Origin of the sequence: Pseudomonas putida S13.1.2, assembly GCF_000498395.2 — a bacterium.
GTDB lineage: Bacteria > Pseudomonadota > Gammaproteobacteria > Pseudomonadales > Pseudomonadaceae > Aquipseudomonas > Aquipseudomonas putida_Q.
Genome location: NZ_CP010979.1, coordinates 2,447,690 through 2,563,032 on the forward strand (window position 1 = coordinate 2,447,690; position 115,343 = coordinate 2,563,032).

Annotated in this window: 93 protein-coding genes and 2 pseudogenes (2 of these 95 running past the window's edge); 63 read left to right on the top strand and 32 right to left on the bottom strand. The window is 62.7% G+C overall.

What is annotated here, in order from left to right; all coding sequences use genetic code 11:
* The 11 genes from N805_RS30505 to N805_RS11140 form a co-directional block, all read right to left on the bottom strand.
* Positions 1 to 285, bottom strand: the 5' portion of a protein-coding gene (locus N805_RS30505) for a hypothetical protein (RefSeq protein ID WP_155412687.1). It extends 216 nt beyond the left edge of the window; the window shows 285 of its 501 coding nt (coding positions 1-285); its start codon is at positions 283 to 285; its stop codon lies off the left edge, out of view.
* A 245-nt stretch (positions 286 to 530) separates the two neighbouring features.
* Positions 531 to 1,400, bottom strand: coding sequence for a 4-hydroxy-tetrahydrodipicolinate synthase (gene dapA, locus N805_RS11095; RefSeq protein WP_019472196.1), 870 nt, complete (start codon positions 1,398 to 1,400; stop codon positions 531 to 533).
* A gap of 332 nt (positions 1,401 to 1,732) precedes the next feature.
* A complete protein-coding gene (gene bcsC / locus N805_RS11100; RefSeq protein WP_019472198.1) occupies positions 1,733 to 5,251 on the bottom strand; it encodes a cellulose synthase complex outer membrane protein BcsC in 3,519 nt (1,172 codons plus the stop codon).
* Complete coding sequence (bcsZ, locus tag N805_RS11105) at positions 5,239 to 6,354, bottom strand: cellulose synthase complex periplasmic endoglucanase BcsZ (RefSeq protein WP_026034547.1); 1,116 nt, start codon at positions 6,352 to 6,354, stop codon at positions 5,239 to 5,241. The genes bcsC and bcsZ overlap by 13 nt, the downstream gene beginning before the upstream one ends.
* Entirely contained in the window at positions 6,354 to 8,633 is a 2,280-nt protein-coding gene (gene bcsB, locus N805_RS11110; RefSeq protein ID WP_419198330.1) for a cellulose biosynthesis cyclic di-GMP-binding regulatory protein BcsB, read from the bottom strand. Before bcsB ends, bcsZ begins: the two co-directional genes overlap by 1 nt.
* Complete coding sequence (gene bcsA / locus N805_RS11115; protein WP_028613623.1) at positions 8,633 to 11,242, bottom strand: UDP-forming cellulose synthase catalytic subunit; 2,610 nt, start codon at positions 11,240 to 11,242, stop codon at positions 8,633 to 8,635. Before bcsA ends, bcsB begins: the two co-directional genes overlap by 1 nt.
* Entirely contained in the window at positions 11,239 to 11,946 is a 708-nt protein-coding gene (bcsQ, locus tag N805_RS11120; RefSeq protein WP_028613622.1) for a cellulose biosynthesis protein BcsQ, read from the bottom strand. Before bcsQ ends, bcsA begins: the two co-directional genes overlap by 4 nt.
* Complete coding sequence (gene bcsR, locus N805_RS11125; protein ID WP_028613621.1) at positions 11,943 to 12,161, bottom strand: cellulose biosynthesis protein BcsR; 219 nt, start codon at positions 12,159 to 12,161, stop codon at positions 11,943 to 11,945. The genes bcsQ and bcsR overlap by 4 nt, the downstream gene beginning before the upstream one ends.
* Positions 12,158 to 13,777: a cellulose biosynthesis protein BcsG gene (gene bcsG / locus N805_RS11130; RefSeq protein ID WP_028613620.1), complete on the bottom strand. Its 1,620-nt coding sequence runs from the start codon at positions 13,775 to 13,777 to the stop codon at positions 12,158 to 12,160. The genes bcsR and bcsG overlap by 4 nt, the downstream gene beginning before the upstream one ends.
* Entirely contained in the window at positions 13,770 to 13,955 is a 186-nt protein-coding gene (gene bcsF, locus N805_RS11135; RefSeq protein ID WP_028613619.1) for a cellulose biosynthesis protein BcsF, read from the bottom strand. Before bcsF ends, bcsG begins: the two co-directional genes overlap by 8 nt.
* Complete coding sequence (locus tag N805_RS11140; protein ID WP_028613618.1) at positions 13,952 to 15,442, bottom strand: BcsE family c-di-GMP-binding protein; 1,491 nt, start codon at positions 15,440 to 15,442, stop codon at positions 13,952 to 13,954. Before N805_RS11140 ends, bcsF begins: the two co-directional genes overlap by 4 nt.
* A gap of 289 nt (positions 15,443 to 15,731) precedes the next feature.
* Between N805_RS11140 and N805_RS11145 the strand changes: the two genes are divergently transcribed.
* Positions 15,732 to 17,585, top strand: coding sequence for an ABC transporter ATP-binding protein (locus tag N805_RS11145; RefSeq protein WP_028613617.1), 1,854 nt, complete (start codon positions 15,732 to 15,734; stop codon positions 17,583 to 17,585).
* 185 nt (positions 17,586 to 17,770) lie between these two features.
* On the opposite strand, the gene N805_RS11150 is transcribed toward N805_RS11145, so the two are convergent.
* Positions 17,771 to 18,598, bottom strand: coding sequence for an IclR family transcriptional regulator (locus N805_RS11150; protein WP_019471215.1), 828 nt, complete (start codon positions 18,596 to 18,598; stop codon positions 17,771 to 17,773).
* Positions 18,599 to 18,847: 249 nt separating this feature from the next.
* On the opposite strand from N805_RS11150, the gene N805_RS11155 reads away from it, so the two are divergent.
* From N805_RS11155 to N805_RS11185, 7 genes are read left to right on the top strand one after another with little or no spacing between them, the layout of a single operon-like run.
* On the top strand, positions 18,848 to 19,867 hold the full coding sequence (locus N805_RS11155; RefSeq protein ID WP_019471214.1) for an ABC transporter ATP-binding protein: 1,020 nt from the start codon (positions 18,848 to 18,850) through the stop codon (positions 19,865 to 19,867).
* A complete protein-coding gene (locus N805_RS11160) occupies positions 19,864 to 20,733 on the top strand; it encodes an ABC transporter permease (RefSeq protein ID WP_019471213.1) in 870 nt (289 codons plus the stop codon). The genes N805_RS11155 and N805_RS11160 overlap by 4 nt, the downstream gene beginning before the upstream one ends.
* 4 nt (positions 20,734 to 20,737) lie before the next feature.
* Positions 20,738 to 21,532, top strand: a complete 795-nt coding sequence (locus N805_RS11165; RefSeq protein ID WP_019471212.1) for an ABC transporter permease — start codon at positions 20,738 to 20,740, stop codon at positions 21,530 to 21,532.
* A 14-nt stretch (positions 21,533 to 21,546) separates the two neighbouring features.
* Entirely contained in the window at positions 21,547 to 21,837 is a 291-nt protein-coding gene (locus tag N805_RS11170; RefSeq protein ID WP_019471211.1) for a (2Fe-2S)-binding protein, read from the top strand.
* Positions 21,834 to 23,192 (top strand): NAD(P)/FAD-dependent oxidoreductase, encoded by a 1,359-nt coding sequence (locus N805_RS11175; RefSeq protein WP_019471210.1) that lies wholly within the window; start codon positions 21,834 to 21,836, stop codon positions 23,190 to 23,192. The genes N805_RS11170 and N805_RS11175 overlap by 4 nt, the downstream gene beginning before the upstream one ends.
* Positions 23,189 to 24,325 (top strand): NAD(P)/FAD-dependent oxidoreductase, encoded by a 1,137-nt coding sequence (locus N805_RS11180; protein WP_019471209.1) that lies wholly within the window; start codon positions 23,189 to 23,191, stop codon positions 24,323 to 24,325. The genes N805_RS11175 and N805_RS11180 overlap by 4 nt, the downstream gene beginning before the upstream one ends.
* Positions 24,322 to 25,365, top strand: coding sequence for a polyamine ABC transporter substrate-binding protein (locus N805_RS11185; RefSeq protein ID WP_019471208.1), 1,044 nt, complete (start codon positions 24,322 to 24,324; stop codon positions 25,363 to 25,365). The genes N805_RS11180 and N805_RS11185 overlap by 4 nt, the downstream gene beginning before the upstream one ends.
* Before the next feature lie 73 nt (positions 25,366 to 25,438).
* On the opposite strand, the gene N805_RS11190 is transcribed toward N805_RS11185, so the two are convergent.
* Positions 25,439 to 26,209: an IclR family transcriptional regulator gene (locus N805_RS11190; RefSeq protein ID WP_019471207.1), complete on the bottom strand. Its 771-nt coding sequence runs from the start codon at positions 26,207 to 26,209 to the stop codon at positions 25,439 to 25,441.
* Between the two features lie 152 nt (positions 26,210 to 26,361).
* Between N805_RS11190 and N805_RS11195 the strand changes: the two genes are divergently transcribed.
* From N805_RS11195 to N805_RS11210, 4 genes are read left to right on the top strand one after another with little or no spacing between them, the layout of a single operon-like run.
* Complete coding sequence (locus tag N805_RS11195) at positions 26,362 to 27,171, top strand: shikimate dehydrogenase family protein (protein WP_019471206.1); 810 nt, start codon at positions 26,362 to 26,364, stop codon at positions 27,169 to 27,171.
* Positions 27,172 to 27,175: 4 nt separating this feature from the next.
* The gene (locus N805_RS11200) at positions 27,176 to 28,909 is read left to right on the top strand and encodes an FAD-dependent oxidoreductase (RefSeq protein WP_019471205.1); all 1,734 of its coding nucleotides are present in this window, start codon (positions 27,176 to 27,178) and stop codon (positions 28,907 to 28,909) included.
* Positions 28,894 to 29,214 carry an NIPSNAP family protein gene (locus tag N805_RS11205; RefSeq protein WP_019471204.1) on the top strand — a complete coding sequence of 107 codons (321 nt, stop codon included), beginning with the start codon at positions 28,894 to 28,896 and terminating at the stop codon, positions 29,212 to 29,214. The genes N805_RS11200 and N805_RS11205 overlap by 16 nt, the downstream gene beginning before the upstream one ends.
* Before the next feature lie 42 nt (positions 29,215 to 29,256).
* Positions 29,257 to 30,939, top strand: coding sequence for an FAD-dependent oxidoreductase (locus N805_RS11210; protein WP_019471203.1), 1,683 nt, complete (start codon positions 29,257 to 29,259; stop codon positions 30,937 to 30,939).
* Positions 30,940 to 30,958: 19 nt separating this feature from the next.
* Here N805_RS11210 and tssM read toward each other — a convergent pair whose 3' ends face one another.
* From tssM to vasI, 3 genes and pseudogenes are all read right to left on the bottom strand, one after another.
* Positions 30,959 to 34,585 (bottom strand): type VI secretion system membrane subunit TssM, encoded by a 3,627-nt coding sequence (tssM, locus tag N805_RS11215; protein ID WP_019471202.1) that lies wholly within the window; start codon positions 34,583 to 34,585, stop codon positions 30,959 to 30,961.
* Positions 34,582 to 36,044: pseudogene (gene tssA, locus N805_RS11220) on the bottom strand (type VI secretion system protein TssA). The gene tssM and the pseudogene tssA overlap by 4 nt, the downstream one beginning before the upstream one ends.
* A complete protein-coding gene (gene vasI / locus N805_RS11225) occupies positions 36,032 to 36,682 on the bottom strand; it encodes a type VI secretion system-associated protein VasI (protein WP_177313749.1) in 651 nt (216 codons plus the stop codon). Before vasI ends, tssA begins: the two are co-directional and overlap by 13 nt.
* Before the next feature lie 327 nt (positions 36,683 to 37,009).
* Between vasI and tssB the strand changes: the two genes are divergently transcribed.
* The 24 genes and pseudogenes from tssB to N805_RS11345 all read left to right on the top strand — a co-directional run bounded on the left by tssB (position 37,010) and on the right by N805_RS11345 (position 64,255).
* Entirely contained in the window at positions 37,010 to 37,513 is a 504-nt protein-coding gene (gene tssB / locus N805_RS11230; RefSeq protein ID WP_026034429.1) for a type VI secretion system contractile sheath small subunit, read from the top strand.
* Positions 37,514 to 37,529: 16 nt separating this feature from the next.
* Positions 37,530 to 39,020: pseudogene (gene tssC / locus N805_RS11235) on the top strand (type VI secretion system contractile sheath large subunit).
* Positions 39,017 to 39,427, top strand: coding sequence for a type VI secretion system baseplate subunit TssE (tssE, locus tag N805_RS11240; protein ID WP_026034428.1), 411 nt, complete (start codon positions 39,017 to 39,019; stop codon positions 39,425 to 39,427). Before tssC ends, tssE begins: the two are co-directional and overlap by 4 nt.
* A gap of 3 nt (positions 39,428 to 39,430) precedes the next feature.
* Positions 39,431 to 41,197, top strand: a complete 1,767-nt coding sequence (gene tssF / locus N805_RS11245; RefSeq protein WP_019471195.1) for a type VI secretion system baseplate subunit TssF — start codon at positions 39,431 to 39,433, stop codon at positions 41,195 to 41,197.
* Positions 41,161 to 42,177 (top strand): type VI secretion system baseplate subunit TssG, encoded by a 1,017-nt coding sequence (tssG, locus tag N805_RS11250; RefSeq protein WP_019471194.1) that lies wholly within the window; start codon positions 41,161 to 41,163, stop codon positions 42,175 to 42,177. Before tssF ends, tssG begins: the two co-directional genes overlap by 37 nt.
* Positions 42,174 to 42,743 carry an FHA domain-containing protein gene (locus N805_RS11255; RefSeq protein WP_019471193.1) on the top strand — a complete coding sequence of 190 codons (570 nt, stop codon included), beginning with the start codon at positions 42,174 to 42,176 and terminating at the stop codon, positions 42,741 to 42,743. The genes tssG and N805_RS11255 overlap by 4 nt, the downstream gene beginning before the upstream one ends.
* Positions 42,740 to 43,537 (top strand): type VI secretion system lipoprotein TssJ, encoded by a 798-nt coding sequence (gene tssJ, locus N805_RS11260; protein ID WP_019471192.1) that lies wholly within the window; start codon positions 42,740 to 42,742, stop codon positions 43,535 to 43,537. The genes N805_RS11255 and tssJ overlap by 4 nt, the downstream gene beginning before the upstream one ends.
* Before the next feature lie 55 nt (positions 43,538 to 43,592).
* Positions 43,593 to 44,930, top strand: a complete 1,338-nt coding sequence (tssK, locus tag N805_RS11265) for a type VI secretion system baseplate subunit TssK (RefSeq protein WP_019471191.1) — start codon at positions 43,593 to 43,595, stop codon at positions 44,928 to 44,930.
* Between the two features lies 1 nt (position 44,931).
* Positions 44,932 to 45,801 (top strand): type IVB secretion system protein IcmH/DotU, encoded by an 870-nt coding sequence (icmH, locus tag N805_RS11270; RefSeq protein WP_019471190.1) that lies wholly within the window; start codon positions 44,932 to 44,934, stop codon positions 45,799 to 45,801.
* A 133-nt stretch (positions 45,802 to 45,934) separates the two neighbouring features.
* On the top strand, positions 45,935 to 46,450 hold the full coding sequence (locus N805_RS11275) for an Hcp family type VI secretion system effector (RefSeq protein WP_019471189.1): 516 nt from the start codon (positions 45,935 to 45,937) through the stop codon (positions 46,448 to 46,450).
* Positions 46,451 to 46,524: 74 nt separating this feature from the next.
* Entirely contained in the window at positions 46,525 to 48,693 is a 2,169-nt protein-coding gene (locus N805_RS11280) for a type VI secretion system Vgr family protein (RefSeq protein ID WP_019471188.1), read from the top strand.
* A complete protein-coding gene (locus N805_RS11285; RefSeq protein ID WP_019471187.1) occupies positions 48,690 to 49,613 on the top strand; it encodes a DUF4123 domain-containing protein in 924 nt (307 codons plus the stop codon). Before N805_RS11280 ends, N805_RS11285 begins: the two co-directional genes overlap by 4 nt.
* Entirely contained in the window at positions 49,606 to 52,596 is a 2,991-nt protein-coding gene (locus N805_RS11290; protein WP_028613616.1) for a T6SS effector BTH_I2691 family protein, read from the top strand. Before N805_RS11285 ends, N805_RS11290 begins: the two co-directional genes overlap by 8 nt.
* A gap of 2 nt (positions 52,597 to 52,598) precedes the next feature.
* Positions 52,599 to 53,489: a DUF6708 domain-containing protein gene (locus N805_RS11295; protein WP_028613615.1), complete on the top strand. Its 891-nt coding sequence runs from the start codon at positions 52,599 to 52,601 to the stop codon at positions 53,487 to 53,489.
* Positions 53,486 to 53,683 (top strand): hypothetical protein, encoded by a 198-nt coding sequence (locus tag N805_RS11300; RefSeq protein ID WP_028613614.1) that lies wholly within the window; start codon positions 53,486 to 53,488, stop codon positions 53,681 to 53,683. Before N805_RS11295 ends, N805_RS11300 begins: the two co-directional genes overlap by 4 nt.
* Before the next feature lie 2 nt (positions 53,684 to 53,685).
* Entirely contained in the window at positions 53,686 to 54,576 is an 891-nt protein-coding gene (locus N805_RS11305) for a DUF6708 domain-containing protein (protein ID WP_033742398.1), read from the top strand.
* Positions 54,573 to 57,563 (top strand): T6SS effector BTH_I2691 family protein, encoded by a 2,991-nt coding sequence (locus N805_RS11310; RefSeq protein ID WP_028613612.1) that lies wholly within the window; start codon positions 54,573 to 54,575, stop codon positions 57,561 to 57,563. Before N805_RS11305 ends, N805_RS11310 begins: the two co-directional genes overlap by 4 nt.
* 2 nt (positions 57,564 to 57,565) lie before the next feature.
* Positions 57,566 to 58,459, top strand: coding sequence for a DUF6708 domain-containing protein (locus tag N805_RS29800; protein WP_080956795.1), 894 nt, complete (start codon positions 57,566 to 57,568; stop codon positions 58,457 to 58,459).
* Positions 58,456 to 58,653 carry a hypothetical protein gene (locus N805_RS11320; RefSeq protein WP_028613610.1) on the top strand — a complete coding sequence of 66 codons (198 nt, stop codon included), beginning with the start codon at positions 58,456 to 58,458 and terminating at the stop codon, positions 58,651 to 58,653. The genes N805_RS29800 and N805_RS11320 overlap by 4 nt, the downstream gene beginning before the upstream one ends.
* A gap of 2 nt (positions 58,654 to 58,655) precedes the next feature.
* Positions 58,656 to 59,549 (top strand): hypothetical protein, encoded by an 894-nt coding sequence (locus N805_RS11325; RefSeq protein WP_028613609.1) that lies wholly within the window; start codon positions 58,656 to 58,658, stop codon positions 59,547 to 59,549.
* A complete protein-coding gene (locus N805_RS11330; protein WP_016486118.1) occupies positions 59,546 to 59,803 on the top strand; it encodes a PAAR domain-containing protein in 258 nt (85 codons plus the stop codon). Before N805_RS11325 ends, N805_RS11330 begins: the two co-directional genes overlap by 4 nt.
* Before the next feature lie 331 nt (positions 59,804 to 60,134).
* Positions 60,135 to 60,545, top strand: a complete 411-nt coding sequence (locus N805_RS11335) for a histone-like nucleoid-structuring protein, MvaT/MvaU family (RefSeq protein WP_019473237.1) — start codon at positions 60,135 to 60,137, stop codon at positions 60,543 to 60,545.
* Between the two features lie 323 nt (positions 60,546 to 60,868).
* Positions 60,869 to 62,158: an MFS transporter gene (locus tag N805_RS11340; RefSeq protein ID WP_371113241.1), complete on the top strand. Its 1,290-nt coding sequence runs from the start codon at positions 60,869 to 60,871 to the stop codon at positions 62,156 to 62,158.
* 1,143 nt (positions 62,159 to 63,301) lie between these two features.
* Positions 63,302 to 64,255, top strand: a complete 954-nt coding sequence (locus tag N805_RS11345; protein ID WP_028613551.1) for an IS110 family transposase — start codon at positions 63,302 to 63,304, stop codon at positions 64,253 to 64,255.
* Positions 64,256 to 64,509: 254 nt separating this feature from the next.
* Here the strand turns inward: N805_RS11345 and N805_RS11350 are convergent, their stop codons facing one another.
* The 3 genes from N805_RS11350 to N805_RS11360 form a co-directional block, all read right to left on the bottom strand.
* A complete protein-coding gene (locus tag N805_RS11350; RefSeq protein ID WP_016486115.1) occupies positions 64,510 to 65,325 on the bottom strand; it encodes a sugar phosphate isomerase/epimerase family protein in 816 nt (271 codons plus the stop codon).
* Positions 65,326 to 65,356: 31 nt separating this feature from the next.
* Positions 65,357 to 66,409, bottom strand: a complete 1,053-nt coding sequence (locus N805_RS11355) for a Gfo/Idh/MocA family protein (RefSeq protein ID WP_028613608.1) — start codon at positions 66,407 to 66,409, stop codon at positions 65,357 to 65,359.
* A 140-nt stretch (positions 66,410 to 66,549) separates the two neighbouring features.
* Positions 66,550 to 67,326: an IclR family transcriptional regulator gene (locus N805_RS11360; RefSeq protein WP_028613607.1), complete on the bottom strand. Its 777-nt coding sequence runs from the start codon at positions 67,324 to 67,326 to the stop codon at positions 66,550 to 66,552.
* A 194-nt stretch (positions 67,327 to 67,520) separates the two neighbouring features.
* Between N805_RS11360 and N805_RS11365 the strand changes: the two genes are divergently transcribed.
* Positions 67,521 to 69,233, top strand: a complete 1,713-nt coding sequence (locus N805_RS11365) for an FAD-dependent oxidoreductase (protein ID WP_028613606.1) — start codon at positions 67,521 to 67,523, stop codon at positions 69,231 to 69,233.
* Positions 69,234 to 69,448: 215 nt separating this feature from the next.
* Here N805_RS11365 and N805_RS11370 read toward each other — a convergent pair whose 3' ends face one another.
* A complete protein-coding gene (locus N805_RS11370; protein ID WP_028613605.1) occupies positions 69,449 to 70,060 on the bottom strand; it encodes a TetR/AcrR family transcriptional regulator in 612 nt (203 codons plus the stop codon).
* Positions 70,061 to 70,169: 109 nt separating this feature from the next.
* On the opposite strand from N805_RS11370, the gene N805_RS11375 reads away from it, so the two are divergent.
* From N805_RS11375 to N805_RS11405, 7 genes are all read left to right on the top strand, one after another.
* Positions 70,170 to 71,963 carry an ABC transporter ATP-binding protein gene (locus N805_RS11375; RefSeq protein ID WP_028613604.1) on the top strand — a complete coding sequence of 598 codons (1,794 nt, stop codon included), beginning with the start codon at positions 70,170 to 70,172 and terminating at the stop codon, positions 71,961 to 71,963.
* Positions 71,957 to 73,714 carry an ABC transporter ATP-binding protein gene (locus N805_RS11380; protein ID WP_028613603.1) on the top strand — a complete coding sequence of 586 codons (1,758 nt, stop codon included), beginning with the start codon at positions 71,957 to 71,959 and terminating at the stop codon, positions 73,712 to 73,714. The genes N805_RS11375 and N805_RS11380 overlap by 7 nt, the downstream gene beginning before the upstream one ends.
* Entirely contained in the window at positions 73,714 to 74,655 is a 942-nt protein-coding gene (locus N805_RS11385) for an ABC transporter permease (protein WP_028613602.1), read from the top strand. Before N805_RS11380 ends, N805_RS11385 begins: the two co-directional genes overlap by 1 nt.
* Positions 74,652 to 75,593, top strand: coding sequence for an iron chelate uptake ABC transporter family permease subunit (locus N805_RS11390; RefSeq protein WP_028613601.1), 942 nt, complete (start codon positions 74,652 to 74,654; stop codon positions 75,591 to 75,593). The genes N805_RS11385 and N805_RS11390 overlap by 4 nt, the downstream gene beginning before the upstream one ends.
* Positions 75,590 to 76,366 carry an ABC transporter ATP-binding protein gene (locus N805_RS11395; protein WP_028613600.1) on the top strand — a complete coding sequence of 259 codons (777 nt, stop codon included), beginning with the start codon at positions 75,590 to 75,592 and terminating at the stop codon, positions 76,364 to 76,366. Before N805_RS11390 ends, N805_RS11395 begins: the two co-directional genes overlap by 4 nt.
* Positions 76,363 to 77,352 (top strand): siderophore ABC transporter substrate-binding protein, encoded by a 990-nt coding sequence (locus N805_RS11400; protein WP_028613599.1) that lies wholly within the window; start codon positions 76,363 to 76,365, stop codon positions 77,350 to 77,352. Before N805_RS11395 ends, N805_RS11400 begins: the two co-directional genes overlap by 4 nt.
* 118 nt (positions 77,353 to 77,470) lie before the next feature.
* Complete coding sequence (locus tag N805_RS11405; RefSeq protein ID WP_028613598.1) at positions 77,471 to 79,714, top strand: TonB-dependent receptor; 2,244 nt, start codon at positions 77,471 to 77,473, stop codon at positions 79,712 to 79,714.
* A gap of 123 nt (positions 79,715 to 79,837) precedes the next feature.
* On the opposite strand, the gene N805_RS11410 is transcribed toward N805_RS11405, so the two are convergent.
* The 3 genes from N805_RS11410 to N805_RS11420 all read right to left on the bottom strand — a co-directional run bounded on the left by N805_RS11410 (position 79,838) and on the right by N805_RS11420 (position 83,795).
* The gene (locus N805_RS11410; RefSeq protein ID WP_028613597.1) at positions 79,838 to 81,331 is read right to left on the bottom strand and encodes an aldehyde dehydrogenase; all 1,494 of its coding nucleotides are present in this window, start codon (positions 81,329 to 81,331) and stop codon (positions 79,838 to 79,840) included.
* A gap of 196 nt (positions 81,332 to 81,527) precedes the next feature.
* On the bottom strand, positions 81,528 to 82,910 hold the full coding sequence (locus tag N805_RS11415) for an aspartate aminotransferase family protein (protein WP_028613596.1): 1,383 nt from the start codon (positions 82,908 to 82,910) through the stop codon (positions 81,528 to 81,530).
* Positions 82,911 to 82,952: 42 nt separating this feature from the next.
* Positions 82,953 to 83,795: a helix-turn-helix domain-containing protein gene (locus tag N805_RS11420; protein ID WP_028613595.1), complete on the bottom strand. Its 843-nt coding sequence runs from the start codon at positions 83,793 to 83,795 to the stop codon at positions 82,953 to 82,955.
* A 281-nt stretch (positions 83,796 to 84,076) separates the two neighbouring features.
* On the opposite strand from N805_RS11420, the gene N805_RS11425 reads away from it, so the two are divergent.
* Positions 84,077 to 85,459, top strand: a complete 1,383-nt coding sequence (locus N805_RS11425) for an APC family permease (RefSeq protein ID WP_028613594.1) — start codon at positions 84,077 to 84,079, stop codon at positions 85,457 to 85,459.
* A 265-nt stretch (positions 85,460 to 85,724) separates the two neighbouring features.
* Positions 85,725 to 87,305, top strand: coding sequence for an aldehyde dehydrogenase (NADP(+)) (locus N805_RS11430; protein ID WP_028613593.1), 1,581 nt, complete (start codon positions 85,725 to 85,727; stop codon positions 87,303 to 87,305).
* 31 nt (positions 87,306 to 87,336) lie between these two features.
* Here N805_RS11430 and N805_RS11435 read toward each other — a convergent pair whose 3' ends face one another.
* A complete protein-coding gene (locus N805_RS11435; protein ID WP_028613592.1) occupies positions 87,337 to 88,203 on the bottom strand; it encodes a LysR substrate-binding domain-containing protein in 867 nt (288 codons plus the stop codon).
* 112 nt (positions 88,204 to 88,315) lie between these two features.
* Here N805_RS11435 and phnD point away from each other — a divergent pair, with 112 nt between their 5' ends.
* From phnD to N805_RS11475, 8 genes are all read left to right on the top strand, one after another.
* Positions 88,316 to 89,185: a phosphonate ABC transporter substrate-binding protein gene (gene phnD / locus N805_RS11440; RefSeq protein WP_028613591.1), complete on the top strand. Its 870-nt coding sequence runs from the start codon at positions 88,316 to 88,318 to the stop codon at positions 89,183 to 89,185.
* A complete protein-coding gene (gene phnC, locus N805_RS11445) occupies positions 89,182 to 89,982 on the top strand; it encodes a phosphonate ABC transporter ATP-binding protein (protein ID WP_028613590.1) in 801 nt (266 codons plus the stop codon). The genes phnD and phnC overlap by 4 nt, the downstream gene beginning before the upstream one ends.
* Positions 89,979 to 90,797: a phosphonate ABC transporter, permease protein PhnE gene (phnE, locus tag N805_RS11450; RefSeq protein WP_028613589.1), complete on the top strand. Its 819-nt coding sequence runs from the start codon at positions 89,979 to 89,981 to the stop codon at positions 90,795 to 90,797. Before phnC ends, phnE begins: the two co-directional genes overlap by 4 nt.
* A 193-nt stretch (positions 90,798 to 90,990) precedes the next feature.
* Positions 90,991 to 92,079: an iron-containing alcohol dehydrogenase PsrA gene (psrA, locus tag N805_RS11455; RefSeq protein ID WP_028613588.1), complete on the top strand. Its 1,089-nt coding sequence runs from the start codon at positions 90,991 to 90,993 to the stop codon at positions 92,077 to 92,079.
* 87 nt (positions 92,080 to 92,166) lie between these two features.
* Positions 92,167 to 93,462, top strand: coding sequence for an MFS transporter (locus N805_RS11460; protein ID WP_016500320.1), 1,296 nt, complete (start codon positions 92,167 to 92,169; stop codon positions 93,460 to 93,462).
* A 42-nt stretch (positions 93,463 to 93,504) separates the two neighbouring features.
* Positions 93,505 to 94,371 carry a LysR substrate-binding domain-containing protein gene (locus N805_RS11465; protein WP_028613587.1) on the top strand — a complete coding sequence of 289 codons (867 nt, stop codon included), beginning with the start codon at positions 93,505 to 93,507 and terminating at the stop codon, positions 94,369 to 94,371.
* A gap of 81 nt (positions 94,372 to 94,452) precedes the next feature.
* On the top strand, positions 94,453 to 95,280 hold the full coding sequence (gene phnX, locus N805_RS11470; protein WP_028613586.1) for a phosphonoacetaldehyde hydrolase: 828 nt from the start codon (positions 94,453 to 94,455) through the stop codon (positions 95,278 to 95,280).
* A gap of 169 nt (positions 95,281 to 95,449) precedes the next feature.
* The gene (locus N805_RS11475; protein WP_028613585.1) at positions 95,450 to 96,385 is read left to right on the top strand and encodes a LysR family transcriptional regulator; all 936 of its coding nucleotides are present in this window, start codon (positions 95,450 to 95,452) and stop codon (positions 96,383 to 96,385) included.
* Here the strand turns inward: N805_RS11475 and N805_RS11480 are convergent.
* Positions 96,355 to 97,566 carry an MFS transporter gene (locus N805_RS11480; RefSeq protein ID WP_028613584.1) on the bottom strand — a complete coding sequence of 404 codons (1,212 nt, stop codon included), beginning with the start codon at positions 97,564 to 97,566 and terminating at the stop codon, positions 96,355 to 96,357. The two genes, N805_RS11475 and N805_RS11480, sit on opposite strands and share 31 nt — an antisense overlap.
* Positions 97,567 to 97,760: 194 nt before the next feature.
* Between N805_RS11480 and N805_RS11485 the strand changes: the two genes are divergently transcribed.
* Both N805_RS11485 and N805_RS11490 read left to right on the top strand, forming a co-directional pair.
* Entirely contained in the window at positions 97,761 to 99,134 is a 1,374-nt protein-coding gene (locus tag N805_RS11485) for an 8-oxoguanine deaminase (protein ID WP_028613583.1), read from the top strand.
* 122 nt (positions 99,135 to 99,256) lie between these two features.
* Entirely contained in the window at positions 99,257 to 100,756 is a 1,500-nt protein-coding gene (locus tag N805_RS11490) for a nucleobase:cation symporter-2 family protein (RefSeq protein ID WP_028613582.1), read from the top strand.
* 174 nt (positions 100,757 to 100,930) lie between these two features.
* Here the strand turns inward: N805_RS11490 and N805_RS11495 are convergent, their stop codons facing one another.
* Positions 100,931 to 101,662: an SDR family oxidoreductase gene (locus N805_RS11495; RefSeq protein ID WP_028613581.1), complete on the bottom strand. Its 732-nt coding sequence runs from the start codon at positions 101,660 to 101,662 to the stop codon at positions 100,931 to 100,933.
* 122 nt (positions 101,663 to 101,784) lie between these two features.
* Here N805_RS11495 and N805_RS11500 point away from each other — a divergent pair, with 122 nt between their 5' ends.
* The gene (locus tag N805_RS11500) at positions 101,785 to 102,558 is read left to right on the top strand and encodes a LysR family transcriptional regulator (RefSeq protein WP_028613580.1); all 774 of its coding nucleotides are present in this window, start codon (positions 101,785 to 101,787) and stop codon (positions 102,556 to 102,558) included.
* A 92-nt stretch (positions 102,559 to 102,650) separates the two neighbouring features.
* Here N805_RS11500 and N805_RS11505 read toward each other — a convergent pair whose 3' ends face one another.
* Positions 102,651 to 104,063: an MFS transporter gene (locus N805_RS11505; protein WP_080956797.1), complete on the bottom strand. Its 1,413-nt coding sequence runs from the start codon at positions 104,061 to 104,063 to the stop codon at positions 102,651 to 102,653.
* 49 nt (positions 104,064 to 104,112) lie between these two features.
* Positions 104,113 to 104,604 carry a GNAT family N-acetyltransferase gene (locus N805_RS11510; protein ID WP_028613578.1) on the bottom strand — a complete coding sequence of 164 codons (492 nt, stop codon included), beginning with the start codon at positions 104,602 to 104,604 and terminating at the stop codon, positions 104,113 to 104,115.
* 119 nt (positions 104,605 to 104,723) lie between these two features.
* On the opposite strand from N805_RS11510, the gene N805_RS11515 reads away from it, so the two are divergent.
* Positions 104,724 to 105,314, top strand: a complete 591-nt coding sequence (locus tag N805_RS11515) for a biliverdin-producing heme oxygenase (protein ID WP_028613577.1) — start codon at positions 104,724 to 104,726, stop codon at positions 105,312 to 105,314.
* A gap of 47 nt (positions 105,315 to 105,361) precedes the next feature.
* On the opposite strand, the gene N805_RS11520 is transcribed toward N805_RS11515, so the two are convergent.
* From N805_RS11520 to N805_RS11535, 4 genes are all read right to left on the bottom strand, one after another.
* On the bottom strand, positions 105,362 to 106,957 hold the full coding sequence (locus tag N805_RS11520; RefSeq protein ID WP_028613576.1) for a GMC family oxidoreductase: 1,596 nt from the start codon (positions 106,955 to 106,957) through the stop codon (positions 105,362 to 105,364).
* Positions 106,944 to 107,789 (bottom strand): shikimate dehydrogenase family protein, encoded by an 846-nt coding sequence (locus N805_RS11525; RefSeq protein ID WP_033742382.1) that lies wholly within the window; start codon positions 107,787 to 107,789, stop codon positions 106,944 to 106,946. Before N805_RS11525 ends, N805_RS11520 begins: the two co-directional genes overlap by 14 nt.
* Positions 107,790 to 107,945: 156 nt before the next feature.
* Positions 107,946 to 108,830, bottom strand: a complete 885-nt coding sequence (locus N805_RS11530) for a LysR family transcriptional regulator (RefSeq protein WP_028613575.1) — start codon at positions 108,828 to 108,830, stop codon at positions 107,946 to 107,948.
* 20 nt (positions 108,831 to 108,850) lie between these two features.
* Positions 108,851 to 109,894 carry a substrate-binding domain-containing protein gene (locus N805_RS11535; RefSeq protein ID WP_028613574.1) on the bottom strand — a complete coding sequence of 348 codons (1,044 nt, stop codon included), beginning with the start codon at positions 109,892 to 109,894 and terminating at the stop codon, positions 108,851 to 108,853.
* A 200-nt stretch (positions 109,895 to 110,094) separates the two neighbouring features.
* Between N805_RS11535 and N805_RS11540 the strand changes: the two genes are divergently transcribed.
* The 5 genes from N805_RS11540 to N805_RS11560 all read left to right on the top strand — a co-directional run.
* Positions 110,095 to 111,306, top strand: a complete 1,212-nt coding sequence (locus N805_RS11540; RefSeq protein WP_028613573.1) for an ABC transporter substrate-binding protein — start codon at positions 110,095 to 110,097, stop codon at positions 111,304 to 111,306.
* 66 nt (positions 111,307 to 111,372) lie between these two features.
* Entirely contained in the window at positions 111,373 to 112,251 is an 879-nt protein-coding gene (locus tag N805_RS11545; RefSeq protein WP_028613572.1) for a branched-chain amino acid ABC transporter permease, read from the top strand.
* A gap of 10 nt (positions 112,252 to 112,261) precedes the next feature.
* Positions 112,262 to 114,055, top strand: a complete 1,794-nt coding sequence (locus N805_RS11550; RefSeq protein WP_028613571.1) for an ABC transporter permease subunit — start codon at positions 112,262 to 112,264, stop codon at positions 114,053 to 114,055.
* Complete coding sequence (locus tag N805_RS11555; RefSeq protein ID WP_028613570.1) at positions 114,042 to 114,746, top strand: ABC transporter ATP-binding protein; 705 nt, start codon at positions 114,042 to 114,044, stop codon at positions 114,744 to 114,746. Before N805_RS11550 ends, N805_RS11555 begins: the two co-directional genes overlap by 14 nt.
* A 15-nt stretch (positions 114,747 to 114,761) precedes the next feature.
* A protein-coding gene (locus tag N805_RS11560; RefSeq protein ID WP_028613569.1) for an NAD(P)H-quinone oxidoreductase crosses the window boundary here: on the top strand, positions 114,762 to 115,343 show its 5' portion. The gene runs 414 nt beyond the window's last position; 582 of the gene's 996 nt are visible here — the first part of the coding sequence; the start codon lies at positions 114,762 to 114,764; the stop codon falls past the right edge of the window.

A 115,343-nucleotide genomic window follows, 5' to 3' on the forward strand; every position in this document is an offset into this window, starting at 1 on the left:
GAAGTCCATGCGCGAAAGCGCCTGCCCATGGCGGATGTAGTGGTAATAATCCCAATAGCCAAACCCGGCCCATACGGCAATGGCAACAAACATGAACAAGCGCCGCCTGCCAAGGTTTTCTGCAGCCTGAGCATCGAGAAAACCGCCGTGCATGCTGAAGACGGATCCCAACGGGCTGAACAGTTCAAGCAGAACTTCCTGGCAGAGCAAGCTCGCCTGTGGGGCAATGACGCGGCCGAGCAGAAACAGCAGATCGCCCAGGTACAGGCCAAACAACAGCAGCAACAAGCCCACCCACAAACGGCAGTAAGCAAAGACTTCTGATAGTAAAAACTGCCCAGCATTATTGGGGCTGCTTTGCAGCCCCTCGCGGGCTTGCCCGCTCCCACCGAGCGTAATTGCGCACCGAGCGCACAACCTGTGGGAGCGGGCGAGCCCGCGAAGGGCCGCAACGCGGCCCCAATTGCTTAACTGACGGGTATCAGGCTGATGCCTGGCTTTTTCGTGGGAGCCAAAGGCTGGGCCATCGCCTACAGGGCATCGGGTAGCGCCAGCACAGCCAGCAGTTTGTCTCTGGTCGTTTGAGAGCAAGGCTGCATCGGCTCGCGCAGCTCGTCGGTCATCAAGCCCTGGAACTGCAATGCCGCCTTGACCACGGCCGGGTTGGGCTCGGCAAAGGCCATCCTGATCCAGGGCAGCAACTGGTAGAACGTGCCACGCGCAGCCGCCCAGTCGCCGCTATCCACCTGCCGTAGCATCCGCACGTAAAGGTGCGTATGCACATGGGCCGAAGCCGAAATGGCCCCTGCACCGCCCAGGCACAGGTTGTTGAATATCTGCAGGTCTTCACCGGCCAGCACTTGGGCATGACCGTCCTGGATCAAGGCCATGGTGGTTTCGCTGTCGCCGCTGCAGTCCTTGACTGCCGCGATACGGGGGTGGCGCACGATCCGGCGCAAGGTTTCGCGCTCGATGCGCACGCCGGTGCGGTAAGGGATGTCGTATACGATCAACGGCACGCTGGCGGCATCCGCTACGGTGTTGAAGAAGGCCTCTATGCCGGCCTGCGAAGGGCGGATGTAGCAAGGTGCCGGTACCAGAAGCCCCGCAATGTCACGCCGCTGGATTTCGGCCTGGAAGGCCAGCAACTCACGCAGGTTGTAACCCGACAGGCCCATCACCACCTGGCCTGGCGCCGCCCAGGCCAGCACGGCATCCAGCACAGCCAGTTGCTCGGCCTTGGACAGTGCTGCCGCTTCGCCCGTGGTACCGCACACCACAAAACCGGCTACGCCGTCTTCGAGCAGCTTCTTCACCAGCTTTTCCAGTGCGGCGAAGTCCACTTCATTGGCGCGCATGGGTGTGACGAGGGCGATCCAGATACCACGGAAATTCGACATGCAAAAACTCCTGATGTTGACCGAAAGTCAGCGTCAGCGGGTGAGGAGTCGAAGTGGTCTGGCAGGGATACCTGGCGCCTTCTGTCTCGTCAGCCCACCTGACGAGACAGCGCGCCTCGGTCAGATGAGCGGCTGTTTCTTGGATTTCTTGGCAACGGCAACGCACGCCTCTGCCTGGGCAATGAAGCCCGAAGCGGAAATGGCGTGGTTGGACATGGACATGCTGGTAAACCCGTTGCGTAGGTATGGCTGGATAATGGTGGGGCGGCGTGGCCGGTGTCAACCCTTGGTCTGCATCGGCCCGTGTAGCAGCGTGCAAGCAGGTATTGCCGTCAACGCCACTCGCTGTAAGGCTCCAGCGGCGTTACCGGCAAGGCCAGGTTGCCCCGCCACGGCTCGAACAGGTAGCGCAGGTAGAGCATGGCATGGCTAGGCGCGTAGTCATCGCTGTGCTGCCAGTCGAAGCCGCCGCCCAGTACCCACCGATCACTCAGGCGCCGTTCGAACAGGCCGCGCAGGCGGTAGCCCAGCCCGCTGCTGTCGCTGGCTTCGCTCATGGCATCAATGTTGGAGTCAACGCCATATTGCGCCAGCACCCTGCGATTGACGTGGGCGTCCGGGTACAACCGGCTGCTGCCACTGTGGGCCTGGGACCAACTGACCGAACCCTCCAGCAACAGCGACCAGTCGTAGTTGCGCCAGGCGTAACTGACCGGCACGCCTACCGACGTGTAACGCTGTGGGCTGTAGTAGCCGCCCTGCCCCAGGCTGTAGCCGCCCAGGTCCTTGTCATGGCGCCAGTGCATCAGCGTCAGGCCAACACGCACACGCTCGTCGGCCCTTTCCACCACTCGGTGGTAATAGCCGGCCATGGCCCGAGTGCGCTGGTTGTCGGCAACGTTTTCGCCATACAACCAGTGATGCCCCAGGCTGGCCCAGACACCGTTGTCGCCCCCTTGGTCCCAGCTCAGGCCAAGCGTGCCGCCATTGGCTGTGACACCGCCCCAACGCACGCCTGTCGGGCGGTCGCGTGCGCCGGCAAACGACAACAGCGAGTTGCTCATGGGCCGCCGCGATGCAGTCAGCGACCAGCCAACTTGGCCGAGGTCTCCGCTGAGCGTTGCGCCACCTAGCCAGTTATTGACCGCATAGCCCTGGGTGGTGCCCAGGTCGACCGCCCAACGGCCGCCCTGCCAACCCAGTGCCAGTACACTGCCGTCAGCGGTCTGCGAGCCCCCCGTGCACGCGGGCAGCGATTTTCCGTCAGCGGTCTGGCCGACAAATTGGCAGCTACCGAAATCGGGGGTGTAGCGCCCCTGGTCGTTCTGCTCGAACGACCCTGCATCCATGCCAATGCGCTCCACGCGGGCAAAGGCAGTGCCGTCCTGCCAAGGGGTATCGACATGCAACAGGGTCGACTGGGTGCTGAGCTCGGAGGTGCCTGGCGTCCCGTCGTCCTGGCGCCAACCGTAGTCGTGCATCAGCGTCACATGGGTATTGCGCTGGCGATACAGTGCATCGACGTCGCTGCGCAGGCTGCGTGCCAGCCAGTCGTCAGCCTCTTGCTCGCGGCTGGCCAGCGTCAGGGCACGGTCATCCCGCGGCGAGGCGGCAGCACGGTCCAGCAACTGCGCATCGGCCATCGCTGCGGCGTAGAGGTCCAGCGCCCGTTGCGGGTCGTCCTTCGCCACCAGGCGGGCGGCGTCACGGCGCAACAACGGATCAGGCCGGGGCTGCTGCGATGCAATCCGGTCGAGCAGCCTGGCCGCCTGGTCGTGTTCGCCCAAGGCAGCCCAGACAGCCGCCAGGCGCCGCTGGGCATTGCTGTCATCGTCGGCCAACTGTGGCACTTGCACAGTCAACATGTGCCGAGCCTTTGCCAGGTTGCCTTCTGCCAGCGCGCTTTCGATCACGCCAAGGCGCGCTTCCGGTCGCCCTGGCTGTACGGCCAGCACACGCTGGTAATAACCACGCGCCTTGTCAGGCTCACCGCGCGCTGCCGCCCAGTCGGCCAACAGCATCAAGTCGTCGGGGCCGCCTTCGCCACGTGCCAGGCCGGCTTCAAGCAAGGCTGTCGCCTCGGTAACGCGGCCTTGCGCCTGGAGCTGCTGCGCCGAGGCCAGGGTCACGCGGCGCTGAATGCGCTGCTGCAGGGCACGCATGTCAGCGCTCCAGGTTGCCTGCGGCACTGCGCCCAGGCTGTCCAGGGCCAAGGCATCACGGTCGCTGGACTCAAGAAACAGGCCGTGGGCATAGCGGGTTGCCGGGTCGTGTGGCTGGTGCTGGACCAGTTTGGCGAATGCCGCGTCGGCCTCGGCGGTGCGGCCCTGGTGACGCAAGCTATTGGCCAATTGATACACCAGCCAAGGTTCATCGGGGGCCAAGGCAGTGGCCTGGGCCAACACCTGGCTGGCCGCTGCCCAGTCTTCGCGTTGCAGCGCCTGGTCACCCTGCTGACGCAGGCGTGCAAGTTCCAGGCTGCGGCGCAGACTGGCGAATTGCACCTGCTGGCGTGGCGGCAAGCTGTCCAGGTACGCCTGCGCCTTGGCGGGCGATTGCGCCTGGTACACACGCATCAGGCCACGCACGGCGCTTTCATTATCCGGTGCCATGCGCCTCACTTGCAGGAACTGCCGCTCGGCGGCAATCGCATCGCCTTCAGCCAGCGAAACATCGGCCAGGCCGAGCAAGGCGTACTCATCTTTCGGGCGTTGCTGGCGCGCCTGCAAGTACAGTGCGCGGGCGCCTCGCAGGTTGTTGGCCTGCAGGGCGCGCTCAGCGTTGTGAAGTTGCGCCCAATACTGGCTGGACGACTCCAGGTCCTTCCATTGGCTGATCCAGTAGGTGTCCTGTTCCTTGGCACTCGCCGTCCGGAACGCTGTGTTGGCGTTTTCGTAGCGGCCCTGACGCATCAGTGCATAACCCAGGGCGCCGTGCAGGCTGGCATCGTCCGGGTACCGGCGCAGCGCCCGTCGCAGCTGCACTTCGGCTTCGGCATTTCGGCCCTTGTCGAGCAACGCCTTGCCGCGCTGGCCCGCCTGCCAGGACGGGTCGGCCAACAGCGTGCGCTGCTGTTGCAGGTTGGCGCTGGCCTGTGCCAGCAGCGGCGAAGCCGGGTAGCGTTTGAGGAAGGCTTGCCAGGCCGCTGCGCTGGTGCTGCTCACCGCTTGCCCGGACAGGTAGTCGAACTCCCGCTGGGCGGCAGCATCCCGGGCGCCGGGGTCGCGCGCCAGCTGATCGAGCAGTGCCAGTGCTTCGCGGTCACGCTTTTCGGCGAACAGCCAGCCGGCCAGGGTCTGGCGCAACCCGGCACTGCCGGGGTACTGCTGGTCCAGCTGTTGCAACTGCCTGATCGCCTCGGGCCGCTGGCCTGGCAGGTTGCCGCGCACGCGCCAGTAATCCAGGGCCAGCTCAAGGCTGGGCGGCTCGCCGGCGAACAGCTGCTCATAAACCGCCAGCGCCTCCTGATTGCGCCCGGTAACGGCCAGCAGGCGCGCCTGCTGCAAGCGCCGCGCAGTCTCTGGCTGCTGCAACGCGAGCAGGCGCGCGGCCTGGCGCGCTTGCAGGCTACCGGGTGCCAAGGTATTGATCCTGGCACTCAGCTGTTCGGCCTCGGTGATGTTCTTTTCGCGCAATGCCAGGCTCAAGGCCGCCAGCAATACATCCGGGTTGCGTGGCTCCAACAGCTGCAGGCGGCCCAGTGCATCACGCACCAGGTCGTCGCGGTGCAGCGCCTCGCCCCGGCGCACCTGGTCCAGCAGCCATTGGCGCTGCTCCCCGGCGTCCTTGGGTTGTGCGACGGCCTGGCAAGCCACCGTCGCCAGCATCAGCACGCCGATCATTCGCTGCATGGCGCACTCCAGGCCGGCAACAGGCGGCCGTGCGAGTCAAAACGGTAACGGGCTTCATCCCAACCCTGGCCAAACAGCGCCAGCACCTGGCTGTAGTACGCCTTGGCCTCGACCGGCTGCTGATGCAAACGCTGCCGCTGCGCTGCCAGGCCAGCCACGTGCTCGGGAGAAGCCGCCAGCAAAGGCAGCAAGGCCGCAGAGAAACCGGCCGGGCCATGGCCGCTGGCAGCACCGCTGCGCGTATCCACGTGCTCGGGCGGCAGCCCGTCACGTGTGGTCAATGCTGCCATCGGGGCATAGCGGGCCACCAGCTCGGCACGCTGGGGCGCGTCCTTGGCCAGCATGCCAACCCACAGGTAGAGCCGGATGGCATCGTAATCACCGCCACTGCCATGCTGTGGGTCCGCTGCCAGCTCACCGGCCGGCGTCCACAGTAGCCAGTCCGGGGCGAAGCCTTTGGGTGACGATGCCAGCCACAAGCGCCGCGTATTAGCCGCCAGTTCGCCCCACAGCGGGTCCACCAGGCTGAAGCGGTCGAACAGTTGCAACGGCAGGTAACTGGGGTTAAGCCGCGTGCCACGGGCATCCTCGAAGCCGTAGTCGCCCGGCAGCAGCATCACCCCCAGGCCTGGCAGCTTGCGTACGGTCTGCGCAGCGATGCGCCACAGCAGGCGCTGGCCCAGTTGCGTGTAGGCCGGTTTGTCCCACAACCGCCCCGCTTCCAGCAGGCTGTAGGCAATCCACAGGTCGGCGTCGCTGGCATTGTTGGTATCCAGTACCTGCCACTGCTGCTGGCTGTTACGCCCCCACAGCCAAGCGGGAAGATGCCGGGCCAGGTCACCCTCGGCCAGGTTGTTGGTGGTCCAGCGCAGCAATTGCGCGAAGGCCCGCCGGTCATTGCCTACCAGGGCGAAGAACAGCGCATAGCTCTGCCCTTCCGAGGTGGTGATCAGGCGCTCGTCGCTCGGGTCGATGACCCGACCGTCCACACTCACCAGCTCGGCCTTGAAGCGGTCCCAGGCGGGCCAGGAACAGGCCGTCGCGGCATTGGCAAAGAAAGGCAGGCCGAAGGTGACCAGCCCCACCAGCAATCGGCGCATGATCACCCCGCCTCACCCAGGCGGCGCTTGCCTGCCCAGCGCAGTGCCCGCCAAAGCAGGAAGGCAAACAGCACCACGCAAATGGCCGCGATCGCCGCCAGCAGCACCGGGTGCTCGGACAAGTGGAACCACAACAGCAACCACCACGGCAATGCACCCACGAAGTAATGCTCGCCCACAAACTGGCTGGTAACGCCGCTGCTGCGCACCAGCGTTACCGAACCGGCCACCGCATCAAGCTTGCCCACATCGCCGAGCGTATCGCGCAGCAAGCCATAATCGCTGTCGCTGCTGGCCAACAGGGCGACGACACTGCGTTGCGGGTGGAACGGCGATTTCAAACCGGTGATGGCCGCGATCGGTGCCTGCGCGCTCACCGCCACGCGGCTGCTTGCAGCCACCGCCCCGGTGTCGAAGCGCTGGCTGCCCGGCAGCCCTGCGCTGCGGCCTTGCAGCAACCAGTCACGCTGGGCGCTGAGCAGCAGGCCAAGGTTGGGCGCATCGCTCAGGGCTTCAGGCAGGCTGCCGATCAGCAGCAAGTCGGCATCGGCCGCTGCGGCCTGCTTCCAGTCATCCACCAGTTGCAGGCCCAGCGCCGGGTAACCGACCTGCCCTGCTACACCGCCAATGGTGTCGAGCAAGGTGCCGACCTGCATCGCCGTGGGTTTGCCCGGCATGATGACCAGGGTTTCGGAAAGGTCGGCCATGCGGCTGAACGGGAAGCCGCTGCGGGCAAATGCACGCAGGTCGGGCATGGCGATGTAGTGGTGATAACCGGACAGGTCGATGGTGGAGTTGTCGTCGATCGCTGCCCGCACATCCACCGGCAGGGATGTCTGGCAACGGTCGCGCTGGGCGCTGCCCAAGGTGCTGGCAAAGCTGAAATCAAAGCGCAGGCGGTTGCGGTCGCCGATTTTCAACGCCGGCACCAGTGACTTTTCGGTCAACGCAGTGCTGTCGCCGGATAACACCGCCAGGCGCATTTCTTCGAGGGTGCCGCTGCGTCGGTCATTGCCCACCAGCGGCATGCTGGTGATGTACTGGTCGTTGACGCTGATGCTCAGGCGCGATTCGTCGGTCACCGCAGGCGCCGTGTAGCGGTACAGGGTACGCAGCGGGATGCCCTGGTTACGCCAGACAAAAAGGTCGGGAGGCAGGTTCAGTTCCAGCGTCACCGGCCGTGGCTGAAGGCCACTGACTTGCAGCTGCTCGGGGTAGTCCAGCAGCTCGGCAAAGCGTACCGGCCGGTCGGTGCGCGTCCAGTTGGGCGCATCGTAGGGCTGACGCGGTTGCAACGCGGTCATCTGCTGCACTTTCACCCGGGCGCCGCGAAACAGGTTGTTGCCAACCGCCAGCGCCGACGCGGCCTTGACCAGATCATCGTCGTTGCGGCCCAGCACCAGCAGCACTTTGCTCCAGCGGTCGTCCGGGTGGTCGATCATCTGCAGCTCCGGGCCGTCGACCGGCGGGAACTGCTGCAGGTTGGCGAGGAAGGCCGGGCGGCGGTCGTTGGTGGCAAACACGATACTTGGCTTTGGCGTTGCAGCCCGGGCCGGCAGGCGGTTGTACAGCACCGGGAAGGTTGCCTTGCGCCAGCCGGCCTGGCTGCCAAAGTACGACGCCAGGATCGCCGCCGCACGTTGCTCGCCCAGGCTAGGCACGCCGCTGAACACCACTGGCAATTCCACCTTGCCCGTATCCCGCGCATCGAAGAACGGCAGCGGGAAATACGCCAGGTCGTTGTCCAGCGCCAAGGCCTGCTCGTGCAGCTGCACCTGGCTCTTGCGATTGAGGTTCAGCCACAGGCCGCTGTGCGCCGGGTCTTCGCAGATGTCGGTGTAGTGCCCGACAAACTCCAGGCGTACCCGGTTGAAGTCGCTGAGCAGCTTCGGGTCAAGCGGCAACTGGCGGCGCACGCGCTGGCCAAGCTGGTCCTTCTCCACGGGCACCACGCCCATCAGTTCATCGTTGAGGTAGACGCGCAGGTGCGACAGGTTCGGCAGCAGCGCCGGCGAAGGCGTGTAGTCCAGTTGCAGGCTGGCATCAGTGGCCAAGCGGTCGCGACGCACGCCGAACTCGATGTGTTCACTGTTGCGCACGCCCAGCAACAGGCTGTCGGACGCATGCCCGAGCTGCTCGAAGGTTTTCATCACCGGCCAGTTGGGTACCGTGGGTACGGCTGGCTCGGCAAGCGGGGCTACAGAGGCGGCAACGGCACTCTGCGACAAGGCGACAAACAGCGCCATCGCCAGGCCCCAGGTACGCGCGGGATAACCAGTCATCATGCGTCTCGATCAACAGGGTTCAAAAAAGGGACAGGCTGCGGTGTGCGGGGCCGGTAGCTGGCCAGCCAACGTGCCAGCGCGCGCAGTGGGCGCAGCCACGCGTGTACCCACGGCGGCAGGTGCTCGAGCAGGCGCAGGTAACCGACACCGCCCAGCTTCAGCACATCGACCAGGCTGCGCAGCGGGCGCTCGACCTCGTGCTGCTCGTTCCAGCCAAGCCAGGCATCGGCGCGGGCAAAGGTGCAATGCACCAGGTCGATGCGCTGCTGCGGGCTGAGTGCGTGGAACACCAGGCCCACGTGCTGCCCGACGGTACGGGTGACACAGGCCTGGAAGGCGAACTCGCGCTCGCCGCGGTTGAGCAGCAGGCGCACCTGCTCCCCCGGGTTCAGTGCAAGGCCGTCGTGCAGCTGCAGGCCAACACCGCCATCGGAGTAGTCAACCAGGGTGCACGGGTAGGCATGACCGCTGGCCAGCACCAACCCCGCCGGCAAGCGCATCTGCACCCGGTGGGCGCGGCGCACCTGGCGCACTTCGGCGGCCACGGCAACGGCGGCGCCGATGATCAGCAGGTTGTAGATCACCCACAGCGAACTGACGATCACCGTGCCGATTTCTGCCGCCGGGCCGTTGAACAGGCGCCACACGGCAAAGCCCAGGCCAGCGACGTTGAGTGCCGCAAGCCATAGGTACGGCTGGGCGATATGCCAGTCAAACTGCTCCTGCTCCATCAGGCCGCCCTTGGCGGTGACGTTGAACTTGCCCTTTTTAGGCGCGAACAGCGCGACCGTGGTTGGGCGGGCGATGTACCAGGCCAGCACGGTCTCGTATACCTCGCCCCAGAAGGTTTGCCGGTACTTGCCCTGCATGCGCGAGTTGGTCAGGCTGGCGTGGATCATGTGCGGCAACACGTACAGCAGGATCATCAGCGCCGGTGCATAGATGATGTAGGCATGCAGCAACAGGAACGCCAGCGGTGCGGTCAGGAATACCAGCCGCGGCAAGCCGGCCAGGAAGTGCAGCATCGCATTGGCATAACACACCCGCTGGAACAGGCTCAGCCCTCGCCCGAACAGGGGGTTGTCGGTGCGGAAGATCTGCACCATGCCGCGCGCCCAGCGAATGCGCTGGCCGATGTGCGCCGACAGGCTCTCGGTAGCGAGCCCGGCCGCCTGCGGGATGCTCAAGTACGCCGATGACCAACCCTGGCGGTGCATGCGCAAGGCGGTGTGAGCATCTTCGGTCACGGTCTCCACGGCAAAACCGCCAATGCTGTGCAGCGCGGTGCGGCGCAGCACCGCGCAGGAGCCGCAGAAGAACGCCGCGTTCCACATGTCGTTGCCGTCCTGGATAAGGCCGTAGAACAGCTCCCCTTCATTGGGGCGGCGCCGGAACGATCCCAGGTTGCGCTCGAAGGGGTCGGGCGAGAAGAAATGATGCGGCGTCTGCACCAGTGCCAGCTTCGGATCCTTGAGAAACCAACCCACCGTCATTTGCAGGAAGGAGCGCACCGGCACATGGTCGCAGTCGAAAATGGCGATCAGCTCGCTGTCGGTCACACCCAGCGCATGGTTGAGGTTGCCGGCTTTGGCGTGCTTGCTGTCCGGCCGCACGATGTAGCCCACCCCAACCTCGTCGGCGAACGCGCGGAACGCGTCGCGGCGGCCGTCGTCCAGAATATGGATGCGCAGGCGCTCGCGTGGCCAGTCCAGGCCCAAGGCAGCCAGTACTGTGGTGCGCACCACCGACAAGTCTTCGTTGTAGGTGGGGATCATCAGGTCGACTGTCGGCCAGTGCTGCGGGTTGGCAGGCAGGCTCGCCGGCTTGCGCTGCAACGGCCAGCTGGTCTGGATATAACCCAGGATCAGCACGAACCACGAATAGGTTTCCGCCGCCAGCAGGATCACGCCGCACACCAGGTCGGTGGTGTCGTTCCAGTTAAGGGTTGCGGTGTAGCGCCACCACAGGTAACGGCAGGAAATGATGGTCGACAGCACGATCAGCATCAGTGTCGGGAAACGCCCTGGCATGTGCCGCACCAGCATGGCGATGCCCAGCAGCAGGCCGATGAACATCAGCTGTGCCAGGTAGCCGAACGGCTCCGTCACGCACAGCAGCGCCAGGCCAGTTGCACACAGTGTCAGCACGCTGTAGAACGCCCGCCGGGCGAACACGCTCAAGCCGCGCAAGCGTGCCGAGGCTGCATGCCTGAAGGCACTGCCACGGTAGCGGGCAGGTAATTGCTGCAGCGTGCCGATCAGCAGGCTGCGGTAATGGCCCGCAACCTGTCGCGCGTTACGCAACTGCTCGCGTACGTTGCCCCAGGCACGCCGTGCGCGGCCCGGTCGGCGTGGGGCCGGTTGCTGCCTCAGCAACAGCCACAGGCTCTGGATCAACAGGCGGACCGGGTCGCCCAGGCTCGGGCGCTTGCCCGCCAGTTGCGGGTACAGGCGCTGGCGCTCGGTCAACAGCGCCTGCCACGCGGGAGACTCCAGGCGCAGGAACAGGAAGGCCAGCCATACGCCGAGGGTAAACAGCCAGGCTACCGGCAGGCGCGCACCGCGCGCACTGAACCAGGTGTAGGCCGACAGGGGGCTCAAGGTCACGGCTGGCGCCTCGCCAGGCAGCGCACCGCCAGGCTCTGCACATCCCGGCAGGCCAGGCTCTGCGGCGCGTAATGGCCGAGCGGCGCCTTGCACGCCAGCGCTTCGAGGAACGCCTCGTCGCGGTGTACCACCTGGATCGGCAAGCGATCACGGAACAGGTCACGCCATACCATCAACAAGTCGCTTTGCAAACGGCTGGCCGGGTCGTAACGGTTGACCAGCAGCATGTCGTAACGCTCCAGCGGCTCGCGGCCGAGCAACAGGTGGCTGGCCATTTCAGCCTCGGCCACCAGTACTCGCACATCGGTTTCGATGCAGCGGCCAAAGGTATCAGCCGGCCGTTGCGGCAGGTCGAACAACACCCAGTCGAAATGCCCGGCCAGCTCGGCCTGGCGGCTGCGCCAGGCCTGCGCGTCGGGGACAGGGTGCGGCACGCCGCCTGGCAGGTTGCCGAACGGCATCAGGCACAGGCCAGGAAGCACTTCATACACGGCATCGTCAAACGGCCGCCCTTGCCGCTCGGCCAGCGCCCAACCTTCTTGCGTATCCAGGGGCAGGTTGAAATGCAGCCCGAGCAAGTTGCTTGGGCACAGGTCGATCAGCAGCACCCGCTCGCCCACGCCTTGCAACGCATAGCCCAGCGCGGCCAGCAAAGCACTGCGCCCCAGGCCACCGCGCACGCCGTGCAAGGCCAGGCTGGTCATGACGTTACTCCCTCGCGCTGCGCTGCGGCCGCGTTCAACGTACCTTGGGTGCTCGCCCGGCAGCTTTCACCCAGCAACGGCCAGCGCTGCAACGCCTGCTGAACCCCCACCAGCATGGAAATGTCCTGGTAGTTCAGGTCTGGCATGGCCAGGTGCTGGCGCAACTGGGCGATATCGTCGCTGCGGTCGGCAGGGTCTGCTTTCCCAGTGTTCATGGGCGCTCCTCGGGGATGGGCTGCCAGTCGGCCTGGCCTTGCAGACGCATGTAGGCGCGTCCCTGATAGTTCACAACCTCTGCCCCGGAGGTTTGCGCAACCTGTTCGGTGGTCGGCAGGTCGGTCAGCAGGCCTGGCACATCCAGCGGCTGCTGCTGGCCCAGGCCGGCGTACACGCGTGACACAAGCTCGGACAGTGCCAGGTAGCTGGTCGGTGCCGAGACCCGCAGCGGCTCGCTGCGGGCAGGCTGCCCCATGCCGATGAACTTGAGGCCGACCGGCACATGGGTGATCGACGGCGTAGGGATTTCGCGCATGCCGGAAAGCTGCATGCGGTCACCGTGCAGCGCAGCACCATGCTCCGGGACGATGGCCACGACGACGCGGCGGCCACTGCGCTCCAGCTCGTCGAGGAAGGTGCCCAGCTCGCCGAACAAGCGGGTGGCGCGGGTGGCGTAATCGGCCACGCGGGTACCACCGTCGGCAGTAACGATACGGTTGCCATCGTGCAGGCTGATGCTGTTGTAGAACAGCGACACATGCTCGGCGGCGCTGCCACTGCGCTGCCCCCACCAGCGTCGCAACACGTCCAGGTCGCTGGCAATCGGCGAGCCGTCGAAGCCGACCAGCGCGCGCGGGAAGTCGGTATTGCGCAAGCCGGGCTGCGGCATGTGTTGCTGGGTGATATCGCCGATGAAATTGTCGAAGTGGCCGCTGTGGTTCAGCAAGGTATTGCTCTGGAAGCCGAGCTTGGCCAGGTTCTGGAACAACAGGCACTGCTCCGGGGCGCTCTGGTAGAGGCCCGCGTGGGACGACTGCCCGCAGCTGGCACGCAGCACCCGGATGGCCGCCGGCCCGCTGTAGGAGGTGGCCGAGTTGAACTGGTCGAAGATCACGTCCAGGCGCGAAAGCAGGGGGTTATCTCGCAGCCCCGCAGCAGACAGATCATCCCAGGCCAGCGAGCAGATGTTGATGACCAGCAGATCGAAGGGTTGCTCATCAGCATTGATGGCAGGGAATGCCGTCACCCGCTCCCGCTCACTGGCGAAGAACCGTTCGAGCCAGCTGTCGAGCGTGGCATTGTCGGCAAGCGCAGCGGCCTGCGCGGGCTTGCCGGGGCTGGCAACCACATTGCCAGAAGGCTGGCCGGCATTGACTGCCAGTGAAGGCAGGCCGCCGACGGCCAGCCATGTCAGCCCCAGCAGGCTCAAGGTGCTAAGGCGCAGCCAATGGCGCAAGTACAGGTACCCCACCAGTAACAGCGCCAACGCACCCAGCAGGTTCCAGTTGATGAAGCGGCCCAGCAGTTCGAGCAGGTAGTCCCATGAAAAGTCGAGCACACCCGGCTGTGCCAGCAAGCGGCTGAACGGAGGGAACCAGGTGTCCTGATAGAACAACGCGACACCCATCGGCACCGCTACCAGCTGCCGCGCGATGCGCAGCCATCTACCCGGCAAAGGCAACAGCAGGAAAGCGGCGAACAACAGGTTGGGCAGCGCCTGGAAGTCCAGCATGCCAAAGGCGACCAGCAGGAATTTTGCCAGGAAATAGAGGTTCCACCCTCCCAGTCCAGGCCAGCGGGCCAGTACCGGGAGGGAGGCGGTGTTGTTAGTCATTACGGGGTTCCTGGCGTGCAGCGCGGTGGCGTACGCCCAGCGGTTTCAGGTAACGGGGTGGAAGGCGGCGGCGCAACCAGCCGCGTAATGCAACACGCAGGCGGTGCACCAGCAGGGCCAGGGCAAACGTAACCAGTGCGGTGATGGCGATGACTTGCTGGAGTTGCACGAAGTTCATGCTGTGCCCCGCTTGCCCAGGGCGACACGGCGTGGTGCCAAGGCCGACCTTGGTCGTGCAGGCTGTTGCGCCAATGCATCCAGCCGGGGTGGCCGGGGTGCGATTTCATCGAGGAAGGCCGGGGTGGCCAGGCTGTCGACCCCCGCGAGCACCTCCTGGCTGATGAACAGCTCTTTCCATGACAACTGGAAGATGTGGTCAAGCGCTTGCTCGACGCCTTCGGAGCGGCAGGCGAACAAGAACAGGAACAGGACATCGTCCACTACACAGGCGATGTCACCATCGCGGCGGAACACCGTGCGCGAGCAGGCCTGCAGCGGGGTCAGGCCGGGCGCCGGGCGCAATACCAGCAACTGGTGGACGATTTCGCCGTTGCGCACACCGTGCCACATGGTCTGCACGGCTTCGGCAAATGCCCGGGGCGCTACCAGCCCGCAAATGGCCAATGGCCGCAAACGTGCGAGCAAGGCATCGAAATTGCCTGGCAGATGCCGGCGCCATACGTAGCCCTGGATGCTCTCGACCATGGTCAGGAAGCGCGACAGGCTGGCACCGAACGGCACGATCTGGGTGGCACCACAGGCCAGCAGCAGTTGCTCGTCCTGGTAACGCAAGGTGGGCGCCATCTCGCGCACCACCAGCTTCAAGGCATTGCCACGCAACTGGCGCAGGCGGTGCAGCTGGCGTGCCAGGCTGTCCAGGCGCTGCCCGCTATCCATGGCAAAGATTACCGTGGCAGACACCGCACGGCTGGCTTTAACGCTCAGTTCGTCAAGATTTTCGCAGACCTGCCAGTGCTCGGAGAAGGCAGGCGCGCCTTCCAGCACCGTGCGCTGGGCCAGGCACAGCAGCTCATCACCACCGGTGTCGGATGGCACCTGCGGCGCTGCGGTAACGGCAAACCCGGCCTCAAGGCGCGCCAGTTCCAGGTCCCGGGTCCCGGCCTTGCCGAGCGGGTTGCTCCAGAAATACTGAAGGTAGCGCACCCCGCCTTTGCCACGGTATACCTGGGCCAGCCCGTCAACGCTCTGATTGAACGCACGCAGCCGCTCCACCCGCCCGGCACCCTGCCCACTGCTGATGACCAGCAATAGCGCAGACTCGGCCAACAACGCCGGGCGCAGGGTACTGCACCAGCGGGCGATGTCATCGCCCGCCCAGGCCTCGAGTGGCGCCAGCAGCAACAGCACACGCCCTGGCGCGTCGATGCGTGGCAAGTCATCAATCAGGTGCAGGGTGGCTTGCGGGCTGTTTTCGTAAAGTGCGAGTTCGGCCGGGCCCTGCGCCGCATCGAGCGCACCTAGCACATCACCCATGGCTTGGGCATCGGTGATCAAGGCTGCCCGCACGTCATCGGGCATGCCTTCGATCACTTGGCGGCATAGCAAAGTGGCGTCTTCCGTGGCGTCACAGGCTATCCAGTACAGTCCTTGTTCATGAAGGCAGCTGCTTTCGGCGCCTAGGCCGGAAATCGCCAAGAGCGGCATTCCATTCGTCAAAACAGTGGCTCTAAGTCAAAAATCTAAACGGGATTCAAAGATAGATATGCACATGTGTCGTCGACGCCCTTGACCATCGTCAAAAAAACGGCAAGAACACCCATGCACCCTTTAAGTGCGTCAATTCTACAGCAGTAAGGCAAAATAATGTCAACACCAAATGTAATGAATTGCAAAGGCATGTCGAACGCTGCGCCACGGGCGCGTTCCTACAGGCGAATGTCCTGATGTGCGGTAAGGTTACCGGTCAGGCAGATGCTGATTTCCGGAGACACGCATGCTTCGCATTTTTGAACGCTGGCTAGACCCCTTCCCCCCTGACGAAGTACCGCCGCCACCAGTTGGCCTGCTGCGCTTCATGTGGGCCTGCACCCGAGGCGCCCGCGGCTACATTCTTGCCTTGGCGCTGCTCAGTGCCGGGGTGTCGATTTACGAAGCCTGGCTGTTTGCCTTTCTCGGCCAGGTGGTCGACCTGCTCTCGGCCTGGCAGGCCGGTGGCGCCGCAAGTACACAGGAAAGCCACGTGCTGTGGGGGATTGGCATCGTTCTGGTGACCAGCATCGGGCTGGTGGCGCTGCGCACCCTGGTGCAGCATCAAGTGTTGGCAATCAATCTGCCTTTGCGCCTGCGCTGGGACTTCCATCGCCTGATGCTGCGCCAGAGCCTGTCGTTCTTCTCCGACGAATTCTCTGGCCGGGTTACCACCAAGGTGATGCAAACAGCGCTGGCGGTGCGCGAGGTCTTGTTCACGCTCATCGAAATCCTGCCCGGCATCGGCGTGTACTTTATTGCAATCATCGCCCTGGCCGGCGGCTTTGCGCTGAAGCTGATGCTGCCGTTCATTGCCTGGCTCGTGCTGTTCGGGTTGGCCATGCTGTATTTCGTGCCCCGCCTGGGCAAGGTTGGGCAAGAACAGGCCAACGCCCGGTCGTCGATGACCGGGCGAATCTCCGACGCCTACACCAACATCACCACGGTAAAGCTGTTTTCGCACTCCAAACGCGAAGCGCACTTCGCCCGCGCGGCCATGGAGGACTTCAAGCAAACCGGCTTTCGCCAGATGCGGCTGGTGAGCCAGTTCGAGATCGTCAACCAGGCACTGGTGGTGGGCTTGATCTTTGGTGCAGGCGGCTATGCGTTGTGGCTGTGGCACCAAGGCCAGGTTGGCACCGGGGCGGTCGCGGCCATTACCGCCATGGCCCTGCGTATCAATGGCATGTCGCACTGGATCATGTGGCAGATGACCTCGTTGTTCGAGAACATCGGCACCGTGCAGGACGGTATGGCCACCCTCACCCGCGGCCCCAAGGTACAGGATGCACCGGGTGCCACCGAATTGGTAACCCGTGGCGGCGCGGTCAGCTTCGACAAGGTCAGCTTCAACTACAACGGCGAGCGCCAGGTGCTCAACGACTTGAGCCTGCACATTCACCCTGGCGAAAAGGTCGGGCTGGTCGGCCGCTCCGGCGCTGGCAAGTCCACCTTGATCAACCTGTTGCTGCGTTTCTATGACGTGGACAGTGGCGAAATCCGCATCGATGGGCAGAACGTCGCCAAGGTCACGCAAGACAGCCTGCGCAGCGCCATCGGCATGGTCACCCAGGATACCTCGCTGTTGCACCGCTCGATTCGGGACAACATCGCCTATGGGCGCCCGGACGCAACCGACGCACAAATCCGCGCCGCTGCGGCCAATGCCCAGGCCGATGGTTTCATCAGCCAGCTCAGCGACCGCCAGGGCCACAACGGTTACGACACCCTGGTGGGCGAGCGCGGTATCAAGCTGTCTGGCGGCCAGCGCCAGCGCATCGCCATTGCCCGGGTCATGCTGAAGAATGCACCGATCCTGCTGCTGGACGAAGCCACCAGTGCGCTGGACTCGGAAGTGGAAGTGGCCATTCAGGAAAGCCTGGACGAAATGATGCAGGGCAAGACCGTCATCGCCATCGCCCACCGGCTGTCGACGATTGCCGCCATGGACCGCCTGATCGTGATGGATGAGGGGCGCATCATCGAGCAAGGTACCCACGCCGAACTGCTGGCGAAGAATGGTACTTATGCCCGGTTGTGGCAGCACCAGAGTGGTGGGTTCCTGGGTGAAGACCAGGGCGTGGCCGAAGCCTTTGAATAGGCTCACCTGAAGCTGACGCGGACAATGTGGGAGCGGGCGAGCCCGCGAAGCAGGCGACGCGGTGGATGGCACCGGCTGCGCCGGTGTTCGCGGGCATGCCCGCTCCCACAGTGGTCGCGCCAGCTTTTAGATGTTGTGCAAGGCAGTTGCACCCACTGAGATCGCGCCTACCTGAATCTGATACTTCAGCCAAACACATGCGAAGGCCGGCGCAGCACCGGGTCGAACGGGTTGACCCGTTCGCCGATCGCCGCCGCCTCGCGCTTGAGCAATGCCACCACGGTCGGCATGCGGTTGGGCCCCAGGCGGTCGCTGATGGTCGCCACGCTCAACGCTGCCACCGCATGGCCGTTACGGTCCAGGATCGGCACTGCCAGGCCAGCCATGCCGTCGAGCACTCCGGTGTTGCGCCCGGCGTAGCCGAGGTTGCGCACGTTGTCGATTTCGGCACGCAGCAACACTTCGTCGTAATGGTGAAAGTCTTTCAACCGCGGCAGGTTGTACCGGATCACCTCGTCACGCTCCTCCTCGGGGAGGAAGGCCAGGATCGCCAGGCTGCCCTGCCCCACACCCAAAGCCACGCGGCCGCCGATGTCGCCGGTAAAGGTACGGATCGGGTACGGCCCTTCGCTGCGGTCCAGGCACACGGCATCAAACCCCGAACGCGCCAGCAGAAACAGCGAATCGCCCAGCGAAGCCGACAACCGCAGCAGGCTGGGGCGCACCACATCGCGCAGGTTGCCAACCTGCCCGGCCTTGGCCGCCAGGGCGAAGAAATCCAGGCTCAGGCGATAGCGCTTGCTGGTGGCGCACTGGTCTACCATCCCTTCCTCGATCAGGCTACGCAACAGCCGGTGGGTGGTGGGCTGCGCCAGGCCCACCCGCTGGGCCAACTGGCTGACCTTCTCCCCCTGGCCATCGCAATCCGCCAATGCACGCAGCACGGCGAACAAACGGGACACCGAACTGACGCCGACTCCCTTGACTTGTTCATTTCGTTTATCGGAATCCATTTTTCGTTAAACCCCTGAGAATTTCATTGAGTGGAATAATTTCAAAATAGCTGTCACTCAGTGAAATTACCCTTTGTCGCCATCCTAATCATTGCCCTACTCTCCGGTCCATAGGGCGATATCACAACATCGGCCGCCGCCACAGAAGCGAGCGCCAACGTCCGTAAAAGCATTGCTTTTCGCCGCTGGCGCTCTGCCCACCCTGAAACTGCCGGGTTACCCCGGTTCCGTTTGCGATGGAGCACAGCCATGACCTTTCTGTTGATCGACAAGCTTTGCAAGCGCTATGGCGCTACGGAGGCAGTGGCCAGTTCGTCACTGGCCATCGAAAAAGGCGAGTTTGTCTCCCTGCTCGGCCCTTCCGGCTGCGGCAAGACCACCACCCTGCAGATGATCGCTGGCTTCGTCGAGGTCACCAGTGGCCGCATCGTCCTCGACGGCCGCGACATCACCCATGCAAAGCCAGCCAGCCGGGGCCTGGGCGTGGTGTTCCAGAGCTACGCGCTGTTCCCGCACATGACCGTGCGCGACAACGTTGCCTTCGGCCTGCGCATGCGCAAGGTGGCCAACGCCGAGATCGCTCGGCGCGTCGACCAGGCGTTAGCGTTGGTACGCCTGGACAAGCATGCCGAACGTTACCCGCGTGAACTGTCCGGCGGCCAACGCCAGCGTGTAGCCCTGGCCCGCGCCCTGGTGATCGAACCGCCGGTGCTGCTGCTGGACGAGCCGCTGTCAAACCTGGACGCACACCTGCGCGAAGAGATGCAGTTCGAGATCTGCCGTATCCAGAACGAAGTAGGCATCACCACCCTGATGGTCACCCACGACCAGGCCGAAGCCCTGTCGATCAGCGACCGGGTAGTGGTGATGGAAGCCGGGCGCATCACCCAGATCGATGACCCTTACCGCCTCTACGAGCACCCGGGCACGCCGTTCATTTCCGACTTTGTCGGCAAGGCCAACCGCCTGCATGGCGTCACCGGCCCCGGCGGGTTACCGCAGGCAGCCGCCCAGGGCCCGCTGACCCTCAGCCTGCGCCCGGAAAAGATCAGCCTGGGTGCAGCCGGCAGCGGCAAGCTGGCAGGCCACGTCAGCTGCCGTTACTTCCTTGGCAGCCAGTGGCTGTACCGCGTCGATACCGCCTTGGGCAACCTGGCGGTGGTCCGCGCCAACGATGGCAGCGCGCCGCTGGACGAAGGTACCCAGGTCGGCCTGGACTGGAACGATGCCCTGCTGCGGGTGCTGAACACAGCCGAGGTGGCCGCATGAGTACGGCAAAACTGCGCAGCAACACCTGGGGCTACGGCCTGAGCAGCCCGGCCCTGCTGTTGTTCCTGGCCTTGCTGGTGGTGCCGCTGGGGCTGACCGTGCTGTTGTCGTTCAACGGGTTCGACTACACCAGTGGTATCCAGGCCGGCCAGTACACCTTCAGCCATTACCTGAGCCTGGTGACCGACACCTATTACTACGAAATCTTCTTCCGCACCTTCTGGATCAGTGCCCTGGTCACCTTGTTGTGTGTGCTGATCGGCATCCCCGAAGCCATGGTCCTTAGCCGCATGGGGGCGCCGTGGCGCTCGATTTTCCTGATCCTGGTGCTGACCCCGCTGCTGATTTCGGTGGTGGTACGCGCCTTTGGCTGGAGCCTGCTGCTGGGGTCTGACGGCCTGATCAACCAAGGCATCAGCGCCCTCGGCGGCCAGCCGGTGAAGCTGCTGTACACCCCGTTTGCGGTGATCATCGGCCTGGTCCACGTGATGCTGCCGTTCATGATCATCCCGGTGTGGACCTCACTGCAAAAGCTCGACCCGGCCGCCGAGCAGGCCGCGCTGTCGCTGGGCGCCAGCCAGTGGACGGTGTTCCGCCGCATCGTGCTGCCACAGATCATGCCCGGTGTGCTGTCGGGCACGCTGATCGTGTTCGGCCTGGCCGCCAGCTCGTTCGCCATCCCGGGCCTTCTGGGCGGGCGGCGGCTGAAGATGGTTGCCACCATGATCTACGACCAGTACCTGGCCGAACTGAACTGGCCCATGGGCGCAACCATTGCCGTCGCCCTGTTGCTGATCAACCTGCTGGTGATGCTCAGCTGGAACCGGCTGGTCGAACGCCGCTACAAACGCGCACTTGGAGTGTGAACCGATGACCCGTAACGGCCCGCTGGCCCTGTCTTTTCATGCCTTGGTGATGCTGTTCATGCTCGCCCCGCTGGTGGTGGTGTGCCTGGTGGCATTCACCCCGGAAAACACCCTGAGCCTGCCCACTGCCGGCTTCTCGCTGCGCTGGTTCAGCGCTGTGTTCGAGCGTGCCGACTTCCTCGACGCGTTTTACAACAGCCTGAAACTCGCCGCCCTGGCGGCCTCGCTGGCCACCCTGATCGCCGTACCGGCGGGCTTGGCGCTGACCCGCTACAGCTTCCCTGGCCAGGGCTTTGTCAACGGCCTGCTGCTGTCGCCGATCATTATCCCGCATCTGGTGCTGGGTGTGGCCCTGCTGAGGTTGTTCGCCCTGCTTGGGGTCAATGGCAGCTTCGCCTGGCTGGTGTTCGCCCACGTGGTGGTCATTACTCCGTACGTGCTGCGCCTGGTACTGGCTGCCGCCATCGGCATCGACCGCAGCGCCGAACAGGCCGCGCAAAGCCTGGGCGCCGGGCGCATCACGCTGTTCTGCAAGGTCACCCTGCCAATGATTCTGCCCGGTGTGGCCGGTGGCTGGCTGCTGGCGTTCATCAACAGCTTCGATGAAGTCACTCTGTCGATCTTCGTGACTTCGCCCGCCACCCAGACCCTGCCCGTGCGCATGTACGTATACGCCACCGAGTCTATCGACCCGATGATGGCCGCCGTCTCGGCACTGGTGATCGCCGTCACCGCCCTGACCATGATCGCCCTGGACCGCGTGTATGGCCTGGACCGCGTACTGGTGGGCAAGCAATGACAAGGAATGCCCCTATGCCGCTGTTCAAGCGCGTGGCCGAACACGACCGCGAACCGCTGCCCTTCCTGCTCGACGGCCAACCGGCTCAGGGCATGAACGGCGACACCCTGCTGACCGCCATCCTGACCAACGCCACGCACCTGCGTGGCAGCGACTTCAGCGCCGAACCGCGCGCCGGTTTCTGCCTGATGGGCGCCTGCCAGGACTGCTGGGTGCGCCTGCAGGACGGCCGCCGCGTGCGCGCCTGCTCGACCTTTCTGGAACCGGGCCAATGTGTCACCCGCGACCCGGGGCGACAGCCATGAGTGCAACCGTCATCATCGGCGCCGGCCCGGCGGGCATCCGCGCTGCGCAAACCTTGGTGGCACATGGCGTGCGCCCTGTGCTGCTGGACGAAGCCAGCCGTGGCGGTGGGCAGATCTACCGCCAGCAGCCGGCCAATTTTCGCCGCTCGGCCAAAGCCTTGTACGGCTTCGAAGCGGGCAAGGCGCAGGCCCTGCACAACACCCTTGAGCAACTGCGCGGGCAGGTCGACTACCGCCCGGAAACCTTGGTGTGGAACGCCGAGCAGCAGGTACTCGACACCTTGCAGCAGGGCCACGTGGCCGACCGCCTGGCGTTCGACCAGGTGATCGTCGCCACTGGCGCCACCGACCGCGTGCTGCCGATCCCTGGCTGGACCTTGCCCGGGGTGTATACCCTGGGCGCCGCACAGATCGCCCTGAAATTTCAGGGCTGCGCCATCGGTGAGCAGGTGGTGCTGGCTGGCAGCGGGCCGCTGTTGTACCTGGTGGCCTACCAGTACGCCAAGGCCGGCGCCACAGTCAGTGCAGTGCTCGACACCTCGCCGTTCAGCGCCCAGGTACGCGCCCTGCCGCGCCTGTTGCTGCAGACGGGCACGTTTGCCAAGGGCCTGTACTACCGCGCCTGGCTCACCGGCAAAGGCGTGCCGGTGCATCAGGGGGTGACCCTGCTGGGCATCGAAGGTGAGCATCGCGCCAGCGCCGTACGCTGGTCGCGCAATGGCCAGCAACATACCTTGCCGTGCGACGCCGTGGCATTCGCCCACGCCCTGCGCAGCGAAACCCAGCTGGCAGACCTGCTAGGCTGCCAGTTTGCCTGGAACACCCTCAACCGCGCCTGGCTACCGGTACGTGACGCCCAGGGCCGCGCCAGCAGCCCCGGTGTGTACCTGGCTGGCGACGGCGCCGGCATCCTCGGTGCCGACGGCGCCGAAATGACCGGTGAACTGGCCGCCCTGACGCTGCTGGCCGACCTCGGCAAACCTGGCAACCCGCAACGCCAGCAACAGCTGGAAAAACGCTTGGCCACCCTGCAGCGCTTTCGCCAGGGCCTGGAACAGGCCTTTCCGTTCCCCGAGCAGTGGGCCCGGCAGGCCCCGGACCTGTTGACCGTGTGCCGCTGTGAACAGGTCAGCGCTGGCGAAATCCGCGCCACCGTACGCGCCGGGCACTGGGAAATCAACCGGGTCAAAGCCATGTGCCGGGTCGGCATGGGCCGTTGTCAGGGCCGTGTGTGCGGGGCCGCCGCCGCCGAACTGATTGCCTGCGAAAGCGGTCGGCCCATTGACCAGGTCGGGCGCCTGCGTGGCCAGGCACCGGTCAAGCCCCTGCCCTTCGGCCTGGAGATCAAGCCATGAAGCTGATCGAGGTGGACGCCATTGTTGTCGGCGGTGGCATCGTCGGCAGCAGCGCTGCATTGACCCTGGCCCGTGGTGGCAAACAGGTGGCGCTGCTTGAGCGTGACTTCTGTGGCTCGCACTCCAGCGGGGTGAACTATGGCGGGGTCCGTCGCCAAGGCCGCTCGCTGGCCCAGCTGCCATTGTCGATGCGTGCCCATGCCATCTGGGGGCAGTTGCGCGAGTGGATCGGCATCGACGGCGAGTACGCCCGCAGCGGCCATCTGAAGCTGGCGCGCAGCCAAACCGACTTCGACGCCTTGAAGGCTTATGCCCGTCGGACCCAGGCCTTTGACCTGCGCCTGCAACTGCTGGAACACCGCGAACTGCGCCAGCGCTTCCCTTGGGTGGGCGATATCGCCGTCGGCGCGTCATATTGCCCCGAGGACGGCCATGCCAACCCGCGCCTGGTGTCACCCGCCTTCGCCCAGGCGGCCCGGCACAGCGGCGCCCAGCTGCACGAGCAATGCAAAGTGCTCGAGGTAGACCACGACGGCCAGTGCTTCACCGTGCGCACCAGCACCGACCAGTGCTTCAAGGCGCCCTGGCTGCTGAACTGCGCTGGCGCCTGGTCGGCGCAACTGGCCGAGTACTTCGGCGAACCGGTGCCGCTGACGGCGGCCCACCCGGCCATGCTGGTCACCGAGCCACTGCCGCTGTTCATGACCGCCAGCACCGGGGTCGAAGGCGGCGGTATCTACGCCCGCCAGGTGGCGCGCGGCAACTGCGTGCTGGGCGGTGGGCGCGGCTTTGCCCTGACCCCGACTACCGCACGCCCGGGGCAAGCCGCAGTGCTCGACATCCTGCGTAATGCCACCGAGCTGTACCCGGCATTGGCCGGCGCCCAGGCGATTCGCACCTGGAGCGGCACCGAAGGCTACCTGCCCGATGACGAACCGGTGATCGGCCCCAGCCTGCGCCAACCCGGCCTGCTGCATGGCTTCGGCTTTGCCGGCGCTGGCTTTCAGATTGGCCCGGCAGCCGGGGAAGCCCTGGCGCAATGCGTCCTTCATGGCGCGCCGGCCATCAGCCTGGCGGCCTTTTCCATCAACCGTTTTCAGCCCAACCACCACTACAAGGAAAACCTGTCATGACGCACAAGCAACGTTTGCTCGCCCTGTTCTGCACCGTACCTGGCCTGTTCGCCTGCCTGCCCGCCATGGCGCAACCCACGCTGTACCTGGGCATGAACGGCGGCACCATGGAGCGGCTGTTCAGCGACAACATCCTGCCCCCGTTCGAGAAGGCCAACGGGGTGAAAGTGGTGATCGTCCCCGGCACTTCGGCCGACATCCTGGCCAAGGTCCAGGCCACGCCGAACAAGCCGTCGATCCACGTGATGGTGCTGGATGACGGCATCATGTACCGCGCCATCGGCATGGGCCTGTGCAGCACCCTCAAGCCCAACCCGACGCTGGCCCAGCTGCCGGAAAAGGCCCTGATCAAGGACAAGGCCGCCGCCGTCAGCCTGGGGGTGACCGGGCTTGCCTACAACAGCCGGCTGTTCAAGGAAAAAGGTTGGGCGGCTCCCACCTCGTGGAACGACCTGGCCGACCCGCGCTTCAAGGACAAGGTGGTGTTCCAGTCAATGGCATCGTCCACCTTTGGCCTGCACGGTTTCCTGATGTACAACCGCCTGCACGGCGGCAGCGATACCGACGTCAACCCAGGCTTCACGGCCTGGCAGAAGAACGTTGGCCCGAACGTGCTGGAGTACATCCCCAACTCGGCCAAGCTTTCGGAAATGGTGCAAACCGATGAGGCCGCGCTGTTCCCGCTTACCCCCACCCAAGTGACGGCGCTGAAACTCAAGGGCATCCCGGTGGAATACGCCCCACCCAAGGAGGGCGCGGTAGTGCTCAACCAGGCCGAATGCGTGACCGCCAACAACAACCAGCCGGAGCTGGCGCAAAAGCTTGCCGAGTTCCTGCTAAGCCCTGAGGCGCAGGCACCGGCACTGGAACTGGGTGACCAGATCCCGTCCAACCCCAACACACCGACCAGCGACAAGACCCGTGGGCAGGTTGAAGCCATGCAGACCTACCTGCAGACTGCCGTGACCATCGACTGGGACCAGGTAAACACCCAGCGCCCGGAATGGAACGCCCGCTGGAATCGCCAGATCGAGCGATAGGCCGAGGCCCCTGGCCCGCTGCCGGCCCCCAGGTGCCGGCCAGCAGGCGCCGCCACGCCGCCTGCATGGCGCCTCAATCCAGCACTGGCCGCAACAGCGCCTGCGCCTCGTACAGTGGCGGCAAATAACGCATGCGGATTTCATCAACACTCAACCGCGAAGCATGGGTGGTGATGGTCAGCGTCGCTTTCAACTGCCCGGCACGGTCCAGCAACGGTACACCCAGCACCCGCATACCCATCTCATACTCCTGATCGACGATACAGAAACCCTGCCCCTTCACCCGCAGCAACTCCGCGTCCAGCTGCACCCGGTCTGTCAGCGTATAAGGCGTCAACGCCCGCAACGGGTTGCGTGCAAAGTACTCATCCCGCTCCCCTTCACCCAGCCAGGCCAGCCAGATACGCCCGCCGGCCGTGCAATACATCGGCACCCGCGAGCCGGGCCTGATCGACAACGAAGCCACATGGCTATAGCGGCTGCGCACCAGGTGGATGATCTCGTCACCATCGCGGGTTCCCACCGACACATGCTCCTGGGTCTGGCGTGCCACCTGCTCCACAATCGGCCGCAGCATGCGCGGCAGTTGCGCCGAGTCCACATACGCCTGGCCGATCCGCAAAGCCTTGGGCGTCAGCCAGTACTCGCGGCTGTCGGTTTCGACGAAGCCCTCGTGCACCAAGGTCAGCAAAAACCGCCGTGTGGCGCTCGGCGTAAGGCCAGATAACCTGGCCGCCTGCGGCACGCTCAGGCGCGGTTGCTCGGCGCTGAACAATTGCATCAGGGCCAGGCCTTTTTGCAAGCCGGCGATCAAATCCCGGGGGTGGATGGCGGGCGTGTTCATTTCTACGACTCGCAAGTGGGAAAAAACAGCCGATTACTGCGATAACCGGATCATGATTGCGATTATCGCATCAAATGCCCGATCAACGCATTGTTGCTCTCCCGCCTGTGCATCACGCTTGCCTTCACAACAACATCAATAAGGAGGTCAGCATGATTCGTGGTTCCACTGAACTGGTCGCCATCGTCGGTTCGCCCATTGCCCAGGTGAAGTCCCCCGAGAACTTCAACACCTGGTTCGCCAACAACAACCGCAACGTCGCCATGCTGCCCATCGACCTGCACGAAGCAGCGCTGGCCAGCTTTGCCGACAGCCTGCGCGGCTGGCAGAACCTGCGCGGTTGCGTGGTCACCGTCCCATACAAACAGGCCTTGGCCAACCGCCTGGACCGCTTGAGCGAACGTGCGGCCGCCCTGGGCTCGGTCAATGTGATTCGCCGCGAGCCTGGCGGGCACCTGCTGGGCGACAACGTGGACGGCGCCGGCTTCCTGGGCGCTGCGCGCAAGCATGGCTTCAAGCCGGCGGGCAAGCGGGCCTTGGTGATTGGTTGCGGCGGTGTTGGCAGTGCCATCAGCTATGCGCTGGGTGAGGCCGGCATTGCCAGCATCACCCTCCATGACCCCAGTGCTGCACGCTTGGGCGCGTTATGCGAACTGCTTGGCAAAGCCTTCCCCGGGCTCAGCATCAGCACGCAGTTCAGCGGGCTGGAAGACTTCGACCTGGTGGCCAATGCCTCCCCTGTCGGTATGGGTGCAAACGCAGAGCTGCCATTGTCTGCCGCGCTCCTGGCAACCCTGCAGCCCGACACCCTGGTCGCCGACGTGGTCACCTCGCCCGAGATCACCCCGCTGTTGAACCGGGCTCGGCAGGTTGGCTGTGCGATCCAGACCGGCCCGGAAATGGCCTTTGCCCAGTTGGGCCACCTGGGCGCCTTCATGGGCGTGACGCCACTGGAGATCTAGCACCATGGCTGACTTCGAACACACACAACAACACTTTGATCTGGTTGTGCTGGGCAGCGGCGCCGGAGGTTTTGCCGCTGTGGCCACGGCCGCGCGCCGCGGGCTAAAGGTGCTGGTGGTGGAGAAGGCCGAGCACTTCGGCGGCACTTCGGCGATATCCGGCGGGGCGGTGTGGCTGTATGGCACCGACCAGGCACGGGCCGCCGGTGCCAAAGACTCGCCCGAGGCCATGAGCACCTACCTCAGGCATGTTATCGGCGACGGCTACGACCCTGCCCTGGCAGACGCCTTCATCGAGCACGGCCACCAGGCGCTGCGTTGGCTGGAACAGCACACCGAGCTGCGCTACGCCCTGCGCCCGCACTCACCCGATTATTACCCCGATGCCCCCGGCGCTACCCAGTTTGGTCGGGCACTGGAAATGGTCGAATACGACGGCAAGCACCTCGGCGCCCGTTTCAAGGACCTGCAAATGCCACCGCCCGGCATGCTGTTGTTCGGCGGCATGATGGTCAACCGGGTGGATATCCAGCATTTTCTCAGCATTCGTCGCTCACCCAAGTCGCTGTGGCACTGCCTGAAACTGATGGCACGTTACGCACGGGACCGCCTGCAGCACCCGCGTGGCACCCGGTTGACTACCGGCAACGCACTGATCGCCCGCCTGGCCACCAGCGCCTTTGCCCATGGCACACAGCTGTGGTTGCGCAGCGAGGCCCTGGAACTGATCGTTGAACAGGGCACGGTCACGGGCGTGGTGGTACAGCACGAGGGGCGCCGCGAACGGGTACTGGCCCGCGGCGGTGTGGTGTGCGCCATGGGCGGGTTCGCGGCAGGCGCGCTCGCCGCGGGCTACCGGCCAGCCCAGCAAGCACCGCACCTGACCATGTCACCCGCTGCCAACGACGGCGCTGCCCTGCGCCTTGGCCAGGCCGTGTCGGCGGCCCAGGGCGAGGGCCTGGCGGCCAACTTCTTCTGGGCGCCGGTTTCGGAACTGCGCCATGCCAGTGGCGAGCGTGAGCGCTTTCCGCATCTGGTTACCGACCGCGCCAAACCTGGCGTGATCGCGGTAAACCCGGCCGGGCGGCGCTTCGTCAACGAGTCCGACTCCTACCACCACTTCGTGCAGACCATGTTCGCCAACGGTATTGCCAGTTGCTGGCTGGTCTGCGATGCCGAGGCCATGAACCGCTATGGCCTGGGCCTGGCGCGGCCAAAACCGGTGAACAACCAGGCGTTGATCGATGCCGGCTACCTGCACCAGGCCGCAACACCACAGGCCTTGGCCCAGGCCATCGGCGTTGACCCAGAGGTGCTTGCGCAAACCCTTGAGCAGTTCAACGCAGATGCCCGCAATGGCATCGACCGCGCGTTCGGCAAAGGCGGCAACAGCTACAACCGCTACATGGGCGACCCACAGCACACGCCCAACCCCTGCCTGGCGCCACTGGCAAACGGGCCGTTCTATGCCATTCGCATTCACACCGGCGACCTCGGGTCGGCCTGCGGCCTGGTCACCAACGCCAATGCCAACGTGCTGAACCGCAGCGGCCAGCCGATTGCCGGGCTGTACGCGGTCGGCAACGACATGAACTCACTGATGAAGGGCACCTACCCCGGCCCCGGCATCACCCTGGGCCCTGCCCTCACCTTCGGCTGGCTCGCTGCCAACCACATCACCGCGCGCCTGCAGGCGCCGGCCACCCAAACGGAGACCCCTGCATGTACTACGAACTGAGAACCTACACCCTCGACCCACTGAAAATGGCCGACTGGCTGGCCCTTTACCAAAGCCATGCGCTGGAAGTGCAAAGCGAACACCTGGGCAACCTGGTGGGCTTTTTCACTACCGAGTTCGGCGACGTCAACCAGGTGGTGCACATCTGGGGCTATGCGAGCCTGGATGAGCGCATTGCGCGCCGCGCCGCAATGGCAGCCGACCCGCGCTGGGCGGAGTTCTCGCGGCGCAACCGCGAACTGGCGGCGGTCGTAAGCCTGCAATCGCGGCTGATGCGGCCCACCGGCTTTTCGCCGCTGAAGTAAACCGTACTGCACCTTCTTTCAACGCCTGAGCGGAACCCTTGCATGCAACCCCTCGAATGCGACGTACTCGTCATCGGCTCCGGTGCCTCTGGCCTGGCGGCCGCCGTTACCGCCGCGCATCACGGCCTGCACGTGATCGTTGCGGAAAAAGCCAGCCAGTTGGGCGGCACCAGCGCCTGGTCGGGGGGGTGGCTGTGGGTACCGCGCAACCCGCTGGCCATTGCCGAAGGCATTGTCGAAACCGACGATGCCCCTGAACGCTACCTGCATGCGCAAACCCACACCCGCGAGCTGGACCCACGCCAACGTGCATTCCTGCGCCACGGCCCCGAGATGGTGGCGTTTTTCCAGCAGCACACTGCTGTGCAGTTTCAGTGCGGCAGCCGCATGCCCGACATGCGCGAAGGCGATGGCAGCGCACACGGCGGCCGCTCGCTGTGCGCACTGCCCTACGACGGCCGCCTGCTCGGGCCTTGGCTGCACAGGCTGCGCCCACCGCTGGACATCGTCAGCCTGGCCGGCATGGGCATTGCCGGCGGCACCGACATGGCTGCCTTTTTCAATGCCACACGCTCGCCCAAGGCAGCGCTGCATGTGGGCAAGCGCCTGCTGCGTCACGGGCGTGACCTGCTGCTACACCGACGCGGCCAGCAACTGGTCAATGGCAACGCACTGGTGGCACGCCTGCTGCGCAGCGCCCTGGACCTGGGTGTGACGCTGCTGACCGACAAGCCGGCCAGCCGCCTGTTGGGTGAAGGGCGGGTCAGCGGCGCGCTGTTTGCCGATGGCCAGGCGGTCCACGCACGCCGTGGTGTGGTACTGGCCTGCGGCGGCTTCCCGCACGATCGCCAGCGCATCGCTCAAATGATGGCGCATGCGCCGGATGGCACCCGGCATTACTCTGCCGCGCCCAAAGAAAACAGCGGCGACGGCCTGCGCCTTGGCGAACAGGCCGGTGGCCTGGTGAGTACCGAGTTGGCCCAGGCCGGTGCCTGGGCACCGGTGTCGCGGGTACCACGCACTGATGGTACCTTCGGCCATTTCCCGCACCTGATCGACCGCGCCAAACCCGGTTTCATTGCCGTGCGCCGCGATGGCCGACGCTTTGTCAACGAAGCCGATTGCTACCATGACTTCATGAACGCCCTGTTCGCTGCCACGCCGCAAGGCGAACCCCATGAAGCCTGGCTGATCTGCGACCACGCTGCGCAACGCCGCTACGGCATCGGCTGGGCCAAGCCGTTTCCCTTCTCCACCCGCTTTTACCAACGCTGTGGCTACCTGCACAGCGGCGCTACGCTGGCACAGCTTGCGCAACGCTGTGGGATCGATGCCGCGCAGTTGCAGCGCACGGTGGAAGGCTTCAACCACCCTGCGGCACAAGGTGAAGACCCCGCCTTCCAACGCGGCGCGTCAGCCTACAACCGGGCCCAGGGCGAACCGCAGCAGGCACCCAACCCGTCGCTTCGGCCGTTGCTGAAAGGGCCGTTTTATGCGGTGAAATTGCTGCCAGGCAGCCTTGGCACTTTCGCCGGCCTGGGCACCGACGCCTCGGCCCGCGTGCTGGACCACGCGGGGCAGCCGATACCCGGGCTGTTTGCAGTGGGTAACGACATGCACAGCGTGATGGGCGGGTACTACCCTAGTGGGGGTATTACTCTTGGGCCGGGGATGACCTTTGGGTATCTGGCCGGTAGAGCGTTAAGTGGGCTGCGTTCACCGTGAATACCGCAAGGGCTGATCTTCATAAAGGCTGCCCATGCACCTGCTCTACCTGAGCCACCTTGGGCGACTGTTGCAACAACCCTCGCGGCAATCGGAAGCTTTTGAACGGTTGCTGGGTAATGGGATTGAAGGCTTTTTCAGCATTCAGTCGATAGCGCATCACGCCATCACCGGTCCGGAAGCTCAGGTCTACGCTGGTTGGCGTCCGCCCATTGAGTGAGCCGCGGCTGAGCAAGCGGAACATCGACCATGGCCCGCGGTACTCCAGGCTGCTGCTGTTACCGTTCTGCCTCAGCAAGGTAAGGTTGCTGCGCACCTGCTGCCCCAAAGTATTGGGCCAGACGATCCCGGTGATCTGGCTCGGCCCATGGGTGTAGGCGATCAATTGACCATCCAGGTCCAGCAGGCTGGTACGCTGGTTCGCACTGAGCCCCAACGGCTCGATGCTGAACTGCACACTCAGCTTGCCGCGCTGGTCAAAGAAAGTTTCGCGGATGCGATCCGCCAGCTCGAGTTGCTCGATCACGTCGGCGCGAATCAAGGATTGCCCATGCCGAGCGGACTGCAAGGCCTCAAGGTTCTGCTTCAGGAAGACCTCCAGATATTGATCATGAAACTGCTGCAGCCGCCCTTTCGGCCCGAAGAACGCTTCGAAGTCATCCAGTGAAGCATCGGGTGCCTTCACCATAAAGGGGTAGCGGCCTGCCAGACGTTGCTGGAAGAAACTGTACACCTCAGCATCCCAACGTCGCTCCAGTTCGCGCAGTGCTTCAACGTTCAGTACCTGGGCGGTCTGGTCGGCGAGCTTTCTGACCTGGTGGTTGATGGGCTCCGGCAAGCCTGTGGCAATACGTTGAAGGGTGCCTATCGGGTCATGCCCTGTCATCGCAAAGCGCTGATGCACGGCTTGCAGTGCGGCCTTGCCGCGGTCCGGGCTGTCCTGTACGGCCTTGGCGTAGTCCAGCACGGCCGCAACAGCGCCAAGGGTTTCATCGTAGTAGCTCGGCTTTTCTCCTGTCGCCTGCAGCATCGCGCCCAAGCCTGCAAACGCCCGCTGGATGGCTAACGCTTGCTGTTGTTCGGGTTTGGCCGTTGCTGAGCGCAGCGAATTCAGTTCATCCGTTATTTCAACACCAGCTGGTGAAGCGAGTGAGGTGTTATCCCTGACCGTATCCAGCAGCCGCTGCAAAGGTGCTGCTGGGCCGGTCAACTGCTGCAGGACCGTGACACCATGGTCCAGATCACGGAAGTCGGCCACGGTGAAGGCGTTCAAGGCGCGTCGCCAACTGTCAATGTAATCGGCGCTGTAAAGGTTATGCAGCCGTTCGGTCAACGCATTACGGTCGACATCCGAATAGTCAAGTTGGCTGCGCTCCCCCAAGGCCCACTGATCGACCATCGCCATTTCAGCGAACCGCTGGCTGCGCGGCTCAAAGTATTCCCTGAAGCCTCTGGCGGTAAGCATGGCGGCCAGCAGTACCTCCTCCTCCCCTTGCCTGGCCCCGGAAGACGGCTGGTACACCACATCGAACGCAGGCCCTACTTGGTGGCGCAGGTCCAGACCGCTGTGCAACTGCTCTTGCGCCTGCTGCTTCAGCCCTGCATAGACCCGCTGTGGCAAGGGCAATTTGCGCAACGCCTGCTGCACTTCGCTGACACGCTGACGGTACTGCGGCAAATCGGTATCGGCATAGGCCAAGGCGTACTTCAAATGCTGCATGAGGTCACGCTGCAGTTGCCCCTGCCCAGGAAATGCCCGTTGCCAATGACGGGCCATCCAGTCCTCGACCCATTCGGGCCGGCGGCTGTCGCGGTCCTGGATCATCCGGTAAACCCTGAGCGCGGCCATTTGCTGCTCGCTGCCAGAGGGTGCTGCGTTCATGGCATCGATCACACCACTGGCCAACGCCGGCAAGAAGCGCCTGGACAACAAGCTCAGGTACGCCTCATCAACCAGGGGGCCAATGTTCCGCCCTTGATACAGACCAAAATCGGCAACACCCAGCCACGCCGCGCGATAGTCGCCAAACACCGCCACCGCATCGCGAATCTGGTCCAGTGGTTCCAGCAGGTTGCGCCCGGTCGGATCAAGCCGCAGATCGACTTCGTGACGGCTGTACTCCTGGCTTTTGGCGAACACACTGGAAGCCTTGGAGCTATTGATATCGAAGTAGCGCTGCCAGCTGGCGATGGCGATACTGAACGCCAGGAGGCCCACGCAAGAACCAATCCACAGCAATTGGCGCTTGTTGCGCGCTACCAGGACGTTGTCGCCCGCCAGGCCGGCCTCCTGATAGATAACCCGCCTGAATGCTTGCTGGATGAAATAGACCAACGCTTTGCCCTGCGCCTTGCCCTCACGCAGGGGAAGTTTCGTCTTGTAGGGCTGTGCCGCTTCACGGACAAATGCATTGCACATGTCGCCGCGCTGCACCACTGACGACCAATACACGCCACGTACCAACGGTGGCGTGGTGAAACGGTCACTCGCCAAGGCTTCGCGCAGAAATGCCAACAGTATGGGTCTCAACCCGACCAGTTGGGCTTGCAGTGAGAACAGGCGCCCGCACGGCGCTGTTTTGTCCAGTACGTCCAGGCGATCGATGACCTGCTCGTTCAATGTGGCGAGAAGCCGCCCGTAGTGCTCGTCATACTCATCCAGCCAGGCATCGAACGCCTCAACCGCATCCAGCTTGAACGTGAACCCCAACAGGCTTTCACGCTTGGCGGCCGGAAGCTTGCTGTAGAACTGGTCGAAGCCGTCCAGCAGATCGAATTTGGTCAGTACCACGTACAGTGGCAGGCGCGACCCCAGCTGGGTGCTGACTTCGTACAGGCGTGTGCGCAACCCATGGGCCAGCGCGACGCGTTGGTCGGGCTTGCCATGCAACAGCGCCGGCAAGTCGACGATCAGCAACACACCATTAAGCGCCCGCTGGCTTCGATTACGCAGCAGCCAGCCCAACAAGTGCTCCCACAACCGGGCCTCGGTACCGAGCGCCGCGAAGGGTTCAGACTCGGAGGGGTCGTTGGCGGCCGAGCCCTCCGGGGGCTTTTGACTGATGAAGACACCGGGAGGGTCAATGATCACCGCATCGTCGCTGACCCACCAACCTACCGGGTAGGCCGGTGCTTCAGCCTGTCGACCCCGTGCCTGGGCTTGGTCGATTCGCGTCAGTGTAAAGCGCTGATCTGTGCGGTCGATGAAGCTGGTTTTACCGGATTTTTCGTCGCCCAACACCAGATACCAGGGCAGCCGGTACAGCGCGCGTCGCCCACCGGCATTGTCGAGGTATCGCTCAAGCCCTTGGCTCAACGCCTTCTCTTGCGCCTGCATGAACGGTAGCGTGCCATCCAGTTCGACGGCGCGTGCCTGCCGGCGTTCTGCTTGCAGACGGCGTAAGCGCCGGCGCACCACCAAAAGCCAGCACAAAAGCGGCACCAGCACGAGTACCAGGCTTGCCACGCTGCGATGAGCCACACTTGCCAGCGGCTGTTGCTCACGCCACATCCATTGCGGGCCAAGCCACCAGATAGCGACCAGCATCAGCAAGGCGCCAAGCCCTAGCAGCAGCGGCAGCGCCAGGCCAATGCGCGTTACCCACGGCAAGCCCCAACGTTTGAGTTGCGTCCATATTTGATTCATCGAGGCTCCTGATCCTTGTCTTGAACTGCCAGTGCTGGGGATGTCGCGTACTGCTGAAGCCGCTGGAATACTTCTGGCTCCCACGCACTGGCGGTGGTTTGCTGCATCGTTTGGGCAACGCTGGCGCACAGGTCCTGGGCCAGCCACGATACCCCCGCGCGGCCAGTAGGTCGGCAGCGATCACGGTGGCGTGGCAGCGCTCACGGGGAGCACGAAAGCCCGCTTGCAGCCCTTGCAGCCTGAGGAGCACCGGTTCTACACCGGTGGTTTCCAACTGGCTGACCAGTTCCTCGCGCAAGCCGTCAAACTCGTGGGAGGTTGAACTTTGCTCAGAAGGCCCTTGCGTGCCTTTGAGCCAGGCCAGGCATTGGTCGTCGACAAACACCGTGCCGTCACTGAAGCACAACTGCTGCAGCGCCGGCATTCGCTGTACAAACCGGGCAGTCGCACAACGGATGGCTTCAGCCACTTCGCCCATCGCCAGCCGTGTGGCAACGGTCGCAGCCAGAAAGCTGCCACGAATCCAGTAGGGGCAAGCCGTCACGCTTTTTTCAATACGCTGAAGCAGTGCAGGGTCAAATGCCGTACTGGCAATGGCCTCTTCATAGACCCGCGTGATATCCAGCGGAACCGCCATCAATTCCGTACGGTTGCCCTGCCTGGCCGGGGGAGCAGCCTGAATGTGCGCCCACAACCCAAAACGCCGTAACTGGTAGCCGGTAGCGTCATAAGGGTCCTGCTGGTTGATGAGCTCGGCCATGGCGAGCACGGCCCGCCGTGTCTCACGCTCATTGCCCATCGACAGATGTGACGCGGGTGGGGCGATGACGTCGGCCAGCGGCGCAGGTTTCACGCTCGCCGCCGGTGCCTTGGGTATCGCACCCTCGCCGATACCGTTGGCGAGCTCTATGTGCTTTCGCAGCAGGCGCCCCAATTCGTCGAGAACAGCTGCCTCCAGCTGTGCCGCGCCCTGTTGCTGCAGGTGCTTGAACGCAGTCTGCGCTGCCGCTGCATGGGTAGGAGTAAAGGTGAAACGGTCAAGACGCGGTAGCGCCTCGACCAAGCGACTGACCACCAGGCCAACCAGCTTGCGCTTGCCCAGAAAGCCTTTCGGTCCCGGCTTGGGATGAGCAGGTTCCCAGTAGCACTCGATCATGCCGGCCAACAACGCCAAGCTGAATCCCCAACGCTCCCAGCAGCCGCTACGCAGCCATGCGGCACTCAGGTGCGCAACAATTCGCAAATGCTTGCATTGCTGGCTCAGGTATTGACGGGACGCTTCTTCGATGTAGACCCAGTCGATCGAAGCGTCCTGCAGCCCACCCAGCTTGACCATTTCCTGGTCAATGGCCTGGTAGGTTTCGTCCTCGACATCGAACAGCCCGGCAGGGACTGCTGGATCAATCGGTGCGAGCAGCCGAGCGACTTCACCCGCGGATACCTGAGCTACCACCGGCATGTGCTTCGCGCCTGGCTGATCAGCGGGTCAAGGCCTTGAGCATCGAAGGTCAGCCCGTCGACCTCGCCGTGCTCACTCACAACCTCGATACGCTGGGCACCGATCAGTTTCCTGATCTGCTCGATGGCTGGCAGGCCCCGCCCGGCATCGAGCACCTGCCCGTTCTCCATCACCTGCCAGGACGTCTCACGGGTAGACCAGCCCTCCCCGGTCAGCCGTACCTTGACCCAACTTGCATCGATCGGGCGCCTGGCAATCAGCTGTAGCCGGGAGATGGCCTGGATGCAACTGATCGCCATGTAGGTACGTTCATCACCCGATGCAATGGCGGGTGCCGAAATCACGAGCGCTGGTGCGCCTGGACCGTCCTGCGTCTGGCTGCCGATGCGAAACGTCAGGTCATCCGGTGCCCGTGCAGCTTCATTTGCCATCACGCGCAACACACTGGGAGCCTGCTGCTCCGGTGCTGACCACTGTCGTTTTGGCGTGTACGCGGGCGTGCCCGCAGCTTGATCGAAACAGGCCAGTCGCTCGACGTTGGACACAATCCGGGGGCAGTCCCGCGTGGGGCCCGCCAGTACCGATTGCAGACAAAACAGCAACGAGAGACCGGCGCCATATGCACAGCGGTTAATCATCCTGAACTTACTCTCTGAAATAGTACAAACGGCCTATATGACGGCGCGAATTTTCCTACAAATAAGTGCCAATGCACATATGCGCATGCAGCTAACTCGAACAAATCCAGCGGAAGCCTAATACAGAGTTCTGAGTGCACACAAACAAATATTTACTTACATCTTTACTCTCGACCAGCGGACACTTTTCCATGCATGGTTTTTATAGAAGACGGGCAGCCATCCCGACCAATTAAACACATGTAGGAAACTTCCTACAACATCGCGACAACACTAAACACAACTTGCTTCCAAGTCTCCTACAACTCAACAGGGAGTTACGTACTGATGTCTAAAAACACGGGATCCGTCGCACCTAAAGAACGCGTCAATATCAAGTATGTCCCCGCGACGAGCAATGAGCAGGCTGAGGTGGAGCTGCCCCACAAGATGCTGGTTCTGGGCGACTTCGGCCTGGATGACAGCCGTGCGCTTGAGGACCGCCAGGTCGTGCGCATTGATAAACACACATTCAACAGCGTGTTGAACGACGCCGACGTGAGCCTGGACGTGTCTGTGCCCTCCAGGCTCAGCACCGCCCCGGATGCCGAGCTGGCGGTGCACCTGGAGTTCAGGTCCATTAACGATTTCGGACCGGACCGGATCGCGCGCCAAGTGCCTGAGCTGAACAAGCTGCTGGAGCTGCGTGAAGCGCTGGTCGCCCTGAAAGGCCCGCTGGGCAACGTCCCGGCCTTCCGCAAGCATCTGCAGCACCTGCTTAACAACGAGCAGGCCCGTAAACAACTCGCCCAAGAACTGGACCTGGTGCTTGAAGCACCCGAGAAAGACTGAGACAACGGAGCGTCCCATGCCTAAGCCAAGCAACACTACCACCACCACAGACGCAACGACCGACACGTTGGGCAGTGCCACCTTGCTGGACCAGATCATGGCAGAAACCAAACTGGTACCTGCTCAAGAGGGCTACTAGGTTGCCAGGCAGGGCGTATCTGCGTTCATTGCCGAAATCCTCAAAAGCAATGACCCGGATCAACTGATCAACAAGCACCGGGCCGACCAGATGATTGCCGAAATCGACCGGTTACTCAGCAAACAGATGGATGTCATTCTGCATCAGCCTGAGTTCCAGCAGCTCGAATCATCATGGCGCAGCCTGAAACTTCTAGTCGACCGCACGGACTTCAGGGAAAACATCAAACTCGAGGTCCTGCATGTCAGTAAAGAGGAGCTTTTGGACGACTTCGAAAATGCTGCGGACATTACCTGCAGCGGTATCTACAAACATGTTTACACCGCAGGTTACGGCCAATTCGGGGGAGAGCCGGTTGCGGCCATGGTTGGCAACTACAACTTCGGCCCCTCTTCCCCTGATATCAAGCTGCTGAGTTACATGGCCTCCGTTGGCGCCATGTCCCATGCGCCATTTCTTGCCGCACCTGCCCCCGAGTTCTTCAACTTGAGCAGTTTCGAGGAGCTGCCCAACCTCAAGGAAATAAAAGACCTCTTCGCCGGCCCACGGCATGCCAAGTGGCGTGCATTTCGTGAAAGCGAAGACGCCCGCCACGTCGCCTTGGCCGGGCCTCGCTTCATGCTTCGCTCCGCTTACCACCCGCAGGAACAACCGATCCAGAGTTTCAACTACGACGAAGACATCGCCGGGCAGCACGACAACTACCTGTGGGGCAATTCTGCGTTTCTGCTAGCCAGCTGCATCAATGACAGCTTCGCCCGCTACCGCTGGTGCCCAAATATCATCGGCCCACAATCGGGCGGTGCCGTCGAAGACTTACCGGTTCACCTGTACGAATCCCTGGGCCAGTTGCAGGCCAAGATTCCTACCGAGGTGCTGATATCCGACCGCAAGGAATTCGAACTGGCCGAAGAGGGCTTCATTGCCCTGACCATGCGCAAAGACAGCGACAACGCCGCGTTCTTCTCGGCCAACTCGGTGCAAAAGCCCAAGAACTTCCCGAAAACCCCCGAGGGGCTGGAGGCTCAGACCAACTACAAGCTGGGCACCCAGTTGCCCTACCTGTTCATCGTCAACCGGCTGGCTCACTACATCAAGGTGTTACAGCGCGAGCAGATCGGTAGCTGGAAGGAGCGCCGTGACCTTGAGTCCGAGTTGAACAAATGGATCAAGCAGTACGTCGCCGACCAGGAGAACCCGTCTGCCGACGTTCGCAGCCGCCGGCCACTGCGAGCCGCCAGAGTCGAGGTCTCGGATGTTGCCGGTGACCCGGGCTGGTACCAGGTTTCGCTCGCCGTGCGCCCGCACTTCAAGTACATGGGCGCGAATTTCGAAATCTCCCTGGTCGGGCGGCTCGATACGCAATGAGTGGTCTTTTTGATCGTTTGATGCGGGATCAGTGTACCAACCGGGAGCCTTTCCGACGGGAGAGCGCGTCCCACAAGTTCGCCGCCATCAAGTGCCACCTCGAAACGCTGCTGAATGCCCGCCAGGGGTGCTCCCAGAGCAGCCCTGAGCTGGGCCTGCGCGACTTCAACGGGCATGACGTGAACAACGGCGACCTGCTTGTACAGGTGAGCGCGGATATCCGGCGCACCCTACAGCGCTTCGAGCCACGCATACAGATACGCACGCTCAAAGCAGTGCCCGATGCCCATACCCCGCTGGAGTTGCATTTCAGGCTGGATTGCCTGGTCCAGGTCAACAACCACGCAGAGCAGCTGCAGCTCGAGCTGCTGGTCAACGGGCACAACCGCTACACCAGAGTGAGGTGACCGATGTCACTGAAAGACAGTTTCAGCGAAGAGCTGCGTTACCTGCACGAACTCGGCAACGACTTCGCCAAAGACAACCCACAACTCGCCCGGTTGCTTGGCAAAGGTGCCAGCGACCCCGACGTCGAACGCCTGATGGAAGCCTTTGCGTTCCTCACCGCCAAGCTACGGCTGAAGCTGGAAGACGACTTGCCAGAGCTGACCCATCCCATGCTGCAGCTGTTGTGGCCGAACTATTTGCGGCCCCTGCCCAGCGCGACAATCATCCAGTTCAGCCCTATCAGGCAATCCCTCAGCCAGTCACAGCGCATCCCAAAAGGGTCGCGGCTGTTCTCGAAACGGGTGGACGGTGTGGCCTGCGAGTTTCGCACCTGCAAAGCGGTCAACATTCATCCGTTCGAGATCGACACGGTGGGCGCCACCCAGACACTTGACAGTTCCGTGGTCTGCATCGGCCTTCAAACACTGGTCGAGCGGCCGTTGAACAGCCTGGGTTGTACCAGCCTCGACTTTTACCTCAGTGGCGATACCCTCACCGCACGCACGCTTTATCTGTGGGTTTCTCAATACCTCAAGCATGTCAGCGTGACCATCAATGGCGAGGTTCGCCGGCTGCCGGCAAACAGCATCGCATTCCCTGGGTTCAGCCCCGACGACGCCTTGCTGCCTTACCCGCAGAACGTCTTTGATGGCTACCGGATCCTGCAGGAATACTTCGCCTTCCCCCAACGTTTCCATTTCTTCAGCGTGACCGGGCTGGAAAAAATCTGGCCAGCTCATGACAGCCCGCAGGTAGGCCTCGAATTTCACTTCACCCGCCAGCTACCCGACACGCTGCGTGTCAGCAGAGCAGATTTCAACCTGTTCTGCGCACCTGCGGTCAACCTGTTCCAGCACAGCGCCGAGCCCATCGACCTGTCCGGCCAGGACGCCCTTGTTCCACTGAAGCCCAAGGGCACAGAGCCGCACGGCTACGAAATCTTCAGTGTCGACCAGGTCATCAGCACCCGAACGACGACTGACGGGAACACCGGTGAGCAGCTGCGAACCTTCCGTCCCTTCGAGTCGTTCGCCCATGAAATCGAGCACGTTCAGGGGCGCACAGCGCTGTACTACCGCTGCCAGCTGGAAGAGTCTCTGCGCGGCGATGGCGTCACGCATCGAATCGCCTTCGTCCGCGCCGACGCCAACAGCTACATAGGCGAACTGGAAACCGCGTCCATCGACCTGACCTGCACCAATCGGGACCTGCCGCTGGCGCTGGGCATTGATGACATCAACGTCCTGACCGAACTGACGCCCCCGCTGGCCACCTACACCAATCTCTGTAAGCCCACCCGCCCCTGTCGGCCGGTGCTGGACGGCCAGTTGCAGTGGGCATTGATCTCCAACATGTCGCTCAACTACCTGTCCCTGCTCTCGGTAGAACCGCTGAAAGCCGTGATCCGCGCCTACGACTTCATGGCCCTGCACGACATCCAGCAGGCCCGCACCACCCGTAAACGCCTGGCCGGCATGCGCGACATTCACACACAGCCCATGGATTGGCTGATCAAGGGGCAGCCCATTCGCGGCCTGCACACACGTCTGAAACTGGACCAGACCGCCTTCCTCTGCGAAGGCGACTTGTACCTGTTCAGTTGCGTGCTCGCCCACTTCTTCGCCCTGTACGCCAGCATCAACTCCTTCCATCAGCTGGAAGTGATCAACACCACCAATAACGAGCACTACACATGGCCAATACAGACCGGCAAGCAACCGCTGATCTAGCCGACAAGCTGCTCTCTGAGGCGCATCAGTACAACTTCTTCCAGTTGCTGGAGCGGCTGCACGGGCTGCATGGCGATGACCTCGAACCCCGTTGGCCGGACGAAGCCACCCGCCGGCGGGTGCGCCTGGCCTGCGACCCACGGCTGAGCTTCCCGGTTTCGGACGTGTACAAAGCCCAGAGGATGCCCGCTGAGCAAGAACGCTACCGCGTCGTTGCCACGTTTCTGGGCTTGCACGGCACCGATTCGCCATTGCCCACCTACTACCTGGAACAGGTGGCCTATGAACATGCGCAGGGCATCGGTGTACGCCCGGCCTTCTTCGACTTTTTCAACCACTACCTGCTCAGCCTGTTGCACCGTATATGGCGCAAGTACCGCTACTACATCCGTTTCCAGCCGGGTGCCAGTGACGGGTTTTCGCAGTATGTGTTTGCCCTGCTGGGGCTTAACGACAAGCAGTTGCGAGGGGACACGGCGCTGCCTTGGAGCCGCCTGCTCAGTTTTGCCGGGGTGATCGCCAGCCGCAGCCGTGCGCCGGGCACTGTGGCCGGCATCATTGCGCACTGCTTCGACCTCAAGCATGTGCAGATCCGCGAGTTCGAGACGCGCTCAGTCACCACCACGTCCAGGCAGCTTGTTAGCCTGGGGCATGCCAACGGCCAGTTGGGCAGCACGTTCATGGTCGGCAGCCGCACGCGCACCCGCAGCAGCAAGTTCACCATCGTGATCAGCGAGCTCGACCAGGCGCAGCTGCGGGACTTGTTGCCCAGCGGCATTAACTTCGGCCGTTTGCGCGCTCTGATCGACTTTCTGCTGCGTGACGGTCTGGCCTACGACCTGGAGCTGCGTTTGAAACAGAACGCGTTGTCACCCTTCTGCTTGCACCGCAGCCAGGGGGCTTACCTGGGCTGGTCCAGCTTCGTCGATGATCGGCATGGCCAGATCAGCCCGATTGTACGCTTTCGGGGGCGTTCATGAACACAGTGACCTTGAGCATCACCAACCTCGACCAACTGCAGCACGACGTTACTGCCCGGCACCGGTTCGATTGCAAGGGCGGCACCATCGGCAGCGAACGGGCAAGCTGGCGGATCAATGACCGTGCCCAGACCGTTGCGCCTCTCCACTGCGAAATCCGCTGGCTCGAAGGCAGCTTCTGCGTGATCGACCACTGCCACCGCACCTACCTGAATGACAGTTCCACCAGCCTGGAAACGCTTGCACCCAGGCGTCTTGTTGAAGGGGACCAGCTTCGCATTGGTGCCTACCGGCTACAGGTTCAGTACGCCCAGGATCAAGCCTGCACACGCTCGCTGGAGGACCTGTTCAACCCGGACCGAAGGGTGCTCGACCGCCTGATAGGCGAAGAGCCTGCCACCCCTTGGACGACAAAGCTTTCTGCCCCTCAACCAGCGGTCGAGATCTGCTCGGTCTTCAAGGCAGCCATGGGCAATGACCCTCTGGCAGCGCTGGACGCAGCGGCTGATGCCGGGGCATTCCGAGAATGTCCACTGCAGCGCCTGATTGCAGGAGAACACCCATGATGCGCCATCCACTACTGATCGCGCCGCTGCTGCTTGCGTTGGTCGGGCTCACCGGCTGCACCTCTTTGAGCAGAGCGAGCCAGGTCGTCATGGACCCTTCGTTGCCCATCGGGCCGCCCAAGGATCATGCGACCCAGGTCGCGTTCAGCATCAATGCCAGCCCTACCCTCAACGGCAATCCGAACAGCCTTGACGTAGCGGACGCACAGGAGCGTGCCCTGGAGCCCAGCCCCTACGCAGTGACCCTGAGTGCCGGCGACCCCTATGCGCTGACCGAAAAAATCGGGACCCTGTTCGAATACCTGCAAGCGCAATTTCCTGCGATGTCCCCCGTCGAAATGCACGACGAAGACGAAAGCGACCCGGCACGCTCGCCCCTGGAAGAAAGCGCCCCCGGCAGCTACGACGACCCTACCGTGGTACTGACATTGCCGCGCACCACAGCCGTTACCTCAGAGCCTGTGGCCACGCCTATTGCCATCAAGATCCTGCAACTGCGCGACGACTCACTGCTGCGCAACACCGTGTACCAGCTGCTGGACCAGGACCCGGCCAAGGCACTGCGCAGTACCTACATCCGTGGTGACGACTACCTGCTGCGCCCTGGCCAGTTCAAGTACATCCCGTTCGAGCCCCTCAACGCCGAAACACGCTACGTCGCGGTGATTGGCGACTACCGAGGCCATGAAAACGCCACATGGCGGCAGGTGCTGCGCATTCCGCCGCGTGGCCGCCAGATCATGCTGTCGGTGTTGGTCAACGACACGCACATCGTGCTCAAGGAAGAAGACTGATGGCGCCGCGACACCCTTTGCCCTTCCTGCTTCCTCACGCTGACACGGAGCGCCCATGAGCTCACGTAATCCCGTTCTCTGGCCCGAAGGCCTGTTCGTCAAACCACAACATTTCCAGCAGGCGGCCAGGGCCAGCGAAGCAGCCCTGCACCAGCGCCTCGCCAGCCTCAATGCAGCCTTCTACGGCTTCAGCGAACTTCAGCTGAACGACGAATACCTGAGCCTTGGCAAGATCGCCATCACCCGGGCGCGGGGCGTCATGCCGGACGGCACGGTGTTCGATATTCCCGCCGACCTGCCGCCACCGCCGCCACTGGAAATCGACGACGACGCCTGCAAAGACAACGAGGTGTATCTGTGCCTGCCGCTGCGCACCAATGGCGGCCGCGAAGTGAGCTGGCCCGACAATGCCGCCAACTTCCGCTACACCGCCCAGGCGCAGGAAATCAAGGATACCCACACCGCTGACGGTGACCTGGTCCAGGTAGACCTTGCCGTGCCCAACCTGCAGCTCAGACGCACCAGCGAAGACAGCAGCGCCTACACCCGCCTGGCCCTGGCACGTATCCTGGAACGACGCCCCGACGGCAGCGTGCAACTGGACGAAGCGTTCTACCCCACCAGCGTGTCGGTGCGGGCGGTGCCGGCACTGCAACGGTTTCTTGACGAAATCACCAACACGTTGCGCGAGCGGGCGCGCGGCCTTGCTACGCGTATAGGTGCCTCGGGCCAGTCCGGTATCGCCGACATCCGCGACTTCAACCTGCTGCAGGCCATGAACCGTTGGTGGCCGTGCTTCCAGCATCTCGCCAGACAAGCGCACACGCACCCTGAGCAGTTGTACCTGTGCATGAGCCAGGCCTGTGGCGAATTCGTCACCTTCACCGACCAGAACAGGCTGCCGCAAGAGTACCCCGCGTACCACCACACTGCACTGCGCGCCTCTTTCAAACCACTGGAAGACACCCTGCGCCGGTCCCTGAGCACCGTGTTGCAGCCACGCGCTGTTTCACTGCCGCTGGAGAGCGAACAATTCGGTGTGATGACGATCACGCTGGCAGATCGCCGGCTGATCGAGGACGCCGACTTCATCCTCGCCGTGCGCGCCGACCTGCCGCCACAGGCGTTGCGCCAGATGTTCGTCCAGAAAGCCAAGATCACCTCACTTGAGTCGCTCAACGACCTGGTGCCTTTGCAACTGCCGGGCATCCCTCTATTGCCATTGCCGGTGGCACCCCGCGACCTGCCCTTCCATGCGGGATTCAGTTACTTCGAGCTGGACCGGCGTGACCCGGCCTGGGCATGCATGGCCAAGGCGAATGGCTTCGGCATCCACATCGCGGGCGATTTCCCAGGGCTTGAACTGCAGTTCTGGGCGATCAGGAGTGAGTGAAATGGGAGAAAACAACAAAACACCCATCGATGAAAAAAACGCTGAAGTCAGCCCGCTTGATCCAACCCTTAAAAAGCCGGCACCCGACGCCCAGGCCACGGCAACCAATGCGCAGGCATCCACGGCAACCCCTGAACCAGAGCCCGCCTCGGAAGGCTACCCCGCCGACCCGGAATTTCAGCTGCGGGGCGGCTTCGCCAACCTGATGCTGGATGCCGCGTCACCGTTGTTCGGCTTGGTCATACGCCTGCGCACGCTGGACGAACTGCCAAACATCAAGGATGTGCACCAGCAAGTACGTAACCAGATCGACAACATTCAGGAAGAAATGCGCCAGCACGGTTACGAGCCCGCTCAGTTGCTGGCGTATTCCTACGGGCTGTGCCTGTTCATAGACGAGGCCGTCATGGAGCGGCCCTGGGGCAAGAGCAGTTGCTGGAGCCAGGAGCCACTACTGAGCATCTTCCACGACGAAACCTGGGGCGGAGAAAAAATCTTCACCGTGATTACCCGCCTGATGCAGGAGCCCACGCGTTATCAGGACGTACTGGAGTTCATGTACTACGCCCTGTGCCTTGGGCTGAAAGGCAAGTATGCGCTCGCGCCAAAAGGCGAAGAAACACTCAACGCACTGATTCACCAACTGCACGGGATCATCCGCGAACTGCGCGGCCCCACGCCAGAAGAAGTCTGCGACCCCTACACCAACGTGGCCCCGCGCAATTTCCGCATGAACCGGCAGTGGCCCTGGTGGAGCCCTTTGGTGATTTCGGCCATCGCCATGGCGGTGGCTTACGGCATCTACAGCTATCGCCTGCACCTGATTACCACCGAGGTACTGGAGTCGCTCAACGGCATCTTGCAGCAGTAGGCCGCCGCCATACGGGCCAAATGAATTTCACGAATTAACGAGGCTTCAAGCCTTGTTGAAAAGCCCATCGTTTCCGATGGCCACGCCACCTGTGGTGCGCGTGTCAATCCACATGGACGCAGGAGAAACTGCCATGCCAACACCCGCTTACATCAAGATCGAAGGCAAGACCCAAGGGAACATCACCGCCGGCGCATTCACCTCCGACTCAGTCGGTAATGTGTTCGTCGAGGGCCATGAGGACGAGATTCTGGTACAGGAGATCAAGCACCAGGTGACTGTTCCTACCGATCCGCAAAGTGGCCAACCTGCTGGCCAAAGGGTGCACAAGCCCTTCATTTTCACCAGTTCACTGAACAAAGCCACACCCCTGATGTACCAGGCGCTGGCCAGCGGCGAAATGCTGCCAGTCGTTGAAGTGAACTGGTACCGCACCTCGGTGGAGGGCAAGCAAGAACACTTCTTCACCACCAAGCTGGAGGACGCCACCATCGTGGACATTAATACCACCCTGCCTCATGCCCAAAATCAGAAAAACGCGGACTACACCCAGTTGATCGAAGTGGCCATGTCATACCGCAAGATTTCCTGGACGCACGTAACGGCGGGTACTGAAGGTTCCGACGATTGGCGCAAACCGATCATCTGATCTAACGGAAATGCCCGGGCAGCCATGATCTGCCTGGGCAGTTCGAAGCCTCAGACGGCGGACAAGGACTGCTTATGCCTAGCCAATCTGATTTGCGATACAGCTTCCAGCCACTCGTTGGAAAAGCTCAATTCGAAGTGGTGTCGTTCAAGCTCAAGGAGGCGCTCAGCCAACCGTTCACGTTGACCCTGGAACTGATCAGCTTCGAGCACGATGTCGACTTCGGCCACCTGCTCGACAAGCCCGTGCTGTTCACCATCTGGGACGGTGAACGCCCCGTCCGCTACGTGCACGGCCTGGTCAGCAGTTTCAGCCAGGGCGAGAGCGGCTTCCACCGCACTTACTATCACGCATTGGTCGAGCCGCAACTGGCCCGCGCCAGACTGCGCTCGAACTGGCGCATCTTCCAGCACAAGACCGCGCCGCAAATTCTCGAACTGATGCTGAAGCGACAAGGCATAACCCAGTATCAATTCGGAACTGGCTTCAACTATCACCCGCGGGAATTCTGCGTACAGGCCGGCGAAACCGATCTCGACTTTTTTGCGCGCATCGCTGCTGAAGAAGGTTTGGTCTATCGGTTCGAGCACACTGAAAAGCATCACAAGCTGATCATCACCGACCGACTGCTGACATTGGGGCACATCGAGTGCACCGCAGCTAAAGCAAAGATCATCGATGAAGGGTTTGCCGATGGCGATGAATCATCCAAACCCTACACAGTGCTGTACCACGCCAACAGAGGCGGCGACCAGCCCCAACCCTGCCTGCGGCGCTTGCGCTACAGCGAACAGGTGCGTCCCGCACGGCAGGTTCAACGCGACTACACCTTCACCCACCCGGCCTACCGCCAGGAACACAGGGCCTCAGGCCCCTATCTGAAGCACCAGTCCGCCGACTATGAGTGCTTCGATTACCCCGGCCGCTACAAACGCGATTCCGTTGGCAAGCCGTTCACCGAAAACCGCATCACCGCCTTGCGCCATGACGTACGCATTGCCGAGGTGCAAGGCGACGATATACGCCTGCAACCGGGCCTGAGCTTCACCCTGACCGGCCACCCGCGCGAAGACCTGAATGTGCATTGGCGGGTAAGCACAGTCAGCCACGAAGGCAGCCAGTTCACCAGCCTGCAGGAAGAAGCTGCCGGGGCTGACCAGAGCACACGATACGAGCAAAAGGCGGTACTGGTGCCGGGCAGAACCGAGTGGCGCCCGGCACCGTTGCCCAAACCACGCGTTGACGGCCCGCACATGGCCACTGTGGTAGGGCCACCCGGTGAAGAGATCTACTGCGACGAATGGGGCCGGGTCAAGGTCAGCTTCCCCTGGGACCGCGAAAGCCAGGACAACGAATTCAGTTCCTGCTGGATTCGGGTATCCCAAGGCTGGGCCGGCGGCAGCTGGGGCTCGATGGCCATCCCGCGCATCGGCCAGGATGTGATCATCCATTACGTCAACGGCGACCCCGATCAGCCGATGATCACCGGCCGTACCTACTGCGGCAACCAGCTGCCGCCGTACGACCTTCCCCGCCACAAGACCTGCATGACCATCAAGAGCCAGACCCACAAGGGCGATGGCTTCAATGAGCTGCGCTTCGAGGACGAACTGGGTCAGGAGGAAGTGTTCATTCATGCCCAGAAGGACCAGAACAATGTGGTCAGGCACGATGAGAGTACGCAGGTAGGCAATGACCGCAAAGAACAGGTCAATAACGACGAATCAATCCTGATCGGCCACGACCGTAATGAAACGGTTGGCAACGATGAGCACGTCACCATCGGGCATGACGCCAGGCTCGACATAGGTCGAAACCACACAATCAAGATCGCCAAGGATCGTGTGGAAACCATCGGCAATCACCGCCACGACCAGATCACAGCCAATCACCACACCCGCATTGGCGGCAACCTTGAGCAGCAGGTCGAAGGGCATGCCGAGCTTGAAGCCCGAGGGGATATCCGCAGACGTACCCGCCGTTATGAACTTCGAGCATCGGAAGCAGTGGTCATCCAAGGCCCTGGGGGCTCCATTCGAATCGATGAAACGGGCATCACACTGGACAGCCCGACGATTCGCATCACCGGCCAGATGCTCAAGTCGGCAGATGGGGCAAGCAACCTCTTTTCCATCAGCGGCGCGCCGGTCAATGGGAAGCCTCTTGAGCGCCAGTGCGGACGCCGCCCCGATGGCACCTGCACTTTGCCCGACTGCCGCTGCATCAGAGGGCCAAGCCAATGAAAGCAGCCCTTTCCAATGCGCTGCCAGACGAGCACTTCGCAAATAACGCTCGGTTCATGTTGCTCTTGACCCTCGTGCTCGAGCACTGGGCCTACCGACCAATACCCCAAGAGGGCGAACTGGTCCCGGCCTATGCCCCTTCGGTACTCGAACTCATCAATGAAATCAGCCGAAATACCCAGCACGCCTGGCTGTGGAGGCGCAGCGCCCTGGACGACCGTCACGACTTTGGGCCATTGCTGGTAGACGTGTCAGAAGCGCCCGAACTGCTTGCCCATGCAATATCGACCTGGATGCCCATTGGCGGTGCCATCGCGCTGGATGCCGAGATCGGCCTTGCCCAGTTGGCAGACCACTTCACCAGCCTTGTGCAGATCGCGCTTCCAGATCAGGGGCTGGCCACTTTCCAGTTCAAACCTGACCACCTTGCGGCTTGGCTGGATGCACTGGATGAAGACCATCGAGCAGCGTGGCTTGGCCCTGTGACGTCGCTGGCCTGGCGAGTCAACTGGGGGCCGGTGCACGCGTGGAAAACGCTCGAGCGCAGCCCGACCAATGCCCGGTCTTATCAGGAACCTGCATTACCCCTTCGCCAGCTTGAACTTGAGCGGCTGCAAGCAGGCATGCACGAGCACTTCGTGCTCACGTTGGCGCATGAGGTATTAGCACTGCCACAGCACGCCACCCACACATTGGCCGACATCCGGCAATGGATCGAACGCCTGCTGCCGCAACTGAAAGCCCTCAACTTTGGCGATGAAGATGTCGCGGGGCAATTCATCAGACTGATTGCCAGGCACATGTGGCTCATGACCGATGACCAGGCGGGGAAGATCTACACCAACCTTGAGGAGTCACCCCAGGGCCGCCTCCGCGAGCTGCACGCACTGATCGAAAGCAAGGAGCCCACCCATGAATGACGCCAGTGTCAGCAGTGCCACCTCCGGCCCTGCCTGCAGCGCTCGCGTGCCGATCCTGCCGGTGCGCTATGCCATCGTGCCACGCACCGGCGAATCCCCCGCCTGCCGCTATGCCAATGCCGGTTTCAACCTGGAACAAGGCTTCGCCCCGCTGCAACACTCTGCCTACACCCTCCGCGCCTTGCGCCCGGGTTATATCTACGTGTTCATGAAAGGCCCGAAGGGCGAAAAGCTGGTCATCCATGAGTACATTGGCGCGGGTCTTTACAAGGAACTGCGTTACAAAGGGCTGGAGAACTACCACCTGCGTGATCGCTATCTCTCCAGCCGGAGCATGGGCTGGGTGTGGGCCGATACCTGCCCCAATATCGCCAAGGAAGTGTGGATCGCTTACAGCCCCCACCTGTGGACCAACGCCGTGACCGCCCGCATCACCGGTTCATCAGCCTTGCGCAAACGGCACATGCGCCAGCTGGACATGGCCGAACTGATCGCCGGCAACCAGGCGCCGTCCACCCAGCCCCATGTGTTGCCGGTCAGTGCCCTGCAAACCTGGGTCGAAGACTTCAAGCCCACAGAGCGGCGCATGCCGTTGACCTGGAGCAGCGACCCGGTCACCGAAACCTTGCCTATCGGCAACCTGGTCGCCGTTGCGCGTCACTACCCCTGGACCCAACCGAAAGTACCGCTGGTGGTAGCACTCGCCGACGCCGAAGGCATGGCTCTGGACCTGAGCCTGTCGGTCTCGGCCTACCAGCATCAAATGCGCGACCTGATGCCCGCCGAGCAACTGGCACATACAAAACCCGCGCAACCTCCCGAGCAAGAACGCGTGCCGGCGTGCTACCGCCTGGATGCCGAGCAGCTGAGCGTGCAAAGCCGCGATTTTCACCATCGCAACCTGGTGGGCATGCTGCTGAACAAGACGCTGGAAAGCATGTACCCGGCCGATGCGCCCTCACCGGAACTGGCTGCGCTCAGGCTTGGCACGGAGCGGCGTGGGCCTGCGCTGTCTGCGGCCGAGTCACATTTCCAGGCCCTCACCCATGAGGATTACTCCCCCAACGGCGCGCGCCTGGCAAAGCGCATCGATATCGCCAAATACCGGCATTTCCTCGCCGAGCGCGATGAACTGGAACGGCGTATTGCAGCCCTGCGCAACCTGGCCTTGCAAGCCAGCAACGATCATGACACCTGGCTGGCCACTGCCGAATCGCAACATATCGACAACCCCTACAGCCTCGCGGCCGCCCTGGCGTGTTACGACCGCGACGAACGCACCTCCGCCCGCGGTCTGGAAATCTCGCTGGCTTTGCTGATTCACCCGATGGGCCAGCCGACACCCGGCACCGAAAATCATGACCGACGCTTCAAACGCCTGGAGCAATGGTTGGACCAGCACGACAGCCCGCTTTACACCGCCTTGGCGCCGTTCAATCCGTTCAAGGACAAGGCGGATTCGACCGGCTCTTTATTCGGTGCCAGCGACAACGTGATCGAAGGATTGGTGGGTCGCTTCCCGGCCATGGCCGACATCACCGACCTTACCGCCCAGGCGGTCAATACCGTAGTGCTCAAGCGCCTGCGTGGCCAGACACGGTGGGATGCCAGTCATGGCCTGCGTCAGCAGGTGCTGTTGGCGGCGCGTGAGGCGAATGCCGAGAAGGCGTTGGGGCTGTTGGCAGCGCGCTATCGAATCACCGAACAGGCCATCACGGACAATCCATTTAGCCAGGAGGTACAGAAGTATTTGAAAAGCGGCATGGCGCAGGTTGAGGAAATGAAACAACTGCGCATCTCGGGTAGCCGGACAATATCGATAGAACTGACCACCACTGCGCGAGTGAAGCCCAACTTTCTCGGGTTGCTCACCTCGGGCGGTGGGGGTGGTTTAAATGCGGGGATGCTGTGGTTTAACGTGATTTCGCTCAAGACGGCCTATAACAGCCTGCAGAAGAGCGATGCACCGGAGTACACCTTGGGGTTTGCTTCATCGATTTTCGGTGTGATCGGTGCAGCGGCGGCGACGATGGTCAGCGTGCGAGCAACGCAGAAGGCCGTGATGTTGAGATTGAGCTCAACGGCGCCGGGAATGGCCTTTGGCAACGGAGTCATCAAGTTCTTAAGTAGCAATCTTTTCGCGCGGTTAGCAGGATATCCTGCAATAGCATTTGGTTTCTTCGCCGACGGCGCTAAGGCGCTGCGACAGTACAGCAGCGGTGATCTACCGGCAGCCGGTTACACTGCGGCAGGTGGATTAACCATGGCCATTGGCTCTGCTGTAACCCTTGAAGCAGCACTCGCCGTTGCGGGCGCTACAACACTAGTACCCTTTGCCGGATGGGCCGCAGCTGCCCTTGTTCTCGCAGGAATAGCCATCATTGCGGGTGGGCTTTACCTACACGCCAAGGCACATGAGCGTCTTCACAGTTCAATAGAACTGTGGGCAGCTCGCAGCATCTTCGGTAACTTTATCAATGACGGAGAGGTGCGCCCTCACATTACCTTAGATCATGAGAAAAAACTTCCCGCCTACGCTTCGGTAGAAGCCGAGGTCAAAGCCTGGCACAACGAACATTACGGGCCAAAACTATTATCCATCGAGCAGGCTCTGTCACTCGGCATAACTAAAGTTGACACCCGATGGCATCAAAATAATCACTGGTCTCCGCCAAACTGGACCGCTATCACCCATAACGAAGTAGCCACACCTCAACCAACTGTTGAGTTCACAGTGCTACTGCCTGGCTTTGTGCTTGGGGTAAGCGAATGGTCAGGGAGCTTGAGCGCCCTCCGTGACAACCAAGGAATGGACGTTTTCCCAATCGCCCCAATTGGTCACATCGTAGGTGCAGGTTTGGTTCTGCATTTCGAGAACACGCTGACCAACCAAAATCATGTCTCACTGCATCTCGCTTACAGCGCCAATCAAGGGTTGGACGAAGGAAATGAGATCCTCGCAACTTTTCGTCTGGAACGCTGACCATGGCAACCATCTGGATATTCAATTCAACGTCAAACTCTGGGCACAAACCTGCAATTGGAGGGCAACTGGCAAGCGTATCCGAGAACACTTTATGCCTGCGAAATCCATGGATAACAGATTCGGTATTTATGGGTAAACTGTACTGCGCAATAACAGTCATATCACTTATCGGATTTTATCCTCAAATACTTCCAATTGTCTTGGACCTCTACAACGAGAGCATTGCATTGATGCTATTATTTTTAATTTTCCCATTCGCCTTCACACCTTTCCTTGCTTATCGAATTTTTTTTATAAAGGGTTTATCAACCATTTGCCTCAACCGCTCAACAAAAAAAATCTACTACCAACGCTTGAGCAAGGTATTCGTCTTTGAGTGGAGTGACACTGGCGGAGGCGTTTTCAAACGCACCGAGTACGGCGGTTCATCCTTCAGCACCAGCTACGCCCTCGCCTTCGCCCCTCGCCGAGCGGATGGCAGCCTCCACCAAAAAGACTGCCTCTGGGTCGACAGCAACGAACCCACCGAGCCCGGGGTCAGACACGTCGCCGAAGTGTGGGAGTACCTCCGCCATTTCATGAACCACGGTCCGGACAAGCTTCCGCCTCCCGGCGAGCCCAATTGGTGGCACAAGCCACTCCACGCCATCTGCCTGACCCCGGCTGAAGCTTGGCGCCACTATGCGCCCTGGCGTACCGGCGAGCCCGGTGAAATGCAGGGTAAAAAGAACTGGCAACTGCCGTTCTGGGCCGTGCTGTTCCCCTACAACCTCACCGTCGCCATCTGCTGGTACGGCATCTGTCGCCTGTTCAATGTTCGCGTCGCGTCACCACCGCCTGAAGCGTTTGAGGAGCGCCCGGCACATTCGGGCAAAAGGAAGCGCGCATGACTAACGCCTCCGTCAGCAATGCCACCTCCGGCCCTGCCTGCAGCGCACGCATCTCTGTAGGTGCTGGCTTAGTTCTGCATTTCGAGAACACGCTAGCCAACCAAAATCATGTCTCACTGCACCTCGCTTACAGTGCCAATCAAGGGTTGGACGAAGACAATGAGATCCTCGCAACTTTTCGTCTGGAACGCTGACCATGGCAACCATCTGGATATTTAACCCAACGTCAGACTCCGGACTCAAACCTGCTATCGGGGGACAACTTCTAAAAGTTTCCGAAAATAATTTATTCCTTCGAAACCCATGGGTTACAGACTCCGTATTCATGGGAAAACTATACTGCGCAATGACGCTCATGCTAACAATCGGCTTTTACCCCTACTTACTCCCAAGCATCTTAGACCTATACACCAAAGACAAATTATTAATGCTTTTGCTTTTTGTAACGCCCTTTCCATTCATTCCTTTCCTAGCTTATCGAATTTACTTCATAAAGAATTTATCAAGTTTCTGCCTCAATCGCTCAACGCAAAAAATCTACTACCGACGTTTGAGCAAGGTATTAGTCTTTGAGTGGAGCAACACCGGAGGTGGTATTTTCAAGCGCACCGAATACGGCGGTTCATCATTCAGCACCAGTTACGCCCTCGCCTTCGCCCCTCGCCGAGAAGACGGCAGCCTTCACCAAAAAGACTGCCTCTGGGTCGATAGTAACGAACCCACCGAACCCGGTGTCAAACACGTCGCCGAGGTGTGGGAATACCTCCGCCATTTCATGGCCCACGGCCCGGACAAACTCCCCCCGCCCGGCGAACCCAACTGGTGGCACAAACCGCTGCACGCCATCTGCCTGACCCCGGCAGAAGCCTGGCAACACTACGCGCCCTGGCGAACCGGCGAGCCCGGTGAAATGCAGGGCAAAAAGAACTGGCAACTGCCGTTCTGGGCCGTGCTGTTCCCCTACAACCTCACGGTTGCCATCTGCTGGTACTTCATCTGCAAACTTTTCAACGTCCGAGCAGCACCACCGCCACCAGAAGCATTTGAGGACGCCCCAGCGCATTCAACCCAAAGGAAGCGTAGATGAACGACGCCTCCGTCAGCAGCGCCACCTCCGGCCCTGCCTGCAGCGCACGCATCCCCATCCTGCCGGTGCGCTATGCCATCGTGCCACGCACCGGCGAATCCCCCGCCTGCCGCTATGCCAGTGCAGGTTTCAACCTGGAACAAGGCTTCGCCCCCCTGCAGCACTCCGCCTACACCCTGCGCGCCTTGCGCCCAGGCTATGTCTACGTGTTCATGAAAGGCCCGAAGGGCGAAAAGCTGGTCATTCATGAGTACATTGGCGCGGGTCTTTACAAGGAACTGGGATACAAAGGGCTGGAGAACTACCACCTGCGTGATCGCTACCTCTCCAGCCGGAGCATGGGTTGGGTGTGGGCCGATACCTGCCCCGATACCGCCAGGGAAGTGTGGATCGGATACAGCCCCCACCTGTGGACCAACGCCGTCACAGCCCGCATCACCGGTTCATCAGCCCTGCGCAAACGGCACATGCGCCAGCTGGACATGGCCGAACTGATCGCCGGCAACCAGGCGCCGTCCACCCAGCCCCATGTGTTGCCGGTCAGTGCCCTGCAAACCTGGGTCGAAGACTTCAAGCCCACAGAGCGGCGCATGCCGCTGACCTGGAGCAGCGACCCGGTCACCGAAACCTTGCCTATCGGCAACCTGATCGCCGTTGCGCGTCACTACCCCTGGACCCAACCGAAAGTACCGGTGGTGGTAGCACTCGCCGACGCCGAAGGCATGGCCCTGGACCTGAGTCTGTCCGTCTCGGCCTACCAGCATCAAATGCGCGACCTGATGCCCGCCGAGCAACTGGCACACACAAAACCCGCGCAACCTCCCGAGCAGGAACGCGTGCCGGCGTGCTACCGCCTGGATGCCGAGCAGCTGAGCGTGCAAAGCCGCGATTTTCACCATCGCAACCTGGTGGGCATGCTGCTGAACAAGACGCTGGAAAGCATGTACCCGGCCGATGCGCCCTCACCGGAACTGGCTGCGCTCAGGCTTGGCACGGAGCGGCGTGGGCCTGCGCTGTCTGCGGCCGAGTCACATTTCCAGGCCCTCACCCATGAGGATTACTCCCCCAACGGCGCGCGCCTGGCAAAGCGCATCGATATCGCCAAATACCGGCATTTCCTCGCCGAGCGCGATGAACTGGAACGGCGTATTGCAGCCCTGCGCAACCTGGCCTTGCAAGCCAGCAACGATCATGACACCTGGCTGGCCACTGCCGAATCGCAACATATCGACAACCCCTACAGCCTCGCGGCCGCCCTGGCGTGTTACGACCGCGACGAACGCACCTCCGCCCGCGGTCTGGAAATCTCGCTGGCTTTGCTGATTCACCCGATGGGCCAGCCGACACCCGGCACCGAAAATCATGACCGACGCTTCAAACGCCTGGAGCAATGGTTGGACCAGCACGACAGCCCGCTTTACACCGCCTTGGCGCCGTTCAATCCGTTCAAGGACAAGGCGGATTCGACCGGCTCTTTATTCGGTGCCAGCGACAACGTGATCGAAGGATTGGTGGGTCGCTTCCCGGCCATGGCCGACATCACCGACCTTACCGCCCAGGCGGTCAATACCGTAGTGCTCAAGCGCCTGCGTGGCCAGACACGGTGGGATGCCAGTCATGGCCTGCGTCAGCAGGTGCTGTTGGCGGCGCGTGAGGCGAATGCCGAGAAGGCGTTGGGGCTGTTGGCAGCGCGCTATCGAATCACCGAACAGGCCATCACGGACAATCCATTTAGCCAGGAGGTACAGAAGTATTTGAAAAGCGGCATGGCGCAGGTTGAGGAGCTGAAAGAGCTGCGCATTTCGGGGAACCGAACGGTCTCGATCGAACTGACCACCACAGCGCGAGTGAAGCCCAACTTTCTCGGGTTGCTCACCTCGGGCGGTGGGGGTGGTCTGAACGCGGGGATGCTGTGGTTTAACGTGATTTCGCTCAAGACGGCCTATAACAGCCTGCAGAAGAGCGATGCACCGGAGTACACCTTGGGGTTTGCTTCATCGATTTTCGGTGTGATCGGTGCAGCGGCGGCGACGATGGTCAGCGTGCGAGCAACGCAGAAGGCCGTGATGTTGAGATTGAGCTCAACGGCGCCGGGAATGGCCTTTGGTAATGGAATCATAAAATTCTTAAGCAGTAATTTGTTTGCGCGTTTAGCCGGCTATCCGGCAATAGCATTCAGTCTTTTTTCAGATTTCTTCAAGGCAAAGCGCCAGCAAGCGAACGGTAATCAAGCAGCTGCCCATTACACGTTGGCTGGTGGTTTAACCATGGCCGTTGGTTCCGTGGTTGTTCTTGAAGCCGGGCTCGCTGTTGCGGGCGCGACAACATTAGTACCTTTTGCCGGATGGGCCGCGGCTGCCCTTGTCCTCGTAGGCGTAGCCATTATTGCAGGAGGCTTGTACCTGCACGCCAAGGCACATGAGCATCTTCACAGCTCAATTGAGCTGTGGGCCGCACGCAGCATCTTCGGTAATCGCATCAATGATGGAGAGGGGCGCCCTGGCATTACATTGGACTATGAGCAGAAACTTCCGGCTCACGCCTCGCTACAAACTGAAATCAAAGCTTGGCACAGCGAGCATTACGGACCAAAACTACTATCGGCCGAACAGGCCCTGTCACTCGGCCTACCTAAAGTTGACACTAAATGGCATCGGAATGATCACTGGTCTCTGCCCAACTGGACTGCTATTACACATAACGAAGTAGCCACACCTCAACCAACTGTTGAGTTCGCGGTACTGCTGCCTGGCTTTGTATTTGGGGTAAGCGAGTGGTCAGGAAGCTTGAGCACTCTCCGTGACGATCAAGGAATGGACGTATTCCCAATCGCCCCAACCGGCCACATCGTAGGTGCAGGTTTGGTTCTGCATTTCGAGAACACGCTAACCAACCAAAATCATGTCTCACTGCATCTCGCTTACAGCGCCAATCAAGGGTTGGACGAAGACAATGAGATCCTCGCAACTTTTCGTCTGGAACGCTGACCATGGCAACCATCTGGATATTCAATTCTACGTCAAACTCTGGGCACAAACCTGCAATTGAAGGGCAACTGGCAAGCGTATCTGAGAACACCTTATGCCTGCGAAATCCATGGGTAACGGACTCTGTTTTTATGGGAAAAATTTATTGCGCAATGATTATCGCATCATTAATAGTTTTCTACCCCTACCTACTATCCAGCGAAGCCTGGAACCCATACACCTTTAGCTATACTTTCATTACCCTCACAGTGCTTGGACCTTTCATTTTCCTACCATTCTTAGCTTATCGAATATATTTCATAAAGCGCTTATCAAGCTTATGTTTCAACCGATCAACTCAGAAGATTTACTATCAGCGGTTGAGTAAGTTATTCGTCTTTGAATGGGCCAACACCGGCGGAGGCATTTTCAAACGCACCGAATACGGCGGCTCATCATTCAGCACGAGCTATGCCCTCGCCTTCGCCCCTCGCCGAGCGGATGGCAGCCTCCACCAAAAAGACTGCCTGTGGGTCGACAGCAACGCCCCCTCCGAACCTGGTGTCAAACACGTCGCTGAAGTCTGGGAATACCTCCGCCATTTCATGGCCCACGGCCCGGACAAGCTGCCCCCGCCCGGCGAACCCAACTGGTGGCACAAACCGCTGCACGCCATCTGCCTGACGCCGGCAGAAGCCTGGCAACACTACGCGCCCTGGCGAACCGGCGAGCCCGGTGAAATGCAGGGCAAAAAGAACTGGCAGCTGCCGTTCTGGGCGGTGCTGTTCCCCTACAACCTCACCGTCGCCATCTGCTGGTACGGCATCTGTCGCCTGTTCAATGTTCGCGTCGCGTCACCACCGCCTGAAGCGTTTGAGGAGCGCCCGGCACATTCGGGCAAAAGGAAGCGAGCATGACTGACGCCTCCATCAGCAGTGCCACCTCCGGCCCTGCCTGCAGCGCACGCATCTCTGTAGGTGCTGGCTTAGTTCTGCATTTCGAGAACACGCTAGCCAACCAAAATCATGTCTCACTGCATCTCGCTTACAGCGCCAATCAAGGGCTGGACGAAGACAATGAGACCCATTCAATTTTCCGCCTAGAGCGCTAAACATGGCAACCATCTGGCTATTCAACTCAACCTCTGATTCGGGGCATAAGCCCGCTATCGCCGGACAGCTATTAAGCTTATCAAGAGATACTTTATGTTTGCGAAACCCTTGGGTAACAGACTCAGTCTTCATGGGAAAGCTGTACTGCGCACTAACTATCGTATTGATGATCGGCTTTTACCCTTACTTACTATCCAGCGAAGCCTGGGCCCCATACATGTTCAGCCCTATCTATATCATCAGCCTAGTAATTGGACCTTTTATATTTCTTCCATTCTTGCTTTACCGAGTGTACTTTATAAAACGCTTATCAAGTTTCTGCCTCAACCGCTCAACCCAAAAAATCTACTACCGACGCTTGAGCAAAGAATTAGTATTTGAATGGAGCAATACCGGAGGTGGCCTTTTCAAACGCACTGAATACGGCGGTTCATCGTTCAGCAGCAGTTACGCCCTCGCATTCGCCCCTCGCCGAGCGGATGGCAGCCTCCACCAAAAAGACTGCCTCTGGGTCGACAGCAACGAACCCACCGAGCCCGGCGTCAAACACGTCGCCGAGGTGTGGGAATACCTGCGCCACTTCATGGCGCACGGCCCGGACAAACTCCCCCCGCCCGGCGAACCCAATTGGTGGCACAAGCCACTCCACGCCATCTGCCTGACGCCGGCAGAAGCCTGGCAACACTACGCGCCCTGGCGAACCGGCGAGCCCGGTGAAATGCAGGGCAAAAAGAACTGGCAACTGCCGTTCTGGGCCGTGCTGTTCCCCTACAACCTCACCGTTGCCATCTGTTGGTACTTCGTCTGCAAACTATTCAATGTCCGAGCAGCACCACCGCCCCCAGCAGCCTTCGAAGAACCCCCCGTTCAACCCCGCAAAAGGAAGCGCAAATGAAACCCATCGTACTGGTAGGCCATCGTCATAGCTGCCCGCTCCATGGCGAAGGCACTGTGGAAACCGGCGCAAGCGCAACATTCGTGGATGGCAGGGCCGTCGCACGCGTGGGCGACCGCATCAGTTGTGGCGCAGTCATCGAAACCGGCGCTGCATGCACGATTATCGAGGGCCAACCCGCAGCGAGGGAGGGAGACACTACCAGCCACGGAGGGGCTCTGATCGAGGGGGACCAGGGTTGGCTCATTGATTGAAGGCAACTACCGGCACTGAGCCGAATGCGGTTAACCCCAGCGTTAAAACCAAACCTCTCCCTTGGTTTTGAAGCCGGTCAATCAATTGATTGGGCCGTTCTTCGGTCCAAATAACGAGGATGCGCTCACAGGTAAACTACCCCATGGTAATTGATGACATTATAATAGCCTCCAGCGTGGGAATATTCTTACACAGAACACTTAGAACTAAACAGCCCACGTTCAACACAGCCCCATGGGTTATCAAGAAAAATCCATCAAATTATTTCACCGCTTGCATTTACGCCCGACAACCACTAACACTTATCTCATCGCCCGATGGAGATAAGCCATGTCCCGCCTCGCCGAATTCCGTGCCCTCGAACGACTGCTTACGGCAAAGCCCGAACTTTCCTTCATTAAAATCGACCCCAACCTCATCCGTGACTTCGAATTTGAAAGCAAACTTCACATGCTGCTTGCCGAATATCAATTCAATCTGTCCCATGTCCTGGCCATCATCGAGATCGAATGCACGACCAACATTGACGAGATCTATCAGCAATGCCGTCCTGTCGCACCGCCCCGACTTTATAGAGCCCGGCGAAGCAAATACTATATAAACCCACACACAGGGCAGGAAGTTGAAGCAAAGAGCACCCTGCACAAAACCGTGCGGTTGTGGATTCAGCAGTACGGCCGGGAGGAGGTCGAAAGCTGGGCAACTGCATGGTCTGAGTACACGCCCAAATCTGACCAGTAGCCCCCTCACCCTGCCAGGCACGACCACCACAGCCTGCCCTTCCCTTCTGGACCTGCGCCCCATCAGGCAACCAGGTTGAACGCCTTCTCTCCTTTATTGGCGTGAATCCCTGCCGCGCCCGCAAGCCAACGCAACCGTTCGGTAACCGAACAGTAGCCCGTCTCTTGAATTGACGCTGCCGCCTTCACTGCTCACCATGCACCGGCCTTGCGTGCCCGTCCTGCCTGGGAGCCGGTCACGTACCCGTAGCACCGCAGCTGAATACAATTTCAAGAAATGAGCAGTCTATGAACCACACCAAGACCACCCCCGCCGCGCCCCGGATGCATCAGGGTTCGATTGGCGACAAGCTTCGCGGCGCCTTCGGCGTCGGCAAGACCCGTTGGGGCATGCTCGCCCTGGTGTTCTTCGCCACCACCCTGAACTACATTGACCGCGCCGCACTTGGCATCATGCAGCCCGTACTGGCCAAGGAGATGAGCTGGACGGCGATGGACTACGCCAACATCAACTTCTGGTTTCAGGTTGGCTACGCCATCGGCTTTCTGCTGCAGGGCCGGCTGATCGACAAGGTTGGCGTAAAACGCGCCTTCTTCTTCGCCGTGCTGCTGTGGAGCCTGGCCACCGGTGCCCATGGCCTGGCCACTTCGGCAGCCGGATTCATGGTCTGCCGTTTCATCCTGGGCCTGACCGAGGCCGCCAACTACCCGGCCTGCGTGAAGACCGTGCGGCTGTGGTTCCCGGCGGGTGAGCGGGCGATCGCTACAGGCCTGTTCAACGCCGGCACCAACGTTGGCGCCATGGTCACCCCGGCCCTGCTGCCGCTGATCCTCGCCGTGTGGGGCTGGCAGGCCGCGTTCATCGCCATGGGCTGCCTGGGCCTGGTGTGGGTGGTGTTGTGGGTATTGAAGTACTACAACCCTGAAGACCACCCCAGCGTGCGCCAGAGCGAGGTGCAGTACATCCAGCAGGATGACGAGCCCGAGCCGACGCGCGTGCCGTTCAGCCGTATCCTGCGCCTGCGTGGCACTTGGGCTTTTGCGGTGGCCTATGCGATTACTGCGCCGGTGTTCTGGTTCTACCTGTACTGGCTGCCGCCGTTTCTCAACCAGCAATACAGCCTGGGCATCAACGTGACCCAGATGGGCATCCCGTTGATCATCATCTGGCTGACTGCGGATTTTGGCAGCATCGGCGGCGGCATCCTGTCGTCCTGGCTGATCGGCCGTGGCGTGCGCGCCACCACCGCGCGGCTGGTATCGATGCTGATCTTTGCCTGCACCATGGTCAGCGTCGTCTTTGCCGCCAACGCCAGTGGCCTGTGGGTTGCAGTGGCGGCCATCTCGCTGGCGGTTGGCGCCCATCAGGCGTGGACGGCGAATATCTGGAGCTTGGTGATGGACTACACACCCAAGCACCTGGTGAGCACGGTATTCGGCTTCGGCAGCATGTGCGCGGCGATTGGCGGGATGTTCATGACGCAGACCGTCGGCAGCGTGCTGACCGCCACCAACAACAACTATGCCGTGTTGTTCACGATGATCCCGGCCATGTATTTCCTGGCGCTGGTGTGGATGTACTTCATGGCACCACGCAAGGTCGAGAGCGCCTGAGGGCGCTAGCCACTTACCTCTACGGGGCCCTTGCGGGCCCTTTTTTTTTCGGTGATCACACGGAGAATGGCACCGGCTCCGCCGGTGTTCGCGGGGCAAGCCCGCTCCCACAGTGACCGCGCTAGCTCTCGGGTGTTGTGCAAGACAGTTGTCACCACAGGTACTGCATAAGCCTGAAGCCTGCTCGGTACCTGTGGAAGCGGGCGTGCCCGCGAAGAATCCAACACGGTGAATGGCACCGGCTCCGCCGGTGTTCGCGGGGCAAGCCCGCTCCCACAGTGACCGCGCTAGCTCTCGGGTGTTGTGCAAGACAGTTGTCACCACAGGTACTGCATAAGCCTGAAGCCTGCTCGGTACCTGTGGAAGCGGGCGTGCCCGCGAAGAATCCAACACGGTGAATGGCACCGGCTCCGCCGGTGTTCGCGGGGCAAGCCCGCTCCCACAATGATCGCGCTAGCTCTCAGGTGTTGTGCAAGACAGTTGTCACCACAAGTACTGCATATGCCTGAAGCCTGCGCGATTACCTGTGGGAGCGGGCGTGCCCGCGAAGAATCCAGCGCGGTGGATGGCACCGGCTTTGCCGGTGTTCGCGGGGCAAGCCCGCTCCTACAGTGATCGCGCTAGCTCTCGGGTGTTGCGCAATACAGTTGTCACCACAGGTACTGCATAAGCCTGAAGCCTGCGCGATTACCTGTGGGAGCGGGTTTACCCGCGAAGAATCCAACACGGTGAATGGCACCGGCTCCGCCGGTGTTCGCGGGGCAAGCCCGCTCCCACAGTGATCGCGCTGGCGTTTAGGCGTTGTGCAAGACAGTTGTCCCCACAGGTACTGCATATGCCTGAAGCCTGCGCGCTTACCTGTGGGAGCGGGTTTACCCGCGAAGAATCCAACACGGTGAATGGCACCGGCTCCGCCGGTGTTCGCGGGGCAAGCCCGCTTGTATGGTTAGACTTGAAGGGGTGGTGGGACTAAATGCCCGATTCTGACTGTTCACAGCAGTACAGACCGTGGGAGACATCGCCCCACCCCTTCCACCAAAGCGCCGATAAAGAATGCATCGTTTGCAAACGACGATAGAAGCAAGCCAGCGCCTCTTGGTGAAACCCCTTCAAGCCAAAAAACCATAACGTGAGGAGGCTCCCGTGGCAATGCAGGCTGGCAAATTGATCGTGGGTGCGGATGTCGCGAAAGCAGAGTTAGTGATTCATCACGATGATCGCGATGAGATCATCAAGGTGAAAAATACCAAACCGGAAATCAAGAAATGGCTGAAGCAACAGCCTCTCAACACGGCAATTGCTGTTGAGGCGACCAATGTTTACCACCTGGACTTGGTTGAGCTGGCCCATAGCCTGGGTTTCGAGGTCTATGTCATTGATGGGTTCCAACTGAGCAACTACCGCAAAAGCGTGGGTGTGCGGGTAAAAACGGACCCCTCTGATGCTCGGTTGTTATCCCGATTTTTGAAAAACGAGGGGGAAGACCTCCGCCCTTGGACTCCCCCTCCCGCCGTCTACGGCAAGCTTCAGAGCCTTCTGCGACGCCGAGCGGCCTTGGTGACTGCCCGCACGGCGATGACTCAGAGCTGGGCTAATGAAGCCCTCTTGAAAGCCGCCTTCCAAACCTTTGTAAAATCGATAGACCGGCTGGATTTGTTGATCCAAAAGAAAATTAAAGAAGTGCTGCGCGAAGCTGGGCTGCACGAGCAAGTTGCTCGCTGCCAAGCGGTAGAGGGCATTGGGTTTCTCACCGCCACTGCCTTGGTAATGGCCTTTATGCGGGGCGAGTTCAAGAGCAGTGATTCGTACATTGCATTCCTGGGAATGGATCTACGAGTGATTGATTCTGGGCAGAAGAATGGACGTCGCCGCCTGACCAAGCGAGGCTGCTCAGAAATCCGTCGTCTGTTGCATAACGCGGCGATGTCAGCCAGCCGGACGGCCACTTGGAAAGGGATCTACGAACAACATCGCAATGCGGGTAAAGCAACAACCCAGGCGTTGGTAATCCTGGCCAGAAAGCTTGCGCGAGTGGCATTCGCCCTGATGAAGAATCAGGACGAATATGTCTCCAAAGGTGGGAAACCGGCTTGCTGAAAACCATAGAATCTCCCACAGTGATCGCGCTGGCGTTTAGGTGTTGTGCAAGACAGTTGTCCCCACAGGTACTGCATAAGCCTGAAGCCTGCGCGATTACCTGTGGGAGCGGGTTTACCCGCGAAGAATCCAACACGGTGAATGGCACCGGCTCCGCCGGTGTTCGCGGGTAAGCCCGGTCCCACTGTGATCGTGCAAACTTCATCGTGTGAGCAAGACGGTTGCTCCCGCAAAGGCCCGCATTGCCGGTCGGATCAGGCTGTGGCCAGTACCGCCATGGCTTTCTCCAGCGCCATACGCGCGCGCTGTTCGCCGCTGATGCCCTGCTCCAGCAACTGCCGTGTGGGAATTTCCAGGCTCAGCGGCACGGTTGGCGGCAAGCCGCGCAGCAAGCTGACCAGGTCGGCATCGCCGTCACCCGGGAAGCGCCTTTCATTACGCGCCTGACGCAGGATTTCGTCCATGTCGGCCGGTACCGGGCCGGCGACGTCGCACAGCTGGGCATAACGCATGCGCTGCGGCGCCAGTTGTGCCAAGTCGTCCAGCGAAGACCGGGAGCGATTGAAGTGGAAGGCATCCACCAGTACGCAGCCATTGCTGCGGTCGGCGTTGGCCACCACCCGCATGGCCTGGCTCAGGTCGCGCACATCAGTCCAGGGCATGAACTCCAGATGCGGGTAAATGCCATACCCCGCTGCCAGGTCACACAACGCGGCAAAGCGCTCGGTCAGACGGGCTTCATCCGGGTCGTTGCCAGCCACCAGCAGCTCTGTGCCACCCAGCTCGGCGCCTACCGCCAGAATCGGTTCGAAATCGGCCACGCAGGTTTCGGGCTTCAGGCGCAGTATCTCCAGGTCGAGCACCTTGATACCGGTGTCGCGCAGGCGCGCCTGGGTGTGCCGGCGCAGGTCGGCGTCGGCCACCAGCGGGAAATGCTGCTCCTGTTCGGTGGCCGGCACCAGGCGCAGGCCAACGTGGCTGTAACCGGCGCGGGCAGCTGCCTCGACCATGTCCGGCGGGGACAGTTCGAGGACCGTCAGGGCGGCGAGGGAGAAAATTCGATCAGTCATTGTTCGTCACCAAAAATAAGTCAAGGTCGGCTTAGGCAATCTGCTCGGGCGCACAGGCTCGGCCGCTTTGTGAGGCCTGGCGAATGGCTTCGACCAGCGCCAGGGTGCGGCCAGCGTCGGCAGCGTCGATCAGCGGCGCCTGCTCACCCCGGGCAACCCGCACGAAATGCTGCAACTGCAAGGTCAATGCCTCGCCGCCAGGAATGGTTTCTTCGCTCTGCAGCAGCGGCGTGTGCCAGCCCGACCCCGCCTCGGCGTAGTGCCAGCGCTTGAGCTGGGGAATGCTCAACGCCCCTTGGGTGCCAGCCAGCAGATAGCACGGCTGGCCATCCTGGCGCGGGTATATCGGGCTTTCGCCAGAGTCCAGCTCCCAGCTCCACGGCGCGGCCACCGCGTCGGAGCCGGTCAGGCTGCCCAACGCACCGTTGGCAAACTGCAGCAGCACCGCCGCGCTGTCTTCGTTGGCAAAACCGCGTACATCGTTACGGGTGAACGCCTGCACCTGCACCACCTCGCCGCACAGATGGCGCAGCAGGTCGAGGTCGTGGATCAGGTTGGTCAGCAAGAAGCCCGCCCCCGGCTCGCGACGCCATTGGGTTTCGAAGTAGCTGTCAGGTTTTTGCAACTGCCACAGTGCGGTGACATTGATCAGCCGGCCCAGCTTGCCGTCGGCAATCACCTGGTGCGCCTTGGCGATCAGTGGATTGTGGCGCCGGTGATGGCCGACCAGCACTGGCACACCCCGGCTGCGCGATGCCTCTACCAACGCACGGACTTCATCCAGGTGCACGCCCACCGGCTTCTCGACCAGCACTGGCACGCCGGCCTCGATGCAGTCCAGAGCGGTAGCCACATGCAGGTTGTTCGGGTTGGCAACAATCACTGCCTCTGGGCGCACATGCTCCAGCATCTGTCGATGGTCGGCAAAACAGGGCACGCCACATTCGGCGGCAAAAGCGTCGGCCTGCGGGCCGGGGTCGGCCACCGCACACAGTTGGGCTTGCGGCACATTACGCAGGTGCTGGTAGTGCTGGCGGCCCATGATGCCGGCGCCGATCAAGGCAATACGAAGGGGTGCGTTCAACAGCCTGTCCTCTTGTCATTGTTGTTTTACTGATTCTGGGACCAGATTCCAGAATCAGCACTCAACAATTTAGAACCAAGTTCAGCTTTTCAGAAGAACCTGCGAAACAGACTGTGCGGTAATCGACCAGTAATGTGCCTTCAGGCAAACAGTTCGCTTGCCCGGCTGGCTGCGGACAGCTCCTGCGCCGCCGCGAGCAACAGTGGCGCCAGCTCTGCCAGGCGGCTTTGCGCCATCCTTGCGCTGGGCCCGGCGATGCTCAATACGCCAATCACTTCGTCAGTTTGCGGGCGACGCACCACAGCAGCCAGGGCCGAGGTACCGATGGCCGAGGTTTCCTCGACCCAGGCATAACCCTGCTCGCGGGCACGGTGCAGGTAGGCAAGCAGCTCCTCAGTGGAACGTGGCGCATTCGGGCCGAACTGCGCAGGGTCGGCAATGCCTTGGCGCAACACCATCTGCAACGCCTGCTCATCGTCCAGGCTGGCCAGCCACGCATGCCCTGAGGCGGTGTAGAACAGTGGCGCATCGCGGCCCATGTCCGGGTCGTAGCGCAGCCCGGAGCGAGCGCCCTGGGACTTGGCGATCCAGGTCTGACGGGCACCGTCGATCACCCCAAGGCGCACCAGTTCGCCGCTGTCCTGGGCCAGGCGGTCGAGAATCGGCTGGATGATGTCGGCACCGTTGCTGGACAGGTAACGAAAGCCCAGGGCCACCAGCTTGGCCGACAGCTGGTAGCGGTTGTTGTCGCGGTTCTGCCGCACGTAACCCAGCCGCACCAGCTCGGTGAGCATGCGGTGGGCCGCGCTCTTGGGAATGTCCAAGCGCTCGGCCAGGGTTTGCAATGGAAGCCCTTGGGGTTCACCGGTAAGGCTTTCTACAAGACTGAAGGCGCGTTCGATCTGACTACCAGCCATGACACAGGTCCCTGAATTTTTTGCGGATTCTAGAAGATGATTCCACATGAGTGGTAGAGGGCGAAGCCAGGAGGCCGTGAAATGTCCGGTTATCGCCCAGTAGTTGCCCTGCCAGGCCGACATGCCCTTGCGGGCTGAAGCACTGCGGATAAAAATGTGGAACCTTGTTCTAATAACAAAACAGGAACGCCGCAATGCCTTCTGCAGCTCTCGATACCGAATACGATGTACTGGTCATAGGCTCCGGCGCCGCCGGGCTGGCTGCGGCCGTGACAGCTGCCTGGCACGGGCAGAAGGTGATCGTGCTGGAGAAGGAGCCCGTGTTTGGCGGCGCCACCGCCTGGTCTGGCGGCTGGGCATGGGTGCCGCGCAACCCGCTGGCCCAGCGGGCTGGCATTGTGGAAGACATCGAGCAGCCACGCACCTACCTGCGCAATGAGCTGGGGGCGTATTACAACGCCGAGCGCGTGGATGCCTTCCTCGAAGCTTGCCCGCACATGGTGGCGTTCTTCGAGAAGCACACAGCGTTGCAGTTTGCTGACGGCAACGGCATCCCGGACATGCATGGCGACACACCCGGTGCGGCCCAGGGCGGGCACCAGGTGATCGCCGCACCGTACGACGCCCGCCAGGTTGGCGCCTTGCTGCCGCGCCTGCGCAAGACCCTGCGCGAAACCTCGTTCATGGGCATGCCGATCATGGCCGGCGCCGACCTGGCCGCCTTCCTCAACATGACCCGCTCGCCCAAGGCCTTGCTGCACGTGTGCAAGCGCTTTGGCCGCCACCTGTATCACCTGGCCCGGCATGGCCGGGCGATGCACCTGGTCAACGGCGTTGCATTGGTGGCACGCCTGGCCAAATCGGCACAAGACCTGGGCGTGCACCTGCAGGAGTCGGCGCCGGCCAAACGCCTGCTGGTCGAAGAGGGCCAGGTACGCGGGGTGCTGGTGGGCACGCCGCAGGGCGATCGGCAGATCCGGGCCAAGGCCGTGGTACTCGCGGCAGGTGGCTTCCCCAACGATAACGCCCGGCGCCGGCAGCTTTTCCCGCGTGATGCCAGCGGCCACGACAACCTGGCCCTGCCGCCGCAGGGTTGTTCCGGTGACGGGCTGCGCCTGGGCGAGTCGGCCGGTGGCGTGGTTGCCACCGACCTCAAATCGCCAGTGGCCTGGGCACCGGTTTCGCAGGTGCCGCACCGCGACGGCAGCGTCGGCCACTTCCCGCACATCATCGAGCGCGGCAAGCCCGGCATCATTGGCGTGCTGGCCAGCGGCAAACGCTTTGTCAACGAAGCGCATGGCTATTACGACTATGTGTCAGCCATGGTCGCAGCAGTGCCGCCGGATGAGGAAGTGTGCTCGTGGCTGGTTTGCGACCATCGCTTCTTGCGCCGCTATGGCCTGGGTTACGCCCGCCCGGCACCGCTGCCGGTAGGGCCGCATGTGCGCAATGGTTACCTCAAGCGCGGCACCACGCTCGAACAGCTCGCCCAGGCTTGTGGCATCGACCCGTCCGGGCTACGCGCAACGGTCGATGACTTCAATACCCATGCCCGCAACGGACAGGACCCGGCATTCGGCCGTGGTTCCACACCGTTCAACCGCAAGCAGGGCGACCCGCAGCACAAAGGGCCCAACCCTTGTGTAGCGCCCATTGAGCATGGGCCGTTCTATGCGGTGAAGGTGAAGCCTGGCTGCTTTGGCACCTTTGCCGGGCTGCGCACCGATGGCAGTGCCCGCGTGCTGGACGAGGCCGGGCAGCCGATCCCGGGGCTGTATGCTGCAGGTACCGACATGGCCAGCGTGTTTGGTGGCTGGTACCCGTCGGGTGGCATCAACCTGGGCCCGGCGCTGACCTTTGGTTATGTGGCCGGGCGGCACATTGCCGGGGTGCAAGGGTACGAGTGAGGTACGCCGAAAGGTTTGCAGCGTTTATAAGATCGAGCGCCGCCCGCGCGGCGCTCGATCTCACAGGCGCTGAAACTGCTGCGGCGGACGCCTGTCAGCCTTATCTCCGGTCAGCTGAGGTCAGCGCTTCGAAGATGTCGGCAATTGGTTTGCGTTCACCCCCGGGCACGCGGTGCTCCGGCCGCTCGGCCAGCAGGGGTTCGTCTACATAGGGGTCAAACCCGCTGTTCCAGCATGGCCAACGCCCCGACAATCAGCGCCTGCATGCCCTCCTGCAACTCCACTTCCATCTCCGATTCTTCGCCAGCCCGGTCGGCCTCCAGCAGCGGCTCGCGCCCCGACACCGTGTACACCGTATCGGCCACCGCAAAGCCATGGAACGCCACCGTCGACAACAACCAGCGCGCCTGTTCCAGGCTCAGGCCGTAGGCCTGGGCGATGTGTGCCTGGTGGTCATTGATCTTGTCGATCATCGCTTCTGTCGCTGCCAGCCTGCGGATCACATAGGGCGTCAGACCCGGGTGGGCCTTCACGAATGCCTGTACCGACGTGGCAAAGCGCGTCAGGTAGGCGTGCAACCCTTCTACACAATCCCCGTCTGCCCTGGGGATTTGCCAGCGCTGAAAGATCTCCTCGGCCACCAGGCACTTGAGTGCTTCGATGTTCGGCACATGCTTGTACAGCGCCATGTGGCTTACGCCCAACGCAGCGGCCACGCCAACGAACGTGAGGTTGGGCAAGCCGATGGCGACGCTCACGTCGGCAATCCGTTCACGGGTGATGGTGCGAGGGCGACCGCGTCCGGGGGTGCGTTGTGGTGGTTGCATGGGGTCCTCCAGGCTTTGTGAAGACAGTCTTGTAGCTGTCTTGTCGGGTTTTCGCAAATTAGTTTATAGTCATGCAACTAATTAATTTGCAGCTTTCCAGGCCCGCTTCATGTCCGATTCATCAACGCCCCTTGACGATGCCGCTCCCTCAACAAACAAAGCCCGCAGCCCGCTCAGCCGTGTGCTTTCCCCCATTCGCGGGCGGCTGGCGCTATCGGCGGTGCTGGCTGCTGCAGGTTCGATGCTGGCTTTGGTACCGCTGGCAGGCATTGCGCACATCGCACAGCTGGCCTTGAGCGAGACCACCACATCGGGCGCCATTGGCCGGGCCATCGCAGCCAGCATCGCCAGCCTGTTCACGGGCATGGCCCTGATCACCGCAGCCGAAATGCTGGCGCACCAGGCCGACAACCACATCACCCATCACCTGCGCGTGGCGATCGGCCAGCGCCTGATGCAAGTGCCGCTCGGCTGGTTCAGCGAGCGGGCATCAAGCGAAGTGAAACGGGCCATGCAGGACGACATCGGCACACTGCACAGCCTGACCGCGCACTTTTTCACCACGCTGGGCCGCGCCGTGGGCGCCGTGCTGATTTCCGTGGCCTATCTGTTCGCCATGGACTGGCGCCTTGCCGTGGTCGTGCTGCTGCCCTTCCCGGCGTTCTTCCTGTTTCTGCACCGTGCCATCAAGGCCAGCGCAGCGCATATGGGTGATGTGGTTGCGGGCATGGGGCGCATCGACAACGCGGTGGTCGAGTTCGTCAATGGCATGCCGCTGGTCAAAGCATTCGGCGGGCGCGGCAACGCGCAGGACCGCTACCGTGCAGCGGTCGATACCTTTGCCGAAACTTTCACCGGTTTCACCCGCCCACTGGTTGCGGCGATGGCACGGGCCAATGCCTTGATCGCCCCGGTGACAGTACTGGGGGTGGTGCTGCTGGCAGGCATGCTGTTCGTGGCGTTGGGCTGTATCGAGCCGCTGCAGATCCTGCCTTTTGCCCTGGTCACACCCGGGTTGTGCGCGCCGCTGCAGCTGTTGCATTACATCACCCACGACCTCAATAACGCCGTGGCGGCGGCCCAACGGGTGCAGGCCCTGCTGGACACTCCGGTGCTGCCGGCCCCTGCGGTTGGCGCCCTGCCCAACGGCAGCGAAATACGCGTGGAGCAACTGAGCCATGCCTACGCCCCCGGCAACAACGTGCTCAATGACGTCAGCTTCACCTTGGCCCCCGGCACCACGACCGCCATCGTCGGCCCCTCTGGCGGCGGCAAGTCGACCCTGGCGCGCTTGCTGCTGCGGTTCTTCGACCCCGACGCCGGGCGCATCACCCTGGGCGGCGTCGACCTGCGGCGGATCGAGAGCCGCGAACTGTACCGACGCATAGGTTTCGTGCTGCAGGAGGTGCGGCTGATCCATGCAAGCGTGGCCGACAACATCGCCCTGGGTAAACCGACTGCAACCCGCGAGCAAGTCGAGGCGGCTGCGCGCCTGGCCAACATTCACCCCCGCATCCTGCAACTGCCGCGTGGCTATGACTCGGTGGTGGGCGAGGACGCGCAATTGTCCGGGGGCGAACAGCAGCGCCTGAGCATTGCCCGCGCCGTGCTGCTCGACCCGCCCGTGCTGGTGCTGGACGAGGCCACCGCAGCCGCCGACGCCGAAAGCGAAGCGGCCATCCAGGATGCCCTGTCGCGTTTCGCCCGGGGTCGCACCCTGCTGGTCATCGCCCACCGGCTGGACACGGTGATGCATGCCGACCAGATCCTGGTGCTGGACCAAGGCGCCCTGTGTGAACAAGGGGGCCACAGCGAATTGCTCACCCGCCAAGGCCTTTATGCACGGCTGTGGGCGCAGGGTGGGTATCAGGACACCGTGAAAAAGGCGCTGCCAGCATGCTGAAAACCTTCCTTCGACTGCTGGGCGAAAGCGCCCCGGCCTGGCGCCGTTACCTGCTGATGACCGTGCTGTACGGGGTATTCAGTGGCCTGACCATCAGTACCCTGGCGCCGCTCATGCTGCACCTGCTGAACAGCGAAATACGCGCTGCCAGTGCCTGGTTGGCCGTGCTGGCCGCCGGCACGATGCTGTGCTGGGCGTGGCGACGCCAGGTGGAACAGGCCGGCATAAGCTTGGCGGTAGCGGTGCTGCAAGGCGGCCGCCAGCACATTGGCGCCCAGGTGGCACAGCTGCCACTGGGTTGGTTCACCCCCGACAACACCGCGCGGCTCGGGCATGTGATCACCCAGGGCACGATGGCCGTGGCCCAACTGCCGGCCCATGTGCTCACGCCGTTGATCAGTGGCAGCGTCACGCCGCTGGTGCTGTTGGTAGCGCTGTTCACCCTGCACCCACCGCTGGGGCTTGTCGCGCTGCTAGCGCTGCCGGCGCTCGCCGCGGTACTGCTGTTCAGCGCACGCCTGGGGCGCCGCGCCGATCAGGCCTTTCACCAGCACTTCGCCGCCGCCAGCCAGCGTATGGTGGAGTTCGCCCAGGCACAGTCGGTGCTGCGGGCCTTCAATGGGGAGGGTGGTGGCACACGTTTGCTGGCGCAGAGCCTGGAGCGTCAGCGCAGCAGCGGCATGGGCCTGATCATTCGTGCTTCGCTGTCAGCATTGCTCAACAGTTGGGCCGTGCAGGCAACATTTGCCGCGCTGTTGGTGGCCGCCGGCCTGTGGTTTGGCGATCAGGCGGGTGGCCAGGCGCAGGACGCAGTCGCGGTGATCGTGGCACTGGTGCTGGTGTGCCGCTTCATCGACCCGCTGCAGGACGTGGCCAGCCATGTCGAGATCCTGCGCGGGGCCCATGGCCAGCTGCAGGAAATCGAACGGGTCCTGGCCGCCAAGCCATTGCCAGAACCCGCCTCGCCCCAGCGGCCGGTGGGCGGCGCAATCAACCTGCAAGGGGTGAGCTTGCGCTACAACCCCTCCGGGCCCGACGTGCTGCAAAACGTGAACCTGCACATCCCGGCAGGCAGCATGACCGCCGTCATCGGCGCCTCGGGCTCGGGCAAGACATCACTGATGCGCCTGATTGCACGGTTCTTCGATACCACCGAAGGCAGTGTGCGCATTGGCGGCGTCGACGTGCGGCAAATGGCCCGCGCCAGCCTGACCGACACGGTCAGCCAAGTACTGCAGGACACCTGGTTGTTCCAGGGCAGCATCGCCGACAACATCCGTATCGGCAAACCCGATGCCATCGACGCCGAGGTACTGCAAGCGGCGCACATGGCCGGCTTGGTACACACCCTCGAACGGCTGCGCGGGGGCCTCGATACGCCCGTGGGCGAAGGGGGTGCGCGGCTTTCCGGCGGCGAGCGCCAGCGTGTGACCATTGCCCGTGCGCTGATCAGGCAAGCACCAATACTGCTGGTGGACGAAGCCACCGCCGCCCTTGATGCCGAGAACCAGGCCGTGATTGCCCAGACGCTGCACAGCCTGCATGGGCATTGCACCTTGGTGGTCATCGCACACCAGCTCAGCACCGTGGCCATGGCCGACCATATCGTGGTGCTGGATGCCGGGCAGGTTGTCGAGCAAGGCGCACCGGCCACACTGCGCGCCAGTGGCGGGCACTATGCACGTATGCTCGAACAGCGTCACGCCGCCAACGGCTGGCGCATCGGGGCACCGAGGGTGGAACACGACTGATGCGTGTTGCATGGCTCATCCTGTTCCTGCTGTTGTGCGCGGCCTCACTGGCGGTCGGCGTTCGTGAGCTGGCCTGGTCTCAGCTGCTCACCCTGCAAGGCGACGCCTGGCTGACCTTGACCGCAAGCCGCCTGCCACGGCTGGCCGCATTGATACTGGTGGGTGTCGGGCTGGCGGTATGCGGTGTGATCCTGCAGCAGATCGTGCGCAACCGTTTCGTCGAGCCCGGCACCACCGGCGGGCTCGATGCCGCGCGCCTGGGCATCCTGCTGTCGCTGGGCCTGGCGCCCGCGGCCGGGGCACTGCTGCGCATGCTGTTCGCACTGGCCGTGTGCTTTGCCGCCAGCCTGCTGTTTGTCACCCTCATCCGCCGCATACGCGCCCGCAACGCGGTGCTGGTGCCGGTCATCGGCCTGATGTACGGCGGCGTGCTGAGTGCACTGGCCGAGTTCTACGCCTACCGCTTCAACCTGCTGCAAAGCATGCAGGGCTGGTTGCTGGGTGATTTTTCCAAGGTGGTGCAGGGCCGCTACGAAATCCTCTACCTGATTGTACCGATCGTGCTGCTCACCTACCTGTACGCACAGCGCTTCACCGTGCTGGGCATGGGCGAAGGCATGGCCACCAGCCTGGGCCTGAACTACACCGCCAACGTGACGTTGGGCCTGCTGCTGGTAGCAGTGACGGTGTCGGCCAGCGTGATCATCGTCGGCGCCATCCCCTTCGTCGGCCTGGTGGTGCCCAACCTGGTCGCCCTGCGCCATGGCGACAACCTGCGCCGCACCCTGCCACTGGTGGCGGTGGGCGGTGCGGCCTTGCTGCTGGTCTGCGACCTGCTCGGGCGGTTGCTGATCTACCCGTTCGAAGTACCCATCGGCCTGACTGCAGGCGGCCTGGGCGGGCTGATCTTCCTCGGGCTGATCATCTGGAGGCAGCGATGAAAGGCCGACACTGCTTGTGGCTGGCCGTGGTCGCCCTGGCCACGCTGTTCGTGTTCGTCAACGCCGGGGCGGATTTCCCCTACCTCATCCCCAAGCGCCTTGTGCGCCTGGCGGCCATGGTAATCGGTGGCGTGTGCGTGGCCTGCTCCGCCATCGCCTTCCAGACCCTTTCAGGCAATCGCATCCTCACCCCGGCGATCATGGGCTACGAAGCCGTGTACCTGCTGCTGCAGGCGCTGCTGGTGCTGGGCATGGGCGTGCAGGGGCTGATGGTACTCGGCAGTGACGGCAATTTCCTGCTCTCGGTGCTGCTGATGCTCGGCTACTCCTGGGCCCTGCACCGCTGGCTGTTTCGTGACGGCAAAAACAACGTGTACTTCCTGCTGCTGGTCGGCCTGGTGCTGACCATGGTCATGGCCACATTCACCCAGTTCGTCCAGCTTAAAGTCAGCCCCGGCGAGTTCTCGATGCTGCTGGGCTACACCCAGGCTTCGTTCAATCGGGCATCGCCGCAGTTGCTGCTGTATTCGGCCGTGCTGGTGGCGGGCGTGTGTGTGCTGCTGGCCCGGGCCATACCGGTGCTGGACGTGCTGGCACTCGGGCGCGACCAGGCCATTTCGCTGGGCGTGGACTACCGGCGCAACGTGCGCCTGCTGCTGGCGCTGATCGCCGCGTTGGTCGCGGTGTCGACCAGCCTGTTGGGGCCCACTGCATTCATGGGCGTGTTCGTCGCCAACATCACCTATGCCATGGCCGGTACCTTCCGCCACCGGGTCACGCTGGCCCTCGGCAGCGCCGTGGCCGTTGCCGTGTTCATTGCCGCCCAGTTGCTGGTCGAGCATATCTTCAACTACAGGACCACCGTCGGCATCCTCGTGAACCTGGTGTGTGGCACCTACTTCCTCGCCCTGATGGTGCGCAACCGGGGAGCCGCATGATTACTGTTCACGACCTGCACAAAACCTATGGCAGCAAGGTGGTGTTGAGCGGGGTAAGCGCCAGCTTCCCGCGCGGGCAGCTGACCTCGCTGATCGGCCCCAATGGCGCCGGCAAGACCACCTTGCTGATGATGCTGGCCCGGTTGCTGGCGCCTGGCAGCGGTGACATACGCCTGGACGGGCAAAGCATCGAAAACATCGCCATCGGCGACTATGCCCGACGCGTCGCCACCCTGCGCCAGTCGGTCGACTTCAACCTGCGCCTGACCGTCGACGAGCTGGTCGCGTTCGGCCGCTTCCCCTACAGCCGTGGTGCGCTCACCGCTGAAGACCGTCGGGCCATCGACCAGGCCATTGCCTTTCTGTCCCTGGAGCCGCTGCGCCAGGCTTATCTCGATGAACTCAGCGGCGGCCAGCGGCAAATGGCCTTTCTGGCCATGACCATCGCCCAACAGACCGACTACCTGCTGCTGGACGAGCCATTGAACAACCTCGATATGCGCCACGCCGTGCAGATCATGCGCGCCCTGCGCCGGTTGTGCGACGCGTTCGGCCGCACGGTGATCCTGGTAGTGCACGACATCAACTTCGCCGCCGCCTACTCAGACTACATCGTCGCCATGCAGGGTGGCCGTGTGCATTGCAGCGGCAGCGTCGAGCAGGTTGTGACCGAGCAACAGCTGCACGCGCTGTACGGGCTGGATTTCGACATCACCCACGGCGCGCGCGGCCGCCTGTGCAACTACTTCAACCCACCCGGAGAACAGCAATGAACCGCAACCACCCCGCCAGCGGCTGGCCATTGGCACTACTGCTAGGCGCCACCCTCGCCCTGCACGGCTGCAACCAGCCCACGGCAACCACGGCGGCAACCGTGAAAACCGCGCAGGATGGCGACTACACGGCGGTTACCGTGCAACACAAGCTGGGCACCACGGTGATCAGTCAACTGCCACAGCGCACGGTGGCACTGGACATGAACGAAGTGGACTTCCTCGACCAGTTGGGCGTGCCCGTGGCGGGCATGCCCAAGGACTTCGTGCCGGACTTTCTTGCACGCTACAAGGATGCCGGGCAAACGGCAGATGTCGGCTCGATCGTGCAGCCCAACCTTGAGCGGGTGCATGCGGCGCGGCCTGACCTGATCCTGATCACCTCGCTGCAGGCCAACCACTATGACGAACTGAGCGAAATGGCCCCGACCCTGCACTTCGATGTGGACTATCGCGACAGCGAAACCGGGCATGTCGCCATGATCAAGCAGCACCTGGTCAGCCTCGGCCAAGTGTTCGGCAAGCAGGACCTGGCCCAGCGCCAGGTTGACGCCCTGGAGGCCAAGCTGGCCCAGGCGCGCAGCGTCACCCGTGACCGCCCGGAGCGGGCCCTGGTGGTGCTGCACAACAACGGCGCCTTCAGCGCCTTCGGCGTGCAGTCACGCTACGGTTTCATCTTCAACGACCTGGGCGTCAAGCCGGCCACCACTACCCTGGATACCGGCCTGCATGGCCAGCCGATTTCCAGTGAGTTCATCCAGCAGGCCAACCCCGACATCCTCTATGTGGTGGATCGCACCGCCGTCATGGAGCACCGCCCGCTGATGACGGCTGAAACGCTGGGCAACCCGCTGCTGCGCCAGACCAACGCGTGGAAGCACGGCCGCGTGGTGTTCGTCGACCCGCAGGCCTGGTACGTCACGGCCGCCAGCCCGACATCACTGGCCTTGATCGCGGCTGACGTGATCAAGGGCTATCAGGACTAGGCACTGCCTTTTTGCAAATGCCTGCCACTGCGTTAGCGCGTGATTCTCGTTTGCCTTACGTCTTCGCTTTTCAAACCCAAAAAAACCAACCTGCCATCTGTCCCCCTGGAGCCATCGCGTGTCCATCCGTCCCTTGCACACACTCTCGTCCCCTGCCCTGACATTGCCTGCGCTACCGCGCACCCCGCTGGCACATGCCGTATTCATTGGCTTGGCCTTCGGTAGCTGCACAATGGCGCCAATCCCCGCACACGCCGAGACCGGCAACCCCCGTCCCCACTTGGCTACTGAAGAGAAACCCGCCACCCCGGAGCTGGCTGCCACCCTGATCGACGCCCAGGCCAGCGCTGTCGATCCACTGCCACCGGTGTATGCCGGCGGCCAGGTGGCCACCGGCGGGCGCGTAGGCCTGCTGGGCAACAAAGACTTCATGGAAACGCCGTTCAGCACCGTCAGCTACACCGACACCTATATCCAGGACCTGCAGGCCCGGGACATCACCGACGTCATCGCCGCCAGCGACCCGTCGGTGTTCAGCAACGGCCTGACCGGCACCTACAGCGAGAACTACTCGATCCGCGGCTTCCAGACCAGCGTCAGTGACATGACTGTCGATGGCCTGTTCGGCATGGCCCCCTACTACCGCGCCTCACCCGAAATGTACGAGCGTATCGAAGTACTCAAAGGCCCATCCGCGCTGCTTAACGGCATGCCGCCCGGCGGTTCGGTGGGCGGGGTCGTCAACCTGATTCCCAAGCGCGCTGGCGACACGCCGCTGACCCGGCTGACCGCCACCTACGCTTCCGATGCCCAGCTTGGTGGCCATGTGGACGTTGGCCGGCGCTTCGGCGAGGGCAACCAGTTTGGCGTGCGCTTCAACGGCATGTACCGCGACGGCGACACTGCCATCAACGATCAACGCCAGCGCAACGTGCTGTCTTCGCTGGCCCTGGACTGGCGTGGCGAACGTGGCAAGCTGTCGCTCGACCTGTTCGATACCGACGACCACATCAGCGGCCAGAACCGCGGCATGGGCCTGGCCGCTGGGGTGCCAGTCCCCAAACCGCCAAAAAACGACACACTGCTCAACCCCGACTGGGCCTATGTGGAAACCAAGGACAAAGGCGTCATCCTGCGCGGCGAGTACGAGCTGAACGAGCAGTTGCTGGCCTATGGCGCGGTCGGCACCAGCAAGACCGACTATCGCTACAGCGGCGCACTCACAGCCACGGTGAACAACAGCGCCGGTGATTTCACCACCGCGATGGGCCAGTTGCAGATGGAGATCCACAAGACCTCTGCCGAGGTAGGGCTGCGTGGCCATTTCGACACCTTCGGCATCAACCACCAATGGTCGGTCAACGCCACCCAGTACAGCGACACACAAAAGGACTTCGGCCGCCGCGCCGCCGGCTCGAACTGGACGACCAATATCTACAACCCGGTCTGGGGCCCGAAGGTATCAGAGGCCTGGCCGCTGATCGCCCACACGGAGAACGACCTGAAAAGTTATGGCATCGCCGACACCCTGTCGGTGCTTGACGACCGCGTGCAACTGACCCTCGGCGTACGTCGCCAGGAAGTGGTCACCGACACTTACAACACCAACACCGGTGCCCGCAACAAACCAGGCTATGACACCCACGCCACCACCCCCGCCGGGGCCATCCTGTTCAAGCTGACCGATGAGCTGTCGCTGTACGCCAACTACATCGAAGGCCTGAGCAAAGGTGCGGCCGCTCCGATCACCGCTGCCAACTTTGGCGACGTGTTCGCGCCATACAAATCAAAACAGAAGGAAATCGGCCTCAAGCTCGACCTGGGCACTTTCAGCCACACCTTGGCGCTGTATGAAATCAAGCGCCCGGGCAGCTACACCGACCCGGTCACCAACATCTTTTCGTTCGGTGGCGAGCAGCGTAACCGGGGCGTGGAATGGAGCTTCTTCGGTGCCCCTCTGCCCGACGTGCGCCTGATGGGGGGCGTGGCTTATGTCGACCCCAAGCTGACCAAGACCGCAGGCGGTGCCAACGATGGCAAGACCGCCACGGCTTACCCCAAGGTGCAGGGCAAGCTGGGCATGGAGTGGGACATCCCCGGCCTGGATGGGCTCACCCTGACCGGCAACGTGACCTCACAGTCCAAGCAATACATCAATGCCGAGAACAGCCTGTCGATTCCGGGTTACACGATCTTCGACGTTGGCGCCCGCTATGTGACCGAGGTCGCCAGCAAGCCGGTCACCTTGCGAGCGAACATCGCCAACCTGGGGGACAAGGACTACTGGGGTGTGCCACTGACCCAGACCCTGGGGCTGGGGGCGCCGCGGACCTATCAGCTGTCGGCTAGCGTGGACTTCTAACCGACAATTGTGGGGTGCCTGTGGGGGCCTCTTCGCGGGTAAACCCGCTCCCACAGGTGCAGTGCGATACCTGTGGGAGCGGGTTTACCCGCGAAGAATGTGACGCGGTAAAGGGTGGTGACATCAGCCGCGCAGCTGGTACCAGGTGGTCTTGAGCTGCGAATATTTGTCGAACGAATGCAACGACAGGTCGCGTCCGAACCCCGACTGCTTGCCACCGCCGAACGGCACCGTCACATCCAGCGCATCGACCGTGTTCACCGACACAGTACCGGCCTTCAACGCCCGCGCCACCCGGTGCACCTGGTTGAAGTCATCGCTCCACACCGAGGCCGCCAGGCCATAGATGCTGTCGTTGGCCAGGCGCACCGCTTCTTCTTCCGTGTCGAAAGCGCTGACTGCCAGCACCGGCCCGAACACTTCTTCCCGCGCCAGGCTCATGCGGCCATGGACACCGGCAAAAATGGTCGGCTCGATGTAGTTGTTTGAACCCTCAATGGTCAGGCGCCGACCGCCACACACCAGCCGCGCGCCCTCTTGCCCGGCGCGCGCAATGGTGGCTTCGATGCGGCCGGTTTGTTCGGCATCGACAATGGCACCCGCACGGCTCGCCGGGTCCAGGGGGTTGCCCGGCAACCACTGGCGGGCTTTGGCTTGCAGGCGCTCGACAAATTCGTCATGGATGGAGCGCTGCACGTACAGCCGCGAGTTGGCCGAACACACCTCGCCCTGGTTGAAGAAAATACCGAATGCGGCCTTTTCCGCCGCCAGGTCCAGGTCCTGGCAGTTTTCGAACACCAGGTTGGGGCTTTTGCCGCCACACTCCAGCCACACCTGCTTGAGGTTGGACTGCGCCGAGTACTGCATGAAGTACTTGCCCACTTGGGTGGAGCCGGTGAACACCAGGCAGTCCACATCCGGGTGCAGGCCCAGCGCCTGCCCGGCCTGCTCGCCCAGGCCCGGCACCACGTTCAGCACGCCTTCCGGCACACCGGCTTCCAGCGCCAGCTGGGCCAGGCGCAAGGCCGAGAACGGTGATTGTTCGGCAGGTTTGAGCACCACGCTGTTGCCGGCAGCCAGCGCCGGGGCGAGCTTCCAGGCGGCCATGTCCAAGGGGAAGTTCCATGGCACCACGGCGGCCACTACGCCCAGGGCTTCCCGGGTGATGGTGGCCAGTGCATTGGGCGCAGTGGGCGCCACCTGGTCATACAGCTTGTCCAGCGCCTCGCCGTACCAGGCGAACACATGGGCAGAGCCCGGCACGTCGATGTTGTAGGCGTCCATTACCGGCTTACCCATGTTCAGCGAGTCCAGCAATGCCAGTTCTTCGCGATGGGCCATGATCAGCTCGGCCAGGCGCAGCAGCACCTTCTTGCGCTCGCCGGGGGCCATGCGCGGCCAGGGGCCTTGTTCGAAAGCCCGGCGTGCGCTGGCGACGGCAAGGTCGACCTCGGCCTGGCCGCAGGCAGCGACCTGAGCCAGTACGCTGTTGGTGGCGGGGTTGATGGCGGCGAACGTGGCACCATCCTGTGCGTTGACGGGTTTGCCGTTGATCAGCGCCTGGGAAGGCAGGTACAGGTCCGAGGCGCGTTGTTGCCAGAATTCGAGGGTGTACATTTGTACTCCAGGCGACCGCGGTGGCGATCATTTTGCGGAAGTAACAGGTACCACACAGTCCGCAAGCGCGCCGCGCTCCCCCTTGTGGGAGCGGGCGTGCCCGCGAATCAGGCGACACGGAGGATGGCACCGGCTTCGCCGGTGTTCGCGGGCATGCCGGCTCCCACAGGGGAAACCGGTTGCCCTCGGCAACGGTTTAGAGCTTGCCGACCAAGCGGGCCGTGCGGTCCACGGCAATGCGGGTTTTCTCCACCAGTTCATCCAGCTCGCTGTGGTTGGCGATCAAGGCCGGCGCCATGATCATCCGGCCCAAGGTCGAGCGAATGATCACCCCTTCCTCGAAACCAAAGGTGCGGCATTGCCAGGCCAGGTCGTTCTCGTTGGCAAAGCGTTTACGCGTCGGCTTGTGCTCGGCGAACTGCAACGCTGCCACCAACCCGGCGCCCTGCACCTGGCCGATCAACGGGTGGTCGGCGAACACCTCGCGCAGGATGCGCTGCAGGTACGGCCCGGTGTCATCCTTCACCTGGGTCACGATGCCTTCGTCGCGCAGCGCCTTCAGGTTGGCAATCGCCACCGCCGCCGCCACCGGGTGGCCGGAATAGGTCAGGCCGTGGGCAAACACCCCGCCACGCTCCACCAGTGCCTCGGCAATCCGCTTGCTCAGCACCAGGCCACCCATGGGCACGTAGCCGCTGGTCAGGCCCTTGGCAATCGACAAGGTGTCGGGCTCGAATCCGAAGTATTCATGGGCAAACCACTCGCCGGTGCGGCCAAAGCCACCAATCACCTCATCGGCGCACAACAGCACGTCGTACTGGCGGCAGATGCGCTGGATTTCCGGCCAGTAGCTTTCCGGCGGGAAGATCATGCCGCCTGCGCCCTGGAACGGCTCGGCGATAAAGCCGGCAACATTCTCGGCCCCCAGTTCCAGGATCTTTTCCTCCAGCTGCAAGGCGCAGCGGCGGCCGAACTCGGCCGGGGTCAGCTCGCCCCCCTCGGCGTACCAGTAAGGCTCATCGATGTGCGCCACATCCGGGATCAGCCCGCCCATTTCGTGCATGAACTTCATGCCGCCCAGCGCCGTGGCCGCCAGGGTCGAGCCGTGGTAACCGTTCCAGCGGCCAATCATGACCTTCTTGTTCGGCTGGCCGACCACTTGCCAGTAGCGGCGTACGGTACGGATCAACACTTCGTTGGCTTCAGAGCCTGAGTTGGTGTAGATCGCGTGGCTGTAGTGGCCGGGCAACAGGCTGAACAGCAGCTCGGACAATTCGATCACCGCCGGGTGGGTGGTGTGGAAAAACATGTTGTAGTAGGCCAGCTGGTCCATCTGCGTGGCGGCGGCGACAGTCAGGTCGCGGCGCCCGTAGCCGAGCTGGGTGCACCACAGGCCAGACATGCCATCCAGGTAGCGCTTGCCCTCGCTGTCCCACAGGTGCAGGCGTTCGCCACCGACGATCACCCGCGGCCCTTCGGCATTCAGCGCCTTCTGGTCGAGGAAGGCATGGATATGGTGCGCGGCATCGGCTGCCTGGTAGTCGCGGGTCTGGCGTTGCGGGGCGAAAGGCGCATTCATTGTTGGTTTTCCTTTGCGGTGGGGTTGCAGGGTGGCTGGCGCTCAGCGCAGCTTGCCCATGTAGCTTTCCAGCGGGTCCTTGCCCAGCACGCCCTGGGCATTGGCCAGCGCGTCGATGAACAGGGAAAACAGCTCGGACTGGGTACCGATGTCGAGCTTGGCGTAGACGTTCTTGCGGTGCGACTTGATGGTGTCTTCCGACACCCCCAGGCGCTCGGCCAGCGACTTGGTCGAGTGGCCACGCAGGATCAACTGTGCGATACGGCACTCACGCTCGGTCAGCAGCGAGCTGCCGAAATTGTTAAGCGCGGCGTGGATACGTTGTTCGAGAATGTTTTCGAAGCGCCCGGTGCGGCTGTCCAGCCCGGCAAAGTGCTTGCTCAGCACCGCCAGTACCCAGGGCGTGATGCGCCCGTACAGCTCGCGAGTGTGTGCATCCAGCTTGTCGGTGAACGCCAGCGACACCGCCAGGCTCTGCCCCGGCGCAACCTGCAGGATGTAGTTGAGCTCATCCTCCAGGTGCGAGTGCCGGTAGAACGACTGGTAGTATTCGCTGACCTCGAAATGGTCGGGCGCCACTTCGAACAACCCATAGCAACCCGACTCGACCTGCTCCACACACGCCCCGTAGAACGGGTCGAGCAAATAGAAGCCGGACAAGTAGCGGCTGACATTGCCCTCAGGCTGCCAGGGCGCCTTGTCGTCCTGCTCGAACAGCGCGCAAGGCATGCCGTCGTGCGGGTACAGGTACACCGTGGTCGCCTGGATCGGCCGGATAACGCCAAGTGCGGCAAACAGGTTGGCGGCAAAGCCCGGCCGGCCGATTGCCTCGGTGACCTTGGCCAGGTGCTCGAACCACTGTTCTGAAAGCAATTGATTAGTCACTGTGGGCCTGCCGTTTCTATTCAGTGGCACCGCCGCCAGTGCGGTGCGTTGTTGACCAGATACTCCCACGCCACTGCAGACGCCGAAATCACCCTTTGGGGTGAGCCGGGCAAGGCTGTACCCGCTCACCCCAAAGGGTGATTCCGGGTACCTGCAGGGTGTGGGAGCATCAACCCGCCCCAGCGCTGCGAGCCTTCCGCTCGACCTCCTTGCACTTCACCCACCGGTAACGAGCCTGCTCGCGTACTGCGGTGTCTTGCATCCTCTTCCAGGAGTTAGCAATGCATACAACAACAAGTACAGCCCATAGCCCCTCACATGACACCGCCGCGCACCCCAGCGCCAACACCGGCCGCTTCCGCAAGTCCATGGGGCTGACTGCCCTGGTTCTGTTCGGCCTGGCCTACATGGTGCCCCTGGCCGTATTCACCACCTACGGGCTGGTCACCCAGATGACCAAAGGGCATCTGCCCACCGCCTACCTGCTCACCCTCGCCGCCATGCTGCTGACTGCCTACAGCTACGGCCGCATGGTCCAGGCCCACCCCTACTCCGGCTCGGTCTACACCTATACGCGCAAGGCCTTCGGCAGCCACATCGGCTTTATTACCGGCTGGACGTTGCTGCTCGACTACATCTTCCTGCCGCTGCTCAGCTACCTGCTGATCGGCATCTACATGTCGGAATACTTCCCGGCCATCCACGCCTGGGTGTGGGTGGCAGGCTCCATTGCCCTGGTCACCTTCCTCAACCTGATCGGCATTGAGTCCATCACCCGGGTCAACTGGATTCTGGTGGTGGTGCAGCTGGTGTTCATCATCGTCTTCGTCGCCCTGTCCGTGCTCAAGCTCAGCGGCCAGGCGGAGCCGGTGTCGCTGCTGGCGCCCTTCCACCACGAAGGCTTCAGCGTGCCGCTGATCATGACCGGCGCTGCCGTGCTGTGCCTGTCCTTCCTGGGGTTCGATGCCGTCTCGACCATGGCCGAAGAAACGACCAACCCGACCTACCGCATTCCGGTGGCGATCCTGGCGGTTTCGCTGATCGGCGGCTTGCTGTTTTTGGTGGTGTCGTATTGCGCGCAGATGGTGTTCCCGGACTGGGGCAGCTTCGCCGACCCGGATTCGGCCTCGGTGGATGTGATGCGCCGTGTCGGCGGCGAACTGCTGGTAACGGCCTTCACTGCCACCTACGTGGCCGGCTGCTTCGCCTCGGCCATGGTGTCCCAGGCCAGCGTGTCGCGCGTGCTGTTCGCCATGGGCCGCGACGGCGCATTGCCACGGGCATTCGGCCAGCTGGTGACGAAAAAACGCGTGCCAGCCACTGCCATCCTGGTGGTCAGCCTGCTGTCGCTGATCGCCCTGGTGATCACCCTCGACACCGTGGCCAACATGATCAGCTTTGGCGCGCTGTTCGCCTTTTCGGCGGTGAACCTGGCGGTGGTCAAGCACTACCTGGTCGACCAGAAACTGCGCGGTGGCCGCAACTACCTGCTGTACGGCGCCATCCCCGGCCTGGGCTTTCTCAGCACGCTGTGGCTGTGGAGCAGCCTGACCAGCCTGTCGTTCACCATCGGCCTGTGCTGGATGGGCATGGGCCTGGTAGTGCTGATGGGGCTGACCCGCGCGTTTCGGGTGAAGCTGCCGGAATTGCAGATGGCTGAATGACACCCCAATACGTGCGCGGTCCCTGTAGGAGCGGCCTTGTGTCGCGAAAGGGCTGCCCTGCAGCCCCGGCAATTGTCGATGTGATGCTGATAATCGGGGGCCGCTCTTGCGGCCCTTTCGCGACACAAGGCCGCTCCTACAGGGCATCACTGAAATCATGGTGATAACTGATCGTTATCACCCGATCCGCATTAATCATTATTCAGCCCCCCGTTCGCACCCTACAGTCCCAGCGCAACGACTGTCATTGCCAACGGGAAACGAAATGTCCATCGAACATCGCCTGAACCATATCGCCGGCCAACTCAGCGGCAACGGTGACGTGCTGCTGAACAGCGTCGACGCCCACACCGGCGAGCCACTGCCTTACGCCTTCCACCAGGCGACCGGCGACGAAGTAGAGGCCGCCGTGCAGGCCGCCGAGGCCGCCTACCCCGCCTACCGCAGCACCAGCCCGGCCCAGCGCGCCGCCTTCCTCGACGCCATTGCCAACGAGCTGGACGCACTGGGTGACGACTTCATCCAGCATGTGATGCGCGAAACCGCGCTGCCCGAGGCCCGCATCCGTGGCGAACGCAGCCGTACCAGCAACCAGCTGCGCCTGTTTGCCGAAGTGGTACGCCGTGGCGATTTCTACGCCGCCCGCATCGACCGTGCCCTGCCCCAGCGTACCCCGCTGCCGCGCCCGGACCTGCGCCAGTACCGCATCGGCGTGGGCCCGGTGGCCGTGTTTGGTGCCAGCAACTTCCCGCTGGCCTTCTCCACCGCTGGCGGTGACACCGCCTCCGCGCTGGCCGCTGGCTGCCCGGTGGTGTTCAAGGCGCACAGCGGGCACATGCTCACTGCCGCCCATGTGGCTGGCGCCATTGACCGCGCGGTGGCCAGCAGCGGCATGCCGGCAGGCGTTTTCAACCTGATCTACGGTGCCGGCGTGGGCGAAGCGCTGGTCAAGCACCCGGCCATCCAGGCGGTCGGTTTTACCGGCTCGCTGCGCGGTGGCCGCGCCCTGTGCGACATGGCGGCAGCACGCCCGCAGCCAATCCCCGTATTTGCCGAAATGAGCAGCATCAACCCGGTGATCGTCCTGCCCCAGGCGCTGCAAGCCCGTGGCGAGCAGGTAGCCGGCGAGCTGGCTGCCTCGGTGGTGATGGGTTGCGGGCAGTTCTGCACCAACCCTGGCCTGGTGGTGGGCATCCGGACGCCCCAATTCGAGCATTTCGTTCAAACGCTGGTGGCACGCATGGCCGATCAGGGCCCGCAGACCATGCTTAACGCCGGCACCCTGCGCAGCTACCAGAACGGTGTCCAGCACCTGCTGGCACACCCGGGTATCCAGCACCTGGCCGGGCAGCCACAGACCGGCAACCAGGCACAGCCACAGCTGTTCAAGGCAAACGTAAGCTTGCTGCTGAACGGCGACCCGCTGTTGCAGGAAGAAGTATTCGGCCCGACCACCGTAGTGGTGGAGGTGGCCGACGCCGAGCAACTGGCCGAAGCGCTGCGCCACCTGCAGGGCCAGCTGACCGCCACCCTGATTGCCGAGCCTGATGACCTGGAGGCATTTGCCTCGCTGGTGCCATTGCTGGAGCGCAAGGCCGGGCGCCTGCTGCTCAACGGCTACCCGACCGGTGTGGAGGTTTCCGATGCAATGGTGCATGGCGGGCCTTACCCGGCCACCTCCGACGCACGCGGCACCTCGGTCGGTACCTTGGCCATCGACCGCTTCCTGCGCCCGGTGTGCTTCCAGAACTACCCCGATGCACTGCTGCCGGATGCGTTGAAAAACGCTAACCCGCTGGGGATTGCGCGGTTGCTCGATGGCGTGAACAGCCGCGAGGCAGTGTGACACGGCGCATGCTGAGCAGGCACGGTGCAGCTTAGCCGTGCCAGGCTTGCAGGCAACGCTGGAAAGACGCAATTACCTGGCTGCCCTGCCGATCAGCCAGGCAATACAGGTAAGTCTCTGTGTACACCGGGTCCTGCGCGATGCGGATCACCTTCAAGCGCGGATCGCCAATGTATTCCGCCTCGGACACCGCGCCAATGCCGATGCCACGGATCACAGCCTCGCGCAGCGCCTCGCGGCTGCCGATTTCCATGGCAATGCGCGGTGTCACCTGCGCCGCTTCCAGCGCATTGTCCAGCGCCAGCCGCGTAGTCGAACCCTGCTCACGGCGCAGCAACGGCTGCCCCTGCAGGGCTTGCAGCGGCACCTGATCGTGGCGGGCGAAAGGGTGATCGGCGCGGGCGAAAAGGATCACCGGGTGCCTGGCATAACGTTGTGCGACAAACGCCGGATCATGGTGCAGCCCCGCCAACACACCGATATCGGTCACATAGCCCTGCAGATCGGCCAGCACTGACGCCGAGTTGCCCACGCGGATGGACACATCGATCTGTGGGTACGCCTGCCGATAGCGGTCGACCATCTCGATCACATGAAACGGTCCCACTGCACCGATCTTCAGCTCTCCCCGGTTAAGCTGGCCACTGTCGCGCAGCAGGCTGATCGCCTCGGTTTCGAGCATCGACATCTGCTGGGCAATGGGCAGCAAGGCACGGCCAACGGCGGTCAGCTCGATGCGCCGACCGCGGCGGTGAAACAGCTCGACATTGAATTCGCGTTCCAGCCCCTGGATCTGGTTGGTCGCGGTCGGCTGGCTGAGGCCGATGGCCCTGGCCCCGGCGCTGAAGCTGGCGTGCCGGGCCACGGCAAGGAAGGTGCGCAGGCGAGCGGTTGACATCCATAGATCCTTTGAATGATTGGCTGGCCAAACGCATATTGAATTGATGCTGTGACTGTCACATGACAGCCCTAGCTTTGGCGCTACCGACAACAACCACTCCGGTATTGCCATGACACCCTTCCCGAAACTGTTGCGCTGTGCCCGCCTCGCCCTGCTGCCACTGCTGCTCGCCCCCGCCGTGCAGGCACAGCAGGTGCTTACTGTCGGCCTGATCCCGTCGGAAGACTCCCAGGCCATGATCAAGAGCAGCCAGCAGGTGCTCGACCAGTTGCAAGCGCGCCTGGGCATGCCGGTCAAGCCATTCGTCGCGACTGACTACAACGGGGTGATCGAAGCCCTGCGCGCCGGCAAGCTGGACGTGGCCTATCTCGGCCCGTTTTCCTACGTACTGGCCAACCAGATCGCCGGTGCCGAAGCTTTTGCCGTGGCGGTGACCAAAAAGACCGCCAGCAGCGCCTACCACAGCCTGATCATCGCCCGCCGGGATAGCGGTATTCGTACGCTCGACGACCTCAAGGGCCACACCTTCGCCTTCGTCGACCCCAGCTCGGCCTCTGGCCATCTGTTCCCCAAGGCCGGCCTGGAGCACGCAGGCCATGACCCGAAAACCCTGTTCTCACGGGTGATCTTCTCCGGCTCGCACGATGCCAGCATTCTTGCCGTGGCAAACCGCAAGGTTGATGCAGCGGCCGTGGCCGACCGTATCCTGGCCGGGGCTGTGAACAACGGCCAGGTTCAGCAGCAGGACTTCCGGGTGGTGTGGACCTCCCCGGATATTCCCGAATCACCAATGGTCTGGCGCAACAACCTTGACCCCGAACTGCAGGCCAGGCTGCGCACTGCGTTTGCCGGCATCAAGGACGTGCCCTGGGGCGATCAGGGCATGCTCAATGGCTTCCAGCCGACCACTGACGCGGCCTACAACGTGGTTCGTGACACCGCCAAAGTGCTCGACCTCGACCTGCGGAGCCTGAAATGATCCGTATCCGCCGACTGACCAAGGGCTACACCGACAACCCGGTACTGCGCGGCATCGACCTGGATGTTCAGGCCGGTGAATTCGTGGTGATCCTCGGCCAGTCCGGCGCCGGCAAATCGACCCTGCTGCGCTGCATGAACCGGCTGGCCCAGGCCGACACCGGCGAGCTGCAGGTGGCCGGGGTTAACGCCATGCGTGCAGCCGACCAACGCGCACTGCGCCGGCAGGTAGCGATGATCTTCCAGCATCACAACGTGGTACCGCGGCTGTCGGTGCTTAAGAACGTGCTGACCGGCCGTCTCGGCCACTGCAGCACGCTCGCCTCGCTGCTACAGCTGTTCCGCCGCGACGACGTGACACTGGCCCGTGACTGCCTGCGCCGGGTCGAGCTGGAGCACAAGGCCGGGTCGCGCACCGATGCGCTGTCTGGCGGGCAGATGCAGCGGGTGGGTATCGCCCGTGCGCTGGCCCAGCGACCACAGGTGATTCTGGCCGACGAACCGGTGGCCAGCCTCGACCCGAACACCGCGCATGTGGTCATGCAGTACCTGCGCGAAGCCAGCCGCACCCTCGGCATAACCGTGGTGTGCAACCTGCACCAGGTGGAACTGGCGCGGGCATTCGCCGACCGCATCGTCGGCCTGGCCAACGGGCGCCTGGTGTTCGACGGCCAACCCGGTCAGCTGGACGAAGCCGCGCTGCAGCGCATCTATCACAACCCATCTGCCAATGAGCCTGGGCAGGCAATGGCTGCACCACGGCCAATGCTGGCCACTGGCACAGGAGCCTCGGCATGAACCCGCAGAGCCACCAATGGCTGGTCAAAACACCCACTCGCGCCCGCAGCTGGCTGGGCACTGGCGCGCTGTTGCTGGCGATCGTCCTGGTGCTGCAGTGGAGCGCCGAAGGGGCACAGCTGAGCTGGGGCGAACTGGCAAACGGGCTGCCACAGATCGGCGACTTCCTTGGCCGCTCGCTACCGCCAGACCTGAGCATAATGCCCAGTTTGTGGCGCCCGGCCCTGGAAACCCTGCAAATCGCGCTATGGGGCACCCTGCTGGGGATCGTTCTCGCCGTGCCGCTGGGTTTTCTGGCCGCGCGCAACTTGCATGGCAACCGCTGGCTATACCAGGCCACCCGGCAGCTGCTGAACGTGATCCGCAGCATCAACGAGCTGATCCTGGCGTTGGTGTTCGTCTCGGCGGTAGGGCTGGGGCCCTTCCCTGGCGTGCTGGCCCTGGCGCTGCATGGCGTGGGCATGCTCGGCAAGTTCTTTGCCGAAACCATCGAGGAAATCGACCAGGGGCCCATTGAAGCGCTGCGGGCCACCGGTGCCCGGCCACTGCAGGTGATTGCCTTCGGCGTGCTGCCGCAAGTGATCACCGCCTGGATCGCCGTGGTGCTGTACCGCTTCGAGGTGAACCTGCGTTCGGCCACGGTGCTGGGCATGGTCGGTGCCGGTGGCCTGGGCTTCGAGCTGGTCAGCAGCCTGAAGCTGTTCAAGTACCAGGAAACCGCCACCTGCATCCTGGTGATCACTGTGATGGTGGTGCTTGCCGACCTGGTCTCCAACCGCCTGCGGCACGCCATTCAGGGCAACGCCCGCCACTGATTGCCGCCCATCCAACCCCTTGCCACGTGCGCCCGGTGGGCGCGCGACGGGCAGACCATGCCTGGAGTTCAAGCCCATGCACTTTGTGTCCGTTATCGGCTCAGCCGATAGCACCCTGCAATCAATCGATTGGATCGAAACCCGCCAGCCGACGAGCATGGCTGCACTTTCCAACAACAATAAGGAACTGCCCATGCCTGCCTGCTTCCACAACCCGGTTACCACCGTTTTCGGTGGTGGCAGCCTGGACCAGATCGCCCAACACTGCCCCGGCAAAGTCGCCCTGGTCACCTTCCCTGAGGCCGAACAGCTCGGCCTGGTTGCGCGGGTACGCAGCCTGCTGGGCGAGCGACTGGTGTGCGTGATCGACAATGTGCAACCCAACCCCGATGTCGCCTGGCTGCGGGGTGTGCATGAAGCGTTCTGGGCACGGCACGGCGACTGCGATACGGTGCTGGCGCTAGGCGGTGGCAGCGCCATCGATACCGCAAAGGCGCTGATCGTCGGTACCGCTTCTGGCCATTTCGATGAACTGCTCGAGCTGCTGGCCAGCGGCAAACCGTTTACCCCGGCCCGACACAAGACACTGGTGGCCGCGCCGACCACGGCAGGCACCGGCAGCGAGGTGACGCCATGGGCCACCCTGTGGGACGCTGGCCAGCAGAAGAAGTATTCACTGCACCTGAGCTGTACCTGGCCCAGCGTGGCGCTTATCGACCCGGAACTGATGCTCAGCGTGCCGGCCGGGGTGACAGTCTCCACCGGGCTGGATGCCTTGTCCCACGCGCTGGAATCAATCTGGAACCACAACGCCAATCCGCTCTCCGATACCTTCGCACTGTCGGCCATCGACGACATTCTCGACTGCCTGCCACGCCTGCAGCAGGACCTGGGCAACCGCGAGCTGCGGGCACGCATGGCGTTGGCTGCACTGAAGGCCGGGCTGGCCTTTTCCAACACCAAGACTGCCCTGGCCCACTCCATTTCCTACGAAATGACCTTGCGCCACGGCCTGCCCCACGGCATCGCCTGCTCCTTCACCCTGCCGCTGGTGCTGGGCCTGGCCTGGGGCCGTGATGCCGGGCGTGACCAGATCCTGCAGAAGGCCTTCGGCCGCGACCTTGCAGCCGCCCAACAGCGCTTGCGAGCATTTCTCCATCGGCTGGGCGTGCGCACCGAATTCGCAGACTACGGCGTGACAGCCGCCGAGGCCCAGGCGATGATCGACGCCGCCATGCAGGGCGCCCGTGGGCGCAATTTCATCGGCGCGCAAGCCGCCTGACATTCCGCGTTTTTCCTGTAGCACCTTTCAAGAGTGCCGACTCGCCGTGCCCCTTGGGCCGGCGCCAGAGAACAAAAGGAAACCGTCATGAACCGTGCACAAACCCTGACTGGCGCGCTGCCCAGCACAATGCCGTTTCGCCTCGCGCAATGGCGCATGCTGCTGGCCGCGATGTTCTGCTACCTGTTCTTCTACACCGGGCGACAAACCTTCGGTTTCGCCATCCCCGGGATCCAGGCCGAGTTCGGCCTGAGCAAGGAAACCCTCGGCTGGGCCTCCACCGCCATGCTGTGGATGTATGCCATTGGCCAGGCCATCAATGGCAACCTCGCCGACAAGTTCGGCGGCCGGCGCATCATGAGCATCGGCGCCGTGTTGTCGTGCGGCGCCAACTGGGTCACCAGCTTTGCCGGCGGTTTTCTCAGCCTGATCCTGCCATGGGGCGTCAACGGCTACTTCCAGGCCCTGGGCTGGGCGCCCGGCAGCCGCCTGCTGTCAAACTGGTGGGGTGCTGCCGAGCGCGGCAAGGTCTATGGCTTCTATGTGTTCGCCGCCGGCTGCGCTTCGGTGCTGTCGTATGTCACCTCGGTAGTGGTGATCGATGTACTGCACCTGGAGTGGCGCTGGATCTTCCGCCTGCCGGTGCTGCTGATGCTGGCCGGTGGCATCGTTTTTTACCTGGTTGCCCGGGAACGCCCGCAGGACATGGGCTACCCCGCGCTGGACGACACCGGCGTAGCCAACGCCGAAGACAGCGCCAACGCGGCTACTCAGGGCGGCGAAGAAACCTCGCGCCAGCGTTACCTTGCCGTTCTGAAAAACCCGCGTCTGCTGGTGGCCGCAGTGTCGCTGGGCTTCCAGAACGCTGCGCGCTACGGGCTGATCGTCTGGGTGCCGGTGCATTTCCTGGGCGCCAACTGGCAGAAAGGCGACAGTTTCATCGACCCGAAGTGGATCACCATCGCCTTGCCGGTGGGCATGGCCGTGGGTGCGCTGAGCAACGGCTGGGTGTCGGACAAGCTGTTCGGTAGCAAGCGCTACAAGGCAATCATGCTGTACATGGTGTTGGGCGCGCTCACCAGCCTGTGGATGTGGAGCCTGCCGGCACACAGCGCGGTAGGCCTGCTGGCGCTGTTCCTCTGCGGTTTCTTTGTCTATGGCCCTGCATCGAGCTTCTGGGCGTTGTGCCCGGACCTGGTCGGCGCGCGCCGCGCCGGCACCGCCACAGGGATCATGAATTTTGCCTCGTACCTGTTCGCCGGGCTGGCGGAGCCGCTGATCGGACGTATGCTCGATACCACCGGCAATACGTCGCTGATCTTCGTCGTGGTCACCACAGCCTGCGCCTGCAGTGCCCTGGTGGCCCTGTTCGTGCGCCGCTGAGGTTGCCTGCCATGTCGTCCGTGCCATTGCCAGAGAGGTGTCATGTACCAGTACCACAAGTGGTTGCGCTCCTTTCATGCCGTGGCGCGGACCGGCAGTTTCACCCAGGCCGCCGAGCTGCTGAGCATCGGCCAGCCGACTGTCAGCGAGCAGGTCAGCGGCCTGGAAAAACGCTTTTGCGTGGAACTGCTCCACCGCCGCGGGCGCTTTGTCGAGCTGAGCCCGGCAGGCCGCCAGCTCTACGAAATCACCCAGGGCCTGTTCGGCCAGGAGGACGAAGCGTTGCAACTGCTGCACAGCTTCCAGCAACGCAAGCAAGGCATGCTACGCATCGGCGCGGTGTCGCCGCCGATCGCCATGAGCCTGACGTACGAGCTGATGCAGCGCTACCCGCAGATCGAACTGGAAACCTCGTTCAGCAGCGAAGCCGGGACACTGGAGAGGCTGTACAACTTCGACATCGACCTGGCCATCCTCGCCCTGTCGGAGTTCGACCAGCGCCTGAGCACCCGGCTGTACCGCACCTGCCCGATTCTGGCGGTGGTGCGCGACGACCATCCCTGGGCCGGGCAGACGAGTGTCAGCGTGAAGGACATTGCCGGTCAGCGCGTGGTGCTGCGCGAAGCGGCATCGCGCACCCGCCAGCTTGTGGAGGAAGGCTGCCGCCGGCATGGCGTAACACTGGATTGCGCGATGCAGTTGAACAGCCGCGAGGCCATTGTGCATGCGGTGGTACACGGCATCGGCGTGGGCTTTGTCTCGGCGGTGGAGTATGCCGACCGGCCCGGCACGCGCTCTGTCGCCTTTATCGAAGACCCGTTCCACATCAGTTACTACCTGTGCTGCCTGGGCATCCGCCGTAACCGGGCGGTCATCGCCGAACTGTTCGACGCGCTCAACGCGCACTGATGCACCACTGACCAGCGCGAGCCTGCCAATGCGTCGGGCGGGCCGCGCTCACCCTGAGTTTTTACCCACTGGAGCTTTGCCATGCACTATCAGCACCCCAAGCACCTGCAGGCCGCCATTCTTGACTGGGCCGGCACCGTGGTGGATTTCGGCTCGTTCGCCCCCACCCAGATCTTCGTAGAGGCCTTTGCCGAGTTCGGCGTGCAGGTCAGCCTGGAGGAAGCCCGCGGGCCCATGGGCATGGGAAAGTGGGACCATATCCGCACGCTGTGCGATGTGCCCGCCATTGCCGCGCGCTACCAGGCCGCATTCGGCCATACGCCAAGCGACGAGGATGTGACAGCTATCTACGAACGCTTCATGCCCTTGCAGATCGAGAAGATCGCCGACCATTCGGCGCTGATTCCCGGGGCCCTGGAAGTCATCGCCCAGTTGCGCCGGCAAGGGCTGAAAATCGGCTCCTGCTCAGGCTACCCTGCTGTGGTGATGGAAAAGGTGGTGGCGCTTGCCTTGAGCAACGGCTACAGCGCCGACCACGTGGTGGCTACCGACGAGGTACCGAATGGTCGCCCCTACCCGGCGCAGGCGCTGGCCAATGTGATTGCCCTGGGGGTCAGCGATGTAGCGGCTTGCGTCAAGGTCGACGACACTTGGCCGGGCATTCTCGAGGGCCGCAGCGCGGGAATGTGGACCGTGGCCCTGACCTGCTCGGGCAACGCGCTTGGGCTGACCTACGAGCAGTATAAAGCCCTGCCCGAAGCGGAACTGGAACAGCAACGCCAGCGCATTGGCAACCTGTTCGAAGGCGTGCGACCGCATTACCTGGTCGACACCATCGCCGAACTGCCTGGCGTCATCGCCGATATCAATGCCCGCCTGGCGCGTGGAGAAATGCCGCAAGGCAGTTGAACCCGACGGCATGGCCTGGTTTGTCTGCGAACAACGCGTCATCCGTTTCGCGGGCAAACCCGCTTCTGCGCGAAGGGCTGATACACACGTACGCCATTGATGAAATTTCATTATCAGCATTCACTATGCTCCACTGACAATGGAACTCAATTCATCAACAAGGCCTGCCATGTACTCCTCCGAACGCCTGAAAGGCATCGACGTATTCGTTGCCGTCGCTGATCTGGGCAGCTTCACGGCAGCCGCCGAGCGGCTCAACCTCACCAGCTCGGCCATCAGCAAGAGCGTGGCCCGGCTGGAGGCCCGCCTGGGCGCACGGCTGTTCAACCGCACCACACGCACCTTGTCGCTCAGCGAGGCTGGCGTCATCTTCTACCGTACCTGCACCTCGGTCCTGGCCGACCTGGAAGAGGTCGAGCACGCACTGGTCGCCAGCGACAACGAACCCCATGGCAAGGTCCGGATAGAACTGCCAGCCTCCTACGGCCGCCTGCATGTGCTGCCCTTGATTCTGGACTTCATCCGCCTGCACCCGTTGCTGCAACCGCACGTGTCTTTCTCCGACCGTTTTGTCGACCCGGTGCACGAAGGTATCGACATCGTGGTGCGAATCGGTGGCCCGGATGCCTGGCCTGCGGCACTTGGCCACCAGTACTTCGGTGCCCAGCGCCTGATGTTCTGTGCCGCACCCGCCTACCTGGAAAAGCACGGCGTGCCACAAGACGAACGCGACCTGGAACACCACCACTGCGTCGGCTATGGCCATACCGATGGCATGGTCAGCCCCTGGCTGTTCAAGGGCCGCCAACCTGGCGAAATGGAACGACGCAGCGTACAACCCCGCATCGCGGTGGGGGACGGTGAAGGGGAAGTTGCAGCAGTGCTGGCCGGTCATGGTATCGGCCAGCTACCTACCTGGCTGACCCAGCAACACCTCGATCAAGGGCGGCTGGTCGAAGTGTTGCCCGCGCTGGCCACTGACGGCCTGCCGATGAACCTGGTGTGGCTCAAGAGCCGCGAAGGGTTACCCAAGGTCCGCGCCTTGCTCGACTACCTGCTGCCGCGGCTGGCGCCTCATGGTACCCGGGCCAGCGATGCGCGCTGATGCGCAAGGCTGCCGACCAGCGGCACAAGCCCCAGCGCCACCAGCGCCACGCCTGCGGCTACGTAGCCCAGGTATTCGATACCCAGGCCGGGGATGGTCAAGCCACCGAGTACGGCGCCCAAGCCAATCCCCGCATTGGCCGCCGACACATTGGTGCTACCGGCCAAGGCCTGGGCATGCGTCACAGACCCCATCACCCGTACCTGGCTGATGGGGTATAGCGCGGTGTTGGCCACACCCCACACCCCCAGTGCCAGGCAGAACACCAGGCCTGCCTGTGCCAGTGGCACGATTGCCGCCATGCCGATAGCCAGCAGCACCAGAAACAGCGCCGTCGCCCGCAGCGGTGAACGATCCACGGCTCGTCCACCGATCCAGTTGCCGAGCAGGCCCACCGCGCCAAAGCCCATGAGCCACCAACCGGTATGCGCGGGTGGTACACCCGCCACCCGCTGCAGCAGCTCGGCCAGGTAGCTGTAGCCTGTGAACATCGCGGTGAACACCACCACCGAAAGCAAAACATTGGCGAGGAAATAGCGCTCTTTGAAAATGCGTGCCTGCTGCATGAAGTCGACTTTTGCAGCGCGGGCAACGTGCGGCATCCACACCCACATGGCCAGCGCCATCAGCAACGACAGTGCGGCCAGTATCCAGAATGCACCACGCCAACCCACGGCATTGGACGCCACGGTGCCCAGCGGAATGCCCAACAGCATCGCCGCCGAGATGCCCAGGTACACCTTGGAAATGGCTTGCCCTGCTTTATCCGGCCCGGCCAACTGGCCGGCCGTTTCACTGGCCGTTCCCCAGAACACCGGCAACGCCAGTGCCGGGACGACCCGAGCAATGGCCAGCACCCAGAAACTGGTCGAGGCCGCAGCCAATGCATTGGCTGCGGCAAATACCAGCAGAATGGTGATGAATAAACGCTTGCGATCCAGGTGCGCCAATGCCGCAGTCAAGACCGGACCGGCAAGCATCACAGTAAAGGCAAACAGCGTGACCAACTGCCCCGCCATCGAAATGGAAACCCCCAGGTCCTGGCTGAGCGCGGGCAACAAGCCGACAATCAGGAATTCGGTGGTCACGATCAAAAAGGCCGAAAAGGCAAGGACCGCGACGCTGATTGCAGCAATACGGCCAGTGGGGGTAGCCCCAAGGCGGGGTTCAAAAGCAGACATCAAGACAGGCTCCGGTAAAGATGCTGCCAGTCTATTGGTAAATAAAATTCCTATTTTTGGTTATTTTTCACGAATCGAATGAAGCCAAATCATTAATTGCACTTGAATGTATACAACTTACAGGTTTCCTGATTACATTATCCCTCGCCTACGACCTCGGTAATCGCCAAGGCGTATTGCAACGGGCTTAAGCCATGTTATCCGCAACCGTTAAGAAAACCCTCCTAGTCAAAAACGCCGCACTTCTGGTCACCATGGACGGCCAACGCCGCGAGATCAAAAACGGCGGCCTGTACATCGAAGACAACCTGATCACACAGGTCGGCCCCACCGACACCCTGCCACAACAGGCCGACGTCATCCTCGACATGGCCGGCAAAGTGGTCATCCCAGGCCTGGTCAACACCCACCACCACATGTACCAGAGCCTCACTCGCGTGGTGCCGGCAGCCCAGGACGGCGAGCTGTTCAACTGGCTGACCAACCTGTACCCGATCTGGGCGCGCCTGACCCCCGAAATGATCGCGGTGTCGACCCAGACCGCTATGGCCGAGCTGATCTTGTCCGGCTGCACCACCTCCAGCGACCACCTGTACATCTACCCCAACGGCTGCAAGCTCGACGACAGCATCCATGCCGCCGCCGAGATCGGCATGCGCTTCCACGCCGCACGCGGCAGCATGAGCGTGGGCCAGAGCCAGGGCGGCCTGCCGCCTGACTCAGTGGTGGAAAGGGAAGCTGACATCCTCAAGGAATCCCAGCGCCTGATCGAGGACTACCACGATGCCAGCCACGGCTCGATGCGCCGCATCGTGGTAGCCCCCTGCTCGCCGTTCTCGGTCAGCCGTGACCTGATGCGCGAAGCCGCCGTGCTGGCACGCCAGTACGGGGTGTCGCTGCACACCCACCTGGCCGAGAACGTCAACGACATCGCCTACAGCCGCGAGAAGTTCGGCATGACCCCTGCCGAGTACGCCGAGGACCTCGGCTGGGTCGGCCACGATGTATGGCATGCCCACTGCGTGCAGCTCGACCAGCACGGCATAGAGCTGTTCGCCCGCACCGGCACCGGCGTCGCCCACTGCCCATGCTCGAATATGCGCCTGGCCTCGGGCATTGCCCCGATACGCAAGATGCGCGACCACGGCGTACCGGTGGGCCTTGGGGTCGACGGCTCTGCCTCCAACGACGGCGCCAGCATGATCGGTGAAGTGCGCCAGGCCCTGCTGCTGCAGCGAGTAGGCTTCGGCCCCGACGCCATGACCGCGCGCGAAGCACTGGAAATCGCCACGCTGGGCGGCGCCAAGGTGCTCAACCGCAATGACATCGGCGCCCTGGCGCCGGGCATGGTCGCCGACTTCGTCGCCTTCGACCTCGGCCACGTCGCCTATGCCGGTGGCCACCACGACCCGCTGGCGGCACTGGTGTTCTGCACCCCGACCCAGGTGCACACCAGCGTGATCAACGGCCGCGTCGTGGTGAAAGACGGCCAGCTGACCACCGTCGACCTGCCACGCGTGCTGGAGCGCCACAACCAGCTGGCACATCAGCTGGTCAGCGGCAACTGACTGTACCCGGGCTGCTGCGGCCAAGGCCGGTTGCAGTAGCCCACACCTCCCATTCAAAACTCAATGAATGCGACTGAGACCTTGCTGTTAGACGCATAAAATAACAAAGCGAGCTACTCACCATGACTTCTCCCGCTTCACCTCGTCCGGAAGACGAGAACCTCGGCGTGGGCGCCAACCTGGCCTATGGCCTGCAACATGTACTGACCATGTACGGCGGCATGATCGCCGTACCGCTGATCATCGGCCAGGCCGCAGGCCTCAGCGCTGGCGATGTCGGCCTGCTGATTGCCGCCTCGCTGTTCGCAGGGGGCCTGGCAACATTGCTGCAAACCTTGGGCATTCCCTTCTTCGGCTGCCGCTTGCCGCTGGTGCAGGGGGTTTCCTTTGCCAGCGTCGCCACCATGGTGGCGATCATCGGCAATGACGGCACCGGCGGCATGCAGGTGGTGCTCGGCGCAGTGATCGTGTCATCACTGGTCGGCCTGCTGATCACCCCGCTGTTCTCGCGCATCATCAAGTACTTCCCGCCCTTGGTGACAGGCATCGTCATCACCACCATCGGCCTGACCCTGATGCCGGTTACCGCGCGCTGGGCCATGGGCGGCAACAGCCAGGCCGCTGATTTTGGCAGCCCGGCGAACATTGGCCTGGCGGCATTCACCCTGGCCTCGGTACTGCTGCTGAGCAAGCTGGGCAGTGCCAGCTTGTCGCGCCTGTCGATCCTGCTGGCAATCGTGATCGGCACACTGGCAGCGATGGCCACCGGCATGGCCGATTTCTCCCAGGCGCTGCAAGGGCCGTGGGTGGCCATGCCCGAGGTGCTGCACTTCGGCGCACCGCAGTTCCAGGTGGCGGCGATCCTGTCGATGCTTATCGTCATCGTGGTGACCATGGTCGAAACTTCGGCAGACATCCTGGCCGTGGGTGAAATCATCGGCACACCGGTCGACTCCAAGCGCCTGGGCAATGGCCTGCGTGCCGACATGATCTCCAGCGCCCTGGCGCCGTTGTTCGGCTCGTTCACGCAAAGTGCCTTCGCGCAGAACGTCGGCCTGGTCGCCGTGACCGGGGTGAAGAGCCGCTACGTGGTGGCCAGTGCCGGCCTGATCCTGGTCACGCTGGGGCTGCTGCCGGTGATGGGCAGGCTGGTCGCCGCGGTGCCGACCGCCGTGCTCGGCGGTGCCGGGCTGGTGCTGTTCGGCACGGTCGCGGCCAGCGGCATCCGCACCCTGGCCCAGGTGGACTACCGCAACAACATGAACCTGATCATTGTCGCCACCTCGATCGGCTTTGGCATGATCCCGATTGCGGCGCCGGGTTTCTATCACCACTTCCCGACCTGGTTCGAGACCATTTTCCACTCCGGTATCAGTTCGGCGGCGATCATGGCGATTCTGCTCAACCTGCTGTTCAACCACCTGCGCGCCGGCAACTCCGACCAGCAGTCGGTGTTCGTCGCCGCCAGCGAGCGCACCCTGCGCTACCGGGATATCGCCGGGCTGAATGAAGGTGATGTGTTCCGTGATGGCAAGCTGTATGACCGCGATGGCAACCAGGTGCCGATCATGGAGCCTGATGAGGGGCACTTCAAACCGGCCAAGGTGCCTGTTATGCACTGACGCCTACTCCCCAAGGCTGACGTGCACCCTGTGGGAGCGGCCTTGTGTCGCGATAGGGCCGCAAAGCGGCCCTGGCAATCTATGCTGCGTCGCAGAAATTGTGGGGCTGCTGCGCAGCCCTATCGCGACACAAGGCCGCTCCCACAAAAAAGGCGACAGACCGCGGGCCCTGGCTTACTGCTGCTGCCGGGTAGCGCACACCACGATTTCTCGGATACACACGGACTGCGGCTGGCCATAGGCAAAGCCGATGGTCTCGGCAATGGTCTCGGCCGTGAGTACCCCGCCCATCTCTCGCTTCCAGTCGTTGTACCCCGCCTTGATGGCGTCATCGGTCGTGTGGCTGAGCAGTTCGGTGTCGACTGCACCCGGCTCGATGGTGATCACCCGCACATTGCTCGGTGCCAGCTCTTCTCGCAGGTTTTCCGACAGGCCGGTAACAGCAAACTTGGTTCCGACGTAGGCGACGTGGTTGGGAAAAGCCTTGCGACCGGCCACCGAACTCACGTTGATGATAGTGCCCTGCCTGCGCTCGACCATACCGCTGGCGACCGCATGAATGCCGTTGAGCAGGCCGCGCACGTTCACGTCGAGCATGCGGTCCCACTGCTCCGGGTCCTGGGTGGCGATACTGCCCAGCAGCATCACGCCAGCATTGTTGATGATCGCGTCCACCGGGCCAAACCGTGCTTCGGCCTCAGCGACGGCTGCCAGCACCGCAGCGCGGTCGGTGATATCGACCGCCAGTGCCAGGGTATTGGGCAGCTGCAGTTGCTGCATCGGCGCCAGGCGCCGGGACAGCAGCAACAGGGCGTGGCCACGGCTGGACAGCAGCTTGGCGGTGGCCAGGCCGATACCGGAGCTGGCACCGGTAATGACTACCAAAGGTTTAAGGGTGTCGGTCATGGTCACCATCCTGTTATCCGATTTGCCTATGGGTAAGAAGTAGAGCGAGTATAGAAGCTGGTTTTTCTTGCGAAAAATGGGAAATTCTTTTCGCAGCCATCGGCATAACTTATGGGTAATACATGGATTATCGCCAGCTTCGCGCCTTCATCGCCGTGTTCGAAGAGCGCAACATCACTGCCGCCGCGCGGTCGATACACCTTAGCCAACCAGCGCTTTCCGGCAGCATCCGGGCACTGGAGCAGGCCTTGGGCACCACGCTGTTCGTGCGCCAGGCCCGCGGCGTCGAGGTGACCGAGGATGCCCGCGCGCTCTACCCCGAAGCGCAGCGCATGGTCGCCGACGCCAATCGCCTGCTCGGCCGCTTCAAGGGCGATCGTGAGCGTGCGCCGTTGCAGATCGGCGTGGAGCAGGATGTGAGTGCGGCGGTACTGGGCAAGGTGGTGCTGGCAGCCGCTGCCATCCAGCCCCCGGTGCGCCTGCAACTGGCGACCGGCTGCATGGGCGCGGTGCGGCTGGCCAGCGAAGAACTGCGCTGTGAGGATGAGTTGTTTCTGCCGCTGCACAGCGACCCGTTCGTGCTGGCGGTTGCGCAGCAGGCAACCACCGAAGCGCGCTGGATCACCTGCCCGTCACAGCCCAGCCATCAGCGCCTGCAACCTTTCTACAGCGGTATTCTGGTGGCAGAGGCAGACACCTTTGCCCTGGCCCTGGAGCTGGTTGCGGCGGGCCTGGGCGCCGCGATCGTGCCAGAATCGCTGGCCACCGAGCACCCCGGCGTGCGCATCGAGACCATGCCACAACTCGACCTGCGCCGGCGTATCGGCCTGTGCTACTCGGCCCAGGCGCTGGCGCTTGATGGCGTCGTTCAGCTGCGCGATGCCTTGCAGAGTTGAATTGCCTGTACCGGCCCTGTCACCGGCCAGATTTAGCACGGGCTATGTGGGAGCTGGCTTGCCGGCGATGGGGTGCGAAGCAGCCCCAGGTTTCAGGTGCGCAGAACTTGCTCCCCGGCATTGCTCGGCAAGCGCATGGCATCCGCCAACGCCACACAGGCAATCAAGGCAACACCGATCAACGCCCAGTGGAAGTCGCTGACTGTCATCTCGGCTTCGCCGCCCCGCGCCATCATCGCCACGCGCAACAGCAGTGCCACCACCGCCACACCCAACGCCATCGCCAGCTGGAAGCACATGCTGAACAGCGTCGAAGCCTCGCCCATCTGCTGCTTGGGCACATCGGCAAAACCGACAGCGTTGTATGTGGTGAACTGCATCGAGCGCGAAAGCCCGCCCACGAACAACACCACGGCCATCCAGTACCACGGCATGCCTTGCTGCAAGCCCAGGCAGGCCAGAATGCAACCAACGCCAATCAGCCCGTTGACCAGCAACACGCGGCGGAAACCATAGCGGCGCAGCAACCTGGTGGTAAACGGCTTCATCGCCAGGTTGCCGGCGAAGATCGCCAGTACCAGCAGCCCGGCATCCACCGGCGACAAGCCGAAACCAATCTGCAGCAGCAACGGGATCAGGAACGGCAAGGCGCTGATCGACAGGCGGAACAAGGTTCCGCCAACGATGCTGACCCTGAACGTGGGAATAGACAGGGTATTCAGTGGCAATAGCGGCGAAGGATGGCGCCGGCAATGACGAACTGCTAACCAGGTCAGCAAGCCCCCCAGCGACACCAGTGCCAGCCCGGCGCCCAGGCTGCCACCCGCCAGCGAGCCGAGCATTTCCAGGCCGACCAGCCACGCCGCACAAGACGATGCCAGGAAAACGAACCCCAGCGTGTCGAAACGGCGTTTTTCATCTGACCGCGCATTAGGAATCAGCACCCAGGCAGCCGCAATGGCCAGCAACCCGAGGGGGATGTTCAGGTAGAAGATCCAGGGCCACGACCAATGCGTGACGATCAGGCCACCGAGCGGCGGCCCCAATACCGGCGCCACCAGGCCGGGCCAGGTGATCACCGCGAGCATTTTCACCAGGTCTTTTTTCTCGGTCGTGCGCAGCACCACCAGCCGGCCCACCGGTACCATCAGGGCACCGCCAATGCCCTGCAGTACCCGGGCTGCCACGAACGTTTCCAGGGTCGGGGCCATGCCGCACAGCAATGAAGCCACGGTAAACAGGCCAATGGCCCCGGCAAACACCTGTCGCGGGCCGAAACGGTCGGCCACCCAGCCACTGAGCGGAATGAATACCGCAACTGCCAGCAGATAGGCACTGATGCCGATGTTCAGGCTGACAGCGCTTTCACCGAAGTCACTGGCCATTTGCGGCAATGCCGTGGCAATCACGGTGGCGTCGAGGTTTTCCATGAAGAAGGTGATAGCCACCAGCAGGGCGATGCAGGTGGCTTGGCGGGAGGTGTAGACGGCTGCCGGGTTGGCCAAAGCTTCAGGTCCTTCTGATGGGTGAGTGCGGCTCAAGCAAACCGAGGTTTCAGAGGCCCATGACCATTTCATGCCAGGCCATGCCGCCATGATCCGACGGCGACGGTTTCACGTACTGATACCCCATCTTCTGGTACAGCGCCACATGCTGCTGCTTGCACATCAGGTGAATGTTCTGCTTGCCCGAGGCCTTCATGCGGGCGATGAATTCGTCCATCAAGCGCTTGGCGTAACCTTTGCCCTGGTGCACCGGGTCCACCACCACCGACATGATCACCACGTTCGGTGCTGCCGGGTCATGGCCGATCAGTTCCTTGAAGTCTTCATCAGACATGACCACTTCGTGGGCGCAACCGCTATTGATGAAGCCGACGATTTCACCCATGTTCTCCAGGATGAGGAAGCCTTGCGGATACTGCACGATGCGGGTGCGGATTTTCTCCAGCGTGGCCGCTTCATCCCCTTCGTACGCGCCGATTTCAATGGCGTAGCAGCGCTCGGCGTCTGCAACTGTGGGGGTACGGAACTGCAGGGTACTCATGACTGACTCCTTGGAAACGTGAAAGCGTCAGCCATGTTAAACCAGTAGCGTTGCGCTTGCCGCCCACCTGGGATGGCAAGCATCATGGGCGCATCGCCTACTCGCCCACGGATACGCCTATGACCGCTGCCCCACTCACCCTCACGGAGCCCGGGCGCTGCAAGCGCCTGAAAGCGGCCAGCAGCAGTGACCATGACCAGGTCGACAAACTGGTGATGGCGGCGCAGCCCTTCGCGGACCGCGAACGTTATGCCTGCTTCCTGCAGGTGCAGCACCGTTTCCACGGCAGCCTGTTGTCGCTTTACCGCGACGAGGCGCTGAACCTGCGCCTGCCGGGGCTGGTGCGGCTGTCGCGTTTTGCGGCGGTCGAGGACGACCTGCGTGACCTCGGGCTGCCGCTGCCTGAGTTGCCCCGGCAGGTTTGCGCCAGTGCAGCCCAGGCCTTGGGCTGGCTGTATTGCAGTGAAGGCTCCAACCTGGGTGCAGCGTTCCTGTTCAAGCAGACCCAGCGCCTGGGCCTGAATGGCGATGAGGGTGCCCGCCACCTGGCGCCGCACCCCGATGGTCGGGCACTGCACTGGCGCGAGTTCGTGGCCAGGCTTGATGGCCTGGTGCTGAACGACGAGGAAGAGGCCGAGGTGATTGTTGGGGCGATTGCCGCGTTCGACAGTTATCGGGCACACCTGCGAGAAGTGTTCGCAAGCCAATGAACAGTGGTTTGTAAAGAACCTGTACTCCGCTTTGCGGCTCCATTGGCCTATCTCGGGCTGTCCTCGATGATCAGGTCGGCCGCCCGCTCGGCCACTGCCATCACCGCCCCTTGGATGTTGCCCGAGACCATCGACGGCATGACCGAGGCATCCACCACCCTCAGGCCCTGTACACCATGCACCTTGAGCCGGGAGTCGACCACGGCGGCGGGGTCTTCACCCATTCGGCAGGTGCCGATCGGGTGGTAGATGGTTTGCCCGGTGCGTCGTGCGAATTCCAGCCATTGCGCATCGCTCTGCGCATCCAGTCCCGGGCTAGTTTCCGCTTCGACATAGCGCGCTATTGCCGGTTGTTGCACGATCCGTCGGGCAATCTTCATGCCCTCGACAAGGCACTGCTGGTCCTCGCGTTCGGCCAGCATATTGGGGCGGATGGCCGGCATCGCATGGCGGTCGCTGCTTTCTATATGCACCGAGCCCATCGACTTGGGCCGCAGCTGGCTGACGCCCAGAGTCATGCCTGGGTGTCGGTCGAGCACCCGGTTGGCGGCATTGGCATAGCTGGCATGCACGAAGAAATACTGCACGTCCGGCGTCGCCAGGCGCGGGTCGGTCTTGACGAAACCGTGCACCAGGCCAGTCCCCAGCGTGAGGATGCCGGTACGCCGGGTATAATACTCAGCCACCGCCAACCCCAGGCGCCAGCCACGGGCAAGCTGATTGAGGGTTACCACGTCCTTCATGCGCCAGTTCATGCGGGTGGCGAAATGGTCAATGTAGTTCTCGCCTACCCCGCGCAGCTCGTGCCTGACTGATACCCCGGCAGCCAGTAATACCTCGGCGCGGCCGATGCCGGACAATTCCAGCAGCTGGGGTGACTGGATGGCCCCTGCGCACAGGATGACCTCGACATTGGCCTTGACCGTGACTTCACGGCTGCCTTGCTGATAGGTCACCCCGACACAGCGCTTGCCCTGCAAGTCGATGCGCAGCACCTGCGCATGGGTCACGATGGTCAGGTTCGCCCGCGTGCGGGCAGGCTTGAGGTAGCCATCCACCACACTCCAGCGTCGCCCGGCCTTCTGCGCCACCTGGTAGTAGCCGAAACCTGTCTGATCCTGCCCATTGTAATCCTCGTTATAAGGCTGGCCGTCCTGCGCGGCTGCCTCCAGGAAAGCGCTCGACAGCGTGAAGCGCTCGCTTACCTGGTGGATATGCATGGGGCCCTCATGCCCTCGGTTGGCGTCCCCCTGCGCGTAGTTTTCGAAGCGGTCGAAGTACGGCTTGAGGGTTTCGAAGTTCCAGCCTTTGGCGCCTGTCGCAGCCCAGGCATCGTAATCACCGGGCTGCCCGCGTACGTAGATCATGCCGTTGATCAGCGTTGAGCCGCCCAGGCCACGTCCACGCGGCACGGCAATCTCGCGATTGTAGGTGCCGGCTTCCGGCTTGGTCTTGAAGTTCCAGTTGAAGCGCTTGTCGACCATCAGTTTGCTGAATCCGGCGGGGATCGGGATCCACCGGCCGTTGGGTTCACCGCCCGCCTCCAGTACCAGCACGCGGTGCTTGCCCGAGGCGCTCAGGCGGTTGGCGAGGATGCAACCAGCCGTGCCACCGCCAACGATGACATAGTCATGGTCGTGCATGGTCGGCCTCCTCGCTTTCAGTTTCGCCGCTCATGGCAGCGGCCATCAGTTCGACCTGGCACTGCAGCATGGGCCGGCCCAGATGCACACGGCAGCCCCGCTCTGCAGCCGCCAGCAGCAACGGTGTGTACTCAGGCTGCATGATGATTTCTGCTACGACCTGCTCGCGGGTCAGCCGGTGAACATCGCAGGGGTAGTCATCGGTTTCGCGCAACCCCATGGACGTGGCATTGACCACCAGGTCATGGCCGGAGGGGTCCGCTGTGCCAACGTTGAACGTGGCGCCTGGGAACAGCCCGGCGAGTCGACTGGCCAGGTGTTCGGCCTTGGCCTGGGTACGGTTGGCAATGGTGAGGCTGGCAACGCCGGCCTCGGCCAGGGCATAGGCGATGGCTTGCGCTGCCCCACCTGCACCCGCCAGGTACACCGTCATGCCGGAGGGCTCGATACCAGCCCGTCGCAAGCCGGCGACAAACCCCACGCCATCGAGGATGTCCCCATGCAAGCGGCCGTTTGCCTGACGACGCACCACATTGACCGCGCCCACCTGCTCTGCGGCCAGGGACACGCTGTCACACAGGTGCACTATGGCGCCCTTGTGCGGCACCGTTACCACAAAGCCATCCAGGTTGCGCATCGCCCGCAAGCCCTGCACCGCATCGGCAAGCTGTTCGGGGCCGACATGCAGCGGCACCATCACCCGGTCGTAACCGCGCGCGGCCATCAGGGCGTTGATTTCTTCCGGGGTCTTAACGTGGTGAATCGGCTCGGCGATGATGGCGAACAGCCGCGTGTTCCCGCTGATTATCTGTGGTTGTACCGTTTTATTCATGGCCTATTCCGAATTCAGAGTGTCAAGACTGATCCGACCGGGCCCCACGCTTTGCCGTGAGCCGCGATCGACCGTGCGGACACCATAATCGGGCAAGGCCCTGCCCGGGTATGACACCCAGGCAAAGCAGGTTTGCCTGGGTGTCAACGCGAGGTTTCAGAGCCCCCAGGGGTGCTCGGCAATGCGCTGCTCGATGGCGTGGATGAATGCCTTGATGCGCGGGCTGAGGTTCTTGCGGTTGGGGTATACCAGGTAGATGGGCTGGGCAATGCCTGGCCGATAGTCCTCCAGCAGCGGCACCAGCCTGCCGGCCTTGAGGTCATCGCCAATGTGAAAGTCCGCCAGCCGCACGATGCCCCCGCCATTGAGCGCAATGGAGCGCAGCAGGTCGCCCTGGGTGAAGGTGGAACGGGGCTGCACCGGCACGCGGCTGGTCTCGCCCAAATGCTGGTAACCCCAGGTATTCCAGGGGCTTTCGAAGGCGAAGTGGTAGCAGTCGTGCAGCAGCAGGTCTGCCGGCTGTTGCGGGCACCCACGCTGTGCCAGGTAGGCTGGCGCAGCGCAGGTGATCCAGTGCGCTTCGCCGATTCGCCGCGCCACCCGCGACGAGTCTGGCAGCACGCCACTGTGAATAGCGATGTCCAGGCCCTGGTCGAACTGGTCGACGTACTGCGCGCCCACTTCGATTCGCACCGACAGGCCGGGGTTGGCCGCCAGAAACGCTGGCAACCAGGGGATGATCTGGTGCTTGGCGAAAGTGGCCATGGTGTGGATGCGCAAGGTGCCGCTGAGCTGCGCCGGGAAAACCTCGGCCAGAGAGTCGGCTTCAGCCATGGCATCCATCACCGCACGTGCACTGCGCAGGTAGACCGTGCCCTCTTCGGTCAGGGTGAGGTTACGGGCGCCACGCTGGAACAGCCGTACCGCCAGGCGATCCTCCAGCCGCGTCACCAGCTTGCTCACGGCCGAGGGCGTGAGGTCGTTGGCACGGGCGGCGGCAGAGAAACTGCCATGCTCCGTGGCCCACAGAAACGCCAGCATCTGGGCGTAGTTTTCCTTGTTCACGGCACGTCATCCAGGCGCTTGCCTGGCACGAGCCTGGCGCTGCTTTGCCGGGCGATCAGGGCGATGTCCAGCTCGGTGATGCGCGGGACTTCCACACCCTCGATCTGGGCGATCAGGGTGTCGGCGCTGATTCGGCCAATCTCGAAAATCGGAATGCTTACCGAGGTCAAGCTGGGCGAGGCGATGGCACTGAAGCTGATGTCGTCGAAACCGGTGATGGAGATGTCTGCCGGCACTTCGATACCACAGTGCTTGGCCTGCGCGCTGGCGCCCAGCGCCAGGAGGTCGGTGGTGCAGATGAGCGCGGTGGGCCGGGGTGACATCTGCAATAGCTGCTCGAACCCCGCCCGGCCTCCGTCGATGCTGAACGGCTGCTCGATGATACGGTTTTCCGCAACGTCCAGGCCGTGCTCGGCAAAGCGCTTGCGCACCCCCTGGATTCGATAGCGGGCGCGCTCGTTGTACTGGCGGTGCCCGGTGAGGATGGCAACATCCCGGTGACCCAGGCCAAGCAGGTGGTCGGCTACCAGCTCGCCACCCCTGACGTTGCAGAAGCCCACCGCGCAATGCGTGTGACAGTCGTCCACCGACCACATCAGCACATAGGGCCGCTGGGCCACCTGCAGCAACTCGAACACCGCAGGGTCATGGTCAGTGCCGACCAGGAAGATACCTTCCACGCCCCGTTCGATGAAGTTGCGCACACTGGAGATCTCGCGTTCGCGGTCATACTCGTGGGAGGCAATGATCAGCTGGTAGCCGAAGGCGTTCAGGCGTTGCTGCAAGGCCTGGATCGAGTCGGCATAGATCGGGTTGTTGAGCGTGGGGAAAATCGCCGCAACGCTGAAGGTGCGGCGCAGGGCCAAGGCCCTGGCAGCGCCGTCCATCACGTACTGCAACTGCCGCACCGCGGCATCGACCTTGGCCAGCGTGGCCGGTTTCACCTGGTCGGGATTGGACAACGCGCGAGATGCGCTGCCCAGTGAAACCCCTGCCAGGCGGGCAACATCGCGCAGCGTCGGTTTTTGGTTTTTTGTCATAGGTGTTGTCGCTCCTGCTTGACAGCAGTATACCACCACGCTTAAAAATGAACCGGTTCATATTCTGAACCCGGTCATGCCTAAACCAACAAGAAAGCGACCGTCAGGCCCAATGCACCCATCGAGGTGTTTTTTTGGAACATAAACTTGAACCGGTTCAAGTTTGCCCGGCGACGCACGACATACCAGGAGGCAACACAATGAAAACAATGCCTTGGGCCCTCAGTGGCATCGCAGCACTGACCTTGTCAGCCTCGCTGACTGCCTATGCCGATGTACAGATCGGCGCGCTCTACCCACTCAGTGGTGCCCTCGCCCTGCTCGGGGACGAAAGCTACCGCGGCGTGGAACTGGCCGTGGCCGAGCGCAACGCCGCCGGGGGCCTGAAAGGCGAGCCGATCAAGCTGGTCAAGGCCGATGCGGTGGACGCCGCCCAGGCAGTCAGCGCTGCGCGCCGGTTAACCTCCAGTGATAATGTGTCGGCGGTGTTCGGCAGCTACTCCTCCGCCCTCTCCTTTGCCGCTACCCAAGTCACCGAACTGGCCGGCATACCCTACTTCGAGCTGGGCGCCGTGGCCGACAACATTACTGACCGCGGCCTGCAGAACGTCTACCGCAGCAACCCGACCGCAAAAAACTTCGCCGAAGGCACCATCACCGCGGTCACCGAGCTGGTCGCACCGCAACTGAAAGTGGACGCCAAAAGCCTGAAGATCGCGATCATCCACGAAGACGCCCTGTACGGCACCACCATTGCCAACTTCCAGAAGGCCATTGCTGCCAGCCAAGGGCTCAACGTGGTCGAGGTCCTGCCCTATTCGGCCAAAGCCGTCGACCTGTCGTCTCTGATCCTGCGCCTTAAAGGTGCCGGTGCCGACGTAGTGCTGCAAACCTCCTATCAGAACGACACCACCCTGTTCTTCCGGCAAATCCGCGAGGCCGGCTATACACCCAAGGCCATCATTGGCGCCGGTGGCGGTTACTCGATGCAGGACACCATGAAAGTGGTGGGCGCGCAGAACATCGAGGGCGTGCTGGACGTGGACTTCCCGCAGTTCCAGACCAACGAGGCCGGCGCCCCGGGCATTGCCGCATTCGCCGATGCCTACCGCGCCCGCTATGGCAGCGAACCGCGCTCCGGGCACAGCCTGATCAACTATGTGGGGGCCAAAGTGTTCCTCGATGCCATGGCCAATGCCAAGTCGTTCGAGGCCGACGACATCCGCGAGGCGGTGCACGCCATCGACATCCCGGTTGGCCAGACTGCGGCCAACATCGGTGCCAGGTTCGGCGAGAACGGCCAGAACCAACGCGCGCAGACCACCATCATGCAGTGGCAGCAAGGTGTGCTGAAAACCGTCTACCCGCAAGAGGCTGCCGTGTCCCAGGCCACTTTGGCCAGCCAACCCTGACCTTACCGTCAACACCCAGGCAACGCGCCCCCGGCTGGGCGCGCTGCCTGTGCACGAGGACCTTTCATGGACATCTTCCTGCAACTTCTGCTTAACGGCGTGTTGCTCGGTGGCACGTTGGCCATCATCAGCATCGGCCTGACGCTGATCTTCGGCATCGTCAGGGTGGTCAATTTCGCCCATGGCGAATTCCTGATGATCGGCATGTACGCCGTGTACCTGATGAACCAGCATTTCGGCCTGCACCCCTATGCCGCCATCATCCCGGCAGTCGCCCTGCTGTTCGTGCTGGGCGCAGGCATGCAACGCTTCATCATCCAGCCGCTGCTGGCCGCCGAAGGGCATATCCAGATTTTTGCCACGGTAGGCGTATCCATTGCACTGATGAACGCCGCACTGATGGCGTTCGGCGCCGACGTGCTGACCGTCAGCAACCCCAGCGGCCTGGGCATCAGCAGCCTCGCGGTCGGCCCGCTGCGCGCCAGCAGCGGCCAGGTACTGACCTTCCTGGTGTCGCTGGCCCTGGTCGGTGGCCTGCACTGGTTTCTGCACAATACCTTTCTTGGGCGCGCGGTTCGCGCTACAGCGCAGCACCGCAACGCTGCCCTGCTGATGGGCGTAAACGTCAACCGCATCTACATCTTCGCTTTCGGCCTGGGCTGCGCGTGCCTAGGGCTGGCGGCAGGCATGATCGCCCCGCAGTACCCGGTGTTCCCCACCTTCGGCACGTTCTTTGTGCTGACCGCCTTCGTCATCGTGGTGCTGGGCGGCCTTGGCAGCCTGTCGGGGGCGTTGGTGGGTTCGATCCTGATCGGCGTGGTGGACAGCATGGCGGGTTACTACATCGCACCCGATCTCAAGGAAGTGGTGTATTTCCTGATCTTCCTGGCGATCCTCATTTTCCGCCCCACCGGTCTGTTCGGTGCCGGGCGTGGCTCAGAGTAGGAGCTTTGCGATGAACCTTCTTCACCCCCGCGTCTACCTGAGCCTGGCGGCGTTGTCGCTGTTGTTGATCATTCCGTTCTCGGCAGGCTCCAACTTTGTCTTTCACCTGTTCATCCTGATCTGCAGCTATGCGGCGCTGGCCAGCGCCTGGAACATCGTCGGTGGTTTTGCCGGCCAGCTGTCGCTGGGCCATGCCGTGTTCTATGGCACCGGAGCCTACGTCAGTACCCTGCTGTTGCTGCACTTCAACCTCAGCCCCTGGCTAGGTATGTTCATCGGCGCGGCGGCCAGCACGGCACTGGCGGTGCTCATAAGCTGGCCGTGCTTCCGCCTGCGCGGGCCATTCTTTGCCTTGGCGACCATCGCCGTGCTCGAAGTGGTGCGCCTGCTGGTGATCAACCAGCATGACCTGACTGGCGGTGCCACCGGCCTGGCCGTGCCGCTCAAGCTCGGTGCCGAGTGGATGCTGTTCCGCGCCCGCTGGCCGTACCTGCTGATCGCTTTTGGCTTTCTGGCAATCACCTTGCTGGTGTCCTGGAAACTCAAACACTCGCGGCTGGGCTATTACCTGATCGCCGTGCGCGAGCGCGAGGACGCCGCCCAGGCAGTTGGGGTCAACGCGGTCAAGGTGAAGCTGATCGCGGTGGTGTTGTCGGCCGCCCTGACCAGCCTGATCGGCAGCTTCCACGCCATGTACCTGACCTTCATCGAGCCGGGGGCAATGTTCTCGCTGGAGCTGTCGATCCAGATCGCCATGTTCGCCCTGATCGGGGGGCTTGGCACCTTGTCCGGCCCGCTGATCGGCACCGTCATCGTGCTGCCGCTGGCGGAACTGGCACGGGGTTGGCTGGGCGATGCCGGCAGTGGCGTGCACGGCCTGGTCTATGGCCTGGTGCTGGTGGCCTTCGTGCTGACGATTCCGCAGGGCTTGGTCGGGCGATTCGGTCTGCGCATCGCTGCCTGGGTCGACCGCTTGCCCGGTGGCCAACCCTCTACCACCGGGCCCGATACGGCTACGCCTGCAACGCCAGCGGCGCCGGGTAAGCCCTCGCCCACCATCGGCCAGCCGATTCTGGTCGCCGAGCACCTGCACAAGTACTTCGGCGGCCTGCACGCCACCAACGATGTGTCGCTGACCTTGAACGAAGGTGAGATCGTCGGTGTGATCGGCCCCAACGGTGCCGGCAAGACCACCGTGTTCAACCAGTTGTCCGGGTTTATCCAGCCGTCCTCCGGCAGCGTCAAGGTACGCAGCGCCGATGGCCAGTGGATAACCCCGGCCACACCGGCGCAGTTCGCCGTGGCCGGCATTGGCCGCACCTTCCAGATCGTGCAGCCGTTCGCCGACCTGAGCGTGTGTGAAAACATCATGCTCGGTGCCTTCATGCATACCCGCGACCCAGCCGAAGCCCGCCAGATCGCCACGCAAGTCGCCGCGCTCACCGACCTGGGCGCACTACTCGACACCCGCGCCAGGAACCTCACCGTCGGCGGCATGAAGCGCCTGGAAATGGCCCGCGCCCTGGCCTCCCGGCCGCGCGTGCTGCTGCTGGACGAAGTGATGGCAGGGCTCAACCCCACCGACGTGGCCAAGGCCATCGAAATTATCCGCCGCGTGCGTGATACCGGGGTCAGCGTGCTGATGATCGAACACATCATGCAGGCGACCATGACCCTGTCCGACCGCATCGTGGTGATCAGCACCGGCGCCGTGCTCATGGACGGCGACCCGCAGGCTGTAGTCAACAACCCGCAGGTCATCGAGGCTTACTTGGGCAAGGAGTACAACCATGCTGCAGCTTGACAACATTCATGCAGGCTACGGCAACACCGAAGTGCTGCGGGGCGTATCACTCGAGGTCAAGGCCGGTGAAGTGGTGACACTGGTGGGCGCCAATGGGGCCGGCAAGACCACCACCCTGCGCAGCCTGTGCGGCCTGATCAAACCCAGCCAGGGCACCATCCACTTTGACGGACGGTGCCTGGACGGCAGCAGGCCTGACCAGATCGTCGACGCCGGCATTACCCTGGTTCCGGAGGGCCGTCAGCTGTTTCCGTTCATCAGCGTGCGCGACAACCTGCTGATGGGCGCCTACAAGAAAGCCGCCCGGCCAGCGGTGAAGCAACGCCTGGAGCAGGTGCTGGAGCTGTTCCCGCGGGTGCGCGAGCGGCTGGAACAACACGCTGGCTCGTTGTCGGGAGGGGAACAGCAGATGGTGGCCATCGCCCGCGGGCTGATGGCCGACCCCAAGCTGCTGATCTTCGACGAGCCCTCCCTGGGGCTGTCGCCACTGCTGGTATCGCAGGTATTCGGGATTATCGACAAGATCCTTGCACTTGGTACCACCGTGCTGATCGTCGAGCAGAACATCGTGCACACCCTGCGCGTCGCGCACCGCGGTTATGTGCTGGAAAACGGGGCTATCACCCTGACCGGCAGCGGCCAGGAACTCTTGGACAACCCGCATGTGAAGCGGGCTTACCTTGGCCTTTGAAGGAAACCAAATACCATGGGTAACACAATGCACCTGATTGACCACCGCCCGGGTGGCAGTGCCGATTGCCTGCGACTGACTCAGGCCGCCATCCCCACACCCGCCGCCGATGAAGTACTGATCAAGGTGGCCTACGCCGGCGTCAACCGCCCGGACGTGCTGCAGCGTTCGGGCAACTATCCGCCGCCTGCGGATGCATCGCCATTTCTCGGGCTGGAGGTTTCTGGCGAGGTCGTGGCCGTCGGCAGCGCCGTGCAGGCGCTGAAAGTCGGCAGCCTGGTCTGCGCCCTCACCCCTGGCGGCGGTTACGCCGAATACTGCTGTGCACCCGCCACGCACTGCCTGCCGCTACCCCACGGCCTGTCGTTGCTGCAGGCGGCTGCCCTGCCGGAAAACTACTTCACGGTGTGGACCAACCTGTTCGACCGCGGCCGGCTGGGCCGCGGTGAAACCTTGCTGGTACACGGCGGCTCCAGCGGCATCGGCCTGACCACGATCCAGCTGGCCAGCCAGTTCGGCGCCAAGGTGCTGGCCACGGCCGGCAGCGAGGAAAAGCTTGACGCCTGCCGCCAGGCCGGCGCCAGCCTGGCAATCAAC

Coding starts and splice junctions, on each gene's coding strand:
- dapA (WP_019472196.1), bottom strand. CDS start 1,400: ATGTCGAATTTCCGTGGTATCTGGATCGCCCTCGTCACACCCATGCGC.
- bcsC (WP_019472198.1), bottom strand. CDS start 5,251: ATGCAGCGAATGATCGGCGTGCTGATGCTGGCGACGGTGGCTTGCCAG.
- bcsB (WP_419198330.1), bottom strand. CDS start 8,633: ATGACTGGTTATCCCGCGCGTACCTGGGGCCTGGCGATGGCGCTGTTT.
- bcsQ (WP_028613622.1), bottom strand. CDS start 11,946: ATGACCAGCCTGGCCTTGCACGGCGTGCGCGGTGGCCTGGGGCGCAGT.
- bcsR (WP_028613621.1), bottom strand. CDS start 12,161: ATGAACACTGGGAAAGCAGACCCTGCCGACCGCAGCGACGATATCGCC.
- bcsG (WP_028613620.1), bottom strand. CDS start 13,777: ATGACTAACAACACCGCCTCCCTCCCGGTACTGGCCCGCTGGCCTGGA.
- bcsF (WP_028613619.1), bottom strand. CDS start 13,955: ATGAACTTCGTGCAACTCCAGCAAGTCATCGCCATCACCGCACTGGTT.
- N805_RS11140 (WP_028613618.1), bottom strand. CDS start 15,442: ATGCCGCTCTTGGCGATTTCCGGCCTAGGCGCCGAAAGCAGCTGCCTT.
- N805_RS11145 (WP_028613617.1), top strand. CDS start 15,732: ATGCTTCGCATTTTTGAACGCTGGCTAGACCCCTTCCCCCCTGACGAA.
- N805_RS11150 (WP_019471215.1), bottom strand. CDS start 18,598: ATGGATTCCGATAAACGAAATGAACAAGTCAAGGGAGTCGGCGTCAGT.
- N805_RS11155 (WP_019471214.1), top strand. CDS start 18,848: ATGACCTTTCTGTTGATCGACAAGCTTTGCAAGCGCTATGGCGCTACG.
- N805_RS11160 (WP_019471213.1), top strand. CDS start 19,864: ATGAGTACGGCAAAACTGCGCAGCAACACCTGGGGCTACGGCCTGAGC.
- N805_RS11165 (WP_019471212.1), top strand. CDS start 20,738: ATGACCCGTAACGGCCCGCTGGCCCTGTCTTTTCATGCCTTGGTGATG.
- N805_RS11170 (WP_019471211.1), top strand. CDS start 21,547: ATGCCGCTGTTCAAGCGCGTGGCCGAACACGACCGCGAACCGCTGCCC.
- N805_RS11175 (WP_019471210.1), top strand. CDS start 21,834: ATGAGTGCAACCGTCATCATCGGCGCCGGCCCGGCGGGCATCCGCGCT.
- N805_RS11180 (WP_019471209.1), top strand. CDS start 23,189: ATGAAGCTGATCGAGGTGGACGCCATTGTTGTCGGCGGTGGCATCGTC.
- N805_RS11185 (WP_019471208.1), top strand. CDS start 24,322: ATGACGCACAAGCAACGTTTGCTCGCCCTGTTCTGCACCGTACCTGGC.
- N805_RS11190 (WP_019471207.1), bottom strand. CDS start 26,209: ATGAACACGCCCGCCATCCACCCCCGGGATTTGATCGCCGGCTTGCAA.
- N805_RS11195 (WP_019471206.1), top strand. CDS start 26,362: ATGATTCGTGGTTCCACTGAACTGGTCGCCATCGTCGGTTCGCCCATT.
- N805_RS11200 (WP_019471205.1), top strand. CDS start 27,176: ATGGCTGACTTCGAACACACACAACAACACTTTGATCTGGTTGTGCTG.
- N805_RS11205 (WP_019471204.1), top strand. CDS start 28,894: ATGTACTACGAACTGAGAACCTACACCCTCGACCCACTGAAAATGGCC.
- N805_RS11210 (WP_019471203.1), top strand. CDS start 29,257: ATGCAACCCCTCGAATGCGACGTACTCGTCATCGGCTCCGGTGCCTCT.
- tssM (WP_019471202.1), bottom strand. CDS start 34,585: ATGAATCAAATATGGACGCAACTCAAACGTTGGGGCTTGCCGTGGGTA.
- vasI (WP_177313749.1), bottom strand. CDS start 36,682: ATGATTAACCGCTGTGCATATGGCGCCGGTCTCTCGTTGCTGTTTTGT.
- tssB (WP_026034429.1), top strand. CDS start 37,010: ATGTCTAAAAACACGGGATCCGTCGCACCTAAAGAACGCGTCAATATC.
- tssE (WP_026034428.1), top strand. CDS start 39,017: ATGAGTGGTCTTTTTGATCGTTTGATGCGGGATCAGTGTACCAACCGG.
- tssF (WP_019471195.1), top strand. CDS start 39,431: ATGTCACTGAAAGACAGTTTCAGCGAAGAGCTGCGTTACCTGCACGAA.
- tssG (WP_019471194.1), top strand. CDS start 41,161: ATGGCCAATACAGACCGGCAAGCAACCGCTGATCTAGCCGACAAGCTG.
- N805_RS11255 (WP_019471193.1), top strand. CDS start 42,174: ATGAACACAGTGACCTTGAGCATCACCAACCTCGACCAACTGCAGCAC.
- tssJ (WP_019471192.1), top strand. CDS start 42,740: ATGATGCGCCATCCACTACTGATCGCGCCGCTGCTGCTTGCGTTGGTC.
- tssK (WP_019471191.1), top strand. CDS start 43,593: ATGAGCTCACGTAATCCCGTTCTCTGGCCCGAAGGCCTGTTCGTCAAA.
- icmH (WP_019471190.1), top strand. CDS start 44,932: ATGGGAGAAAACAACAAAACACCCATCGATGAAAAAAACGCTGAAGTC.
- N805_RS11275 (WP_019471189.1), top strand. CDS start 45,935: ATGCCAACACCCGCTTACATCAAGATCGAAGGCAAGACCCAAGGGAAC.
- N805_RS11280 (WP_019471188.1), top strand. CDS start 46,525: ATGCCTAGCCAATCTGATTTGCGATACAGCTTCCAGCCACTCGTTGGA.
- N805_RS11285 (WP_019471187.1), top strand. CDS start 48,690: ATGAAAGCAGCCCTTTCCAATGCGCTGCCAGACGAGCACTTCGCAAAT.
- N805_RS11290 (WP_028613616.1), top strand. CDS start 49,606: ATGAATGACGCCAGTGTCAGCAGTGCCACCTCCGGCCCTGCCTGCAGC.
- N805_RS11295 (WP_028613615.1), top strand. CDS start 52,599: ATGGCAACCATCTGGATATTCAATTCAACGTCAAACTCTGGGCACAAA.
- N805_RS11300 (WP_028613614.1), top strand. CDS start 53,486: ATGACTAACGCCTCCGTCAGCAATGCCACCTCCGGCCCTGCCTGCAGC.
- N805_RS11305 (WP_033742398.1), top strand. CDS start 53,686: ATGGCAACCATCTGGATATTTAACCCAACGTCAGACTCCGGACTCAAA.
- N805_RS11310 (WP_028613612.1), top strand. CDS start 54,573: ATGAACGACGCCTCCGTCAGCAGCGCCACCTCCGGCCCTGCCTGCAGC.
- N805_RS29800 (WP_080956795.1), top strand. CDS start 57,566: ATGGCAACCATCTGGATATTCAATTCTACGTCAAACTCTGGGCACAAA.
- N805_RS11320 (WP_028613610.1), top strand. CDS start 58,456: ATGACTGACGCCTCCATCAGCAGTGCCACCTCCGGCCCTGCCTGCAGC.
- N805_RS11325 (WP_028613609.1), top strand. CDS start 58,656: ATGGCAACCATCTGGCTATTCAACTCAACCTCTGATTCGGGGCATAAG.
- N805_RS11330 (WP_016486118.1), top strand. CDS start 59,546: ATGAAACCCATCGTACTGGTAGGCCATCGTCATAGCTGCCCGCTCCAT.
- N805_RS11335 (WP_019473237.1), top strand. CDS start 60,135: ATGTCCCGCCTCGCCGAATTCCGTGCCCTCGAACGACTGCTTACGGCA.
- N805_RS11340 (WP_371113241.1), top strand. CDS start 60,869: ATGCATCAGGGTTCGATTGGCGACAAGCTTCGCGGCGCCTTCGGCGTC.
- N805_RS11350 (WP_016486115.1), bottom strand. CDS start 65,325: ATGACTGATCGAATTTTCTCCCTCGCCGCCCTGACGGTCCTCGAACTG.
- N805_RS11360 (WP_028613607.1), bottom strand. CDS start 67,326: ATGGCTGGTAGTCAGATCGAACGCGCCTTCAGTCTTGTAGAAAGCCTT.
- N805_RS11365 (WP_028613606.1), top strand. CDS start 67,521: ATGCCTTCTGCAGCTCTCGATACCGAATACGATGTACTGGTCATAGGC.
- N805_RS11370 (WP_028613605.1), bottom strand. CDS start 70,060: ATGCAACCACCACAACGCACCCCCGGACGCGGTCGCCCTCGCACCATC.
- N805_RS11375 (WP_028613604.1), top strand. CDS start 70,170: ATGTCCGATTCATCAACGCCCCTTGACGATGCCGCTCCCTCAACAAAC.
- N805_RS11380 (WP_028613603.1), top strand. CDS start 71,957: ATGCTGAAAACCTTCCTTCGACTGCTGGGCGAAAGCGCCCCGGCCTGG.
- N805_RS11385 (WP_028613602.1), top strand. CDS start 73,714: ATGCGTGTTGCATGGCTCATCCTGTTCCTGCTGTTGTGCGCGGCCTCA.
- N805_RS11390 (WP_028613601.1), top strand. CDS start 74,652: ATGAAAGGCCGACACTGCTTGTGGCTGGCCGTGGTCGCCCTGGCCACG.
- N805_RS11395 (WP_028613600.1), top strand. CDS start 75,590: ATGATTACTGTTCACGACCTGCACAAAACCTATGGCAGCAAGGTGGTG.
- N805_RS11400 (WP_028613599.1), top strand. CDS start 76,363: ATGAACCGCAACCACCCCGCCAGCGGCTGGCCATTGGCACTACTGCTA.
- N805_RS11410 (WP_028613597.1), bottom strand. CDS start 81,331: ATGTACACCCTCGAATTCTGGCAACAACGCGCCTCGGACCTGTACCTG.
- N805_RS11415 (WP_028613596.1), bottom strand. CDS start 82,910: ATGAATGCGCCTTTCGCCCCGCAACGCCAGACCCGCGACTACCAGGCA.
- N805_RS11425 (WP_028613594.1), top strand. CDS start 84,077: ATGCATACAACAACAAGTACAGCCCATAGCCCCTCACATGACACCGCC.
- N805_RS11430 (WP_028613593.1), top strand. CDS start 85,725: ATGTCCATCGAACATCGCCTGAACCATATCGCCGGCCAACTCAGCGGC.
- N805_RS11435 (WP_028613592.1), bottom strand. CDS start 88,203: ATGTCAACCGCTCGCCTGCGCACCTTCCTTGCCGTGGCCCGGCACGCC.
- phnD (WP_028613591.1), top strand. CDS start 88,316: ATGACACCCTTCCCGAAACTGTTGCGCTGTGCCCGCCTCGCCCTGCTG.
- phnC (WP_028613590.1), top strand. CDS start 89,182: ATGATCCGTATCCGCCGACTGACCAAGGGCTACACCGACAACCCGGTA.
- phnE (WP_028613589.1), top strand. CDS start 89,979: ATGAACCCGCAGAGCCACCAATGGCTGGTCAAAACACCCACTCGCGCC.
- psrA (WP_028613588.1), top strand. CDS start 90,991: ATGCCTGCCTGCTTCCACAACCCGGTTACCACCGTTTTCGGTGGTGGC.
- N805_RS11460 (WP_016500320.1), top strand. CDS start 92,167: ATGAACCGTGCACAAACCCTGACTGGCGCGCTGCCCAGCACAATGCCG.
- N805_RS11465 (WP_028613587.1), top strand. CDS start 93,505: ATGTACCAGTACCACAAGTGGTTGCGCTCCTTTCATGCCGTGGCGCGG.
- phnX (WP_028613586.1), top strand. CDS start 94,453: ATGCACTATCAGCACCCCAAGCACCTGCAGGCCGCCATTCTTGACTGG.
- N805_RS11475 (WP_028613585.1), top strand. CDS start 95,450: ATGTACTCCTCCGAACGCCTGAAAGGCATCGACGTATTCGTTGCCGTC.
- N805_RS11480 (WP_028613584.1), bottom strand. CDS start 97,566: ATGTCTGCTTTTGAACCCCGCCTTGGGGCTACCCCCACTGGCCGTATT.
- N805_RS11485 (WP_028613583.1), top strand. CDS start 97,761: ATGTTATCCGCAACCGTTAAGAAAACCCTCCTAGTCAAAAACGCCGCA.
- N805_RS11490 (WP_028613582.1), top strand. CDS start 99,257: ATGACTTCTCCCGCTTCACCTCGTCCGGAAGACGAGAACCTCGGCGTG.
- N805_RS11495 (WP_028613581.1), bottom strand. CDS start 101,662: ATGACCGACACCCTTAAACCTTTGGTAGTCATTACCGGTGCCAGCTCC.
- N805_RS11500 (WP_028613580.1), top strand. CDS start 101,785: ATGGATTATCGCCAGCTTCGCGCCTTCATCGCCGTGTTCGAAGAGCGC.
- N805_RS11510 (WP_028613578.1), bottom strand. CDS start 104,604: ATGAGTACCCTGCAGTTCCGTACCCCCACAGTTGCAGACGCCGAGCGC.
- N805_RS11515 (WP_028613577.1), top strand. CDS start 104,724: ATGACCGCTGCCCCACTCACCCTCACGGAGCCCGGGCGCTGCAAGCGC.
- N805_RS11520 (WP_028613576.1), bottom strand. CDS start 106,957: ATGCACGACCATGACTATGTCATCGTTGGCGGTGGCACGGCTGGTTGC.
- N805_RS11525 (WP_033742382.1), bottom strand. CDS start 107,789: ATGAATAAAACGGTACAACCACAGATAATCAGCGGGAACACGCGGCTG.
- N805_RS11530 (WP_028613575.1), bottom strand. CDS start 108,830: ATGCTGGCGTTTCTGTGGGCCACGGAGCATGGCAGTTTCTCTGCCGCC.
- N805_RS11535 (WP_028613574.1), bottom strand. CDS start 109,894: ATGACAAAAAACCAAAAACCGACGCTGCGCGATGTTGCCCGCCTGGCA.
- N805_RS11540 (WP_028613573.1), top strand. CDS start 110,095: ATGAAAACAATGCCTTGGGCCCTCAGTGGCATCGCAGCACTGACCTTG.
- N805_RS11545 (WP_028613572.1), top strand. CDS start 111,373: ATGGACATCTTCCTGCAACTTCTGCTTAACGGCGTGTTGCTCGGTGGC.
- N805_RS11550 (WP_028613571.1), top strand. CDS start 112,262: ATGAACCTTCTTCACCCCCGCGTCTACCTGAGCCTGGCGGCGTTGTCG.
- N805_RS11555 (WP_028613570.1), top strand. CDS start 114,042: ATGCTGCAGCTTGACAACATTCATGCAGGCTACGGCAACACCGAAGTG.